This window comes from Kaistia dalseonensis (assembly GCF_030814715.1).
Lineage (GTDB): Bacteria > Pseudomonadota > Alphaproteobacteria > Rhizobiales > Kaistiaceae > Kaistia > Kaistia dalseonensis.
Window position 1 is genome coordinate 342,090 of record NZ_JAUSVO010000006.1, and the last position, 111,181, is coordinate 453,270.

Here is a 111,181-nt window from a genome sequence, read left to right on the forward strand (position 1 = left end):
GCCCGCGAAAAGGCAGCCATCGCGACGACCGCCGCCGGGCTGATCGGCAGCAGCGAGACGATCGGCCTCGATGTCGGCACGTCGACGCTGACGCTGGCCGAGGCGATCGTGGAGCGGCAGGACCTGCGCGTCTTCACCAACAGCCTGCGCGCCGCCATGGTGCTCTCGGCTTCGAAGAGCCCGGTCTATGTGCTGGGTGGCGAAGTGCGCAATCCCGAGCAATCCGTCGTCGGATCGCGCGCGGTGGGCGAGCTCGCCAATTATAATCTCGACCGCGTCTTCATCGGCGTATCGGGGCTGATCGAGGCCGGCTTCTTCGATTATTCGGTCGAGGACACCGAGGTGAAGCGCGCCTTCATCACGCGGGCCGACCAGGTCGTGATCCTCTGCGATTCATCGAAGTTCGACCATCGGTCGCTGGCGCGCGTCTGTGACATAGCCGGGGCCGACATCCTCGTCACCGATGCGCCGCCGCCGGCCCATCTCGCCCGCGCGCTGGAAGCGGCGGATGTCGAGGTGGTGGTCGCGAGCGTCGCGGCCGGCGAACAAGACAGCGACTAACTGAAATTGGCATGGCCGGGCGGCTTCGAGAGCCTCCCCGGCACATAGGAGAGTACGGGAATGGTGTTCGATTTCTTCGGCGCACGGCGCAAGGTTGTCGTCGGCATGGTCCATATCGGGGCGCTGCCGGGCACGCCGCTCTATGACGCCGATGGCGGTGTCGAGAAGCTGATCGCCGATGCGGCGAGCGATCTCGAGAAGCTGCAGGCCGGCGGCATCCACTCCGTCATGTTCGGCAATGAGAACGACCGCCCCTACGTCTTCAAGGGCAGCCCCGCGACGATCGCCGCCATGACGGCCGTGGTAACGGCGCTGAAGCCGATGCTGAAGGTTCCCTTCGGCGTCAACTATCTCTGGGACCCGTCGGCCTCCGTCGCGATTGCGGCCGCAACCGGCGCCTCCTTCGCCCGCGAGATCTTCACCGGCCTCTTCGCTTCCGACATGGGTCTCTGGCAACCCAATGCCGCGGAGGCGCTGCGCCTGCGCCGCGATCTCGGCCGGCCGGACCTCAAGCTGCTCTTCAACATCAACGCCGAATTCGCGCATACGCTGGACCAGCGCCCGATCGCGCTGCGCGCCAAGAGCGCCGTGTTCTCCTCGCTCGCCGACGCGATCCTGGTTTCGGGCCCGATCACCGGCCAGCCGGCCCAGACCTCGGACCTGCGCGCTGTTCGCGACGTCATCGACACAGTGCCGGTCTTCGCCAATACGGGCGTCAATATCGACAATGTCCGAGAAGTGTTCTCGATCGCCGATGGCATCATCATCGGCAGTCACTTCAAGGTCGATGGCAACACCTGGAACGCCGTCGATGGCGACCGCGTGAAGCGCTTCATGGATGTGGTCGAGACGATCTCTTAGGGCTTCGCCCTCGTCCCCTCCTCCTCGTGAGGAGGGGGAAGACCTCATACGACTGACCGGAAGCTCGTCATGCCTGTAGCGAATACCGTCATCGGCCTCGATATCGGCACGACGTCGACCATCGGCATTGCCGTCCGCCTGCCGGACGACATTCTTGCCGTCGCCTCGCGCCCCGTGGCGCTTTCCTCGCCCCGGCCGGGCTGGGCCGAGGAAGACCCGGCCGAGTGGTGGGCGAACAGCGTCGCGATCCTGCGCGAGATCGTCGCCGGCCTGCCGGATGGACCGGGCTCGCTCGCCGGCATCTGCGTCACGGGCATGCTGCCGGCCGTCGTGCTGCTGGACGCGGACGGCCATGTGCTGCGGCCGAGCATCCAGCAGAGCGACGGACGCGTGGGCGCAGAGGTCGACGCTCTGAAGGCCGAACTCGACGAAGCGGGCTTCCTGGCGCGCGCCGGCAATGGCGTGAACCAGCAACTCGTCGCGGCCAAGCTGCGCTGGATCGCGCGGCACGAGCCGGCGGTCTTCAGCCGGATCGCGACCGTGTTCGGCTCCTATGACTATGTGAACTGGCGGCTGACCGGCCGCCGCGCCGTCGAGCAGAACTGGGCGCTGGAAGCGGGCTTCACCGATCTCACCACCGACGCGATCGCCGACGATCTGGTGGCGCTCGCCGGCATTCCGCGCAGCGCCGTTCCCGACCGCACCGTGACGCATGAAATGATGGGCCGCGTCAGCGCGGAGGCCGCGGCCGAGACCGGGCTCCCCGAGGGGCTTCCCGTCTTTGGCGGCGCTGCCGACCATATCGCATCGGCGCTCGCCGCCGGCATTGCCGCGCCGGGCGATATCCTGCTCAAATTCGGCGGCGCGGGCGACATCGTCGTGGCGGCCGCCCATGCAACGCCCGATCCCCGCCTCTATCTCGATTATCACCTCGTGCCCGGCGTCTATGCACCGAACGGCTGCATGGCCGCGTCGGGCTCCGCGCTCAACTGGCTGGCGGGCATACTGGTCGAGGGTGAAGGTCCAGAGCGGCCACATGTTGCGCTCGACAAGCTCGCCGCCGCGGTGCCTGCCGGCAGCGACGGCGTGCTCTGCCTGCCTTATTTCCTCGGCGAGAAGACCCCGATCCACGATCCGCTGGCGCGTGGCACCTTCACGGGCCTCAGTCTCGGCCACGGCCGCGGCCATCTCTGGCGTTCGCTGCTCGAGGCCATCGCCTATGGCTTCCGCCACCATATCGACGTGCTGCGCGACATGGGCCATGAGCCGAAACGGATCTTCGCCTCCGATGGCGGCACGAAGAGCCGGATCTGGATGCAGATCGTGGCCGACATTGTCGGCATGCCGGTCCAGCTGCTTGAAAACCCCTATGGCTCCTCGGTGGGCGCCGCCTGGGTCGCGGCGATCGGCAGCGGACTTTCCGACGATTGGTCCGGCGTGAGCCACCTCGCCAGCCATGGCGCGCTGATCCAGCCGAACGCCGACAATCGCGCCGTCTATGATCACGGCTATCGACGCTACCGCGCGACCTATGAGGCGCTGAAACCCGTCTTCGCGATGGCATAGGCGAAGGGGCCTACAGTCCTTCCGATCGATCGCATGGAACCGCGACCGCCTGCAGGCGTTCCTTCCCTGATCAACCAGACGGAGGATGCGATGACAGCGACCGATCAGAAGCCGACGGATTCCTACGCCAATACAGACGAACAGCAGGGCGGCTTTTCCAATGCGGACGACAATATCCGCCGCCAGCAGAGCCAGGATCTCGCCGACGATCGCCAGAACGGCACCCTGCCGGACCCCGCCGGCGAACGGCATGCGCCGGACGTGATGGACGAACGTTTGACGGACGGCACCTGACAGGTCGCAGTGCGCGCTGTTTGCCCGGCTGATACCCCAGGCCGGAACGGCGCGGGAACGCCTCACTGAGGAACCCTGGGGTGCCGGCCATTGACCTCCAGAGTCGTCACGAACAGGGTTGGGAGGGCCGCGGCATCGCTGCGGCCCTTCTCCTTTTGGGGAACCAGCCGCGCTTCACATGGACCGCCAGACGCAGAAAGGCCCGGCGCGCTTGCACAGAGCCGGGCCTTCGTCTCAAGCGCTTCGGGCACGCCACCACCTTCGCGGTGGCCGCATCTCACCCCGGATCAGTTGGGCTTGATGCCCTTCTCGATCTGCGAGGGCGAGGGATGCAGCGCCTTCACGTCGGCACCCGTGATCCCCGAGCCCGGCTGCACTGCCGCCGGCGTATCACTGCCGGGAAAACTGTCCGTCAGCTCCTTGTCGAGCTTTCGTTCGGTTTCCTTCTTGGCCTCGCGCTTGGCGCGGCCCGGAACGATCGTGTTCAAAATGGATTCGATCGACATCTCGTCCTCCTGTTCAGCAATCTCGTCGTCGAGGATTCAAGCGTTCCATGGTGATTTCGTTCCATGCCGGCGCGGCCTCACGCCGAGGACGCCGCATCGTGATGCGCGCCGCGCCGCATTTGCTCTATGATCGATAACGCGAACATAGGCAGCCGGAGGCGTGAATGGACCGGGTACCGGTACTGGCAAAGTGGCAACCCGAAATCCTGAGCCTCGTCAGGATCGCGACCGCGCTGATCTATTTCGAATTCGCGACCGCGAAGCTGTTCGGCTTCCCCTATGTCGAGATGCTCGCTTCGGTAGAGCCATTCACACTGTTCTGGTACGCCGCCATCATCGAGCTCATCGGCAGCCCGCTATTGCTGGTCGGGCTCTTCACTGGCCCGGTCGCCCTCATCCTCTCGGGTGAGATGGCCTTCGCCTATTTTCTCATCCACGGCCCGCAGGACTTCTTCCCGATCCGCAATGGCGGCATCGAAGCCGCCCTCTTCTGCTTCATCTTCTTCTATATCGCCGCCGCTGGCCCCGGAGCATGGAGCCTCGACCGGCTGATCATGCGGCGGCGCAGCCACTGAGCCGCCGCCGATCCTGAGCGAAATGGCCTTCGTGCCATGCGCCTCAGACTCGAGCGTTCTCATAGCCCGCTTCGCGCACCGCCTCGGCAATCGCCGCCGCGTCCAGCGCGCTCTCGACGGTCACGAGCTTGGCCGCGAGATCGACCGCGACGGTCGCGGCCGGGTCGAGCCCCTGCACGGCCTTCCTGACCGTCGAGACGCAGTGGCCGCAGGACATATCGGGCACCTTCAACGTCACCATGAATCGCTTCCTCTTCATTACGATACCCGGAATGTGCGGCTTCCAACGATGGCAAGGTCAAGACCGAAAATGAGGCCTTGACCTTGCCATGATGGGAAGCTCTATCTCCCTGGTCATCATCCCCCAACGGGACCATTGCGATGACCAGCCTGCCCAACCCATCCACCCTCACGCCGGCGACGGAGATCGATCTTGCGATCGAGGGTATGACTTGCGCCTCCTGCGTTGCGCGGGTGGAAAAGGCGCTGAAGAAAGTGCCGGGCGTCGGCAGCGCCAATGTCAATCTCGCCACCGAGCGGGCGACAGTCCATGCGTCAGATGCCGGCCTCGCCGTCACGGCGCTCGAAGAAGCCGTGCGCAGCGCCGGCTATGAGGCCCATGTGATCAGCGCCGCGGCGCCGCAGGAGGATCTTGCCGAAAAGCGCGACAGCGAGGCGCGTGAACTGGGCCGCGCGCTGGCCCTGTCAGCCGCGCTGACCGCTCCCGTCTTCCTGGTCGAAATGGGCAGCCATCTTCTGCCGGCCTTCCATCATTGGCTCGGCATGACGCTCGGCCCCTGGAACGGATATGCCCAGTTCATCCTGACTTCGCTGGTGCTGATCGGTCCCGGCCGGCGCTTCTTCCTCAAAGGCGTCCCCGCCCTGCTGCGCCTTGCGCCCGACATGAACGCGCTCGTCGCGCTCGGCGCTGGCGCCGCCTATCTCTATTCGGCCGTCGCGACCTTCCTGCCTGCCTTGCTGCCGGCCGGCACGGGGGCGCTCTATTTCGAGGCGGCTGCCGTCATCGTCACGCTGATCCTGCTCGGCCGCATGCTGGAGGCCCGCGCCAAGGGCCGCACCGGCGCCGCGATCCAGCGACTGGTCAAGCTGCGGCCCAAGACAGCGCGTGTGGCACGAAATGGCGAGACGATGGATGTCGTGCTCGATGATGTCCGGATCGGCGATGTCGTCATCGTCCGGCCCGGCGAGCGGATCCCCGTCGACGGCCGTCTTGTCGAAGGCGCATCCTTCGTCGACGAGTCCATGATCACCGGCGAGCCGCTGCCGGTGGCCAAGGCGATTGGCGACACCGTCGTCGGCGGCACGATCAACACGTCCGGCAGCTTCTCGTTCAAGGCCGAGCGCGTCGGCGCCGCGACCGTGCTGGCGCAGATCATCCGCATGGTTGAAAGCGCGCAGGGCGCCAAGCTGCCGATCCAGGCGCTGGTCGACACGGTCACGGCCTGGTTCGTACCCGTCGTGATGGCCGCGGCGCTCGCAACCTTCATCGGATGGGCCGTCTTCGGACCCGAGCCGTCGCTGTCGCTCGCGCTCGTCAATGCCGTCGCCGTGCTGATCATCGCCTGCCCTTGTGCCATGGGCCTCGCCACCCCGACCTCGATCATGGTCGCGACCGGCCGCGCGGCCGAACTCGGCATCCTCTTCCGCAAGGGCGACGCCCTGCAGACACTGCGCGACGCCACCATCATCGCGATCGACAAGACCGGCACGCTGACCGAGGGGCGGCCGGCCGTGACCGATCTCGTGACTGCCCTGGGCTTCGACCGGGCGGACGTGCTGCGCCTTGCCGCCAGCCTCGAAGCCCGCTCGGAACACCCGATCGCGGCCGCCATTGTCGCGGCGGCGGAGGAGCAAGGCCTGACGCTTGCGCCTGCGATCAGCTTCGAGGCGATGGCCGGCTTCGGCGCCTCCGCGATCGTCGATGGTCGCGCGATCCTTGTCGGCGCCGACCGCCTGATGGCGCGATCCGGTCTCGACATCGCCTTGTTCCGTGACGAGGCCACCCGTCTCGGCCTGGAGGGCAAGTCGCCCCTCTATGTCGCGATCGATGGCCAGATCGCCGCGATCCTGGCCGTTGCCGATGCGATCAAGCCGTCGACGCCGGCCGCGATCGCCGCGCTCAAAGCGCACGGCCGCCGGATCGTCATGGTGACGGGCGACAACAAGGCGACCGCCGAGGCGATCGGCCGGCGGCTCGGCATTGACGAGGTCGTCGCCGAGGTGCTGCCGGATGGCAAGGTCGCCGCAATCGAGCGGCTGAAGGCGCGCGGCGCCAAAGTCGCCTTCGTGGGCGACGGCATCAACGACGCCCCGGCGCTCGCCACCGCCGATATCGGCATCGCGATCGGCACGGGCATGGATATCGCGATCGAGAGCGCCGATGTCGTGCTGATGTCAGGCGACCTCACGGGCGTCGTCCGCGCCATCGCGCTGTCCAGGGCGACGCTGCGCAATATCGGCGAGAACCTGTTCTGGGCCTTCGCCTATAATGCCGCGCTGATCCCCGTCGCCGCCGGCGCGCTCTATCCGTCGTTCGGCATCCTGCTGTCGCCGATGCTCGCGGCCGGCGCGATGGCGCTGTCGAGCGTCTTCGTGGTCGGCAATGCGCTGCGGCTGAAGCGCTTCAACCCCGCCTGAGGAGTGAGACGATGAACATTGGAGAGGCCTCGGCGGCATCGGGCGTCAGCGCCAAGATGATCCGCTATTACGAGCAGATCGAGCTGATCCCGAGCGCGACGCGGACGGAAGCCGGCTATCGCGTCTATGGCGACAGGGATGTCGAGACATTGCGCTTCATCCGCCGCGCCCGCGACCTCGGCTTTTCGGTCGAGGAAATGGGCACGCTGCTCGCGCTCTGGCGCGACAAGGAGCGGGAAAGCAGCGAGGTCAAGCAGATCGCACTCGGCCACATCGCCGAGATCGAGCGGCGGATCCGGGAGCTCGAGGGCATGGCGCGCACGCTGCGCCATCTCGCAAGCCACTGCCACGGCGACCACCGCCCCGACTGCCCCATCCTCGACGACCTCGCGGCCAACACCCCCGATCCGGCACAGGCCAGAACACACAAGATGCCGCAACGTCGCAAGTCAGGCGTCCAATAAGGGACAGGGCTCGATGCCCTGTCCCGTAATCAGGCGCTGCCGATGAAGATACCGGTGAGCAGGACGAGCACGCCGCCGAGGACGACCTGCGCCAGCGCGGAATGCAGCGGCGTATCCATGTAGTGCCAGCGGATCCAGGAGATCGCGATCAGTTCCGCCGCCACGACGACACCGGCCACCGCCGTCGCGGTCCAGAAATCGGGGATCAGGTAGGGCAGCGTGTGGCCGAGGCCGCCGATCGTCGTCATCAGCCCGCAGACGGCACCGCGAACCCAGGGCACCCCACGCCCGGTAATGACGCCGTCATCGGAAAGTGCCTCGGTCAGGCCCATGGAGATGCCGGCGCCGATCGAGGCCGCGAGGCCGACCTGAAAGGCCGCGAAAGAGTGCTGTGTGGCGAAGGCGGCCGCAAAGATCGGCGCGAGCGTCGAGATCGAACCGTCGATGAGCCCGGCAAGGCCCGGCTGCACGATCTGCATGACGAACATGCGCCGGCGCGTCGCGTCTTCCTCGGTGCGGACACTTTCGCCGAGATGTTCGGCCTCGAGCTCCTCGGCCTTGCGCTCGTGCTTCGCCTCCATCGCGGCGAGATCGCCGAGCAGGGCGCGCACATCGGGGTCGGTCGCGCGCTCGGCCGCGCTCAGGTAGAAGCGCTGTGCCTGGAGCTCCATCGTCGCCGCGTCATGGCGGAAGCCGTCGACCGAGATCGTCTTCAGCGACCAGACCGGCGGATGGCGGACGAAGCCGCTGACATCGTCACGTCGAACAAGCGGGATATGCTCACCGAACTTCTTCCTGAAGAGGTCGATCAGGAGATGCCTGTGCCCGTCCTCTTCATCGGCCATCTCGTCGAAGACCTTGGCGGAACCCGGGAAATTCGGAGCGAGCCGCTCCGCCATGTCGCGGTAGCGCCGCGCATCCTCCTCTTCCGCGCCGATCGCCAGAGCCAGAACTTCACGCGCCGTCAAATCACGGAAACGCCGCTTGCCAAACGGGAACAAGGAAAACCCCAATCGCTCGATTTAGAATAGTTCTAAACATAGAAGGCGACGTGCCGCCTGTCCACCACGCGGCCGTGCGTTACCGACAAATCCCGGTATTGGCGACAATCCAGTAGGCGATCGCGTCGATCCGCTCCTCGGCACCGAGGTCGGCATTGCGCAGCAAGAGCAGGAGGACGATCGGGCCGACGATGAGCCAGATCCAGCGCAGGCGCAGCGGCCTTTGCAGCAGATCCTTTCGCGACCAGAGCACGAGCGGCGCGCCAAGCCCGATCACGCAGCCGAAGAGCACTTCGGACGGCGTGTGCGCTCCGAGCGCGATGCGGGAAAAGGCGATCATGAGCGCCAGCACGAAGCCAGCGCCGAGGATGGCGATCTGCTGCATCCGGCCTGCGGCGAGCCGCGCAAAGATCACCGCGAGGCCACCGAAGACCGCCACCGCCGAGGCGGCGTGGCCGCTCGGGCTGCGCAGGCGCAGTTGCGGCCAATAGCGGCCGCAGGGAATGAAGCCGAGCTTGGCGATCAGCATCAACGCCAGCACGGTGACGATGGAGAGCGTCCACCAGAGCGCCGCGCGGCGCTGGCCGGCAAGCAGCAACGTGACCGCGACAAGCAGCACTACGGGCAGGATGACGCCCTGCCCGCCAAAGCCGGTTATGATGCCATAGAAGCCGATATTGAGATGAGGCAAGACCCGCCGAAACTCCGAAACGCCGGCGCTGCCCCTCCCCGACGCTCCTACGCCGCCGACCGCCCCGCCAATCCACGATCGGCGCGACAATGCTGGACGGCTTATGGATTGTCCATGGCGACGCGCGTCAGGCCCGGCCTTCCCAGGAGGTCGTCACATCCAATGCGAACGCGCCCCTTCACTCAGGCGCGCCCGCATGTGCGCTGGCCTTATATTTCGACGACGCGCTTTTCCTGGGCTGATTTCAGTGCGGCTTCCGCGAGCACCAGGGCCTTGAGGCCGTCCTCGCCGGTTGGCGTGATCGGCTTGCCATCCACGACCGAGCCAATGAACGAGGCGATCTCGTTGCGATAGGCTTCGGTGTAGCGCGTCATGAAGAAGTTCAGCAGCGGCTCGCGGCGATAGCCCTCCGCATTGGCGACCTCGACATTGGTGGCGCGCAGATTATCCGCCGAAACCAGGCCCTTCGAGCCATGGACCTCGATGCGCTGGTCATAGCCATAGGTGGCGCGGCGTGAGTTCGAGATCTGGGCGATCTTGCCCGAGGCCGTGGTGAGCACAATCGAGGCGCTGTCGAAATCGCCGAGCTTGCCGATTTCCGGATCGACCAGCACCGAGGCGCTGGCATAGACGGTCGCAATCTCCTCGCCGAGGAGGAAGCGCGCCATGTCGAAATCATGGATCGTCATGTCGCGGAACATGCCGCCCGAGCGCTTGATGTAATCGGCGGGCGGTGCGCCGGGATCGCGCGAGGTGATCGAGACCATCTCGACATCACCGATCGCGCCGATATCGATCTGGCGGCGTAACTCGATGAAGTTCGGATCGAAGCGACGGTTGAAGCCGACCATCAGCTTCGCCTTCTCGGCCGCCACAACGGCGAGGCAGTTGCGTACCCGAGCGACGTCGAGATCGATCGGCTTCTCGCAGAAAATGGCCTTTCCGGCCCGTGCCGCCTGCTCGATCATGGTGGCGTGGAGATCAGTCGGCGTCGTGATCAGCACGCCATCAATGTCGGAGGCGTTCATGATGTCGTCGGCGCTGCGCACTTCGGCACCGGACGAGGCGGCGAGCGCCTTGGCGGCATCGGCAAATGCGTCGGCGACCGCCACGAGCCTGGCGCCCGGGTTGGCGGCAATCGCGCCCGCATGCACCTTGCCGATGCGGCCCGCGCCCAGAAGTCCCAGTCTCAAAACCATGTCGATCCTCCCAAGAGTCAGTGGACTTCGATCCAGCCGCGCGCCTCATGCGAGCGCGCCATGGCGTGGACCGTGCGTTCTATCGTCAGGCCCGTCTCGAAATCGATGAGATGAGCCGGTTCGCCCGAAATCGCGCGCAGGATTTCCCGCGCCTCGATCACCTTCAGGTCGTTGAAGCCGAGGCTGTGGCCCGGCGCCGGGATGAACTTGCCATAGGGCGGATGCGCCGTGCCGGTCAGGATGGTGCGGAAGCCCTGCTCCGCCGCCAGACCTTCGGCGACATAGAGTTGCAGCTCGTTCATCCGCTCCTGGTCATAGGTGAGCGTGCCCTTCGAGCCGAAGATCTGCACCGCGATCCGGCCCTTGCGACCCCAGGCCGAGCGATTGACCAGAAGGCTGCCGGAGGCGCCATTCTCCAATCGAAACAACACGTTGCCGATGTCGTGTGTCTCGACATCGCGCGCGCCGCCGCCGGAAAGCGGCCGCGTCGGATAGGGCTTGGCCATGTCGGCGATGACGCTCCTGACCGGACCGACGAGGACGGCAAGCAGCGAGAGCGGGTGGACCGCGAAATCGTCGAGCGCGCCATAGCCCGAGCCCGCATCGCTCTTCCAGCCGAACGGCGCGGCCGGATCGGCCATGAAATCCTCGTCCATCTCGACGCGGACATGGGTCACCGTGCCGATCGTGCCGGCCTCGATGAGGGCCTTCATATGCCGCGTGGCGGGGTTCTGGATGTAATTATAGCCGAGCACCGCGACCTTGCCGGAGGCGCGGGCGGCATCGCGCATGCGCATGGCATCGGGCTCCGACGTTGCCATCGGCTTCTCGCACCAGACATGCTTGCCGGCTTCGAGCGCCGCGATCGCCATTTCGGCATGGAACTGGTTCGGCGTCGTCACGGAGACGATGTCCACCTCGGGATCGCTCACGACGGCACGCCAGTCGCCGGAGGATTTCGCGAAGCCGAGCTCGGCCGCCTTGCGCCTTGCGGTCTCGGCATCGACCTCGCCCAGATGGACCAGACGCGGACGCGGTACGTCGCCGAAGGTCGGCGCGACAGCGTTCCAGGCGAGCGCATGGCACTTGCCCATATAGCCGGTGCCGATCAGGCCGATGCCAACGGCGTTGCCCATTATTGCCCCCCGCTGCCTCACCTGTGGCCCGGTCTGTTGCCGGTTGTTGGCAGGCCTTGTCGGCCCGCTCGTTTGCGGTCGCCATCGCCTCGCCTGTTATCAGCGGCTGGATTGGCCACGCGATCCATGCGATTTTTTCAGCGCTTTTTGAGCCGATATGGAATATTTATTCTGTCTGATTGGGATACGTCAAGCGGCGGGATGGAGAAGGCTTGTCGATGAATATCGAGACGGACATGGCCGCGCCGCGCGACTTCGCCGGTTTTCGGCTGGCGCTGCTGGCCAAGCGGGAAAAACTGCCGAAGCGGCTCGGCCAGGTCGCGGATTTCGCGATCGCCAATCCCGACGAGATGGCCTTCGGCACGGCGGCGGGCATTGCCGACAAGGCCGATGTGCAGCCCTCGACGCTGGTCCGCTTCGCTCAGGCGCTGGGCTATCAGGGCTTCTCGGAGTTGCAGGCGATCTTCCAGGACCGGCTGCGCGAACGCCCCGCCTCCTATCAGGACCGCCTCGACGCGCTGCGCTCCCATGCCGAGGGCAGCGAGACGGCCGCGCTCTTCGCCGGTTTCTGCGACGCCGCCGAACGATCGATCGGCACGCTGCGGGACAGGATCGCCATCGAGCAGATCGACGAGGCGGCAAGGCTGCTGGCACGCGCCGAGACGATCTATCTCATCGGCCAACGGCGCTCCTTCCCGATCACCAGCTATATGAGCTACGCCTTCGGCAAGCTCGGCGTGAAGACGGTCCTGGTCGGCTCGTCGCAGGGAACAGAGGCGGAAACGCTGTCATTTGCGAGCGATCGCGATGCGGCGATCGCGATCTCGTTCACGCCCTATGCCTCGGCGACGCTCGACCATGCCCGCCTGGTCGCGGAGCGCGGCACGCCGCAAGTCGTCATCACCGACAGTCCGTTTAGCCCGCTCATTCCGAAGAACGGCGTCTGGTTCGAGGTGGTCGAGGCCGATTTCGAGGGCTTCCGCTCACTCTCCGCCTCCATGGCGCTCGCCATGACGCTGACGGTGGCCGTCGCCGAGGCGAGACGCGGATAACGTCTCGCGTCCTATCGCCTGGCCTTTTCCGCGGCCCACGAAGGAGAAGGAAGAGCGTCTATTCCATATTGACGACAATTCGGAATTTATGTTCCATTGCCGCCCGAAGAACGCAGGGCAACGACCCTGTTGATGCGTTTCGTAAACAGACGTTGCCGTTCGGCTTGCCTTTCGCGGTCCCTTGTTGCCATTCGCTGCGCAATGTCGGGGTCCCGGCCGGCACGCTGGACGCCGGGAGGACACCATGACCGAGGCCCATGCCAAACCGCTCGACGTGATCACGATTGGTCGTTCGTCGGTCGATCTCTATGGCCAGCAGATCGGCTCGCGGCTGGAGGACATCACCTCGTTTGCGAAATCCGTCGGCGGCTGCCCCTCCAACATCGCGATCGGCACGGCACGGCTCGGCCTCCGCTCCGGCGTGATCACCCGGGTGGGCGATGAGCAGATGGGCCGCTTCATCCGCGAGCAGATGGAGCGCGAGGGCGTGGCGACCACGGGCATCGCGACCGACCCCGAGCGGCTGACCGCGCTGGTGCTCCTCGCCGTCGAGGAGGAAGGCGTTTCGCCGATGATCTTCTATCGGACCGACTGCGCCGACATGGCGCTTTCGGAAGCCGATATCGACGAAGCCTATATCGCCTCCGCCCGGTCGATCGTGGTGACCGGCACGCATTTCTCGCGCCCAAACAGCGACGCGGCGCAAAGGAAGGCGATCCGCATCGCCAAAGCGAACGGCGCCAGGGTGATCTTCGACATCGACTATCGCCCGAACCTCTGGGGCCTCGCGGGTCACGCCAGCGGCTTCGAGCGCTATGTGAAATCCGACCGCGTCTCGGACCAGTTGAAGACCGTGCTCGCCGATTGCGACCTCATCGTCGGCACCGAAGAGGAAATCCGCATCGCCTCCGGCGCGGATGACGTGCTGGGCGCCCTCAAGACGATCCGCGCGCTCTCATCGGCGACGATCGTGCTGAAGCGCGGCGCCATGGGCTGCATCGTCTATGACGGGCCAATCAGCGACGATCTAGAGGCCGGTATTGTCGGCGAGGGCTTCCCGATCGAGGTCTATAATGTGCTCGGCGCCGGCGACGCCTTCATGTCGGGCTTCCTGCGCGGCTGGCTCAGCGGCGAGCCGCTCGCGACCTGCGCCACCTGGGCCAATGCCTGCGGCGCCTTCGCCGTTTCGCGGCTGCTCTGCTCGCCGGAATATCCGACATGGGCGGAGCTTTCCTTCTTCCTGGAGCATGGCTCGAGGGAGTTCGCGCTCCGCAAGGACGCGGCCATCAACCACATCCATTGGGCGACCACGCGCCGCGCCCAGCCCGAGGGCCTGATGGCGCTCGCGATCGACCATCGCTCGCAATTGGAGGCCGTCGCCGACGGACTCGGCGTGCCGCGCAAGAAGATCGACGGCCTGAAGGCGCTCGCCGTCACGGCCGCGGCCCGGGTCGCCAAGGGGCGTCCGGGATACGGCATGCTGCTCGATTCAACCTATGGCCAGAAGGCGATGGTCGAGGCGGCGAAACAGGGCTTCTGGATCGGCCGCCCGGTCGAGCAACCCGGCTCGCGGCCGCTCGATTTCGATCACCTGCCCGACCTCGGCAGTCATCTGGTCGAATGGCCGGTTGGCCATACGGTGAAATGCCTCTGCTTCTACCATCCCGACGATCCGGCCGAACTCAAGGCGCGCCAGGAGCGCGAACTGCTCCGCCTCAACGACGCGGTGCGCACGGTCGGGCGCGAATTGCTGGTCGAGATCATCGCCGGCAAGCACGGCCCGCTCGGCGACACCACCATCGCCACCGTCATGGAACGGCTCTATGATCTCGACATCAAGCCGGACTGGTGGAAGCTCGAGCCCCAGAAGAGCCCGACCGCCTGGACGAATATCGAGACGGTGATCACGACGCGCGATCCCTATTGCCGCGGCATCGTGATGCTCGGCCTCGAAGCGCCGGAGCACGAACTGGTCGCCGCCTTCCGCGCCGCCGCCGCGACGCCGCTGGTCAAGGGCTTCGCCGTCGGCCGCACGATCTTCGCGGAAGCGGCCGAGAAATGGCTGGGCGGAGCGATGAGCGACGAGGACGCCGTGGCCGACATGGCGACGAAGTTCGAGGCTCTGGTCGCCGCTTGGCAAGGCGCAATGAAGAGCGAGGCGGCGTAGGAGGATTGATCGCCCGGACGAGCGTCGCCAACGCTCTCTCTGAACCCTCCCCTTGAGGGAGGGTCAAAACCGCGCAGCGGTTTTGGGGAGCGGGTGCGGAGCCGGAGCCGCGTGACGGCCGGGAAGACGAAACATGCGGCGGCGAAAGCCGCGCAGAGAGACGAACGAGATCAAGCGCCCCTCCCCAAGACCGGCTTTGCCGGTTTTGACCCTCCCCCAAGGGGAGGGTTAAGGAAGAGGGGGAAGAACGACACCGAAGACGACCGAGGAACCGTCCGATGAACACCATCCGCCTGACCATGGCGCAAGCGCTGGCGCGCTTTCTCGTCAACCAGAAGACCGTGATCGACGGCAAGACCGTGCCGATCTTCGCCGGCATCTGGGCGATCTTCGGCCATGGCAATGTCGCCGGCTTCGGTGAGGCGCTCTATCAGGTCCGCGATCAGTTGCCGACCTATCGCGCCCATAATGAACAATCGATGGCCCACGCCGCGATCGCCTTCGGCAAGGCGAGCTTCCGCCGCCGCATGATGGCGGTGACGAGCTCGATCGGCCCCGGCGCGACCAATATGGTGACGGCCGCCGCCCTCGCCCATGTCAACCGCCTGCCCGTCCTGCTTCTACCCGGCGACGTCTTCGCCAATCGCCGCCCCGACCCAGTCTTGCAGCAGGTCGAGAGCTTCGAGGACGGCACCGTCTCGGCCAATGACTGCTTCCGTCCGGTCTCGCGCTATTTCGACCGCATCACCCGCCCCGAGCAGATCATTCCCGCGCTGCACCGCGCCATGGCCGTTCTGACCGACCCGGCCAATTGCGGCCCCGTCACGCTGTCGCTCTGCCAGGATGTGCAGGCCGAGGCCTATGACTATCCGGAGAGCTTCTTCGAGGAGCGGATCTGGACGCAGCGGCGCGCCCGCCCGGACGAGGACGAACTGGCGGCTGCGATCCACGCGCTGCGCGGCGCCAAGAAGCCACTGATCGTCGCCGGCGGCGGCGTGCTCTATTCCGGCGCCACCGACGCGCTGAAGGCCTTCGCCGAGACCCACCGCATTCCCGTCGCCGAGACGCAGGCGGGCAAATCCTCCCTGCCGGCGGCGCATCCGCTCAATATGGGCTCGATCGGCGTCACCGGCACGTCGGCCGCCAACCAGCTTGCGGTCGAAGCCGATGTGATCCTCGCGATCGGATCGCGCCTGCAGGATTTCACCACCGGCTCCTGGGCGCTGTTCCAGAACCAGCACCAGACCGTGATCGGCCTCAACACGCAGGTCTTCGACGCGACCAAGCACAAGGCGCTGCCGCTGGTTGCCGACGCGCTGGCGGGCCTCAAGGAAATCTCGGCCGATCTCGGCGTCTATCGCGCGCCCGAAAGCTGGGCCGAGCGCGCCGAAGCCGGGCGCACGGCCTGGTTCGTCGATGCCGACAAGGCGACCGCGGCGACCAATGCCGAGCTTCCCTCCGACGGGCAGGTGATCGGCGCCGTGCAGCGCGCGCTGACCGAGAAGGCGACGGTCGTCTGCGCCTCGGGCGGCCTGCCCGGCGAATTGCACAAGCTCTGGCAGGCGGGCGCGCCCGGCTCCTACCATCTCGACTATGGCTATTCGACCATGGGCTATGAGATCGCCGGCGGGCTCGGCGTCAAGATGGCGAAGCCCGACGAGGAGGTCGTCGTCATGCTCGGCGACGGCTCCTATCTGATGCTCAATTCCGAGATCGCCACCTCGGTCATGCTCGGCCTGCGGCTGACCATCGTCGTGCTCGACAATTCCGGCTTCGGCTGCATCAACCGGCTGCAGATGGCGACCGGCGGCGCCAACTTCAACAATCTGCTGAAGGACGCGAAGCACGAGGTTCTGCCCGCGATCGATTTCGCCGCCCATGCCGCGAGCCTCGGCGCGATCGCCAGGAAAGTCGCCTCGATCGCCGAGCTCGAGACAGCCCTCGCCGAGGCCAAGAGCAATGACCGCACCACGGTCGTCGTCATCGACACCGACCCGCTGATCACCACCGATGCCGGCGGCGCCTGGTGGGATGTCGCCGTGCCGGAGGTCAGCGTCCGCCCGCAGGTCAACGCCGCCCGCAAGGCCTATGAGGAAGCGATCAAGGCGCAGAGGTTTGTAAACTGAACTTGAGCGGCAATGCATCAAGATTTGCCGTCATCCCGGGCGAAGCGTAGCGAAGACCCGTGATCCATCCAGCCGCCATCCGGTATCGGCTGAATGGATCCCCGCTTTCGCGGGGATGACGGAACTCTACTTGAGAGAAACCCCTATTCGGCGAGGAAGCCACACATGATCCGCATCGGCGCCAACCCGATCTGCTGGTCCAATGACGACATGCAGGAGATCGGCGGCGACATTCCGCTCGAGCAATGCCTGGCCGAAGCCAAGGCGATCGGCATTGAGGGCATGGAGCTCGGCAACAAGTTTCCGCGCACGCCCGCCGCGCTGAAGCCGATCCTCGACGCCTTCAAGCTCGACCTCGTCTCGGGCTGGTATTCGACCTTTCTGATCGAGCGCAACCCGGAGACGGAGTTCGAGGCGGCGCGGCCGCATGTCGAACTCCTGAAGGCGCTCGGCGCCAAGGTGCTGATCGCGGCCGAATGCACGCGCACCATCCACGGCACGCAATCCGCCCCGCTCTCGACCCGGCCCGTGATGACCGACGCCGAATGGGACCGCTTCAATGCCGGGCTGACGCGCTTCGCCGAAATGCTGGCGGAAGAAGGGCTGACGCTGGTCTACCACCACCATATGGGCACCGTGGTGCAGACCGAGGCCGAGATCGACCGCATGATGGCAGGCACCGGCCCGGCCGTGCACCTGCTGCTCGATACCGGCCATATCACCTGGGCCGGCGGCGATCCCGTCGCGCTCGCGCGGCGCTATTCTGACCGCATCGCCCATGTCCACACCAAGGATGTCCGCCCGGCGATCGCCCGGCAGGCGATCGAGGAGGATTGGTCGTTCCTGAACAGCGTGCTCGCCGGCGTCTACACAGTGCCCGGCGATGGCGCGATCGACTATGTCGCCGTGTTCCGGGAAATCCCGGACTATTCCGGCTGGATCGTGATCGAGGCCGAGCAGGACCCGGTCAAGGCCCCGCCGCTCCAATATGTGCAGATGGGTTTCGACAATCTGAACCGGTTCATCGATGAGGCCGGGTTGAAGCGGTAGACGGATGGACGCGCATCCGTCCTCCGAGGTTCCGTCATCCCCGCGAAAGCGGGGACCCATTCAGCCGCCAGCGCCTCAGGCTGAATGGATCCCGGGTCTTTGCCCGGGATGACGGCAAAGGGCGCAAAGCACGAGCAGGAGCCCCCACTATGTCCCATCTCCTCGTCAAACCGTCCGGCGACCATGGCCGGGTCGTCCATGTGACGCCTGAGTCCGCCGGCTGGACCTATGTCGGCTTCGATCTGAACAAGCTCCATGCCGGCGAGACCGTCGAGGGCAATACGGGCGACCGCGAGGTCTGCCTCGTGCTCGTCTCGGGCAAGGCGCGCGTCATCGTCGACGATGTCGATTTCGGCACGATCGGCGAGCGCATGTCGCCCTTCGACGGCAAGCCGCATTCCGTCTATGTGCCGGCCGAAAGCGACTGGACCGTCACGGCCACGACCGAACTGACGCTCGCGGTCTGCTCGGCGCCGAGTCTTGGCGGCAACCTGCCGCCGCGCCTGATCAGCCCCGACCATGTCAGCCAGGAAGTGCGCGGCAAGGGCTCGAACACGCGCTATGTGACCAACATCCTGCCGGAGAACGAGCCGGCGGATTCGCTCCTCGTCGTCGAGGTGATCACGCCCGGCGGCAACACGTCGAGCTATCCCCCGCACAAGCACGACCAGGACGATCTCCCGCGCGAATCCCTGCTGGAAGAGACCTATTATCACCGCTTGAACCCGCCGCAGGGCTTCGCCTTCCAGCGCGTCTACACCGACGACCGCGCGCTCGACGAGGCGATGGCGGTGGAGGACGGCGACACGGTGCTGGTGCCGAAGGGCTACCACCCCTGCGCCACCATCCACGGCTACGACCTCTATTATTTGAACGTCATGGCCGGCCCGAAGCGGACCTGGAAATTCCACAACGCGAAGGAGCATGAGTGGTTGTTGAAGGGGTGAGCCATGGGGCGGATCAATCCGCCTTGCCGGGCTTGCCGTTGGCAGCCCCCGTGAGCAGGCCCAGTATCACCATGACGAACAGGCAGATCGCGACAGCGATGATGGCCACCAGAACATAGCCGAGCCCGCAAGCCACACCGACGGCGCCGGCGAGCCACATGGCGGCGCCGGTGGTGAGCCCTTTCACCTCGCCGCGGCTCTGGATGATGGCGCCGGCAGCCAGGAAGGCCACGCCGGCGGTCACCGCCTCGATGATACGCACCGGGTCCACCGTCACATGCTCCATGCCGAGCGCCGGTGAATTGAGAATCTCGAGCATGACGATCGTGAAGACCGCCGCCGCGAGCGCCGTCAGGCTGTGGGTGCGCAGCCCGGCGGGCCGGGATTTCCATTCCCGCTCGATCCCGATCACCGCGCCGAGCCCTGTGGCCATGAGCAGACGGAGCAGAAGGGCGGGAAGCGGCATATGCGTCGCCAGATACGACCCTTCGAGCCATTCACCCATCATGACACCCATTTCGAACGACGGAATTGTCGCGCGCTGACAGCCGCCTACCGACTGTCGCGCAACGACAACGCCGAAGCCCGAAACCGGTTTCCTCCGCCACGAGGGCCGATGGCGACGGCGCGGCGCTGATGCCGGGCCGCCTCGGGCAGGCCATGATAGGCGGATCAATCTCGACGGCGGTGATGGTGGGGCCGGAGGAATTCGAATGGTGGTGTCGCTATGGTTTCTCATAGCTCTCCGCTCGGATACCCCCGAGAAGTACCCCACAATGCTGCGAGCGTTTTCTGCTGTTTTCGTCAGGATTTTCGAAATTTCAGAGCATCGGCGGCGAAAGGCAAGCGAGCATTAGGCGGCTGCGGGACCTTGATGCGAACGACGGGTTAGGGTGGCAGGGGGGCTGGCAGCTTCGGGCTTGGGGACTCATGAGCGCCAACATATAAAGGGCGTGCTGCATGGGAGCCTTATGAGTAAAAGCTATGATCGATGCCAGGGCTGTATGTGACCAGTATATGCAATCCCGCTATCTGCGTGAAGCGTCTGATGAATCCCCTCAGCAGCGGCTAGCCGTCATTGCGAACAATCTCTGGTCAACTCGCCGCGACGGAGAGGTTACGCAGCCTCGCAGCCTCGACCGTCGGCGTGAAATGCTCGAGCTATACACTCATGTGCTTCGCGAACAGATGGAGCGGTCCAAGTCGGTCGAACTTGTCATTGATGAAGCCGCTATACGACATAGCGCTTCGAGCAGTTATGTCCAACGTCAAACGGTTCGCCCGATCACCTTTGCACCGGACTGCTACGCCAAGTTCGGGCAGAAGGAGCACATTTTGTCCGCTCTAGCCGGGAAGCTCTTCATCCAGCCTGCCGCCAATTATAACGACTCGTCCCTCAACGCCGCGCAGTTGGACAATGAACTTCTGCATCACGTTAGCACCCCCAACGAGCGGCTGATTGCACGTCTCTACGGTCTCGATGGGAATGGCAATGAAGTCGAGATTGAGCCGCATTGGAGCGAACTGTTCCGCTACATGAACGTCCCGAACTTCTATGTCTGGTGCTGTGGCCTCGGCTATGATGCGCGGCTGTTCAGCGATTTTAAGGCAGATGCGGCACTTGTGGTGAAAGACAAAACAGCATTTGAAGAGCGCTTAGTCCGAGCTATGGAAACAATTCTGCCGGACGCCGAGATCAGGCATGGTACAATCAGTTATTACGACCCCTACACGACTCGTCATGATCAGCTCATTCCCGCATTTAGTAAGAACATTATATACCTTTACCAGAACGAATACCGATTCATTTGGCAGCTCCACGAGGAACGAGAGCTAAAGCCTTTTTTAATTGATCTAGGGTCACTAGACGACATTGCTGAAGTGGTCGAACTAGCAAGCGAATCGCCCTTTATCGGCGAAGGTATGTCGCAACGCGTCTGCTTCTGGCATTAGCAGCGAATGTGGGTCCGTTTACAGGACCTGAACCGGCGACTGCAGTTACCCCCGATAGCGATCAGTTTCACAATCAGCAGTTCACGAACCATTCAATTTCAATGGCTTAAATTGATCTCGCTCCGAAGCGATCCGTTTTGCGGCGAGGGAACGGGTATCTTGGCACGACGGGGTTGGGGGAATTCGTCTCCACCCCTCCCACAATGCCTCAAAACATGGCCCCGCGCCATGTTAAGTCTTTGATTTCATTAAAAATGGTGGTGGACGCAGCCCGCCGGAAACCAGTCTCTGCCTGCATTCCCTGTTCTGCGCTGAAACCACTGAGAGCGCTTTCCTCCCGACCTCGGACCATTCATCCCTTGGAAAGCGACGTTATTTCCGTGGGTTATCCGAAACTCGCTGTTGAAACGAAGGGCCGATTTTCCGATTCTGGAGCCGTGTTTGCGGTGGCTATCAGGGAAAGTCGGCTGTCGTCTGGCGGGATTGCATTGTCGTCAGCCGGGATTGGACTGCACGTTTGCGGGATCCGCTTGCGGCAACGCGGGATCGCTTTGCCGAATGGCGGTTCGACACTGTCGCTATGCGGCACCACCCTGCCGCTAAGCGAGATGCGATTGCCGCTTTGCGGAATCCAATTGTCGAATTCGGAAGTGGCCTGGCAGCGGCGGATCCAATGCCACAAACAAGCGCCGCCCAAGACGGTGGGCAACTCTAACCACAAGGGCGCTCGACAACGTCGACATGAATTCCGGGAAATCTGGCAAGGCGTAGGGACTGAAGCCATCGCCGCAAACGAACAGCGAAACAGCAGCCTCGTTTGGGGCGAATGCCAAGGCTCAGGTGCCAACCCTATTGCGTCATGGTCGACGCGGACAATCAGGTGTGAACAAACGCCCAAGCAGGCCCCCACACCGGATGGCTTCAACAGATTGAGAATAGTCAGAAATTCTATTTCTACCGGGGGATCGATCGGCGCCGATCAAGACCCTGGTTCCCTTCACAATATATAATGACAATCAGAGAGTTAGGTCGATTTGAGTCGAGCCCCCGAATCCACGCCTATTCACAGTCATGTCCGGAGGAAATACGTGGCAGGCCGGCTTTGTGTCAGCACGAGATCGACATTGGGCATGTCGTTGCCGTCCATCTTCACGGCCATCTCCGCCTCGTTCAGCCGGTAATGCGTCCATCGCTCGAAAAGGCGCTGGCGCAGGACTTCGCGGTCCGCCGTGATCATGATTGTCGTGTCGAAGGCGAGGCTTCGCCACGGTTCGCGGTCGAGCAGCAGGTAGTTGCCCTCAACGATCAGCAACCGCACGGAGCGCGGGATGATCCGGGCGCCAGCGCGCGCAATCTCGATGTCGCGGTCGAAGACCGGCACCGCGATCTCATCCTCGTCATCGGCGCGCAAGCGCCGCAACATATGTTCGAAGCCCGCCACATCGAAGGTTTCGGGCGCGCCCTTGCGCGGGCGCAGGCCGCGCGGAACGAGGACAAGGTCGTCGAAATGATAGCCGTCCATCGACAGCACGGCGGCGGCGCCGGGATGGACAGCGTTGAGGCGATCCTCGAGCTGCGCGGAGAGCGTCGATTTGCCGGCACCGGGCGGACCGGCCAGGGCCACCATGTGCCGGGCGGCTCCGATCTTCGTCGTCAGAAGTGTCGTGAGTTCGTCGATCGAAAGGGGTTGCATGGCGTGACCGTCTATCGCTGAACTAGCACCTGTCTACTCTTCCCGAGCCAACCAGCGGATCATATTGGCCATCAGCCGGTCATAGCTTTCCCAATCGAGGAAGTCCTTCGAGAGCCAATGAGGTCCGATATCGGTCGCCCATGCGAGCGTACGGCCGGCACCATACAAGCGCACGGCAAGGAGGGGGAGGACGGCGCCGCGATACGGGACCTGAACGAGAATCGTGGCGTCGGACGGCGCGCGGGCCAAGGTTCGGTTGATTCCGAGAATATAGGGGATGGGCACGTTGATGCCGTCCAATATCGGATGGCCGGGCTGCACAACCGCGGGGTCGAGACCTTCCGGCGCCTCGACGCCATCGGGTCCTGGCAGGCACTCGACAGGCAGACAGTCCTCGACCGCCGTGCCATGGAACAGAGCCATGCCGTCCATGCCCTGGAAGCTCGTATAGCCGCCGGCCATCATCAGCGCGCCGCCGCTCTCGACCCATTGCCGCAGCAGTTCGAGCCGGTTGACGGACCGCCGGCCCGCGCGCGTCTGCTTCGTATAGAGAAGCGACAGCATGCCGACATCGGAAAGCACGACACAGGAAAAGGCAGAAAGAGCCTCGAGACTGGTCGGAAACTCACTTTCGCAGCGCTCGCCCCCGATCTGCGTCACCTCGATCCCGCAAGCTGCCATCGCGGCGAGATAGCGTTCCGCGCCGTTCGTATAGCGGGAGGAGGCTCCGACCTCATAACCCTTGGAGGCGAACGACGTGATATGGAAAGTTTCGCCGGCCAGCAGGACGGGTTTCATCGGTCAATCCTCGGTGAGGGCGAAGTGGGAGCCAAAAGCCGAAGGGCGCCGCCTCCCGAGAGCGGCGGCGCCATCTGTCTCTTGATCGTCAAAAGATCAGAACTTGAACTCTTCGACGTTCGCCGGCGTCACGATATCGGCCGGTCCGAGCAGCACTTCGCCGCCCTTGCCGACCGTGTAGTCGCCGAGACGCCCGGCCTTGAAGGTCTCGCCTTCCTTGCCGGTCAGCTTGCACTGGGCCACGGCCTGCGCTGCGAAATAAGTCAGGTAGCCGAGATCCTTGACGTTCCACCAGATGTCCTGGACCGAGCCATCCTGGATATACTTCTTGATCAGCGTGGCAGGGGCGAGGCCCGTCAGCTTGATCTTGCCGAGCAGGCCGGCCTGCTCCATGGCGCGCGCCGCGGCCGGAAGGCCGATGCCGGCGGGAATGATGATGCCCTTCAGATTGGGGAACGCCTGCGCGAGACCCAGCGCCTGCTGCTGGTTGACCTGCTCGCTCTCCTGGCCATAGGCGACCTGGACGAGCTTCATCTTGGCGTATTTCGGCTCGGCCGCCATCTTCGCCTTCATGAAGTCGATCCAGGCGTTCTGGTTCGTCGCGGTGGGCGTCGAGGAGAGGATGGCGAACTCGCCATCATAGTCGATGAGCTTGCCCATCGATTCCAGCATCATCTCGGCCAGGCTGTCGCCGGCCGCCTGATTGAGGAAGACCGTGCGGGCGGCAGGGGCGACGTCGGAATCGTAGGACACGATCTTGACGCCCTGCTGCATGGCGCGCTTCAGCGCCGGAGCGACGGCATTGGCATCATTGGCCGAGATGGCGATGACGCCGACCTTCTGCGAGACGAGATTGTTGATGAACTCGATCTGCGCCTCGGCCGTCGCCTGGGACGGAGCCTGCTTGATGGCCTTGCCGCCGATCTCGGCGGCCGCTTCCTCGGCGCCGGTCTGCGCCACCTGGAAATAGGGATCCGTGTCGAGCTTTGGCAGGAAGCCGACGGTGACCGGGCCGGTCGCGCATTCCTCGGCGCTGGCGACGGATGCGAGCGACGCGACGGCAACGAGGCTACTGGCAAGCAGCAGGGACTTAACGAGATGCGATTTCATGGTCTTCCTCCTCGGGACTTTCGATCCGGATTGGCTGCATGCAGGCGAGATTCCGGAATTACTCGCCTGTCTTTCGGGAGAGAAACTGGACGCGAAGGCTACCGAACAGGCGCTCGGCCGCGTTGCTCGCCAGCAGCGAGACGATGAGCAGCAGGCCGATGACGGTGCCCTGGGCATCGCCGCCGATCTGCAGCAAGCCGAGCACGTTGCGGATCGTGGCGACCAGAAGCAGAGCCCACAGCACGCCCGTGAGCCGCCCCTTGCCGCCGAAGACGCTGATGCCGCCCAAGAGCGCGATGGTGATGACATCGAGCTCGATGCCCAGCGCATTGTTGGCCCGCGCGTTGGAAAGGCGGGCGGCATAGACCATGCCCGCTGCCGCGCAGACGACGCCCGAGGTGACGAAGAGCCAGAACACGGTGCGCGCGAGACGGATGCCGGAATAGCGCGCCGTATCGGGATTGCCGCCGATCGCATAGATCCGCCGGCCGACCGGCATCTTCTGCTGCGCGATGGCGAAGATGGGCGCCAGCACGAGGAACGGCACGATCGTCCAGGGAAGCGGCGTCGGGCCGACCATGTCGATGCCGAAACTCAGGAAGCTGTCCGGGAAAATGTTGATCGAGCCCGAGCCGAGCAGGATGTAGCCGATGCCCCGGAACAGAGCCATGGTGCCAAGCGTCACCACCAGCGAAGGCAGGCCAAGTGCCGTCACGAGAACGCCGTTGAACGCGCCGCAGAGCCCGCCTGCCACGAGGGTCAGCGGTATGGCGACGAGGAGCGGCGCACCGGCCTGGACCATCAGCCCGAAGACGACGCTGGTCAGCGCCAATATGCTGGCGACGGAGAGGTCGATTTCTCGGGCGATGATCAGGAGCACCATCGGCAGGACGATCAGCGCCCGCTCGGAGACGCCCGCAATGGCCTGCGAGATGTTGAAGGCCGATGCGAAATTCGGCACGAACAGGACGGCATAGGCCAGGACGGCGATCGTCAGGACGGCCAGGAAATTGTCCCAGTTGGCGAAGCGCGCGACGAAGTCCGGAGCGGTGTCGGAACGGCGGGCCATCAATGCGCTCCCTTCCGACTCGCGGCGCCCCGACGGGCCACATAGGCATCGATCCCGATCGCGGCCAGGATCACCAGCCCGTAGACGCCCTGCAGCCAGAGCGGATCGACCCGCACCAGCGTCAGTCCATTATTGATGACAAGTAGCGTCAGCGTGCCGAGCGCGACGCCCAGCACCGTGCCGGAACCGCCACGCACCGCGATGCCGCCCACGACCACGGCGGCGATCACCGTCAGTTCGAAGCCATAGGCAACGCGTGCATCCACCGTGGCATAGCGCGACGCCCAGAGCGCGCCGTCGAAGCCGGCGAGCAAACCGCCGACGGCAAAGGCGAGCAGCACGCGAGCCCGGACGGGAATGCCGATGAGCTGCGCGCCGGCGGGGTTGGAGCCGATCGCATAGAGTTCCCGCCCGATCACCGTGGATCGGAGCGCCCAGGCGATGACCAGAAGCGTCGCGACCGCGATGATCAGCACGGCGGGGATGCCGAACAGGTTGGCGCTGGTCATGTCCAGCCAGGACTGCGGAACCTGATCGGCGCTGATCTGCTGCCCGCCCGCCCAGAGGCTGTTCAAGCCGCGGAAGATGGTCATGGTGCCAAGAGTCACCACGATGGCGGGTACCTTGCCGTAAGTGACGACGAAGCCGTTCACGAGGCCCGCCAGCAGTCCGATGCCGCAGGCGAGTAGCACGCCGCCGACGACGCCGAGTTCAGGGTGGAGATGCAATGTCGACGCCGCGCCATAGGCGGCAAGGCCGATCACGGCGGCGACCGAGAGATCGATATTGCGCGTGATGATCACCAGCATCTGGCCGACTGCGACGGTCATGAGCAAGCCGGCATCCATGGCGAGCGCGGAAAGATTGGCGCCGCTCAGCATGCGCGGATTGAGGATCGAAACGGGGATGACGACGGCGGCAATCGCCGCGACGAGGCCGAATTCGCGCCGGGCAAAGAGGCGCGGCAAGGCAAGGCCGGGATTTTCTGGCGTGAAGACCTGCGATTCCGCCCCCACAGCGGGACGCATCGCATCGCGCTCCGCCTCGCCGGCGTCCGTCGCAGCACTGATGACCTTTTCCTGCGTCGCCTCGTCCCGGTCGAACCGCGCGCTGATCCGGCCCTCGCGCAGCACGATCATCCGGTCGCACATGCCGAGCAGTTCCGGCAGTTCGGACGAGATCAGGATGATGGCGAGCCCCTGAGAGGCGAGATCGGCGATCATGGCATGGACGTCGGCCTTGGCCTGGACGTCGATGCCCTGCGTCGGCTCATCGAGGATCAGCACGCGCGGCTGCGTGGCGAGCCATTTGGAGAGGACGACCTTCTGCTGGTTGCCGCCCGACAGCGTACTGACCGGCTGGTCGTAGGAATGAAACCGCAACCGCAGCCGGTCGAGAAAGGGCTTGGCGAAGGCGAGTTCGTTGGAGCGGGAGACCAGTCCGCCGTGGGTCGCTTCATCGAGCACGGTCAGCGAATTATTGGCGAGGATCGAGAAATCCATGACCAGGCTCTGCCCGATCCGGTCCTCCGACACATAGGCAATGCCGCGATCCATCGCGTCGCGGGCGGAAGCGAAGCGGACATCCGCGCCATCCAGCGTCATCGTGCCGGCCGTGGGCTGGTCGATGCCGAACAGAACGCGCGCGATCTCCGTGCGTCCGCTGCCGACCAGGCCGCCAAAACCGAGGATTTCGCCGGCGCGAAGCTCGAAGGACACATCCTCGAAGGCCCCGTCGCGCGACAGGCCCTTCACGCTCATCAGGACCGCCGCTTCCGTCGGCTCATGATGCGGATAGAGGCCGTCGAGCGAGCGTCCGACCATCATCTGGACGGCTCTCTCGCGTGTCAGTTCCTGGGCGCGCTCGACGCCGACGAGATGCCCGTCGCGCAGGACCGCGATCCGGTCGGCGACGCGGTAGATCTCGTCCATGCGGTGTCCGACGAACATCATGGCGACGCCATGGCCGCGCAGATTATTGACCACCGCAAAGAGCCGCTCGACCTCGCGCTGCGAGAGCGCCGCCGTCGGCTCGTCCATGATCAGCACGCGGGCATCGAGCGACAAAGCGCGCGCAATTTCGACCAACTGCTGCTCGGAGGTCCTCAGCCGCGACAGCGGCGCGTCTATATCGGCATGCAGGCCGACGAGTTGCAGCAGCCGCTGCGCTTCACTGCGCATGCGAGCCCGATCGATCCGCCAGGAGGACCGCGGACCGGCCTGGCCGATGAAAAGGTTCTCGCCGACGCTCAGATCCGGAAAGAGGCCCGGATGCTGATGCATGACGGCAATGCCGGCGCGCTGCGCCTGGAGCGGGGAGGAAAACGCGACCGGCTCGCCGCCAACCACGACCTTGCCGATATCGGGACGATAGACGCCGGCGAGCAGCTTGACGCAAGTGCTCTTGCCCGCACCGTTCTCTCCCAAGAGCGCCAGGACCTCGCCCGCCCGCAATTCGATCGATACGTCGGAAATGGCGACCGTGCCGCCGAAGATCTTGGTGGCGCCGGAAAGGGAGGCAACGACCTCACCCTGCTTTTCGGAGCTTTCGGCAACGGCCATGTTGGAACGCTCAAGCATGACGAGCCCGTGGGCTCGCCCATGCAGGCGACGACGCCGTAGCCCTGCGGCTCCGAACCCGTGAATGAATCATTCCTCACCTCGTTCCGGAGCGTCCGACGAACGGATCCGCCACCGACGGCATGGCAGCCCTCGCCGCGACGCGGCGCCAGGCCCCAGCTTCATCGGCTGCATCGGATCGGTTCGCCGCCTCCTCCCATGGAGACGCTTGCCTCGACTACTTAAAGCAAATTACTATAATCATGAGATTGCATCGTCAAGGCCCCGATCGCCTGTCCGGAGTGAGGTGCTGTGCACGGTGGCACGCGAGGCTACATGGCGGCGTGAGCCGGGCTCAGCGATGAGGCTGGCAACGCGGAAAAACTAGGCTATTAAAGCAGACTGCTTGAACGATTGAATGTGCGGGGGAAATCCATGGCCGGCAAGGGTAGCAATTCGGTGCACCTGCGCCATTACAATGAGCGCGTCGTACTCGACGCGATCCGCCGCTTTGGTCAGGCCTCGAAGGCGGAGGTGGCGCGGTTCGCCCATCTGACGCCGCCGGCTGTCGCCGCGATCATCGACGCCCTGGTCGCCGGCGGCTATGTCGTCGAAAACGGCAAGCGTTTCGGCGGCAAGGGACAGCCTTCCGCCATGTATGGCCTGGCGCGCGACGGGGCCTATTCGATCGGCCTCCATATCGGCCGCCGCGCGATGGACGCGATCCTGATCGATTTTGCCGGCCACACCTGCGCCTTCGAAACCCATGACTACGACCATCCCGATCCCGAGACGATCCGGCGGATCGGTAGCGCCGCGATCACGCGATTTCGCGCCCAACTCGGGCCGGACATCGCCGCCCGCCTGGTCGGCATCGGCATCTCCGCCCCCTATTTCATCGGCGGCTGGGATGAGGAACTGGGCTTTCCGCGCGGCGTCCAGGAGGAGTGGCGCGCCGTGGATTTGCGGTCGCATTTCCTGGAGACCCAAGGACTGGCCGTCATGATCGAGAACGATGCTTCGGCGGCCGCCGTGGCGGAACTCGTCTTTGGCGTCGGCAAGCAATATTCCGACTTCCTGCATATCTCCCTCAGCACTTTCGTCGGCGGTGGCCTCGTCCTCAATGGAACGCTGCAGACCGGACCAAACGGCAACACGGCAGCATTCGGCCCCTTCCCCGTGACCTATTCCAATCTCGCCTCCGTTCCGAAGCCCGCGGGTAAGTTCGAGGTGCTGCTGCACCGGGCCTCGATCTACACGCTGGTCGCCCATCTGCGCTTCAACGGCTTCCAGATCACGCGCGTACGCGACCTCGAGCCCATGCCGGCACAGGCGCGGGCACTGGTCTCGGAATGGCAGGACGACTGCGCCGATGCACTCGCCCAGGCGATCATCGGCAGCATCGCCCTGGTCGATCTGGAAGCCATCGTCATCGACGGCCTCCTGCCCCCATCGGTCCTCATCGAGACCGTCACGAAGGTGCGGGCCGCCTTTGCCCAGATGCTGCCGCCCGGCCTGATCGCACCCACGATCCTCGCCGGATCGATCGGCGCCCGAGGCTCCGCGCTCGGAGCCAGCCTGCTGCCGATCTACTCGATGTTCGGACCTGACACCGGAGTGTTGATGAAGAAGGGCAGCGACAAGAAGCCACTCATGGTTGGGTCAGCGTGAGGCCGGCCCTCCCACCACAGGGGAATCAGCTCCGAACGAAAATAGGAATCCTCAACATGAGCCAGCCGCCGAGGCCGGCGGTATTACTTCAACGTTCATGAACACCAGCGACAAAATCAGCCGTTCGCTTCAGCGCCTCAGCATTGTGGAAAATGCCAAAATGCGTGGTCTGCGCAAGGACTTCTGCGCCACCCCGGTAGCCAGCGCCCTTCAACAGACCGAGCAGCGCGGCGCTGTCGACGGCTTCATCGCTGTCGCCGACGAGCACGAGCGAACTAGAGGGCATCGCCTTCACGTCTGACGCGTAGTCGTTACGAGGATGATAAGTGACATTGAGCCGCCACGAATAGGCAAGTGTCTCGGTCCCGTCCCATGCGCTGGCGGGCTTGTTGAAGGCGATGATCGGAAGTCCATCGAACCCGCGCACACCGATGAAATTCAGCGTCACGAGTCCCAAGATGCGGGGCAGATTGATGACGTTCCACCCGCCTGCATTCCCGCCACGCACGGCCGCTGTGCGCGGAATGATCGGAGCCAGGGCGATATAGCCCGCAATGGCCTCCAGCTTCGGACCATCCCCTCCTGCAAAACGCAGTACGAAGCCGCCGCCGCTCGAATACCCTCCCAAGATGATGGGCCCCTTGTGGCCCTGCTTACGAAGTTCCCTTATGAGGTCGACGATGTCGTCCTCGCACTGGCCGATGTATTCGATGTCGCCCCTGCGTCGCCCTGAGAAATAGTGCCCCCGCAGGTACGGTAGGACGACCTTGGCGGCTCCTGCCGCGCTGACATATGTCGCCAGTTCGTCATAGCCGCCGCCGTGGTAGGAGGAACCATGGATGAAGATCAGGATCCGTTCGCTTGCTGCATCATGAAACCTGTAAGCGAGCGCCTCGCCATCACGCGCGGTACTGCTGCAACGGTGGCAGCTCCACGGGGCTCTTCTCCCGCTCTCCAGAAAAGCCGAAGACATCAGTCTCGGGAGGCATTGGCGGAAAGGGCAGCGCAATCGACACGATTGCGGCGATCAGGCAGGCGATCCCGAGGGCGATCAGAATGACGAATCCACGAAACAGTTGGCGCAATGTGTCTGCTCCGCAAGTGAAGTCGGATTCGAATGAATCCGCAGCAAGTTCCTGGTCCTGGTCGCTATGCGGCGGAGCCTTGGCGGGCCAGCGTTCGATGGACGGCTGATCTTGAGACAGTGAAAACCTCGGCCACTATCTATGCAGGTATTGTAGTTCGAGCGACAGGCCAGGGACATGGGGCGATCCAGCCATGTTCCTCGAGATGATCGGCCGCGGCAACTGCGTCCAATGCCGATCCGCGTGAGGCTGCAGCCAAAAACGACGGGAGCCATGATGTCCGTGGATATTGTCCGGCGGTTCCGGCGAACGCCTCCTCGGTTGCCGCGTCAATTCGGCTTCGCCGCCGGCTCCATGCGCGTGTAATCCGGCGGCAACGAGAACTGGCATATATTCGCCACTGTCTCCCGGCTCAACCCGAAAGCCCGCGCCGCCGCTCGTTGGCTGCGACCCTCAACAAACACGAAGCGCCGAACGGCAGCATAGCTCTCGAGGCTGTGTGAAAACTCGGTCATCCTAAATATCGTTAGAACGCCATTCTACCGGCGTGTCACGAACGCCGAGATTTCGCGGGTTTGATGCGAAATCCTCAGCTCGGATGTCCTGCTGAGGCAAAACAGCGCTGAAGCTTTCACCTTGGAAGGAAAAGTTTTCTAATCGGCGTATTTATCGCGGAGTTCTCACACAGCCTCCTCTCCAAGGCAAACATCACCGGCCGCTCCCAAAAGGGAGCAGCCCAACCAATGGCCGGATTTTACTCCGCCACGCTCAGCAAAGCACCGGCGCTACCGTGGCCCGTTTTGTCACCGCCATGCACAAGTCATCTTCTGGATTTGAAAACAATGAGCCCTGAGCCTAGACTCGCCGCATGGGACTATTGACCTTCAGCATCAACGTCACCCTGGACGGCTGCGTCGACCACCAGGAGGGAATTGCCGACGACGAGACGCACGCCTTCTTCACCCACCTTATGGATGAGGTCGGAGCAATGCTGTGGGGTCGCGTCACCTACGAATTGATGGAGAGCTACTGGCCGGCGGTCGCCCGCGGCGACGAGGAGGCGCCGCCGGCGATACGCGAGTGGGCGGTCAAGCTGGAGGCCAAGCCGAAGTACGTAGTGTCATCGACGCGAGAGGCGTTCCTGTGGACCAACAGCCACCACATCGGCGGCGAATTGCGCGCGGGCGTGCAGAGGCTCAAGGACGCGACCCCAGCCGGCGTGCTCCTCGGTAGCGGCAAGCTCGCGACCGAGCTGGACCGGCTGGATCTAATCGACGAGTACAAGCTCCTCGTGCACCCCAGGATCGCGGGCCACGGCCCGACCCTCTACCAGAGCGGGCTACCCAGCACGCGACGGCTCGAGCTGATCTCGGCCAAGCCGCTCCGCAGCGGCGCGGTCGCCATGCATTATCGGCGCGCGCGCTGACCCAGCGCGCCTCTTCGCGCCCAACTTGTGAATAGGCGCGGAATTGAGGCCTCTGCCTAAATCGACCTAACTATCTTATTTTCATCATAGATCTTGAAGACAACTGGGATCTCCATCGGCGCCGATCAAGACCCCGATAGACAAATAATTTCTGAAGTATTTTCAATGCGTTGAAGTCATTTGGTGTGGGGGTGGTCCATTGGACTATTCACAATCTTGGTCGGGGCTGGGATGCCGAGATCCTGGCCGTCTAGCTGCAGGCGCTGATCGATATCGACTTCGACGTAACGCTGACCGGCCTCTCGTTGGCCGAGGTCTCTATATGCCCGCGGCGATGAGATGGTCGTCGACGAAGAGACAGAGCTTGTCTCGGCGCAAACGGATCCGCGCCTGGGCACTTGGCGGTGCGATGTCGCGACCGAGTTTGAGACGAGCTCTTGCCGTGCCGATCGCGACCTCGACAATGCGGACGCTGCCATGATCCTGCACGCCGACAACCGTCGCCGCCAGCGTATCGGAGTCCTCGGGCTGGGCGAGGCTCGCATATTCCGGCCGGATACCGACCCGAAGGCCGGATGTCGGCAGTCCCGACGGCAAAGCGCCACCCGGCGCAATCGGTGTTCCGCCGATCATCACCCCGCCTGCTCCGATCTCGGCGTCAAAGACGTTCATTGATGGCGACCCGATGAAATAGCCGACATAGGTGGTACGCGGGCGCTCGAACAATTCCTGCGGCGTGCCGCGCTGCACGACTTTTCCCGCACTCATCACCAGAATTTCGTCGGCAAAAGTCATCGCCTCGTTCTGATCATGGGTAACGTAGATCACCGTATGCCGCGCCTTTTGTGAAACGGCCTTGAGTTTGCGACGCAGTTGGAACTTCATCTGCGGGTCGATCACGGTTAGCGGTTCGTCCATCAAGAGGGCCGCCACATCGTCACGGACGAGCCCGCGGCCAAGCGAAATCAACTGCTTCTCATCGACGGTGAGTTGCCATGCCGGCTTGCCGAGCCGCCCGGAGAGATCAAGTAGATCGGCAATCTCGGCTACTCGTGCCTTGATTCGAGCGATCGGCCAACGCCGGCAGCGAAGCGGAAACGCAAGGTTCTCGTAAACGGATTTCGACTGATAAATGACCGGAAACTGAAACACCTGCGCGACATTGCGGCCGGAGATCGGAACGACGGTGACGTCCCGATCATCCAGCAGAATGCGTCCCTCGGACGGCCTTACGACGCCGGAGATGATGTTGAGCATGGTCGTCTTGCCGCAGCCCGACGGGCCAAGCAGGGCATAGCTGCGGCCATCCTCCAGAACCATGTCGAAGGGTTCCAGCGCATAGGGCGCGTGCCCGTAGCGGTGACCGACGCGCTCGAGCGTGATCCGTGCCATGGCGTTCTCCTCAAGGTGCAACGACGAGCGCACCATCCGCCGCGAAGGCGAACAGGCGTTCGGTCGAGAAGCCGATCGGCACCTGCGTGCCAAGGGCGATGTCGTGGATGCCCTCGATCTGCAGCGCGAGCGGGCCGAACGCTGTCTCGACATGGAGAAAGGTCTCGGAACCCGATATTTCTGCAAAGACCAGCGATCCGGCGATTTCGCTCGCCGGATCGACATGAAGATCGGTGGCGCGCAGGCCAAAGCGATAGTCCGCCGCGGCAAGACGGCTGAGATGCGCCGGCAAAGCAAGACGGTAGGACCCAAGCGCGATCCGCCCGTCGACGACGGCGCCGGGAAGGATGTTCATCGGCGGATCGTTGACGATCTCGGCGACGGCGGTCGAGGCCGGCCGCTCGAACACGTCGACCGGAGTCCCGACCTGCAGGATGCGCCCCTCATGCATGACGACGATCTCGTCGCCAAGCATCATCGCCTCGGCCGGCTCAGTGGTGGTGTAGACGACGATCGCCTTGGTTTCCTCCGCGAACAGCCCGCGGAACTCCTCCCGCAGCTGTTCGCGCAGTTTGTAGTCGAGATTGACCAGCGGTTCGTCGAGCAGGAGGATCGGCGCCTCGCGGGCCAGCGCCCTCGCGAGCGCTACGCGCTGCTGCTGACCGCCGGACAGCTGCGACGGCCGACGGGCGGCGAAACCCGAGAGTCCGACCTTGGCGAGCGTCGCTTCCGCCCGCAACTGTGCCTCCGGCGCCTTCAGTCCGCGTCGGAGCAGCGGAAAGGCGACGTTCTCCAGGACACTCAGATGCGGATAGTTGATGAATTGCTGGTAGACCATCGCGACATCGCGCTTCCAGACCGGGACTGACGCGATCGAGACGCCGTCGAGCTTCAGATCGCCACTATCCGGCGCCTGCAGGCCGGCGAGAGTGCGAAGCAGCGTCGTCTTGCCGGCAAGCGTGCGGCCGATGACGGTGGTCAGCCGGCCCCTGCGAAAGGTGGCGTCGACTCGATCGAGATAGCGGACGCCGTTGCGGGCAAGCGACAGGTTTTCAAGATGGAGCGGCATGGCACGCGCCCTTATCGGATCGCGCCGGCGAGATTGCCGCGCGAGAGGAAACGTTCGACCAGGAAGGCGATCAGCACGAGCGGTGCGACCGAGATCAGGGCCGAAGCCGAGAGGCTCCACCAGGGCGTCACGGATGAATTCAACGCCACCACCGCGACCGGCAGCAATTGCGCGTCGGTGAAGGTGAGCGTGAAGGCGAAGAAGAAGTCGTTCCAGCCAAAGATGATGCAGAACAGGCCGGCGACGATGATGCCGGGCAGACTGTTCGGCAGGATCACCCGGAAGAAGGCGCCAAACGGCGTGCAGCCGTCGAGCATCGCCATCTCGTCGATCTGCCGCGGGATGTTGTTGAAGAAATCGATCATCACCCAGACCGCGATCGGCAGCAGCAACGCGATATAGACGAGGATCAGGCCGAGCAGGCTGTCGAGCAGCCCGAGAAACTGTAGCATCAGGAAGAACGGGATCGCCAGCACGATCGGCGGCATGATCCGCTGCGAAATAAAGAAGAAGAGCACGTCGGCGTTCTTCGCCGGACCGACCCGGTAATCGAAGCGCGACAGGCCATAGGCGGCGAGCGTGCCGAGCACCAGGCTGATCGCGCTCGCCGAACCGGTCACCACGATGCTGTTGAGATAGGGCTTGACGATGTCGATGCCGCCGGCGCCGCCGAACAGGCTGCGCCAGCCGGTCAGCGACGGCTCGTACTGGAGCCATGGAATGTAGGTCGGACCGCCCGTGACGCCGTTCGCCGTCTTGAAGCTGGTCGTCAGCGCCCAGAGAAACGGCGCGACGACGAAAGCCGACCACAGAAGGATCACGGAATATTTGAGCAGGCCATAGAGCTTCGGCATCATGTGCGCTCCCCGATGAAGACCTTGACGAGAAGCTTGGCGATGATCGTCAACGCCACGATCATGATGACGAGATAGGTGATGGAAAGCGCCGAGGCGTAACCGATCTCGAAGTCGCGCAGGCCGCGTATGTAGATGTAGTAGCCGGTGGTCTCGGTGGCGGTTCCTGGCCCGCCCGAGGTCAGCACATAGACCGTCTCCATGATCTTCGATGCCTCGATCAATCGGATGATCAGCGCGCCGATCGAGACCGGCGCGAGCAACGGCAGCGTCACGTTGAAGAAGGTGCGGATCGGCCCGGCTCCGTCGATCGCCGCCGCCAGATAGGGTTCGCGCGGCAAGCTCAGAAGTCCGGCCAGCAACAGCAGGAACATGAACGGCGTCCACTGCCATACCTCGACGATCATCACGCTGACGATCGCAGTCGAGGCGGAAGTCAGCCACTGGAAGGGGCCGAGACCGACCATGCCGAGCAGATCATTCGCGGGACCGAGCGATTCGTGGAAGATCGTGCGCCAGACGACCGACATCACGACCGGCGTCGTCATCATCGGCACCAGGAACAGCACACGAAAGAAACGGCGCAGCTTGACCTCGCGCCAGACCAGCAGAGCGAGGCCGAGCCCGAGCAGATATTGCAGCAGAACCGTGCCGACCGCCATCAGGCTGAGACGGCCGAGCGACTGCCAGTAGCGGACGTCGCCGAACAGCTTCGCATAGTTGATGCCGCCGGCATTGTTGAGACCGGGTGTGATCGCATCCCAGCTCGAAAAACTGACGCGGATCGTAAAGATCAGCGGAAACAGAATGATGGCAAGCAGGATCAGCAAGCCTGGAAGGAGAAAGGCAAGCTTGTAGGCTCTGAAGCCCGAACCGTTCATGGCGAAGTCTCTCAACTGGCAGGGCGGACAAGTGGATCAGCCGGGTGACGCCGCCGCTGGAGCGGACGATGTTCGGGCGGGATGAACCCGTCCGGACATCGATCTGTGACGGTGGCGTCAGCGTCCCTGGTCCTCGAGCGCGACCACGTTCGCATAGGCGGCGCGGACCTTGTCCGGACCGATCTTGTTGACGATCTCCGTCCATTGCGCCGCGACGCCATCCAGCGCCTCCTGCGGCGTCTTCTGGCCGGCCATCGCCTCGGCGACGCCGTTGGCGAGCGTGGACATGAACTGATTGACGCCTGGCACGCGCAGATCGAAGACGCGATTATTGCTCTTGTCCATGCCGGACAGCGTGTCGACATAGCTTGTCGCGACGCTGGCATCCCATCCGAGCTTGTCCTGCCAGAATTTCGGATCGAAATGCTTCGTCCGGTATGGATTGATGCCGAAGCGACCGATCTGCAGGTCGAGTTCGGCATTGGCCTCGTTTGAGAAGAAGCAGAGGAAGTCGAAGGCGACATCCTGATTCTTCGACGTCTTGTTCACGGCCGACGTCCAGCCCCAGGTGATGTAGGGCGGTGCGTTGGGGGTCTCGAATTTGTCCCAGCTGTTGGTATTCCGGTTCCACACCTGCGTGGAGCCGGGCAGAGGTGCGGCAGTGACCTTGTTGCGGATCGGGCTACCCTTTTCCATCGCCTGGATGAAGGCGTCATCCCAGGAATAGCTCATCAACGCCTGGCCGCCGCCAAACGAGAAGATCTCGTCGCCAAGGCCGAAATTATTGCCGCCCGGCGGAAAGGCCTTCTGGGCAGCGATGAACATTTCGAGCCCCTTGACCCAGCCCGGGTTGTTGATCTCCGGCTTCATGGTCGCGAGATCGAAGAAGAAGCCACCCTTGACGTTCGGATTTTTCGCATAGGCTGCCACGCGACTGATGAAGGCCGAGAACATCAGATCGTCGCGCTTGGTTACCTCGGCGCTGCCGAAATGCGGCTTGCCGTCGCCGGCCCAATCCCAGCCGGAAAAGAACACCGCGATGTCGTTGTATTCTTCCCAGGTGGTCGGGATGCGCAGATCCTTGCCGGTCGCCTTCTTGTATCGCGCCTGCATATCCGGATTGTTGAAGATGTCGGCGCGGACCTTCAGGTAATGGCGGTCGCCATCGACGGGATACTGCACCATCTGGTCGCCCCAGGTGGCGACGTCGCGGTAGTTGACGGTGACATCCTTCATGCCGCTGACGTCGCGGTAGGAATCCGGAACCGGCGCGAGGAAATCGTGGATGTCGCCGATCCAGAGGGAGGGATAGAACATCACGTCATAGGCGGCCTGATGGGTCTGGAACGGGATCATGATCCGCTGATAGAGGTCGCCGAACGGAATGTGGACGACGTCCACTTCAGCCCCGGTCAGGTCATGGAACTGCTTCGCATGAAGGTCCGTCGGCTCGCCGATCACCGGCACCGCATGGGAGATCACCTTCAGCGTGCGGCCCTTGTAGTCCTTCTTGGCCATGGCCTCGTACGAACAGGCACCCGGCTCGTCGGGCGCAGAGCCGTAAACCGCATAGTCGCCATATTTCGAATAGTCGATCGCGCCGTCCTCCGCGCGAACCGGCGTTGCCAGGGCGAACGCCGCCAAGCAACATGTCGACGTCAACTGCAGTAAGACCTTCATTGCCTTCTCCTCCTCCTCCGATAGATCTTGGTGGTTCCCTGTCAGGGGATCAGAACCGCGCGACCGTGGATCTTGCCGTGGTGCAGATCCTTGAGCGCCTGATCGGCATCGGCGAGCGCGTATTCCACCGTCGCCAGTTCGACGAGGCCGCGATCGGCAAGCGCCATCAACTCGGTCAATTCAGCCCAGGTGCCGACCAGATTGCCGATGATGTTCTTTTCGCTGATGACCAGGTCGACCGTCGGAACCCGAATGTCCTCGCCATAGCCGACGACGTAGTAGCTCCCCATCGGCCGGGTCATGGCGAGCCCCTTGGCGGTGGTGCCCTTCTCGCCGACGAAGTCGATGACTGCCTCGGCGCCCTTGCCGTCGGTCAGCGCCAGGACCGCCTCGACCTCGTTGCCATCCGCCTTGACGAGGTGGTCGGCGCCGCTCCGCTTCGCCAGCTCCAGCGAGGCATTGGAGAGATCGACGACAATGATGTCGGCGGCGCACATCGCGCGCAGACACTGGATGCCGATATGGCCGAGACCGCCGGCGCCGATCACCACGCAGCGTTCGCCGGGCAGCAGATGGCGCGTTGCCTTCTTGACCGCGCGATAGGCTGTCAGGCCGGCATCGGCATAGGGCGCGACGTCCTTTGGCGCCAATGTGCGCGGCAGCGGCACGATGTTGCGCTGCGACGTTCCCAGATATTCGGCGTAGCCGCCATCGCAGTCGAGGCCGGGGAACGTGCCGTCGCCATGCATATCGTGACCGCGCCGGCAGGCGAGACAGGTGCCGCCGGTGATCTTCGGATGGACGATGACCGGGTCACCGACCTTGAGCCCTTCGACTTCCTTGCCGATTTCCTCGATCCAGCCAGCATTTTCATGACCCATGATCATCGGCAGCAGCCGACGCCCGGTCGGATCCATATGCGGCTTCCAGATGCCCTCGATGATATGCAGGTCGGTGCGGCAGACACCGGCGCCGCCAATCCGGACGATGACGTCGGTCGACTTGACGATCTTTGGATCGGGAACGTCCTCATAGCTGACCCAGCTGTCGCCGGTCAGCTTTTCGTCATAAGCACGCAAGACTTGGGCCTTCATCGGCTCCTCCGGTGTTTCGGCCTCCGATCGCGGGGCCTATGCCGAAAGAGTGACTGCACTTGCCGTGCCAGACACTTTTATTGTTCAACAACAACGTATTAGCGAAATTCTACCGCCGTGACATCGTCCAGACTATGGACAGGGCGTCCCATAGCTATGTTCAGTTTCTGAATATTGCCTTCCGCTCGTTTTCAGCCGACTTTGAAGAAAAAGAAGACTGGGTCGAGGGTGAGGAAAATCATGCAATACGTGTCTGGACTGGAGCGCGCTCGGGCCGCGCTTGAGCGGGGGAGCCGTTTCCCCGCGGGGGCGCTGGGTGAAATCGTCTCGAAGAGCTGGCAGCGTTGCGTCGAGCGCGGCCTCGACCCGCGCGGCAGCCCTCTCAGCTCGGTGATCGAGGTCGCCGAACTCAACCGGAAACGCGAACAGAACGCCCTGCTTCGCCGCTTTGCGATCGCCGAGATGCAGATGCTGCACCAGCAGATCGCCGGATCGAATTTCATGATCGCCTTCGGCGACCGCGACGGCGTCGTGCTCGATACGATAAGCGACCATCATTTCGCCGACAGTTCAGACGGCCGCACCATCATCCCCGGCAGTCTGTGGCAGGAGCAGGAGCGCGGCACCAACGCCCTCGGCCTCGCCGTTCTGGAGCGGGCGCCGGTCGCGATCTACGGCCGCGAACACTATTTCTCCTGCCATGGCCATCTGAGCTGCATGGCAGCACCGATCTTCAACGCTGGCGGCGAGATCATCGGACTGCTCGACGCGTCCTGCAGCAACGAGGCCCGCCAGCAGCACACCCACGCGCTGGTCAAGATGGCCGCGGCACAGATCGAGAACAGCCTGATCTTCCACGAGCGCGCCGAATTGCTCATCTTCGCGTTTCATCCGCGCGTCGAATATCTCGACACGCTCTCGGCCGGCCTGATGGCGATCTCGCGCGACGGCATCGTCCACTCGCTGAACCGGCCGAGCCGGGCGCTGCTTGCCGGACTGGAGCCGACCGTCGGCAGCCATTTCGAGGATCTGTTCGATGCCCGTCTCGGCACCGCCATGGACAGCGTCCTCGGCGGCGGCATTGTCCGCATCGACGACCGGGCGGGCAGCAGCGTGTTCATGGTGTGCCGCCAGTTCGGCCGCGGCGGCGCCGAACGGGCGCCTGCGAAGCCCGTCAGGTCCTCGCCCATCGTTCCCAGCCGCGCCGATCTCGGCTTTGTCTGCGAGGATCCCGCGCTGACGCGCCAGATGCGCGGCCTCGAACAGGCGACGCGGCTGCGCCTCGCCGTCCACATCCACGGCGAAACCGGCACTGGCAAGGAGATGATGGCGCGGCATGTTCATGCGGCGAGCGGCCGCGAAGGTGCCTTCGTCGCCGTCAATTGCGGCGCGATCGCCGAATCGCTGTTCATCGCCGAACTGTTCGGTCATGAACGCGGCGCCTTCACCAACGCCCGCAACGAGGGCTCGCCTGGCCTCGTTCGGACCGCAGACAAGGGCACCCTGTTCCTCGACGAGGTAGCCGACATTCCGGCACCAGCCCAGACAGCTCTGCTTCGATTTCTCGACTCGATGGAGGTGCGGCCGGTCGGCGGCCAGAAGGCGGCACATGTCGACGTCCAGATCGTTTCGGCCACCAATCGCGATCTCAAGCAGGCCGTAGCCGAGCGCCGGTTCCGGGCCGATCTCTATTACCGCTTGAGTGGCTATGACATCCAGTTGCCGGCGCTGCGCGACAGGACTGATTTCGCCGCGATCGTCCTTCACCTCCTGCATCAGGTGGCACCGGAATTTGCGATCACCGACGAGGCGATCGAACGGTTGCGGCTGAAGCCTTGGCCGGGCAATGCCCGCGAGCTGAAGGCCGCGTTACAGCGCGCTGTTATCGAATCCGACGTCGACTATATCGACGAAAACGCGGTTGCGATCGATCAACCCGATCTGCACGGGACCTGCTCCGAGTGCCGCAGCCATGTGCTCGCTCGGCGCAAATGCCAGCAAATCCGGGAAACCTACGTGTCCGTCGACCGCAATATCGCCGAGGTCGCGCGTCTGCTTGGCATATCCAGAACGACCGTCTATAAGCATTTGCGCGACTAAATGCGTAGGCTCAACACGTATTAATTCCGATTGAGATGTAATTCACGGTCTCCGATGAGGAGGTCGTAGTGGGTGATTTGTTTCTGCTGAGCGAGCGCCAAATGGCGCGGAGATCGCCCATCTCCCACTGCCGCATGGGGTGCCGCGTGTCGATGACCGGCGGGTGGTTCGCGGGACTATCTATGTCCTTGCGCCCGGCGGCCGCTGGATCGATGCGCCTGCCGACTACGGCCCGCGCAAGACGCTGTATAATGGCTATGTTCGCTGGTCGGCCAAAGGTTGTCAGGGTCGATCTGTTCCATGCCCTGGCCGGCGCAGGCTGCCCGCTGGCCCATGTCCTCATCAAAAGTTCCGCCGTGAAAGCCCACCGTTCGGCCTCGGGCGTAAAAGGGAGGAACGCAACCAGGCCATCGGCCGATTGCGCGGCCGCCGCACGACCAAGATCCACGCGTTGACCGATCGCCATTGCCGGCCGATCGCCTTCCTGTCAATAGGCGCGGAATTGAGGCCTCGGCCCAAATTGACCTAACTATCTAATTTTCTTCACAAATCTTGAAGACAACAGTGGCTCCATAGGCGCCGATCGAGACCCCGGTAGACATTGAATTTCTGAAGTGTTCTCAATGAGCTGAAGCCATCTGGTGCGGGGTCCTGCTTGGGCTCTTGTTCGCAGCCCGGCAGCTTAGGGGCCGAGGCTGTGTGAAAATCCCTGATTATGCTATGTTTAGGCACTGCTTCGGAGGTGCCAGATGGGGCGTTTTGTCGAGGCTGCCGACCGTCATCAGGCGAGCTTTCTGCCCGCTTGTTTGGAGGACTATGTCGATCCCGACAATCCGGTCCGCATCATCAATGCCTTTATCAATGAGCTCGATTTTGCCCGCGTGCAGCCAGCATCGACCGGCAGGCCCGGCTACGCGCCGGGCACGATGCTCAAGTTCTACGTCTATGGATACCTGCATCAGCTGACCCCGAACCGGGCAGCCACCGCGCGGCTCGTCTCGCCATAAAGAACCGCCGCAACCACCCGCTCGCGCAGATCATTCGAAAGAGCTCGGACCATCAATGCTGGCCTCCGCCCAGCCAGCATCTTGAATCACAAACTCATCGCCGCGGGAATCCCACCCGATTCAGTCAAAAACAGAAACGCTCTAGGGTCTGAACTCGATCATCACTTTGATTATGTTCTTGAATGTGATTTTCTGGTTGAAAATGGAGGGTCACGTAGTTGAACGGGTTCTGGCTGAGTGATGCGCAATGGGCGGCGATCGAGCCGCATCTGCCGAAGAACCAACCCGGCGCGCGGCGGGTCGATGACCGCCGCGTGATCAGCGGTATCGTCCACGTGCTGCAGTCGGGCTGCCGCTGGCGCGATTGCCCGGCGGAGTACGGCCCGGCTACGACCGTCTACAATCGCTGGAACCGATGGTCGCGCCGCCGCTTCTGGCAGCACCTGTTCGAGGCGCTGCGGACGATCTCGCCGGACGACGACTTCCAGGCGCTCGATTCGACCACGGCCAAGGCGCATCGCTCGGCCGCCGGCGGAAAAGGGGGGCTGAGGAACAGGGGATCGGCCGCTCGCGCGGCGGCAGAACGACCAAGATCCACGCCGTCTGCGACGCGCAAGGCCGGCCCATCGCCTTTGAGGTGACGCCAGGCCAACTCGGCGATATCCGTGCCGCGATCGTCCTCATCGCACAGGCGCCGGCCGCAAGGGTCCTCGCTGCCGACTGCGCCTATGATGCGCGTGGCCTCAGGCAATACCTCGCCGAGCGCGGCACAACGCCCGTCATTCCGAACAATCCGACCCGAAAGCACCCGAGCCCGTTCAACCCGCATCTCTACAAACGATGCAACATCATCGAACGTATGTTCTGCCGTCTCAAGGACTGGCGCCGCATCGCAACACGATACGACAAGCTCGCTATCAACTTCGCTTCCGCCGTCGCCCTCGCAGCAGCAATCATCTGGTGGTGTTGATTGAGTCTGGAGCCTAGATTGGCTTAACCTCGTGTCCACAGAATCGGCAGCAGGCCATACCATTTAGTTGCCATTCTGCACCCGATCCCAATTCGGACGTTGGACGCTCGTTTCCACTGCCCGTAAGCTGCCATTTCGCAGTTTGCAAACGACGTCGGCGAAGCGCCCCATTTGTGTCCCGCCAAGTGATTTGGCGCTTCCTGAAAGCTGCCATGTATTCGCTAGATGTCATGCCTTGGGATACGCTGCCATCGCCACGGCACGTCGACTTGAACTACAACCTTGACGCACTGGTTGTCAGCCTGTCGCCGGATCACCCCATCTGGACGGCGAACAACCGTTCTTTTAGGTAAAGTTTCCGCCCCATCAACGAGTGTCTCAGATGTCTCAAGACCACGATGAGCCGTCGCCGTTTCTCTATAAGTACACCAGTGCCGCCCGGGCATTGCAGATCATCCGGGACTCGACGCTGTTCCTGGCACCTGCTGCCGGTCAGAATGACTTGTATGAGTTCCGCGCAAGATCCCTCTTCAGGTTGGACGAGGATACCAGGCACGGAATCTATGCGAAGGGGTTGGTAGCGACGGGCGTGTTCTCAGACTTCCAAGAGGCGTTCGACGCCTCAAAGGACTTGGATCTCGAGGAGGCGCGGGAGACCGAGAAGAAGGCGATCGAGGTGCTCAACATTAACCTCGACCTCATTATGAAGCACTCGGGAGTGACTTGTTTCCCGTCTGAACGAAACAACCAGCGTATGTGGGGAACCTACGGCGATAACCATGCCGGCGTCGTTATCGAATTCTCTACGGATCCTGCGTTGTCCCGTCTCGGAGGGCATTTCGGGCAAGTGCGATATATCGACAGGAACCCGGGTTCTGTCCGTCCAGCTTCATGGGCGGCGATACGCGCTACGACTCCTACCTCCTTGCAAGACTGCTGTACTTCAAACATATCGACTGGGCGGGGGAAAAGGAGTGGCGGCTAATCATGATCGCCGACGAGGAACAGCCGCCGAAGGACCGTATCGTGCACTTCGAACGTAGCGCGATGACGCGAGTATTCCTGGGCCCCCGCATAGAGCCCGAGCTCGAGGCGCAGATCATTTCGGCTGCCGATGCAGCGCCTCGGATCCCGACCTACAAGCGTCGGATCGACCCGCTCGAAGCCGCAGAAGACCTCGTGGGCTTCGAGGCTCTTAAGGGTCCTGAAGACCTGAAATACTGGTTCCCCCAATTCGGTGGCGCAAGCGAACGAGACGGCAGCGGCTGAGCGCTAGTGTTCTGGTTAGGCCGCTGAAAACCTTCTAGACTTGCAAGCTCCTGAGCGTCCTTCAGCATTCTCAGCGAAGGATATGACTGACCTGGCGAGTTCTATGGCCCAGTGCCGAAGCCGCTGAGAGCTGTCGTGCAGATCCACAACCCCTGTGACGGTAAAGTCCGGCGGCATGCTAGCGCCTCCAGCTTTCTTGGCACGGAACCGTGCCGCTCGGCTGCCTGCAGGATAAGATGGGGAAGGGTGGCTTTATAGTGCTTGGGCCCACTGCCTGCCGTTCTGGTTACCACCCCAACATAGACAGACCGGCAACAACTCTGCGCGTCAAAGCGGCCATCCGCGCTACCTCGGATGGCCGCCCACCGTCAGATTTCCGTCCGCTCTGCCAGCAACAGTGCGTCCTCCACGTCGACGCCAAGATAGCGCACCGTGTTCTCGATCTTGGAGTGCCCGAGCAAGATCTGGATGGCGCGGATGTTGCCCGTCGCCTTGCAGATCATGGACGCCTTCGTACGACGGAACGAATGAGTGCCATACTCCTCTTCGCGCAGGCCGATCGCGGTCACCCACCCGTCGACCAAGCGCGCATACTGCCTCGTGCTCATGTGTTTCGTGTGATCAACCCTGCTCGGAAAGGCATAATCCTCAACGGTGCAGCCGCGCCGTCCCAGCCAGGCCAGCAGGCTCGCTCGTACGTCGCTGGTGATCTCGAACTGGACCGGCCGCCCCGTCTTCTGCTGCACGACGATCGCGCGAGCCCTGATCTCCGGACCGACGACCACATCACCGACCCTGATCTTGACCAGGTCGCAGCCGCGAAGTTTGCTGTCGATGGCCATATCGAACAGCGCGCGGTCACGAATGCGTCTTTCGCGATCGAGGAAGAAACGAATTGCCCAGACCTGTTTCCGGGTGAAAGGACGCTTCGTGCCGACCCTTTTTCCGGCGTTCCAAGCTGCACGCTCGCGACTGGCATCGTCAAATTGAGAATGGCCCATGTGCGTTCTCCTTGGCCTTGATTGACCGAGGGAGAAACGTCGAGGCACCCCACCGCACAGGGGCCGGTAGCGGACTGGCGGCTAGCGAGGAGGTGTAGCGAGAGGCGGACATATCAACGACGAAAGACCAGGACGGGAAGTGGCCCGAAGCGGACATTCTGCATGCTCACGGCCAAGGGTAGTCGGCGAGTTCGATCCCCTCTTCGGCCAGCTTGGCCGCGATCACCCGCCGATACTTTACCACGTTGCCAATTTCGGTTGCTCGAAGCGCCGCGACCTCGTCGGCGGTGAACGGTTCGTATGGGACGGGGAGCGACTCGCCGGCGTAGATGTCCATTACGTAATTGAGCAGGTCAGCTATCTCCCTGTCCGACAGGCTCGAGCCGATCACTCCGGGGACGTGGAGCAGGTAGGCACGCCCTTCGGGCAGGCGAGCAAAGACACCGACCTTGCCGACGAAGTCGGGTATGCCGGCGCTGGGCAGACCCGAGCCATCCTGAAGATGGCAGCCAATACATTTGAGGACGTAGTTTGTGGTGGCCGTTCGGTCGGCGCCCTGGCCAATCGCGGTGCCAGCCAGAAGCAGGGCTGTCGCCAGCAAGTACCTCATTGGGCGGCCTCATGTCGACGTGTCAGCAGGTCGACGTGGCTCGGCGCCTTGGCGCGCATCTTGGCCAGCGCAGACGCTGTCATTCGCACATCCATGCCGTTCAACTCGCCGAGCACATAGTTGGTCAGCTCTGCAAGTTCCTCGTCGGTCAGCCAGCTCTGCGACGGCATGGCCAGCCCTGTGTAGGTCTCGCCATTGGCCACGATCTGGCCGGAGAGACCTCCAAGAAGTACACCGGCGACATAGGCGGGAGCGTTCGCCCCAAACGCGGAAAAGAGGGCCGGGTCGACCAGCGGCGGCGCCAGCCCGGGCGAGCCGATTCCCCCTATTTGGTGGCAGCCGCTGCAATTGTCGTTGAACAGCGCGCGCCCGCCGTCGGCAAGGGCTGGCGCCGTCAACAGCGCCAGTCCGGCTGCGATAAGCAATCGCCTCATTGGGCGATACCGACTACGACGGCGAGAGTGCAGTGGATGCCCTTGTCGCCATTGGCGACGCACCAGCTGGATTCGCTGGCAAGTCCCATGCGGTAGCCCGGGCGATCACCCTCCTGGCGCGAGCAGGCCTCGCCGCAGTCCCCACCCTTGCCGCAGCAATCATTGTAGGAGACGAGGTAATCCTTGTCGTCATTGGGGTTGCGACAGGTCCCAACCCACGCGACTTTAGACGGCATGGAGCCGGGCGGGCACTGGGTAATGCTGCCGCCGCAGTGGGCACACAGGCCGCCATGTAGCGAGCAATAGCGCCAGTATTCGCAATCAGTCGGGATCTCACCCGGCTCGCCCAGGCCGCGGGCGAACGCAGCGCCGTTCGAGTTATCGTAGGGCAGCATGGGAAGAACGATGCCGCCGACCAGCGCCCCGCCTGCCTTCTGCAGGAAGCTCCGTCGTCCGGCAACGCTGGCGATCCGGCGCGTGCGCGCCTCCGCCATCGTGTCCATCCACTCCATCAGGTTGTCGATAAATTTGGCCATATAGGCTCTCCGTCGTGAAGAAAAACTGCGCCCGACCGGCTTGGGGCCCGGTCCGGGCAGGGTCAGTGCTGAACAACTGCCTGCTGGTCGAGATAGGACTGGATGGACCCGACCTTGAGGTCATAGGCGTTGAACAGGCTATCGAACTGCTCGCGACTATTGATGAGCCCCTTTGCCCGGATGGTGCCGTGCTGGTCGAGCAGCACCGCATAGGGAAGACGCGCCACCCGATAGGCGAGGCCAAGCTCGGTCGAGACGACGTAGGGGAACTTGGACAGCCCGGCGGTTTCGATGAAGCGCTGGTGCTGGGCTTTCGCGCCGTCGCTGGCGAGGACGACATCGAGCCACTTGCCCTCGGCCTTGCGGATCGAGTCCACGATCGGCAGCAGCTTCTTGCAGACCGGGCAGGTGGGCGACACGAAGAAGACCAGCGTAGAGCGTTCGGGCTTTGGGCCGATCGAGATCATGCCGCCGGTCAGACTACTGAGGCTGAACAGCGGTGACTGCTGGCCGACCTCGGGACCGGAATCGTTGACGAGGGCCCCCATTGGCGACACCCGCTCGAACAGGATGCCGATCTGGCGGCCGAGCGCCAGAAGGCCGACGGTCAGCGCAACTACCATCAGGAACAGCGCCGCCAATGCGAAGTAGATGAGGTTCATTCATGGCTCCTGAGCTTTGGTCAGCGCGTTAGCCGCGCCAGCGATGAGTTTGCGAGGATTTGCTCGGCGAGCAGGAAGGCCACCCAGGCGGCAAAGCCGCAGGCGATCGCCGTGGCCGTGCCGGCGACATCGAGGCTCAGGGGCCCGGTAGCTGCCGCTAGGCCGGCAAGTAACACGAGCGCGCCGTTCCGCATCACAAGCGCCCAGGCGAGCGGCTGCACCGCCCCGCCACAGCCGCACTCGATATGCGTGCGGCCGCGCCAGATGTTGACGGCCATCGCCGCGGCATAGAGGGCGAGCAGCCCGGCAGCGAGCATCAGCCCCGGCACTTGCCCGCCGGGGATCAGTTGCAGGGCGACCACGAGGATCTCGGCGCCGACGATACCCATCGAGACAGGTTGCACCAGGCGTTCGCCGACGATCTGGTAGTCGGCGACAAAGCCCGTGAATTCGGTAAATGCGCCGGCTTTGTGCAACGCCGATCGTACGAAGATCAGCGCGATGAACACGGTTATCGCTGCCGACACCAGGGACAGGAACGAGCTCTCCATCATGGCGAACTCGCAAGCGTCGTGGCGAAGCCGAAGTCGGCGTGTTCCGCGACCTTCTTGGCGGCGAACCGGGCACCCGGATCGACTTCGTACTTGTAGACCTTGTTCTGGTCGATACTCAGCCCATAGAGCACCGGCAACGCATCGTCGGTTACGTAGACGGCGTTGAGACCATCGACATTGGAGCGATACAGAAGCTCCTTCTTCTTGAGGTCGTAGGCCCAAACTTCCTTGGCAGCATGGTAGTGGCTGCCGTCATGATGATCCGGGGCCATAGGCACGAACAGGATGCCGTTCGCGTCGTTGTAGGTTACGACGCTGTAGCCCGAGGTGCCCCAGTTGCCGTCGACGCCTGCGGCGATGGGGGTCACGCTAACCGGCTTGACGACGCCCTCGCTGTCCGACAGCCGATAGACATTGGCGTGGTACGAGATGAACAGCAGGTCGCCTTCGGCCCGCTCGGAGGCGAGATAGATCGGGTCGGCGTCGGGATCGAATATCTTGTCGCTCTTCTTGCTCTCGAACGTTGTGCCGTCGGCGCCGAGCGCGAAAGTGGTGAAGGTCCCGTCGTTGCAGATCGCCGAATAGCTATAGCCCTTTGTAGCCGGATAGATTCCGTAGCAGCCGGGCGACGGCACCTCCTGCACGACCTTGCCCTTGCTGAGGTCGACCACCGTCACCGACGTCGCGGGGGTGGCGTTCTGCACGTAGAGGAAGCGTTCATCGGCGCTGAGCTGCAGCAGAGCCCGATCGTCCGTGTACTGCGTGACCTTGTAGGGAAGGACGATTTCCTTCTGGAGGCGGTTGGTGGCCACATCGAAAATCTGCAGCACGTGCTCGCCCGCGCCCGAGGAGATGCGCGGATAGAAACCGGAGACGAGATAGATCGTCTTGCCGTCCTTGGACGCGGTGAAGTGGCTCTGTGCACCACCGCTCACGCTGCCTTTGAGGGTGAGGTCGTTGGCCGAATACATGTAGACGGCGCTGGGTCCGCCGCGCCAATTCTGCATGTTGACGAAGACGTTCGGCCCCGGGTCCATCGTCTCCTTGGCTGTGGCGTGTTCGGGAACGAATTCGGCGTCCTGCGCCAGCGCAGAGGCCGGTCCGGCGACGGCGCCGACGAGGCAAGCCGCGCCGAGAAGGGCTGACAGTGTGTGGGCCATCGAGGTCTCCATGAACGATGAGACCGCAGTCGATCAGGCCCGAACCAATCCCGAAATCCAGTTTCCAAAAAATCGACGCTCAGATTCTAGGCAGATATCCTGGTTGCCCTCCTTATGGGCAGCTGCTAGCGATAGCGCGTTGGAGGGTTCAGCCTTGCGAAACATCGGAATCCTGACGAACGCCACCTATTCCGACGTCTCCGAACAGGAGGGCGCGCTGAAAGGTTGGGAGCAGCGATATCTTCAGATCGGCAATGGGCGCTTCGAAGGATCAGCGTCGTCGCTCGATTTCGGCAGGGTTTCGATCGGCGAGGAACGGCTGAACGTCGAAGTCGCGCAAACCTCGACACCACCACAGGGAACGTTGGTCCTGATCCTTCACCCGAGCGTGGTAGCGCCACGGATGAACGGGCAATCGCGATCCGCGCAGATCTTCTTTCATCGAGGCGGCAACGTGCTCGATATTGCGATGTCGCCGGCAAATTGCCGCGGCTACTATCTCATTGCCGAGGAGGCGTTGATGCCCGATCTCGATTTTCGACGTGTCGAACCCATCACTGCTGTAGCCGCATATCCCGGCACGAACGGGCTCGCTGACTGGGCATTGTCGGTGCTGTCGTCCGCTCCCACTACGATGCGGCAATCACCGGGGGCCATGGAGCAGGTCCTGCCTGGCATGATTAAGGACAGGGTATGGGAAGTCTGCAGTCGGATGGTCGCGACAGAACCCGACAAGCGGCCGCGCGAGACCTATTCCTACTCCCTGTTCAAGCGCGCCCAGAGCCGCGTTATGGACGATCCGGACCAGACGCTCGGCGTATCCGACATAGCGGCATACCTGAATGTGCCGGAACATGTCCTGAGGGGCGCGTTCCTCGACGCCACAGGAGTCACCCCCCGCGCCTGGCTTCGGCTATGTCGCCTCGACCGCGCTCGACGCGCCATTCTGCGGTCCGGCGAGACGCCAAGAACGGTGGCGCAGATCGCTATGGAGGCGGGTTTCTTCCACCTCGGACGCTTCTCGGCCTATTACTCGCAAGTTTTCGACGAGACCCCGTTCGACACCGTCAAGGGCCTATTGGGGTAGCATTGGAACAGCGAGTCCAACACCGCAGTTGCTGCGTGTGACTAGCTCTGTTGAGGTCACCTTCGGGGGCGCGTTGCAGACTGGCATCTATCGGGCCGCGAGCTGACTGGCGAGTTTCGGCCAGAAGTTGCGATAAGCTGCCGTTGTGCAGGCGAGCCCTCGGTCATTCGCAGCCAAGTCGCCAACTTCGATAGCGACCATTCACTAGCTTCAGGGCCTCTCACCATCCCGCCATTTGCGGACCACCTGATGACTGTCAGCTGGACCTAAGCGTCCGACCTCATTTTCAAGCTGTGTTAGCCGAGCGTCCAGGTCGCCGCTGCTGCAAAGCAAATAGTCTGCGTCCATCGTCTGCCAAAAGGCTGCCTCACATAATGATTTGAGAGAGATAGATCAAAGGCGGAGCTTCACACGCCATCCCTCTCCGTCTTATTTCTTCGGTTTCATCTGTGGGCGGGCTGCCTCGGCAGCGTCGCTGTCCGCCTTAAGGCCGGCGATCAGAAGCTCGAGCTCATCGATATCTTTCGCGAACTCGGCGGGAGTGGGCACCGAAACGGTATCCGCCGCCGGGTTGTCATGGCTGTGCGTATTCGCACGCGTCATACCCTCGTGGAAGCGGATGGCGAACGCGTCGGAGAGACAAACATAACGCAGCAACTGTGTCTGGATGACATCGGTGCCGCGCCGGACAATATCCCTGAAGATAATCTCCTCAACTACGCGCTCATAGGTATCGCGAAGTCGGCCGTACAGGTTCTTCACGGCAACTTCGTAATCGGCCGGGCTGCTCGCATGCACTTTCGACAGTTGCGCAGAATCGTTCTTGATGCGGCCTATGCGCTTGGCCACATTCAACCCTTTCCAAGGCATGCCAGCCGCATCGATCTTGCCGGCCGCGCTTTTGTCGCTGAACAGCGCGACCGTGACCGGCTCGATTCCCTGTGCGTCGGCTGTCCGGCAGAGCTCGTTGAAAAAGACGATGTCGTGGGTGAACACGATCACTTGCCGCTTCAAAGCCTCCTCGGCGAGGCGCTCCGCCACCTTGACGCTTCGATCGCGGTCCAGCGATGACACGGGATCGTCGATCACGATAGCACCCGATCCGTCGGTGAGAGCGACCTCGGTCAGGAAACCGGCCAAGGCCAAAGCGCGCTGCTCTCCTTCGCTGAGGATTTCCGACGTGACCTTGGTCAATTTTGTCTTCGGATTGACCTCGAATTCCGCCTTGGTCTGACCGCTCTTGCGCGCAAGCCCGACATTGAGATGCATGATGTCGAAACGCGTGCGCTCCGCATCGAATTGCGTGACCACGGCCGTCGTCAAATGTGTATCCAGGAGCTCGTTTGCACGCTGCGTAATGCCTCTCGTCTGGACGTCCGCGAGAGCTTTCCCATAAGCGTCGTCGATGGTCAGTAGGTCGCGGCGGGTAACGAGCTTCGATTTGTTGGCCGAGAGGGTCTTCCGATCTTCGAGTTCGGCCTTCTCCGCTGTGATCTTGGCCCGCTCCTCGGCGTTGCTTGCCTGCGCTAACCCGTCCTTCTCGGCCTTTAGTTTGAGCGCAAACGCCTTTACTTCCTCAGAGGGCACCAGGATGGCGGGAGCGGCCTCGTATGGTTCTCCGTTCAGGCGCGCGAGCGCCTGATCACGGCGCGCGACCGCGGTTGCCTGAAAGCTCGCGAGTAGATCAGCCAGCCCGGCATCGCGCTTTCGTACCTGTTCGAGTCGGTCGGCGAAGTCCGCGGCGCGGAGACAGGAGAGCTCGTTCACATTGGTGAGCGCGTCGGCGACCGCCTGCTCTGCCTTCGTCGCGGCGGTATCCAGAGTGTCGTCCATATACTTCTGAAAACGCTACATACGGCTCGCGCCGTCGGGCAGAAGGGGCTGTTGACACAGCACGCACGCTGAAGGTCCGGCATCCGCCGTCACCACAGGGAATGGCTTGCCTACATAGGCTTCCTTGAGGGAGTAGTCGCGGGCTGCCGCCCAGAGGGCCCGCCAGGTGTCGCTCCCGACTCCGGGCAGCGGGTCGTCGGTGAACAACGCGTCGGCGGCGACTGCGGCAGCTTCGCGCGCTGCCACGGCGGTGGCACGCAGACTCGCGAGTTGCTCCAGCGCCTCATCTCTAAACGCCGATCCGGCTGCAGCACATTCGGTCGCGAGGGTGTCGGCCCATCTGGCGAATGCGGTAACGTCAGCGGCTGCGGCTGCGCCGGCTGACAGTACGGCGGTGACTTCATCGAGACGCAGCTGATCCGTCTCGGCGAACGCCACCGCCGCGTCGATCTGAGCGTTGGTTGCGGACTTGCTCAGCGCCTTGTCGAACCGTTGGGCTCCCGTATCGCGTATGGGTACAAAGGCGATCGTCGTCAGGCTGACCTTGTCACCAACCTCGGTTGCGCGTTCCGTCTCCAACCTGTCCTTTAAGCCGAGACAGACGGTATTCAGCCGATGCGGCAGGGCGAGCCCGAAGGGAAGAAAGCGAATCTGATTTCCGCCATCGACATAGAGCTGCGCCGAGGCCGTGTCGAAGACCGCCACCTGCATGAGCTGCGGTGATGCGGCCTTCCCTGGAGACCAGGAAATTGGAGTGTCGCCGGCGCCTGCGTCGATGATGATCTCGGCGGTCTGTGGTCCGGAGGACGCCCCATACACGTCAGCCAGAACCTTAAGCTTGGCGGGGTTCTCGACGCGCGTGCGGCAAGCAGTTCGCAGGATCCGCACGAAACCGCTCTTGCCGCTGCCGTTGCGGCCATACACGATCGTCAAGGCCTTCGGGCAGAAGGTAAGAGATGCCTTCGGAACCAGACGGTTGATGTTCTCGACGTTGGCGATCCCTTTCACGACGATAGGCTGGTGCTTTCCGCCTCCGAAGTGGGCCTTGGCGAAGGGGATAGCGCTAGGAGGAGGGCTCGCAAGACTGAAGCCCGCAGCCAACTTGACCATGGCAAGCAGTTCACCCAGGTCCATATCCGTGAGATCGTTGCTGATTGCGAGTCGCCGCAATGCGTCCTGCTTCCAGGACGAGAGCTTCTTTGCCCAGTCCAAGACGTCGTCGATCGGCTCTGCTGTCATTACGGCCCCCCGGAGCGAATTTGATTTTGCCTGTGATTATTGCGGGTAGCCCGCTCCGCTCAGCTATTTCAATACCACGGCGATTGACCAACCTTGAGGCTCAGAACTCATAATCAGAAGGGAACGGAGGAACCGCAAGATCGGAGCAGCCAGCGCGCGTGCTGTATGTCGGCTTCCAGCAGGTGGCCGTGGCCAGATGAATGGCCGAGATGAAGGCGCATAGCGGACGTCGCTGAAGGAGCAGTCAACGGACAGGTTTTGGTTCATTTTGAGACGTTCGCGTCTGTGTGTCCTCTCTGTTAACGACTCCGCCACCCGCCTGCTGCCGGCTGGACATTTCCCAAAATGTTTGCGGCCACGGCGAGGGCTTGTCCGCCCGACTTCAGGTGACGTCAGAGCGGATGGTCGCTTTCCCAAACTATCGGCGCGTCGACGAGACCCGCGACGCCGATGCCTTCCGGCGCGCTTTCGTCAAGCAGGGCCTTGACCAGGGCCGGCGGCAGAAAGGCGAGATTGAGGTTCTAGCGGATCGAGCGTTCGGAGCAGCCTTCGCGCCGGGCGATTTCGAGGAGGCTGGTCACGCGGCCAGCCAGGAGGTCGCGGATGATGACGCGGTCGATATCCCCAAAGCCGATGGCAGGATCAGCGACAGCGGTAGTATTCGGATCCGATGACAGGGCGGCTTGGATCGCTTCCTCTATCGGCTGCGCCGGACACGGGTGATCGTGCCCGCTTCGGCCTTCCGGCCCTGGGCAAGGGCTGAAGAGACATAGTAGCGGTGGTGGGCACCGTTCTTGCGGGCGACGGTCGGCGTCAACCGGTTGCCGCGATCGTCGAAGAGCTTGCCGACCAGCGGGAACAGGTCCTGGGCTGCCAGGCGCCGTCTTGCCTTGATCTCGCCCTGACGGTTGAGAGCCGCCTGCACGGCATCGAATGTCTCCCGCTCGACGATCGGCGGATGCTCGGCGGGGTACCATTGGTCTTTGTGGGCGATCTCGCCAACATAGACCCGGTTCCGCAGGAGACAGGCGAGCGCGCCCTTGCCGAAGCGCACCCCGCCGCGTTTGGTGCCGTCCCTTCGAGCGGTCCTCTTGGTCACGATGCCATTCGCATCGAGATGCTTCATCAGCGCAGTCAGCGTGCCGTGCTCGAGATAGCCGCGGAAGATCACTCTCACCGTCTTGGCTTCCACCTCGTCCGGGACGAGTTTCTTGTCCTTCAGCGCATAGCCGAGCGGAACCGGCCCGCCCATGCGAATGCTCTTGCGTTTGGAGGCGGCGATCTTGTCGCGGATTCACTCGCCGCTGGCCTCGCGCTCGAACAGGGCGAAGGACAGCAGCGCGTTGAGCGTCAGCCGCCCCATGCTGCTGGTCGTGTTGAACGCCTGCGTCACGGAGACGAAAGAGACGCCATGGGCGTCGAAGAGCTCGACGAGCTTGGCAAAGTCGGCAGGCGAGCGCGTCAGCCGGTCGACCTTGTAGACCACGACGATGTCGAGCGCTCCCGCACGAATATCCGTCATCAGTCGCTGCATGTCCGGTCGATCAAGCGACCCGCCGGAGAAGCCGCCGTCATTATAGGCGGCGGGCAGACAGGACCAGCCCTCATGGCGCTGGCTCTTGATATAGGCTTCGCAAGCCTCGCGCTGGGCGTCGAGGGAGTTGAACTCCATGTCGAGCCCATGCTCGGTCGAGACGCGAGTGTAGACCGCGCAGCGCAGGACCTTCTGAGGCTGTTGGCCGAATTGGCCTGAAGTCAGGCCAGCACGTTGTGCAGACCCGCGCGACCTTGTTGCCGATGCAACGCTCATCACCGACCCCTCCCCTGTCGCTTCGGTTCGGTTTTGACATTGTCATCGCCCGACGTCGTCTCGGTGTTGTCCCGCAGGCCGAAGAACCGGGGGCCGCTCCAGCTCGTGCCAGTGATGCGCCGCGCGATCTCCGAGAGCGAACGGTAGACCGCTCCCTGCCATTCGAAGCCGTCGCCGTTGACGCACCACGTGCATCTCGCCGGCATATTCCCGGATGAACAATGTGCCGGGGCGATGGCCGCGATCCCGCGGCGCCGGGGCAACCAGAGGCACCGCCTTTGGCTTGACCGCCCCTGCCCGGCGCCGGCATTCATGGTCGCCCGCGATCTGTTCGAGTTGCCGGACGCTGTCGGCATCGAGATCACCATGGATCCGTGCCTGCATCCGATAGGCGATGATGCGTATCAGCAAGGCCCGACCGAGATGTTCGGGAGCCTCCTTACGCGTCAGTTTGCGCCAACGGACACGCAGTGCATGGAGGTCGAGTTTGGCGAGACCATCGATCTCGGCGGCGAGGGCAATCGGCTGAGGCGTTGTTCTCGCGGATTGGCGGGTCCGGGACATGGGGATCACGCTGCCTCAGCCCGTGCGGGTTCGAGCGTGTCGACTGGCGGGATCGTGATCGTCTCAGCGCCGTGCCCTTCCATCAGCCGGTAGCGTGTCGGCTCGCCGCTTTGCCGGATTGTCTCGACTGCCATGCCGGCCTTGCGCAGACCCGTTAGAAACGCCCGGATCGTGTGCGCCAGCCAGCCGGTCGCCACGGCAATATCTTCGATCGAAGCGCCTCCCCCTGACCGAGCAGGCCGATGACGAGGGCCTTCTTGCTGCCCGGGCGCCCCGATCGTTTTGGTGCATCAACGGACGTACCCAAGCTCTGGCCTACCTCTATGGGCGGCTCCGTAGACACCGGATCTCCGTCTTCGCGGCCAACCGCGGGCTCGTCGACGCCAATGGCAGCCAGCCCGCGCTATGTAATGACCAGCGTCCACCGCTCGCCATCGGCCGTCTGACGCCATGCCGGCTGGCCCGGCGCCGTCGGCTGCTCCATCGCCAGACCGAGGGCCAGCAGTCGTTCGCCGACGCTGGTTGCCACCGCTCCCTTCAGCCGCTCTTGCAGCGCAATGACACCATCATCGCGTTGGGACGCTGCGGAAAGCAGGATGAGCTGAGTGTCCGTGAGTTCGTTATGGGTCGTCTTCATCATGATCGAAATCCAGGCTGTGACAACGGCTCATGCCGTCACCGCCGCAATCCCGCGACGGCCTGTCTGCGGGGTGGGATCAGGCCGCTTCTGCGCCTCGACCGGACACAGCAACGCTCCGCCCTACAGTCCAGTCTAATATGTCGAACTCGCCGCCAAAACCGGGGCGATTGCGGCGGGTCGTGGCGGCGGCCAAAAAAGCGAGCCAGTCTCAGGTCGACGCGAACCCGGTCTCTACTTTGGCTGCATCCGTCGATGCGGAAACCACGGAATGCATGCCGCAGACGGGGCCCGAATCGTCGCCAAAATCGGGCTGGAGATCGCGTCGGAAACAGGCGACTCGGCGAGCCAGACTATGGCATGCCATTGAAATAGCGACGCGATCTACGCGGTCTCCGCAGAGACGGTGACGGCCGGAGAGATTGGTGGGCCCACCAGGACTCGAACCTGGAACCAGACCGTTATGAGCGGTCGGCTCTAACCATTGAGCTATAGGCCCTTGCGGCTTCCCTATCGTTTTTAGGCGCGCTTGTCGACGGGCTCCTGCGTCGAGGCTGGGGTTTCGCGCTGGGTTATCAGCCGCGCGCTGCGGCTGCCGCTCGAATGGATCCAGAGCCAGTTCAGCGCGACGGCCAAACGGTTCCTGACACCGATCAGGAAGAAGATGTGCGCGAGGCCCCAGGTCCACCAGGCGATGCCTCCGGTGAGGCGGATGCGGCCGAAATCGACCACTGCGGCGCGGCGGCCGATCGTGGCGAGGCTGCCCTGATGGCGATAATGGAACGGGCGCGGCGCGCGGTCGCCCTTGAGCCGCGCAAGAATGGTCTGCGCGACATGGCGGCCCTGCTGCTTGGCGGCCGGGGCGACGCCGGGAACCGGCGCGCCGTTCGACATCACCATGGCCGTATCGCCGATGACGAAAATATCCGGTGCGCCGGGCACGGTGAGATCGGGCTCGACCTTGACGCGCCCTGCCCTGTCGGCCGGCACGTCGAGCCAGAGCGCGGCGGGCGAAGCCTGCACGCCAGCGGCCCAGATGACGGTCGCGGCCGGAATATGCTCCTCGCCCAGCGTGACGCCCTCGGCATCGACGCGCGACACCGCCCGCCCCGTTACCACCTCGACGCCGAGCTTTTCGAGCGCCCGGCGCGAATATTCGGAAAGCTCGGGCCGGAAATTGGCGAGCACGCGCGGCCCCGCCTCGACGAGCAGGACGCGGGCGCGGCGCGAATCGAAATTGCGGAAATCGGAAGGCAGCGTGTTGTGGGCAAGCTCGGCGATCGTGCCGGCGAGCTCGACGCCGGTCGGCCCCGCGCCGACGATGACGAAGGTGAGCAGCGCCGCCTGCCGCGCCGGATCGCTCTCGCGCTCCGCCCGCTCGAAGGCGGTGAGCAGGCGGCGGCGGATCGTCGTCGCATCCTCCAGCGTCTTCAGGCCCGGCGCATGGGGCTCCCATTCGTCATGGCCGAAATAGGCATGGCGCGCGCCGGTCGCGACGATGAGCACGTCGAAGGGGAACGTCGCGCCATCGGCGAGCGTGACGGTCTTCGCCAGCTTGTCGATCGCCGTGACCGTGCCGAGCAGCGTGCGCGTATGGCGATCGCGGCGCAGCAGATGGCGGATCGGCCAGGCGATTTCCGATGTCGCCAGCGCCGCGGTCGCGACCTGGTAGAGCAGCGGCTGGAACAGATGATGGTTGCGCTGGTCGATGACCAGGATCTCGACATTCGCGCGCGCCAGCCGATGCGCGACTTCGAGACCGCCGAATCCGGCACCGATCACCACGACCTTGAGAGGCGAAGCATCCATCGAGCAACTCCGTTCCATGCGGGGAAGATCGTCGCGCCGGCCGGCATCATGGGGGCCGCGGCGCATCGCTTGCAAGACCGGCGGGCCGTTCCGGCCGCTTTCCCGTCGCAATGCAAACTTATGTAAGCGTCGCCCGCACTTACGCAATCTCGAGACGAAGGGGAGACGCTTCATGCGCAACAGCATGGCCCGCACCGCCGGCATCATCCGCACGACCATCCTGGCATCGACCATGATGGCGGCCCTCGCCGTTCCCGCCTTCGCGCAGACGGCGCCGGCGGTTCCCGTCCTGACGGCCTCGGGCGATGGCAGCGCCAGCGCCGCGCCGGACATCGCCATCGTCACGCTCGGCGTCGTCGCGGAGGCGGCGAATGCAAAGGACGCGCTCGCCTCCAACGCCACCGACATGACGGCCGTCATCAAGGCGATCACCGATGCCGGCATCGCCACGCGCGACATCGCCACCAGCGGCCTCTCGGTCGAGCCGGTCTATTCCGAGCCATCGAACGATGCCGGCGGCCGCTCGCAAATCACCGGCTACCGGGTCATCAACCAGGTGACGGTCAAGATCCGCAATCTCGCCAGCTCCGGCCCGCTGCTCGACAAGGTCGTCACCGCCGGCGCCAACCGCGTCACCGGCATTTCCTTCGAGATCGACAAGGCCGAGGCGCTGCGCGACGCGGCGATCAAGGCGGCGATCGGCGATGCGCGGCGCAAGGCGGAACTGATGGCGGAAGCGGCCGGCGTCAAGCTCGGCCCGATCCAGTCGGTCTCGGCCTTCGGCAACAATGCGCCGCCGCCGGTCTTCCGCGCGCAGATGGCGATGAAGGCCGCCGATTCGACGCCCGTCATGGGCGGTGAACAGGAAATCACCGCGAACGCGACGGTCGTCTACGCCATCGCGCCGCGATAGGCATCCCGCGCGCAATCGGGTGGCGGGCGATCCCGCCGCCCGTAACAGAGGCGAATTCAGCTCGGCTGCGCGGTCACACGGGCGAGCGCATTGACGAATCCGTCCAGGCCGAAGGCGAAGGTGAAGCTGGTGCCGCCCTTGAAGGTGATGGTCGCCGAGAGACGCGTCGCCGCCTTCAGGATGATGATGAAGTCCGGCGCGAGCTTGGCGCGGATCTCACAGGTGGCCGCATCGCAGGATTCATAAGGCACGATCTTCGGATTGCCGTCGCCTATGTCGAGCGTCATCCCGCGATTGACCATGATCCCGGTCGGCATCGTCCAGACCGCGAAGACACCGGCCGCCGTGCGTTCGATGACGAGGGTCGCGTCCTGTGGCGGCGTGCCGACCTGATGCAGGCTCTGCGACATGGCGCATGGGGCTGACGCGGCGCCTGCGCAATTCAGGCTCCACGCGCCGATCGTCTCGACGCCACCGGCCGCCGCAATGGCCGAGCCGGCACGGGCCGAGGGCGCGCCGGACAGCACCAGCGCGTTCTCGATACCGGTCATCGCCACGACCTGCCGCGCCCATGTCAGCAGCCGCCCGGACTGGAACGTCAGGAGCACGGCGACGACGACGGCGACCACAAGCACGCCGACAACCCGCCAGAAGGTGGCGCGGCGATTGTGTCCATCATCTTCGTCGTAATAATAGGACATTGGAGTTCCATGAATACTCCAACGCCCATATTTCCTGCAATGTCAGGAACAAGATCGGCAGAAATAAAGCCGTGGCGTTGGACTATTTGATCTTGGCGTAGGCGGCCGAAAACCCGGACAGCGAGAGCGGGATGGAGACCGGCGCCTTGCTGAGGTTCTGGAAGGTCAGGTTGACCACCTGCCCCTTGACCATCGCGTTGAGCAGGTCGCCACTGAGCGGCGCGCCGGCATAGCAGCCGGTATTGTCGCAGGTCTGTAGCGGCATCGTCACCGCGCTGGCGCCGTCGACATCGATCGTGGCGCCGGCCGCGAGCGTGACGCCCAGGGGCCCGCGGATCATCAGGGTCGGCTTGCGCCCATCCGCCGGCACGCGAATGGTGAGCGAGCCGACGAACTGGCCGGTATTCTGCAGCATCACGCGCTGCTCCATCTGGCAATCAAGCGCGGCGTCACGCGACTGTCCCTGGCAGACTGTGAGCCAGGGCGGCGGCGCCTTGGCGGCCGCCTGGCCGGCCGGGGCCTGGTCCTGCGCCACGGCAAGGGTCGGCGCCCCAGCCGCCATCACGGCGAGCATGGCGAGCGCACGCAGCCGGTCGATACGATACGTCATTCACTTTCCCCCGCTTCGGCCTGCCGCGATCGGCACCGGCCGAAATCCAGTTATGCCCTGAGCCACCCGGCGCGACACGAACCGATTCGCCGCGTCGCCGGCGACATCTTCTGAGCATAGCCGAGCCGAAAGGGAAATAACCCGAACAGGGGACGGGACTGCGAGATGGTGTCGCCGCCCCTACCAGGTCCAGCGCATGCCGAACTTGCCGGTGCCGCCGACATAATCCTCGCCGAAGCGCAGGTCGGCCTTGGCAAAGCCCGTCACGCCGTTCTTGAGCACGACGACATTGAAGCCGGCGCCGACTTCACCGAAGACATCGGGAGCGTTGTCCTCGACGACGAGGCCGGGGCCGCTATCGATGGTGACGCTGTTGTTGCCGAGCAGGTCGCCGGCGATGCCGAGCGAGACATAGGGATCGACCTTGGCGCCATATTGCAGGAACGAGCCCCCGAAGCGGGTCAGGACCTTGCCCTCCAGGCCATCGCCATCATCAAAGTTCACGGCCGCTCCACCGATCACGATGTTGTCGATCGACGTGTTGGTATAGGCGAGGCTGGCAACCGGTTCGATGAACATGCCGTTTGCGGTGAAGAAGCGATAGCCGGTCTCGACGCGACCACCGATCGTGGTCGAGTCCGTGCTCGCATTGCTGCCGCCGATATTATAGTCCGCGCTCAGGAAGTCGCCCTTGACCAGGGCGTCGATATAGAGCGGCCCCTTGATCCAGCTCGCATAGGCGCCGACCTGCGGGCCAGTGAAGTTGATCGTCTCGTTATTGCTGAGATCGACGGCACTCGCGACATAGCCACCGAGGACGCCGGCCATCAACACGCCATTGGCGACGGTGCCGTCGAATTCATGATCGACACCAGCCTGGAAGGCGAAGAGCGTCTGGTCGTATCCGGCATCGGCCTGGACCGTACGGCCGCCGACCGTGGTGACCGACTGATCGCGCGTGCTAGTCGCCGAGCCGCCGATGAAGCGGCCCCAGATGCCCGAACGCTTCGAAGGGTCCACCGCTTCTGTCGCAGCAAAGCTCTCGCGCAGGTCACCCGCCCTGTCGATCCAGCCATCCGACGTCGAATTCCAGATATCGCGACTGAGCGTGGTGAACTGCGGCAGCGCGAACGAGCTGCTGTCGGCATAGCTCGCCAGGACGAAATTGGAATCGCTGGCACCGCCCGCCACCGGCGCCTGATAGATATCATAGGAGAACAGGCCAGTATCGATCGGGCCGTTCAAGAGCCGGAAGCTGCCGGGCGCGGCATTGCCCGACTGGACGTCGACGACGAGCACCCCGTTGGGGTCATAGCCGCCGGGCTTGGTGGAGAGGTTGTTGATGTAAACATCGGTCGTGCCGGTGACCTTGCCGCCGATGACGACCACGTCGGACGAGGAATCGTTCGGACCGTGCAGCGTGGCGTCGACCGCGATCACGCTGCCGAGCGAACCGTTGAAATTGCCGGAAATATAGGTGACGTCGCCAACGCCGGAGCCGAAGCGGGTGGAAACACCGTTGACCGGCAGGTAGGAGACATTGTTGACCAGCGAAAGCACGCCGCCGGCATTGTTGAAATTGTCGAGCCCATTGAAGCTGGTCCGGCCGAAGGTCTCGATGATACCTCCGTTCTGAACCGTGCTGGTGCCGTTTGGATTGCTGAAATCGAACGTATTGTAGCCGGTCGCCGTGATCACGCCGCGGAGATCGTTCTGGATCAGGTTGTCGCCATTGGCCGAACTGAACGAGAACGCGTTGTTGCCGATCGCTTCGAACGCTGCTTCCGACTGATTATACAGCGTGTTGCTGCCATCCTGGGTCTGGAACTGGAACACATTGGCGCCGATCGCGCTGAAGCTGGCATTGACGCCGTTCGTGATCAGATTGTTGCCCGTCTCGGAGGTCAGCACGAATTGCGAGGTGCCGACCACGCTGAAGGTCGCACCGGCATTGTTCTCGATCGTGTTGTTGCCGGACTGCGAGGTGAGCGCAAAGCCGTTATTGTCGGTGGTGTCGGGATTGCCTTCCGAATAGCCGACCCCGAAGGTGCCGCTATTGCTGATGAGATTGCTGCCCGTGGAGCTCTGCAGGACAAAGGTGGACGTATTCGACACGTCGCCCGCCCTGTCGCCATTGACGAACAGCGATGAACTCACGGCATTGCTGATCGTGTTGTTGCCACCGACCGTGGTCAGCTCGGTCGTGGAATCGCCCGTAACGGAAACCGGATCAACGGCCGTATTGTCGATGATGTTGTTGTCGCCATCGGTGACGCAGGAAAGCGGCAGCGTGCTGCTGCAAGCCGCCTGAGCCTGTTCGGGTGTCAGCATCGCCATGCCGGCAAGAACGACGAAACCGGAAACCGAGCTCAGAAGACCGGTTCGACGAACTGAATGATTGGTGCGCAACCGCATGCAAGACTCCGCCCGACTCAATCATCCTCCGGGCAACGTGCCCCCGCGCCGGAGAATTTCTGGTGCCACCTCTTCGCAGCGCCTCAATTAAGAGCAGAATTCGCCCGACCGTGTCCATGCATTGCAACTTTAGGAATAGTGAAGATCGCAGCATGATGCGGGCGCGAAAGCCATATTGCGCCCATCCGACCGACCTTCCCCGCCGATAAATTGTCGTGAGATTACGGCGCCTTGCACGTTACGCGCGCAACGAGGAAGCAAGGGATGGCAAGCATTTCGGCGAGCCTTGATGTTGCGATGCGGTGTGGAAAAATCACCAATCCGTTGCTCAAGAGCCACAAATCCAGTGCGGCATAGAGCCGAAAACGGCGTCATTTCGTGGGTGATCGGGCGGTCCGGCGGCGTGCAGCACGTCGCGCGGGAATCGCTCAACTGATTCGCGCGCCGATGGGTTCGGCCCGCATCGGTCTTTCGGCGCCCGCCGGCCAGCATGCGGCTCGGCGCAACCTCCTGGTGTCGCCGCCGCGGAACGCAGTCAGGCCAGGACGGTCGGTCCAGGGCCGGTGGCCACCGCTGGTCGCAGCACCTTGAGCGCGGCAGGCATGATCTCGAAGCGGAGCGGCGTCGCGAGGCGGACCAGTTCGCCATCGACCGAAAGCCAGAGACGCGGGCGATGGCTGCCGACCGAAATCGTCGTCGTCACGATCGAGCGTATATCGGGATTGTCGCGCCAACTGCCGGCAAGCAGATCGAGCCCGGCCTGCATGCGCCGCGCGGTCTCGGCACCCTCCGCGACATGGACCTCGAGCACGCCCTCATCGAGGCGAAGGCGATCGAAGCGCGATGCCGCCAGCCTGTTGTTGCTGACCACGAGGGCATAGGCGGTCACGGTCTCGCGGCCGGCAGCGCTCTCCAGCGTCAGCTCGAGCTGTCCCGTGCGGCTGAAGGCGCGAAACGACGAGCGGGCGACCGCGATATAGCGGCCGAAGGGCAGGAACGAGGTCTCGCCGCGCATGCGGGCCCTTGCGCGCGCCATTTCGGCGAAGAAGCCGAGGCCGGCAAAGGTGTGGAAGATGCGGCCATTGACGGCCGCGAGATCGACCGGCGCGGCCACGGCATCGCCCAGCGCCGCCAGCGCCGGCGCGATATCGGCCGGCATGCCGAGACTGCGGGCAAAGAGGTTCAGCGTACCGAGCGGCAGCAGGCCGAGCACGCGGTCCGTTCCCGCCAGCCGGCGCACGGCATGTCCGGCCGAACCGTCGCCGCCGCCGACGATGAGCATGGGCGGGCCGGATCGCGCCGCCGCGTCGATCGCCTGCAGGAAGGCGGGCCCTTCCGCGAGCACGATCTCGACGGAACCGCCCCGCCCCGACAGCGCTTCGGCGATCATGGCGCGGATCGTGTCGGCGCCGCGGTCGAGGATCGTGCCGGCATGGGCATTCAGGATGACGATGGTATCCGGCACGTCCACCCTCCCCCGAGCCGGCCCGTCTCGCGCATCCCCGGCCGGCACCGCCCCGCCTTGAACGGCAGGGCCGGCGCGGCGCCGGGCGATCAGCCCTGCTCGGGCAGCGCGTCCTCGCCCTTGCGGGCGCGGATCATGTTCACGAAGCGCGTGAAGAGATAGTGGCTGTCGCGCGGACCGGGCGAGGCCTCGGGATGATACTGGACCGAGAAGATCGGCTTGTCCTTGACCTTGAGCCCGCAATTGGAGCCGTCGAACAGCGAGACGTGCGTCTCCTCGACCGTTCCCGGCAACGAGGCGGAATCGACCGCGAAGCCGTGGTTCATCGAGGTGATCTCGACCTTGCCCGTGGTCAGGTCCTTGACCGGATGATTGGCGCCATGGTGGCCCTGGTGCATCTTCCGCGTCTCGCCGCCGAGCGCGATGCCCAGCATCTGGTGGCCGAGGCAGATGCCGAAGAGCGGCACATCGGCCGCGATGACCTCCCTGATGGCCGGCACGGCATATTCTCCGGTCGCCGCCGGATCGCCCGGACCATTGGAGAGGAAGACGCCATCGGGCTTATGCGCCAGGATTTCCTCGCCCGTGGCCGTCGCCGGCAGCACGGTGACTTCGCAGCCCGCATCGGCGAGCAGGCGCAGGATGTTGCGCTTGATGCCGTAATCGATCGCCACGACCTTGTGGACGGGCGTCGTCTCGCGGCCATAGCCCTTGCCCCAGACCCACGGCGTCTCGTCCCAGCGGAAGGTCTGTCCGGTGGTGACGTCAGGCGCGAGATCCATGCCGACGAGGCCCGGCCAGGAAGCGGCCTCGGCCTTGAGCGCGGCGGTGTCGAAATCGCCGTCCGGCGCGTGCGCGATCACGGCGTTGGGCATGCCCCTGGCGCGGATGAGCGCGGTCAGCGCGCGCGTATCGACGCCCGAAATGCCGATGATGCCGCGTGCCTTGAGCCAGGCGTCGAAATTCCTCAGCGCCCGGTAGTTGGACGGATCGGTGATGTCGGTCTTGATCACGCAGCCCCGCACGCCGGAGGCGGAGGCCATGTTGACCGTCTCGATATCCTCGTCATTCGTGCCGACATTGCCGATATGCGGGAAGGTGAAGGTGATGATCTGCCCGGCATAGGACGGGTCCGTCAGGATCTCCTGATAGCCCGTCATCGCGGTGTTGAAGCAGACCTCGCCGACGGCCCGGCCGGTGGCCCCGATGCCTCGGCCTTCGATCACGGTCCCGTCGGCCAGCACCAGAAGCGCGGTCGGCTTCGGTTCTGCCCAGGCGTTGTCGTCCGTGATCGCATCGGTCAGCATTGTGTCGGCCATGATTGATCCGCAAATCTCAGGTGAACGGGTATAATCCGTACGGATATGGTGACGTACGCGCGCGAAAAAACGCGGCGGATCATCACAATCCACCGCCCGTCACCGTTCGGCGCGGAACCTAGGCCAAGCGAACCGCGCCGTCAACCCGGCAGCTGAAATTAAAGACGAGCATTTTCAATGCGTTAGATGATTGAGACTTGAACGTCACGGGCGCGCCACCTATGGTGCGCCGGCTTTTCGAGGAGAAGAACATGCGCGACCGGATCAATGCCGACCTCAAGACCGCGACGCTGGCGCGCGACAAGCAGCGCACGGGCGCCCTGCGCCTGATCTCCGCCGCGATCAAGGATCGCGACATCGTCGCCCGCGGCGCCGGCACCAATGCGGCGAGCGATACCGAGCTTCTCGACCTGCTCGCCAAGATGGTCAAGCAGCGTGCGGAATCGGCCAAGATCTATATCGACGCCGGCCGGCCCGAACTCGCGGAGCAGGAACAGGCGGAAATCGCCATCATCGAGGAATACCTGCCCAGGCAATTGAGCGAGGACGACGTGAAGGCGGCGATCGCCACGGTCATGGCCGAAGTCGGCGCCTCCGGCATCAAGGACATGGGCAAGGTCATGACCGAGATGAAGGCGCGCTATGCCGGCCAGATGGATTTCGGCAAGGCGAGCGCGGCGATCAAGGCGGCGCTGACGAGCTAGGAGCAGCACGATGGAACTGCCGCCGGCGCTCCGGCAAGCGGTCGACGCAGCGCTCGAGGGCAGCGCGACGGCCGCCCTCGCCGAGGCGGCGGACCGCCTGTCGCGGCGCTATCGCGCGGAAGTCCGCGACGGCCAGTTCCACGTCTCCGAGGACAATGCGGCGCGCGCCTATCTCGCGACGCGCATGCCCGCCACCTATGCCGCGATCCGCGCCGCGCTGGAGGCCGTCATCGTTGCCCTCCCCGATTTCGCGCCCGCGAGCCTGCTCGATCTCGGCGCCGGACCCGGCACGGCCTTCTGGGCGGCACGCAATGCCTGGCCTTCGATCGACGACGCCGAGATGATCGAGGGCAGCGCCACCATGCGGCGCTGGGGCGAACGGCTCGCGGAGGCCGCCGGCCCCGGGCGCTTCGCATGGCGATCGGCCGATTTCACCACGAGGGCGCCGACCTTCGCGCCGCATGACATCGTCACCATCGGCTATGTGCTGGACGAGCTCGCGCCCGACGCCCGCGCCGGCCTCGTCGAGGCCGCATGGCGGGCCACGACGGGCGTGCTGCTGATCGTCGAGCCCGGCACACCGGCCGGATGGCGCCGCATTCTCGACGCGCGGACATGGCTGATTTCGGCGGGCGCACAGCTTGTCGCCCCCTGCGCCCATGACGCGCCCTGCCCGATCGTCGAGCCCGACTGGTGCCATTTCTCGCGCCGCGTCGCCCGCAGCCGCACGCATCTGCGCGGCAAGAACGCCGTCGTGCCGTTCGAGGACGAGAAATTCATCTATGTCGCGGCAACCCGCCAACCGGTCGCGACACGCCCCGCCCGCATCCTCGCGCCGCCGCGCCAGGCGAGCGGCCGCGTCACGCTGAAGCTCTGCGAGCCGGCAGGGACAGCGGCGGAACGATTGATCTCGCGCCGCGATGGCGAACTCTACAAGACGGCCCGCCGCCTCGACTGGGGCGATGCGATCGAGGCATAGCGGGATGCATGCCGGATCGGGCGGGATGCTCAACCGGCCAAGGTCAATCGGCAGAGATCAACCGGCTTTGCGCTTCTGCTCCATGTAGCTGCGCAGCACGGCATTGATCCGCGTCTGGTAGCCGGGGCCGGCCTCCTTGAAGAAATCGAGCACGTCCTGATCGACCCGGATCGAGATCGCCGTCTTTTCGGCGGGAATGACTACCTCGAGTGTCGACCAGTCGATGTCGCCATCGCCATCCTCGATGGCCTGACGCTCGATCTCTTCCTCGGTTACGGCGTCGAGGCGAACGAGATCCGTCTGGCCAGGCCCCATCGCGTCCAGCTCATCCTCCGAATAGCGAACGATATGCTCTTTCTTCGCCGGGACGCGCGCGGCGCGCCGAGATGATCCGAATGACATTATCAACCTCCGTATAGACGACAGAGAAGAGTCGGCCTTCATATGGCCCGACACGCTGCCAGCGTCGTTCATCATTGCGATCGGAGCGCCATCGCACCACGCCCACGTGCCAGAGCTTTCTCATGTCACGAAAGTCGACGTTGCGGTCTGCCAGGGTCCTCAGACGTTTGGCTTCATCCCATTCGAATTCGAGCTTCCGGTCGGAAGCATGCAGGATTTCAGGGCCGTCTCCGGTCAAAATGACCTCCAAGATGGCCGCACGTCCTGCGCGGGCAGTTTCAGACTGAGAAACACCTAGCACGAAAGACGAAAGAAGCCAAGGCGCGTATATACAAATCGATATACGAATGACCTGTCATTCGCTCCACACCAGCCGTTGTGGGATAACTCGCCGCTTTCCTTTGCCCTCGCCCCCTCCGCGTCCTACATTGGAGGGTCATCACCCAGCCTGGATGCCATGCGCTTCTCACCGTCCTTCCTCGATGAAATCCGTGCGCGCCTGCCGCTCTCGTCGATCGTCGGGCGGCGGGTGACGTGGGACCGCAGGAAGACACAGGCGGTCAAGGGTGATTTCTGGGCCTGCTGCCCATTCCATGGCGAGAAATCGCCGTCCTTCCACGCCGATGATCGCAAGGGCCGCTATCACTGCTTCGGCTGCGGCGAATCAGGCGACCATTTCACCTTCCTGACCAAGATCGAGGGCCTCTCCTTCCCCGAGGCTGTCGAGCGGCTGGCCGGCGAGGCCGGATTGCCGATGCCGGCGCGCGACGCCCGCGCGGAGGAAGAGGACAAGAAGCGCGCTTCGCTGCACGAGGTGATGGAGCTCGCCTGCCGCTATTTCGAGGAGGGGCTGCAATCGCGCGACGGGGCGCAGGCGCGCGGCTATCTGAACGGACGCGCGCTCGGCCCGGATATCCAGCGCCGCTTCCGCCTCGGCTATGCCCGCTCGAGCCGTAATGCGCTCAAGGAATATCTGGCCGCCAAAGGCGTGCCGCATGAGGACATGGTCGCGACCGGCCTGCTGATTTCGGGCGAGGATATTCCCGTCTCCTATGACCGATTCCGCGACCGCGTGATGTTCCCGATCACCGATTTTCGCGGCCGGATCGTCGCCTTTGGCGGGCGGGCGCTGTCGCCCGACGTGCCGGCCAAATATCTGAATTCGCCCGAGACCGTGCTCTTCAAGAAGGGCGACCTGCTCTATAACGGCTTCGAAGCGCGCAAGGCCGTCCAGGCGGCCGGCACGCTCATCGTCGTCGAGGGCTATGTCGACGTCATCGCCATGGTGACCGGCGGCTTCCCGCACACGGTCGCGCCGCTCGGCACGGCGCTGACGGAACACCAGCTCGACCTGCTCTGGCGCCTTACGCCCGAACCGATCCTCTGCTTCGACGGCGACAAGGCCGGCCTTCGCGCCGCCTATCGCGCGGTCGATCTGGCGCTCCCCGCCTTGAAGCCCGGCAAGACCGTGCGCTTCGCCCTCCTGCCCGAAGGCCAGGATCCCGACGATCTCATTCGTCAGTCCGGGCGCGAAGCGATGGGCCAGATCATCGCCGCGTCGCGACCCATGGTCGAGATGATCTGGACGCGCGAGACGGAAGGCGGCGTGTTCGAGACGCCGGAGCGGCGTGCCGCGCTCGAAGCGCGGCTGCGCGATATCGCCCGCACCGTCGGCGAGGAAACGGTGCGCCGCTATTACGAACAGGCGCTTTCAGAGCGGGTCCGCGACTTCTTCGGCGGCGGTGCGCAGGGCCGCCAGGGTGGCCAGCGCCGCATGGAACGCCGATTCGGCGGACGCCAGCAGGCCGATCGCCCCGACGCGCCGCGCTATGTGCCGACCTATCGTACGCAGTCGACCCAGGTCTCGTCCAAGCTGCAACAGACCAAGATCCGACCGGCCGCGGGCCCCCGGGAAACCGTGCTGGTCATGACGATGGTGAACCATCCGGCACTCATCGCCGACCATTTCGACGCGCTCGCCGAAATCGAGCTAACGAATCACGAGCTTGACTCTCTTCGTGCGCAAATCCTAGAGATTGCCGCCGATGAGCCCCATATAGACGTGGACGCTTTGAGGTATCGACTCGTCGGCGCGAACTTTGGCGATTTGGTGGATCGTTTGAACCTGCAGATCAAGCTGGCCAGAAACTGGCAGGCGAGCGCGGACGCATCCGAACAGGACGCGCTCGATGGATGGTTGCAGGCACTGACCTTGCATAGGAAGGCGCGCACTTTACATAAGGAACTCAAGGATGCGGAGGCTGCACTTGCCTCGGACCCGAGCGACGCCAATCTGGCGCATCTGGTCGACATCCAGAACCAATTGGCAAATAGCGATGGTACCGAGGCTCTGATCGAGGGCTTCGGCGCCACTTCCGGCCGGCGATTGAGGACGATGTAGGGTCGTCGAACGCGGCGGCCAAAAGGCTTGGGCAACCCGGAAAGGTTAGTTGGGCCTTAAGGGACGAAGTCTATTTCTCGGGTGTGATTCGCGGCGGAGCAACGTTCCGGCCGCGCTGGGATTGATCGGTGGGGTTTGTGCGCGACGGGCGTGTCCGTCTGGCGCGACGCTCCCACCAAGGCGGAGAAGAGCATGGCGACGAAAGTTCAGGAAAACGACGAGGCTCAAGAAGCGCAGGCCGAACCGCAGGACGGCCCGCTTCTGGACCTCTCGGATGCCGCCGTCAAGCGGATGATCAAGAGCGCCAAGAAGCGCGGCTTTGTCACCTATGAAGAGCTGAATTCCGTCCTGCCGTCGGAAGAAGTCACGTCTGAGCAGATCGAGGATATCCTCGCCATGCTCTCCGAGATGGGCATCAACGTCATCGAGGCCGACGAGGCGGAAGAGGCGGAAGAGCCAGCCGCGGCCGATGACGAGGAAAGCGGCGAGCTGACCGAATCAACCGGTACGGCGGTTGCCCGTGCGACGACGGCGAAGGAGCCGACGGACCGCACGGACGACCCCGTGCGCATGTATCTGCGCGAAATGGGCTCGGTCGAGCTCTTGTCGCGCGAAGGCGAAATCGCGATCGCCAAGCGCATCGAGGCCGGCCGCGAGGCCATGATCGCAGGCCTCTGCGAAAGCCCCCTCACCTTCCAGGCCATCATCATCTGGAAGGACGAGCTCGCCGAAGGCAAGATCCTGCTGCGCGACATCATCGACCTCGAGGCGACCTATGCCGGCCCGGACGCGAAGAACGCGCCGATCGCCGGTCCGGGTGGCGTGCCGTTTGGCGAAGAGGACGAAGAGGCCGAGCCGCCGATCCCCGTCGAGGGTGAAGGCGAAGGCGACGACGAAGACGACATGGAAAACAACATGTCGCTCGCCGCGATGGAGGCCGAGCTGAAGCCGAAGGTCGTCGAAACCTTCGAGAACGTCGCCGAGAACTACAAGAAGCTGCGCCGCCTGCAGGACCAGCTCGTCGAGGGCCGCCTCAAGAACGAGACGCTGTCGCCCTCCCAGGAGCGCCGCTACAAGAAGCTCAAGGACGACCTGATCCTCGAGGTCAAGTCGCTCTCGCTGAACCAGCACCGCATCGATTCGCTGGTCGAGCAGCTCTACGACATCAACAAGAAGCTGATGAGCTCCGAGGGGCGCCTGCTGCGCCTCGCCGAGAGCTACCGTGTCTCGCGCGAGGAATTCCTGCGCGAATATCAGGGTTCGGAACTCGATCCGCACTGGTTGCGCCGTGTCGCCAATCTCGGCGGCCGCGGCTGGAAGGACTTCGTCACCAACGGCAAGGACAAGATCCGCGACCTGCGCGGCGAGATCCAGAACCTCGCCACCGAGACGGGCCTCGAGATCGTCGAATATCGCCGCATCGTGCACATGGTGCAGAAGGGCGAGAAGGAAGCACGCCAGGCCAAGAAGGAAATGGTCGAGGCGAACCTCCGCCTCGTGATTTCGATCGCCAAGAAGTATACGAACCGCGGCCTGCAGTTCCTCGACCTGATCCAGGAAGGCAATATCGGCCTGATGAAGGCCGTCGATAAGTTCGAGTATCGCCGCGGCTACAAGTTCTCGACCTATGCGACATGGTGGATCCGCCAGGCGATTACGCGCTCGATCGCCGACCAGGCCCGCACGATCCGCATTCCGGTGCACATGATCGAGACGATCAACAAGATCGTCCGCACCTCGCGGCAGATGCTGCACGAGATCGGCCGCGAGCCAACCCCGGAAGAGCTGGCCGAGAAGCTCGCCATGCCGCTCGAAAAGGTCCGCAAGGTCCTGAAGATCGCCAAGGAGCCGATCTCGCTCGAAACGCCGATCGGCGACGAGGAGGATTCGCATCTCGGTGATTTCATCGAGGACAAGATGGCGATCCTGCCGATCGACGCGGCGATCCAGTCGAACCTGCGCGAGACCACGACGCGCGTGCTCGCCTCGCTCACCCCGCGTGAAGAGCGCGTGCTGCGCATGCGCTTCGGCATCGGCATGAACACCGACCATACGCTGGAAGAAGTCGGCCAGCAGTTCAGCGTGACGCGCGAGCGTATTCGCCAGATCGAGGCCAAGGCGCTCCGGAAGCTGAAGCATCCGAGCCGCTCGCGGAAGCTCAGGAGCTTCCTCGACAACTAGGACGATCCCCACCCGAAAACGCCGGCCTCGAGCCGGCGTTTTCACGTCCGGACCCAGTTGTCGGACGATCGCGCGATCAGTGGCCATCAGGCGCCCCCGCGGCACATCCCCCGCGCTCGCCCATCATCGATCTTGTCGCTATATTGGCGCGATGAACATTCGCTCGCTCATCGGCACGGACGATCTGCCCCGCCGCACCTTCACGGTCGCCGAGGTTGAGCGCATGGGCGAGGTCGGGCTGATCCGCGACGATGAACGTGTCGAGCTGATCGGGGGAGAGCTCGTTCCGATGAACGCCAAGGGCAGCCGGCATGAAACGCTCAAGCTCGAAATCATGCTGCGCTGGGGCGATCAACGTCCGCCATCGCACGCCTTCATCCCCGAAACGACGCTGCGCCTCGCTCCGGACACCTTTCTCGAACCGGACTTCCTCGTCTTCGCACGCGAGACCGCTCTTCGTGATCTCGGCGCGGACACGGTCTTGCTCGCCGTCGAGATTTCGGACAGTTCGCTGGGCTTCGATCTGGGCGTCAAATCGCTGATCTATGCCCATTTCGGCATTCGGGAGCTGTGGGTGATCGATGTCATGGGCATGGTGATCCACGTCCATCGCGATCCGGCCGGCGATCGCTATCGCTCGATCACCCCCTGGCACATCGACGACCTCGTGGTTCCCGCCTTTGCGCCCAGCGCCTTTGCGCTCCGCCTCGCCGATCTCCATATCGGCGAATAGGGACGGCGGCGCCTCGATGGCGCTTCGGGCGGACAGCGGCTAGTTTCGCCCCGAATCATCTGTTCGATCGACGAAAGGCACGCACATGGTCTCATTCCTGAAGAAGCTCTTCGGTGGCGGCGGCGAAGCGGCGAGCGGCGAGGACAAGGGCTCGGCGGCCGAAGCGGTCGAATATAAGGGCCACACGATCCGCCCCGCGCCGATGAAGGCCGGCAGCCAGTTCCAGACCGCCGGCTTCATCGAGAAGACCATCGACGGCACGCTGAAATCCTATCGCTTCGTGCGGGTGGACAAGCATGCGAGCCGCGAGGACGCGGTCACGCTGATCATCATCAAGGGCCACCAGATCATCGACGAACAGGGCGACCGCATCTACGACGCCCAATAGGCAGGATGCCGGCCGTTCCGCCGGCAAGCCGACCGAGATCAAAAGACCGGCCACGCTCTTGTGCGGCCGGTCTTTTCTCGTCTGGGCCTATTGCGGCGCCGCGCAGCTGCCGTTGGCCTGCGGCTGGGTACCTTCCGGGCAACCCTGCGGCGCGGACGGCGGCGCCGGCTGAGGCTCGGCCTGCTGCGGCGGCGCCGCCTCGGGCTGAGGCTGTGGTGCCGGCGCTTCCTGCCGCGGGGGTGCAGGCTCCGGGGCCGGTGCAGGCGGTTCAGGCTGCGGCTGAGGCGCCTGCGGCTCCGGCTGCGGTGCAGGCTCCTTCGGCGCGGGCGCGGGCTCGGCCGGTGGCGCCTGCGGCGCGGGCTGCTGCTGTGGCGGCTGCTGCTCCTCAGGCTGCGGACGCTTCTTGCGCGGACGCTCCGGCTGTTCGGCCGGCGGCTGCTCGGCCTGCGGTGCCGGTGCGGCCTCGGGCGGTTGAGGCGCGACAGGCGCAGGCTGCTCGGGCTGCGGCGGCGGTGCCGGCTCCTCGGCTTGCGGGCGCTTCTTGCCGGGACGCTGTGGTGGCTCTGCCGGCGGCTGCTCGGCTTGGGGCGCAGGTGCGGCCTCGGCCGGCGGCGCCTGTGGCTCGGCTTGCGGCTGCGGCGCCGGCGCCTCGCGCTGCGGGCGTTTCTTGCCCGGACGCTGCGCCGGCTGTTCGGCCTGAGGCGGCGTTGCTTCAGCCGGTGCCGGCTCGGCGGGCGGCGGCACGGCTGCAGGCGGCGTCTCCTGAGCCGGGGGCTGAGCAGGCGGCGCCGGCTCGGCGGGCGCCTGCGGCTGATCAGGACGCGGCGCATCGGGCTTCGGCCGCCCCTTGCCCGGACGATCGCCTTCGGGCGCGGGATTGACCGCCGGCGGCGGGGCTGCCTGCTCGGGCTGCGGCGCAGGACGCGCCGGCTCGGGCTGGGGCTGCGGTGCCGGATTGGCAGGCTCAGGCGCCGGAGGGGCGGTCTGGGCTGGCGGTGGCGTCTGGGCCGGAGCGGGCGTCTGCGCTGGCGGCGGCGTCTGGGCCGGTGCCGGCGGCGTGGCGTCGATCTTCTTCAGTACTTCGTCGGCCTTGGCAGCGCGTTCCTGGCGGACACGCTCCTGCTCGGCCTGGCGCGCCGCAGCGGCCTTCTGGCTGGCGGCATCCAACTCGGCCCGACGGCTGTCGGCGGCGCGGCGCTGCTCATCGACCGTCGCGGCCTTCTCGGCATTCAGCCGCTGGATCTCCGCCTGCATGCGATCGGGCTGCGCCTGGTCGCGATCACGGCGGATATCGCGCCGCTCGCCCGAATCGAGCACGGACAGGAGCGCGGCCGAAAGCAGGCCGGCGGCGTCGGGCTGAGCCGGCACATATTGATGGATCAGCGTACGATCATCGCGCGGCACGTCACGCTCGAAGCGCTGCGGCCGCCCGTCGAACGGCTCGCCGTCGATGCGCGGGCGGAACACCCCGATGCGCCCGCCGCGATCGTCCTGGAAGATATCGTCCTGATTGTCGACATAGACGATCTGGCGCGAGGGGCGATCGGGACGGCCGACCGGATCGTTGAAATAGCGACCATCCTGGAGTTCGGGGCGCCGCACATCGCGGGCACGGCCGAAATAATCGCCGATCTCGTCGGCCGGCGCGGCGCGACGGCCGACATCGGGATCGCCGAAATAGCGGTCGTCGACGAAGACCCAGCTTTCGGCGACCGGCGCCTCGTAGCGGCGCGGCTTGCCATAGGCATAGCCCGGACGATCCGGCGCGATCGGCGCCCAGCCGACGGAGCCGCCGCCGACGCGGAACGTCACCCAGGCCGGCGACCATGTATCGCCGGGAATCCAGTACCAGCCGAAATCGGGATCATAATCCCAGCGGCCGTAATGATAGGTCGCCCAGCCGAACGGCTCGGCCGATTCCCAGTACCAGCCATAATCGTCGGTCCAGACCCACTGGCCCTCCTGATAGGGCCGCCATCCGGCGCCGCGCCGCTTGGGCACGAACACATAGCCATAGTCCTGGCTCGCCACCCAATTGCCGTAGGGCGCCAGTTCGTCGAAGAAATAGCCGACATCGCCGGTCGGGCCGCGGGCCGGCGGGCGGGTCGAAACCGGCTGCGGACGGGGCGCGGCGACGACGGGCCGCGGACGCGGCTTCGGCGGAGCCACCGCCGGGCGCGCATCGGCGACGACGGCCTGCGCGTTCGCGGTCGCGGCCGCCTGGTCGTAGCCATCGCCATCCGTGGTGTTGGCGGGATCGGTCGGGTCAGGCGTCACAGCCACGGCCGGTGCCGGTGCCGGCGCACCCTTCGGTTTCAGCTCGATCGAATAGGGCACCTCGACGACGCCCGTGACCACGGCGGCACTCGCCACGACCACGCCGCCGACGACGGCCGCTCCAACCAGACCCCAAACATTCATTCTCGACCGTCCTCATGTCCCAGGGCAGCTATCGGCGCGACAGGCGGCCGACCGATGTCCCGATGCCCGGCAAATCCGCGATTCGTCCTATCTCAACGCCAAAAAGCGGCGGCGCAGAGGCCCGACCAAGGCGGTTCCGGGTCGAACGCCGCCACGATCGTGCGTGGCTCATCGCCTTGCGCGCCTGAACGTTCCCTGAACGGCGCAGAAAAGCACGCGACGTTGGCGGGGTTGGCGGCCGTCGCCAAGGATGCCATCTTCGCGCCGACAAGACGATGAAGGCGAGGAAACAGGCCGATGAAGGCTTTGAAGACGGCATGGCGGGCAGCGCTGATCCTCTCGCGCGCGGCGCTGATTCTCGCGCTCGCCCCGCTGGTCCTGGCCGCGCCGGCCCTTCTGCGCGCGGCGCCCGCCCTCGCCCAGAGCCTGCAACTCGGACCCTACAAGGATAATCTCTTCAAATATCCCGGCATTCTGGAGACGCGCGACGATGGCGATTTCATCGTCGTCGACTATGACAAGATGCGCGACATCCACCAGCGCGACGAGGTGCCCGAGCGCAAGGTGAAGTGGAACTATGTCTCGACCGGCGTGAACTGGTCGCAGGGGCATTACGATTACACCGGCGGCAATGGGCGCAAGCTGCGCTATGTCGGCGTCGGCGCGGTCAACAAGCGCGCATCGATGATCGTCGTCTTCCTGCACGGGCAGAACGGCACCCGCTTCCTCGGCGCCGACGACTGGTCCTTCGGCGGTAATTTCAACCGCATCAAGAACCTGGTCGTGAATGCGGGCGGCGTCTATCTCTCGCCCGATTTCACCGATTTCGAGGATAAGGGCGCGGCCGACGTCAAGGCGCTGATGATGAGCTATGCGCAGAAATCGCCGGGTGCGCCGGTGTTCCTCGCCTGCGGCTCGTTCGGCGGCAATGTCTGCTGGAAGCTCATGGAAGATCCGCAGATCAACGCGATGCTGTCGGGCATGCTGCTGATGGGTTCGCTCGACGACCCCGCCTTTTTCGGCAATCCGGCGATGAAGCCCGGCGGACGCCGCATCCCGCTCTATTTTGGCCATGGCAGCGACGACAACGTCTTCGACTGGAAGGCGCAGGCTTCGTTCTACGACACGATCCGCAAGCAGGCGCCCGGCTATCCGACCAAGTTCGTGCTGTTCAACACCGGCTCGCACGGCACGCCGATCCGCATGACCGACTGGCGCGGCGTGATCAACTGGATGCTGCGCGTGGACGGCCGCTGAAGCATCGCACCGGCGCCGACCTGGCAGAATGGCCATACCCAACGACCGGAAGAGCCTCCTGGCGGCGATCGAGACCAGTTTCGCCAAGCTCATGGATGTGCTCGAAGCGATTCCGCCCGGCCGGATCGACGAGGCCACCATGGAGGGCCACAGCGTCGGCGCACGGATGAGCGTGCGCGATGCCGTGGCCTATCTGATCGGCTGGAATGAGCTGGTGCTCAAATGGCATGTCCGACAACAGGCAGGACAGGCGGTGGACTTCCCGGAAACGGGCTATGGCTGGAATGAACTCGGGCGCCTCGCCGAGAAGTTCTACCGCGACTATGAATCCCTGCCGTATCCCGAACTCATCGAACGGCTCCAGCGGGCGAAGGTCGGGGTCGTGGCCCTCGTCGCGGCGCAATCCGATGACGCGCTTTACGGCGAGCCCTGGTACGGCAAGTGGCCGCTCGGGCGGATGATCCAGTTCAACACGGCATCGCCCTATGCCAATACGCGGGCAAGGCTGCAGAAATGGCGGAAGGCAAACGGCCTCACCGGCCTTCGCCGCGATCCGCCCGCCCCGGGCGCGTGAGCGCCTCCCGCAGTTCGTCCTCCGCCATATGCTGCTGCAGCGATCCCTCGATCCGGTCGAGGATCGTCTTCAGTTCGCCGGTGCGCATCTGCTCGAGCTTCTCGTGCAGCGACATGATCTCCAGCTCGGCCTTCAGGTTGACCTCATAATCGTGCTGCGCCGCCAGCCGGTCCTTATCCGCCTGCCGGTTCTGCGACATCATGATGACCGGCGCCTGGATCGCCGCCACCATGGAGAGCACGAGGTTCAGGAAGATGAACGGATAGGCGTCGAAGGGCGAGCCCCAGCGCACGAGCACCACGGCGTTCAGCAGTACCCAGGCGACGATGACAACGCCGAAGCCGATGATGAAGGTCCAGGAGCCGCCGAACTCGGCGACACGGTCCGACAACCGCTCGCCGAAGGTCAGCTGCTGATCGAACTCGGTGTTGATGTCGCGCGCGACATGGCGCTGAGCCAACTTCTGCAGCAGCTTGCGGTCGCGCGTGGTCATGTCTTTCACGCCGTCGGCGAGCAGGCGCTCCGCGAGCCCCCGAATAGCATCATCCGAACCCATGGATCAGGCGCCGCCTGCGAAGGTGTTGCACTGGCGTATATCGCCGGTCTGGTAGCCGCGCTTGAACCAGCCGCTGCGCTGGGCCGAGGTCCCGTGCGTGAAGCTGTCGGGCACGACATAGCCCTGGCTGCGCTTCTGGATCGCATCGTCGCCGATCTGCGTCGCCGCATTCAGCGCCTCGTCGATATCGCCCTCCTCGAGCATGCCCTTCTGGTCGGTCTTGTTGGCCCAGACGCCGGCATAGCAATCCGCCTGCAGCTCGACCTTGACCGACATGGCGTTGGCGTCGGCCGGGCTCATCTGCTGGCGCATCTGGTTGAACTTGGGCAGCACGCCGGTCAGATCCTGTACGTGATGGCCGACCTCATGCGCGATCACATAGGCCTGCGCGAAATCGCCCGACGCGCCGAAGCGGTTCTTGAGCTCGTCATAGAAGGCCAAGTCGATATAGACCTTCTTGTCGACGGGGCAATAGAACGGGCCGGACGCCGCGCTCGCCGAGCCACAGGCCGAGCGGGTCGCGCCGGAGAAGAGCACCAGCGGCGTCGGCGTATAGGTCTCGCCCTCGGCCTTGAAGATATCGGTCCAGACATCCTCCGTGCTGCCAAGAACCTTGGCGACGAAGATGCGCCCGGGATCCTCGGCACCGGCATTGTTGGCCGAACTGCTCGTTCGTGGCGATGGCGTCGACTGGTCGTAGCCTGAATCGATCGAGCCGCCGCCGGTCATCATGGCGAGCATCTGGATCGGATTGATGCCGAAGACGAGCCAGCCTATGCCGACGATCGCGGCCAGCACCACGAGCGACTTGCCGCGCAGCGGAATGCCGCCGCCCCCAAGGCCGATCGGCCGTCCACCCATGCCGCCGAGACCGCCCGAACCTTCGCCGCGACGATCCTCGACGTTGTTGCTCTCCCGCTGTCCGCCGAGCCGCATGGTTCATTCTCCTCTTCGCCAGGCCCTGCACGGCCGAAACATTGACCCGATTTCCAGCCGCGCCTGCCCCGCCGGTTTGTACCACGGCGCTGATCGGCCCGCAGCACCGCCGCAAACGACGGCCGCGCCGATCCGTTCCGGCTATCCCGGATAGTCTGCCTCCGCCCTGCCCTGCCACCTCTGCCACAAGGGGTTCCCCCTCGGGGTCTTTTCCCCTATAAGGCCGCTCTAGCCTGAACGCCCCCTGCTTGACGCCCCGCACGGCCTGCCGCGACGGGGTTTTGCCACGCGCGAGACCAAATTGCCGAAACGTACAGATATCAAGTCGATCCTCATCATCGGAGCCGGCCCCATCATCATCGGGCAGGCCTGCGAGTTCGATTATTCCGGCACACAGGCCTGCAAGGCGCTCAAGGACGAGGGCTACCGAATCATCCTCGTGAACTCCAATCCGGCGACGATCATGACCGATCCGGATCTGGCGCACGCGACCTATATCGAGCCGATCACGCCGGAGATCGTCGCCAAGATCATCGAGAAGGAGCGCCCCGACGCGCTGCTGCCGACGATGGGTGGCCAGACGGCGCTCAACACCGCGCTGTCGCTCAAGAAGATGGGCGTGCTCGACAAGTACAATGTCGAGATGATCGGCGCGACCGCGCATGCGATCGACAAGGCCGAGGATCGCCAGCTCTTCCGCGATGCGATGACCAAGATCGGGCTGGAGACGCCGCGCTCGCGCCTCGCCCATTCGCTCGCCGAAGCGCTGCCGGCGCTCGATGCGATCGGCCTGCCCGCCATCATCCGCCCGTCCTTCACGCTCGGCGGCACCGGCGGCGGCATCGCCTATACGCGCGAGGAGTTCATCGAGATCGTCGAGCGCGGCGTCGACGCCTCGCCGACCAATGAGGTCCTGATCGAGGAGAGCGTCCTCGGCTGGAAGGAATATGAGATGGAGGTTGTCCGCGACAAGAAGGACAACTGCATCATCATCTGCTCGATCGAGAACATCGATCCGATGGGCGTCCATACCGGCGATTCGATCACCGTCGCGCCGGCGCTGACGCTCACCGACAAGGAATACCAGATCATGCGCGACGCATCGCTTGCGGTGCTGCGCGAGATCGGCGTCGAAACCGGCGGCTCGAACGTGCAGTTCGCGGTCAATCCGGAAGATGGCCGGCTGATCGTCATCGAGATGAACCCGCGCGTCTCGCGCTCCTCCGCGCTCGCCTCCAAGGCGACCGGCTTCCCGATCGCCAAGGTCGCGGCGAAGCTCGCTGTCGGCTACACGCTCGACGAGCTCGAGAACGACATCACGGGCGGCGCCACCCCGGCCTCGTTCGAGCCGACGATCGACTATGTCGTCACCAAGATCCCGCGCTTCGCCTTCGAGAAGTTCCCCGGCGCCTCCCCCATCCTGACCACCGCGATGAAGTCGGTCGGCGAGGTGATGGCGATCGGCCGCACCTTCCAGGAATCGCTGCAGAAGGCGCTGCGCGGCCTGGAGACGGGCCTTTCCGGTCTCGACGAGGTCGAGATCCCCGGCCTCGGCCAGGGCGATGATCGCAACGCCATCCGCGCCGCGCTCGGCACGCCGACGCCCGACCGGCTGCTCAAGGCCGCCCAGGCGCTCCGGCTCGGTATCTCCGTCGAGCAGGTGCATGAGAGCTGCAAGATCGACCCGTGGTTCCTGCGCGAGATCAAGGGCCTCATCGACACCGAGCTCAAGGTGCGCATGCACGGCCTCCCCAAGACGGCCGGCTCGTTCCGCCGCCTGAAGGCGATGGGCTTCTCCGACCAGCGGCTCGCGAGCCTCTCCGGCAAGACCGAGAGCGACGTCACCGCGATCCGCAGCAGCCTCGATGTTCATCCGGTCTACAAGCGGATCGATACCTGCGCGGCCGAATTCGCCTCGCCCACGCCCTATATGTACTCGACCTACGAGACGCCCTTCATCGGCGCGCCGGTGAGCGAGGCCGAGCCGTCGGACGCGAAGAAAGTCATCATCCTGGGTGGCGGTCCGAACCGGATCGGCCAGGGCATCGAGTTCGATTATTGCTGCTGCCATGCCGCCTTCGCGTTGCGCGATGCCGGCTATGAAGCGATCATGATCAACTGCAATCCCGAGACGGTCTCGACCGACTACGACACGTCGGACCGGCTCTATTTCGAGCCGCTGACGGCCGAGGACGTGCTGGAGATCATTCGCGTCGAGCAGTCGAAGGGCACGCTGCACGGCGTGATCGTGCAGTTCGGCGGCCAAACGCCGCTGAAGCTCGCCGGCGCGCTGGAAGCAGCCGGCGTGCCGATCCTCGGCACTTCGCCGGACGCGATCGACCTCGCCGAGGACCGCGACCGCTTCTCGAAGCTCCTGGTGAAGCTCGGCATCCGCCAGCCGAAGAACGGCATCGCCTATTCGGTGGAGCAGGCGCGCCTCGTGGTGGCCGATCTCGGCTATCCGCTCGTCGTGCGCCCGTCCTATGTGCTCGGCGGCCGCGCCATGCAGGTGATCCGCGAGGACGAGACGCTGTCGGACTACCTGCTCGGCACGCTGCCGGAGCTGGTGCCCTCGGACGTCAAGGCACGCTATCCGAACGACAAGACCGGCCAGATCAACACGCTGCTCGGCAAGAACCCGCTGCTGTTCGACCGCTACCTCTCCGACGCGATCGAGGTCGATGTCGACGCGCTCTGCGACGGCAAGACGGTGTTCGTCGCCGGCATCATGGAGCATATCGAGGAGGCCGGCATCCATTCGGGCGACTCGGCCTGCTCGCTGCCGCCGCACTCGCTCTCGGCCGGCCAGTTGGCCGAGCTCGAGGCGCAGACCGCCAAGCTCGCCCTGGCGCTCAAGGTCGGCGGCCTGATGAACGTGCAGTACGCGATCAAGGACGGCGAGATCTACGTGCTCGAAGTGAACCCGCGCGCCTCCCGCACGGTGCCCTTCGTCGCCAAGACGATCGGCACGCCGATCGCCAAGATCGCGGCGCGGGTCATGGCCGGCGAAAGCCTCGAGAGCTTCGGCCTGAAGGCGACCAAGCGCGACCATATCGCCGTCAAGGAAGCCGTGTTCCCGTTTGCCCGCTTCCCCGGCGTCGATACGCTGCTCGGGCCGGAGATGCGTTCGACCGGCGAGGTCATGGGCCTCGATCGCGACTATGCCATCGCCTTCGCCAAGAGCCAGCTCGGCGCCGGCAGCGCGCTGCCGGTCTCGGGAACGGTGTTCGTCTCGATGCGCGACGCCGACAAGGCCGGCATCGTCGAGCCGATGCGCCGCCTGCACGCGCTCGGCTTCAGGATCATCGGCACCAGCGGCACGCAGCGCTTCCTGACGGACGAGGGCATTCCCTGCGCCAAGATCAACAAGGTGCTGGAAGGTCGTCCGCACATCGTCGACGCGATCAAGAACGGCGAGGTGCAGCTGGTCTTCAACACCACCGAGGGCGCCCGCGCGCTCGGCGACAGCCGCGCCATGCGCCGCGCGGCCCTGCTGCACAAGGTGCCCTACTATACGACGCTCTCCGGAGCGATCGCGGCCTCGCTCGGCATCGAGGCCTATGCGACCGGCGTTCTTGAAGTGCGGCCGCTGCAGGCTTATTTCACCGCGGCCTGACGCCCGGCGACCGCCTCATCACGGGCCGGCAACCGGCCCGTGATCACCTCTTGCGCTTCCGGCGAGGGTAGACGACACTCTTTCGCTGCCTTTCTCTCCGGAGAGGCAGGAGACGCGGTCGCTCGAAGCGGCGCCGCGCTCACCACGTCGCAGTCGCGATTCATGTCAGGGGGCTGGCCCCAGCGGGACCGGCACCGTGAATTATTGTGTCCTCGCGGTCTCTGCGAGGACCAAGAAACGAAGAAAAGGTTTGGAAGACCATGGAAAAGGTTCCTATGACCACGCGTGGTCATGCGGCTCTCGAAGTGGAGCTGAAGCGTCTCACGTCCGAAGAGCGCCCGCGCATCATCGCAGCGATCTCGGAAGCGCGGGCCCATGGCGACCTCTCGGAAAACGCCGAATATCACTCCGCCAAGGAAGCGCAGAGCCACAATGAGGGCCGGATCGCCGAATTGGAGGACAAGCTCTCGCGTGCCGAGATCATCGATGTGTCCAAGCTCTCGGGCAAGACGGTCAAGTTCGGCGCCACGGTGAAGCTCATCGACGAGGACACCGAGGAAGAGAAGGTTTACCAGATCGTCGGTGACCTCGAAGCCGATGTCCGCTCGGGCCGCATCTCGATCTCCTCGCCGATCGCCCGTGCGCTGATTGGCAAGTCCGCCGGCGACACCGTCGCGGTGAGTGCGCCCGGCGGCGAGCGCTCCTATGAGATCCTGGAGGTCGGCTTCCGCTAGGAAGCCGCATCCGGCTTGACCAGGGCCGTCCCGCATATCGCCCTTCTGCGCGCGATCAATGTGGGCGGCTCCGGCAAGGTCGGCATGGCGGAGCTGCGCGCGCTCTTCGAGGCACAGGGCTTCCAGGACGTCGCCACGCTGCTGCAGACGGGCAATATCGTCTTCACCGGCCCGGACGCGCCTGACCAAGACCTTGAAAAGAAGCTCGAGGCCGCCGCGCGCGAGGCGCTCGGCCTCGACACGGATGTTCTGGTGCGCTCGGGCGGCGAATGGGCCGAACTGATCGCGGCCAATCCGTTTCCACAAGAGGCGAAGGACGACCCGTCTCATCTGATCGCCCTGCTGCTCAAGACGGCACCTGAACCCGACACCATCGAGGCGCTTCGCGCCGCCATCAAGGGCCGCGAGCCGGCCGAACTGGTCGGACGGACGCTCTACGCCGCCTATCCCGACGGCATCGGCCGATCAAAGCTCACCACTGCCGTGATCGAGCGAAAGCTCGGCACGCGGGCCACCGGCCGGAACTGGAATACGGTCTTGAAGATCGGCGCGATGGTAGGGGCTTAAGGGCCCGCGCTCGCTCGTGTTGCGCACAGCGCTATGCCACGCTCCGCTTAACCCGCCCCTTGCGGGCGGGTCAAAACCGCCCTTGCGGTTTTGGGGCGGGGTCGCTGTGCGCGGGGACGGACACAGATTTGTCAGGAAAGTAGCACTTGCCAGTCAGCACGCCTCGGCTTCGCCAAGGCTAACCCCGCCCCGAAAGTGCTCCGCACTTTCGACCCGCCCGCAAGGGGCGGGTTAAGGAAGAGGCACGCCTTCCCGACGCCGCGCGAGCCCCTACCCGATCGGAACCAGCGGCTCGTCCTTGACGCGGCGGATGGTCAGCGACGTGCGCACGCTCGCGACATTTGCCGCCCCGGTCAGTTCCTCGATGAAGGCCTGGAAGGCGCGCAGGCTCGGCGCCACGCATTTCATGATGAAATCAGCTTCGCCCGACAGCATGTAGCATTCGCGGACGATCGACCAACCCTTGACCCGCTCGACGAAGCCGTTGAGGTCGACCTCCGCCTGGCTGGAGAGCCCGACCATGGCGAAAACGGTGACGTCATAGCCGAGTGCCTTCTCGTCAACGAGGGCGCGATAGCCCTCGATGATGCCGGCCTCCTCGAGCGCCCGCATGCGCCTCAGGCAGGGTGGCGCCGAGATGCCGACGCGACGCGCCAGCTCCACATTGGTGATGCGTCCGTCGGCCTGCAATTCCTTGAGGATCTTCCAGTCGATGGCGTCGAGATGGGCTTTCACGCGTCTGGCCTCGAGCCTGTACCGGGAAGGGAAAGAAAGATCATCGACGGCTCATTTCGATTCTGTCCGAAGCGCCATGATTCGGAAACAATTGTTGGTGAGAACACACAAGATCGCATGGCTCGCAACCTTGCATGCATAATGCACAACCCTCTAAAGTCTCAGGTCTTCAAAAACCTGCGACTCGCACCCATCTCAGGCCCATCATGCAGCACGCAAAACTCATCATCGTCGGTTCTGGCCCTGCCGGATACACCGCCGCGATCTATGCGGCGCGCGCCATGCTGGAGCCGATGCTCATCGCCGGCGTCCAGCCGGGCGGTCAGCTCACCATTACCACCGATGTCGAGAATTATCCCGGCTTCGCCGATGTGATCCAGGGCCCCTGGCTCATGGAGCAGATGCGCGCGCAGGCCGAGCATGTCGGCACGAAGATGGTCAGCGACCACATCATCGAAGCGGACCTGTCGCAGCGCCCCTTCGTGCTGAAGGGCGATTCCGGCGAGACCTACACCGCCGATACGCTCATCATCGCGACAGGCGCCCAGGCGCGCTGGCTCGGCATCGAGAGCGAGGAGAAGTTCAAGGGCTTCGGTGTCTCTGCCTGCGCCACCTGTGATGGCTTCTTCTATCGCGGCAAGGAAGTCTATGTCGTCGGCGGCGGCAATACGGCCGTCGAAGAGGCCCTCTACCTCGCCCATATCGCCAAGAAGGTCACGATCGTCCATCGCCGCGACCATTTCCGCGCCGAGCGCATCCTGCAGAACCGCCTGCTCTCCCGCGACAATGTCGAGGTGATCTGGGACAGCGTGATCGAGGAAGTGACCGGCAAGGGCGGGTTCCCGCCGGCGGTCACCGGCCTCAAGATCCGCAATGTCGTGACCGGCACCGTGACGGAGAAGCCGACCGACGGCGTGTTCGTGGCGATCGGCCATGCGCCGGCGACCGAACTCGTCCGCGGCCAGCTGCAGCTGAAGCCATCCGGCTATATCTGGACGGCGCCCGATTCGACCGCGACCAACATTCCGGGCGTGTTCGCGGCTGGCGACGTCACCGACGAGATTTTCCGCCAGGCCGTCACGGCGGCGGGACAGGGCTGCATGGCGGCGCTTGAGGCCGAGCGCTGGCTTGCCGTGAATCCGGTTGCCGACATGTCGGCCGTCGAGGCCGTGGCGGCCGAGTAGACGTGAGAAGCGGCGAAGCCGAGGGGGAGCGGCCTCACCATGGATTGGGACAAGCTTAGGATATTCCACGCAGCAGCGCAGGCGGGATCGTTCACCCATGCCGGCGAGGCGCTCAACATGAGCCAGTCGGCGGTAAGCCGGCAGGTGAGCGCGCTCGAACAGGATCTGGGCGTTCCCCTCTTCCACCGCCACGCGCGCGGCCTGATCCTCTCCGAACAGGGCGAACTGCTCTATCGCACGTCGCAGGACGTGATGATGAAGCTCGAAGGCGTGCGCATCCGCCTGACCGACTCGCGCGAGAAGCCGACCGGCACGCTGCGCATCACCACCACCGTCGCCCTTGGCTCGACCTGGCTCACCGAGCGGCTGAACGAATTCGTCGACCTGCATCCCGAGGTCAATCTGCACCTGATCCTCGACGATCAGGAACTCGATTTGACCATGCGCCAGGCCGATGTGGCGATCCGCCTGCGCCAGCCCGTGCAGCCGGACCTGATCCAGCGCCGGCTGTTCACGACGCACTATCACGTCTATGCCGCGCCCGAATATGTCGCCCGCTTTGGCAAGCCCGAGACGCTGGACGACCTCGACAAGCACCGCATCGTCACCTTCGGCGTGCCCGTGCCGCCGAACATACGCGACGTGAACTGGCTAGAGATCGCCGGCCGCTCGACGGATAATCCGCGCGAGCCGATCGTGCGCATCAACAATATCTACGCCATCAAGGCGGCCGTCGAACGCGGCACCGGCATCGCGATCCTGCCCGATTACATGATCGGGGATGATTCCAAGCTGGTGAAGCTGATGCCCGACGCGCAGGTTCCGAGCTTCCCGACCTATTTCTGCTATCCGGCGGAACTGAAGAATTCGGCCCGCGTCACCGCCTTCCGCGACTTCATGCTCGCCAAGGCGCAGAACTGGCAATTCTGACGGCACGCGTCGTAACTGCCCAAAAAATCACCGCATGAACATGGTTCATGCTGCACCGCAAACAAGCGGTGATTTCGGTTATTTCAATTTTTTGCTATTTTCGGCCGATTATCGTGCGTTCGTTTTCTATCCGACGGCATATCAGGCACGGAATCAGAAAAAATTTCTCAAAATTAAGAATGCATTTCGACATGTCGAAAATGCATAGCTGCGATGCACTCATGCCGGTTGTTTAGGCAGGCTGATCATTCCATATACGGACCAGTTGATGCGTCGGGCCGGAAGCTTTCTCCTCCCTGCCTCTGGTTCGGCCTCAGCTGTTCCCCTCTGGAAGGTGTTTGCTGCGCATTTCCCTGCCGCAGCAACAAAGACTCGCCGGGCCTCGCAAGAGTGCCCGGCCTTTTCTTTTCTGGGGTGGCGGTTCCCGAATTCAGTGTGTGGCTAAGGCCCAACAAACTGGCTCCGTCCAAACCCTCCCCTTGAGGGAGGGTCAAAACCGCGAAGCGGTTTTGGGGAGGGGGCGCCATGCTGGCGCTCGATCGGATGCGTCGCCGAATAGGTAAACACGCTTTGGCTTCGCCAAAGCTACCCCCTCCCCGAAAACGCTTTGCGTTTTCGACCCTCCCTCAAGGGGAGGGTTTGGGCTCAGCCCTTCAAGCGAGTCTTCGAACCGGGCCAACCGCCACTCACATATAGAGCGGCTCCTTCTCCATGCCCTTGTAGATCCCCGCCACGAACTCGCCATAGCCGTTGAAGAGCTGTGTCGGGATGCGGTCATTGGTGCCGATGACCTGCTCGGTCGCCTGGCTCCAGCGCGGATGCGGTACTTCGGGGTTCACATTGGCCCAGAAGCCATATTCCGAGGATTGCAACTGCTGCCAGAAATTGAGCGGTTGCTCCTCGACGAAGGAAATCTTGACGATCGACTTGATGGATTTGAAGCCGTATTTCCACGGCGTATGCAGGCGGATCGGCGCGCCCATTTGTTTCAGAAGCGGCTTGCCGTAAACCCCCGTCACCATGAAGGCGAGTTCGTTCGTCGCCTCGGCCATGCTCAAGCCCTCGACATAGGGCCAGGGATAGAAGGGCTGGTTCTGGCCCGGCGCCATGTCCGGGTCCATGAAGGTCTCCATGCGGATATATTTCGCGCCCGAAAGCGGCTTCGCATAGGCGACGAGGTCGGCGAGCGGGAAGCCCGTCCACGGCACCGTCATCGACCAGGCCTCGACGCAGCGATGGCGATAGACGCGCTCCTCGAGCTTCATCACCTTCAGCAGATCGTCGATGCCGACCGTCTTCGGCTGTTCGACCATGCCCTCGAAGGCGATCGTCCAGGGCCGGATCTTCAGCGCCTGCGCGGCATCGGCCAAGTCCTTGTCGGTGCTGTATTCGTAGAAATTGTTGTAGTGTGCGTTGATGTCCTCCGGCGTGATCGGCCGGCCGGCGACGAAACGGTCATTGCGCTTGGCGGGATAGAGGCCGGCGCTCGGATCATCATCCGCGCGCGCCATTCCCGGGAGGCTGGCGGCGATGAGGCCGAGGCCGCTTGCGGCCAAGATCTCGCGGCGATTGAGGAACACCGCCTCCGGCGTGACGCGGCTCTCGGGTATCTCCCAGCCACGCGTTTTCTTGATCAGCATGCGTCTCTCCGCATTCGCTTTCGGTGAACCCTGTCGCAGCTAGAGCTAGGTGTCGATCGGCTCGCGTCAAATCAATTCGCCGTGGCGCCCGTGCAGGATCGTGCTTCCCCGAAACCGGGCACGGGGAGCCGGGTTTTCCTTGCCATCCCCCTTCGCGCGCACTAGGTTCCGCGCCGCACAAATCCTGTGCGAAACCTGCCCATCCGGAGCCCGAAAAATGGCCTTCCTTGCCGATAGCCTCGCCCGCATCAAGCCGTCCGCGACCATTGCCGTCACGAACAAGGCTCGCGAGCTGAAAGCGGCCGGCCGGGACGTCATCGGCCTCGGTGCCGGCGAGCCCGATTTCGACACGCCCGACAACATCAAGGAAGCGGCGATCGCCGCGATCCGCGAGGGCAAGACCAAGTATACCGCCGTCGACGGCATTCCCGAGCTGAAGGCCGCGATCATCGCGAAGTTCAAGCGCGAGAACAACCTGACTTACACGCCGAACCAGATCACGGTCGGAACCGGCGGCAAGCAGGTGCTCTACAACGCGCTGATGGCGACGCTGAACCCCGGCGACGAGGTCATCATCCCGGCGCCCTACTGGGTCTCCTATCCGGAGATCGTGGCGCTCGGCGGCGGCACGCCGGTCGAGATCGTCGGGCCGCAGGAGCAGGGCTTCAAGATCAACGCCGCCGCGCTCGAAGCCGCGATCACGCCGAAGACCAAGTGGCTGATCCTGAACTCGCCGTCGAACCCGACGGGCGCGGGCTATACGCGCACCGAATTGCGCGCGCTCGCCGACGTGCTGCTCAGGCATCCGCAGGTCTGGATCATGACCGACGACATGTACGAGCATCTCGTCTTCGACGGCTTCGAGTTCGCGACCATCGCCGAAGTCGAGCCGAAGCTGTTCGACCGCACGCTGACCGTGAACGGCGTCTCCAAGGCCTATGCCATGACCGGCTGGCGCATCGGCTATGCCGGCGGCCCAGCGGAACTGATCAAGGCGATCGGCACGATCCAGTCGCAGTCGACCTCGAACCCCTCCTCCATCTCGCAATGGGCGGCGGTCGAGGCGCTGAACGGTCCGCAGGACTACATCCCGAAGAATGCCGAGATCTTCAAGAAGCGTCGCGACCTCGTCGTCTCGATGCTGAATCAGGCGAAGGGCATCGTCTGCCCGAACCCGGAAGGCGCGTTCTACGTGTTCCCCTCCTGCGCCGGCACGCTCGGCAAGACCACGCCGGGCGGCAAGCTGCTGAAGACCGACGAGGATTTCGTCACCGCGCTCCTCGAAGAAGAAGGCGTGGCGGTCGTCCAGGGTTCGGCGTTCGGCCTCGCGCCCCATTTCCGCATTTCCTACGCGACCTCGACGGAAGCGCTGGAAGAAGCCTGCACCCGCATCCAGCGCTTCTGCGGCAATCTGCGGTAGCCTCCCCCGTCTGTCAGCGCCTCGGAGGCTCCCTCCTGACTTTCGCCGGGGACGCCCCCTCCCTAACCCTCCCCCGCAAGCGGGAGAGGGGATGGACCAGAGCAGCCCGATGGCCTGCCCCAATCCTGATGAAGTGCTCAGCCGGGCCCTCTCTCCCGCTTGCGGGGGAGAGTTGGAGAGGGGGCCCACCGCCCCAGCTCAGCGTTTCCGCGGCAATCTAAGGTAGTATCATCCGGCTCCGTCCGCGCCTGGCGGGCCCCCTCCCTAACCCTCCCCCGCAAGCGGGAGAGGGGATGGACCGGAGCCGCTCCACGGCCTGCCGCAATCCTGTTGAAGTGCTCAGCCGAGCCCTCTCTCCCGCTTGCGGGGGAGAGTTGGAGAGGGGGCCCACCGCCCCAGCTCAGCGCTTTCGCGGCAATCGACAGTCGTATCATCCGGCACTGTCCGCGCCTGGCGGGTGATGGCTGACACATGGTCTTGCAGAACCGGGATTAGGTGGGATTGAGCGGAACCGCGCGGGATTTCCCGCAGAAAGCTGGGAGTTTCGGGGCAGCGGCGGGACATAAGGGATCTGACCTAAGATTTTGCAGAACATGGAAGCGCGCGGCAGCATGACACTTGAGTTTGCAGAACACAGACCGTTCGGGCGCCGTTCCTTCGGCGATGGTAACGGCCTCTTATCGATGTCTTAGGGGCGAGGCTGACGGCACGCGTTCATCGGCTATTCTAGCGTAAGCGGATGAGCCGTCGCGTCGAGGCCGGTCGTATCGATAGTCTCGTCATCGATTGGATCGCCCATGGTCATTCGCGTCGTCAGCGTCACCGCTTGAGCCTTCGCTTGGGCGAGATCCTGTTCGGAAAGCCTGCCACATATCAGGTTCATATTGGACCAATCGCTTTGGTCAACCTGCTTTGCGCTGCTGGCCACGATAATCAGCCGCCATGTGCAGCTCTGCGTCGCATTTTTCACCATCGCGGCAGTGCCAACCTGCAGGAAATAAGCGAGGTTCCGTCGTGCCTGATAGTCGCCACCATAAGCCTCGTTGTAGAGCGCGCGGAGTTCTTCTTTGTTTCTTTCGCACTCAACGCGCTCATCTGGTTGCAGACAGAGCGTCATATAACGATCGGCCTCGTGAAAGCGCTGAGTTGTTGGCGGTGTGATCTCGGAAACCTGCTCAGCTTTTGTCGCGATCGTCTCCTCTACCTGGGCAGGAGCCTCTGCGACTGGCGCGGGCGAAGTCACTGCCGGCGCCTCTATCGCATCTGCTACAGCGGCGGGCGCAGGCGCAGGCGTTTCGGGCACTTCCAAGCTATCCGAGCCAGCATTCGCGGCAGTCTCGACATGCTCTTTCTTTTCGGCGAAAAGGCCTACGATCATAAAGAAGAGCAACAGGCCAAATGTTCCCAGCAAAATCTTGCGGAATATCGATCTCTTTTTCTTAGCCACCCTGCCACCACTATATCGTTCTGCCGATCCACACGACGCGGCCGGCTATGTGTAAGTCGTTCATGTCTTGGCGCGAGATCGTCTCGCGCTCATAAACTGGATTGTCGGAAATCAGCACCACGGAATCGTCGATGCGGAATTGGACCCGCTTCACGATGACAGTGCCGCTGCGGATAATGACGTAGATGGCGCCGTTTTTGATGTCGCGAGGCTCACGGATCGAGCCGTCGACGAGCATCAGTGCGCCATCTGGAATTGTCGGCTCCATGGAGTCGCCATCAGCCGCCAGCATGAAGGCGGTGGCCGGGTTGATGCCGATGCGGCGCAACCAATCGCGCCTGAACGCGAGCATGTCGGCAATATCTTCCGAGACAGCCAGCTTGCCGTTTCCTGCTGCCGCGCGAACCTCATAGCGCGGCAGAAACGCGAAATCCTCTCGCGTTGGCGATACCAAAGCGTCCGGCTCCTGACGTTCCAGCGCCTGCAACTGAACCTGCGCCTGCGTCGTCCGCTCGCCGTTGAATACCAGCCAGTCCAGCGAAACGCCGCATGCGCGCGCCAGCGCCCCAAGTGCCGCCGCCTTCGGCTCACTGACCGCTCGCACGTAATTATTCACGGTACCGATCGGCACGCCTGCCCTTTGCGCCACGGCCTGATTGCCGCCCGCCGCCCGAATCGCCTCCCTCAAACGGGCTGCTATTTCGGACTTAAGGCTTTCAACTCCGAAATTGTCATCGTGATCGAGTTCCACAATTCGGACTTTCAAATTCCATTGTTGCATCAAGGGTTTACGCAAACGCTACCCGATAGTTTTAATTCTGGAACATCGAAGCAGTTTTAGCGTGGACAGGAATTCCAATTCTGGTATCTTGATGTTGCGAACACAAATCTTGGCACTCGAAAAAACCCGGCGCTCCTGCCGGTTCCAGAACAGCAATGATAGCGGATAAGCACCCCGAAGACATCAAGGCGATGATCCGCAAGAAGGGCCTCTCGATGGAGGCTCTTTCGCAGCGTCTCGGCTATTGCCGCGTCGCAGTCGGCGTGACCTTGCGTCGGCCCTGGCCGGCCGTGCAGGCCGGCATCGCATCCTTTCTCGGCATTGATCCCTCCAGCCTCTGGCCCAGCCGCTACGAGGCCGACGGCACGCCGCGCCGCATCAGGGCGGCCTCAGGATCGAAATCTAGAGGCAGCGCCGAAGCCCGTCTCCGTCAAAAAGACAAGGCCGCTTAAACATGAGTGACGTTTCCAAAGCGCCGATCCGCATTCAGCTCGCCGATATCGACATCAGCCAAAGGCTGCGGCCGGTCGACGAGGCGAAGGCGCTGTTCATCGCGGCCGGCATGGCCAAGGGCGGGCTAGAGACGCCGATCGAGGTTCGGCCGGCGCCGAAGAAGGCCAAGAAGCCATATATCCTCATCGTCGGCGGCCATCGTTGTCGTGCCGCGTTCGAGCTCGGATGGACCGAGATCGACGCCTTTGTGCTCGACATCAGCGCCGACGAAGCGCGGATGCGCGAGATCGACGAAAACCTCTATCGCGCCGAGCTCACCGAGCTCGATCGGGCGGTGTTCCTCGCCGCGAAAAAGGAGCTTTACGAGAAGCTCAACCCCTCGACCAAGCACGGCGGCGACAGGGTCTCAGAGCAAGTCGCCATATTTGGCGACTTGGCGCCGCGCTTCACGGCCGAAGTCACCGAACGCCTCGGCTATAGCGAGCGCACGATCCAGCGTGTCGTGGCGCGCGCCGCCATCCCGGCCTCGATCCGCGCCCGTATCGCCGGTACCCGGCTCGCCAATACCGGCGCCGAGCTGGACGCGCTGTTGCGGCTCTCGCCCGACGAACAGGCGAAAGCGCTCGATCTCCTGCTTTCGGGCGAAGAGGGGGCGCCGCGCAGTGTCGCCGCAGCCCATGCCGCGCTGACCGGCGCCCGCGCCGCTCAAGTCGCTCCCAGCGACGCCGAGTTTGACGGCCTGCTCAAGGCATGGCGGCGCGCCGGCCAGAGCGCCCGCGCCCGCTTTATCGCCGATCTGCAGCGCCAAGGCGCGATCACAGCCGCTACCGAGGGGGACGACCAATGACCAGTATCCGCCCGCGCGGCTGGCGCGCCCGTTTCAGTCCCGAGCAGATTGCATGGCTTGCCGCCATCGGCATCTGCATCGGCACCTACGCTCTGATCTTCGCGATCGTCGCTTGGTTGGCAGGGTGGCTCTGATGGGTGTGTGGAACGCTTTTCGATCTGGCCGGGCTCGCGAGACGGCGCCGTTTCCGGGCGCGACTTCCCTGCTGCTGAGGGTGCCGCCTTCACTGCTGAAGAGCCCTGCCAGCGGGCAGGTTCTCATGAGGCGTCTCGCGGAGATCGCCATAAGCGAGAGCTGGTCCCCCGACACGTTCGGACGGGTCGCCGACATCCTCATGGAAGGACGGGAATAATGCGCGCGATCATCGCCCGCGAAAGCACCGTCTCGCCGACCGGCATGTCATATTTCACCGGCTCGTTCGAGGTGATGGCGAGCAGCGACGCCTTTTGCCTGCGGCCGGGTCTCGGCTGGTTCGTCGCCGATGCCTTCGTCTTTCCGGATGAGGCGCCCGCAATCGACGTCGCGGCGCTGCTATCGGCCTATGGCGTCGCCCCGGCCAGTTTTGTTGTGCTGCCCCATTTGGGAGGCGCCGCGTGACCAAGCGCCCGCGTCACCGCGACCAGATGGACCTGCTGGACTGGCGCCCCGCCAGCCCGGTTGCCGCCTATGTCCCCGAGCGCGTCAAGGCGTCGACCGTGGCGCGGATGCTCTCCAAAGCCGTGAGCGAGACCCTGAAGGCCTGCGGCCGCTCACGGGCCGACGTCGCCAAGGCGATGACCGACTATCTCGGCGAGGCCGTCACCGAAAACGTGCTCAACGCCTATGCCAGCGAGAGCCGGGACGACCTGATCATCAGCATTACGCGGCTCGATGCGCTGCTCGGCGTGACCAAGGATCGTCGCCTGCTGGAACTGCTCGCCGCGCGCCATGGCTGGGCCGTGATCGAGCGTCGCCACCTGCCCGCGATCGAAATGGCCGAGCTCTTGGAAACTCGGGCGGAGATGGATCGGGCGATTGAGTTTCAAAGGCGTCTGCTCAAGGCCGGGGGCAATCAGTGACCAACGACAACAGCCAGCGCGAATGGTGGACGGCTGCCGAGCTAGCGGCCATGAGGCTTTCGCCCGAGGTTCCGGCGACGGAACGTGGCCTGCAGCTCATGATCGAGCGCAATGGTCATCTCGCCCCCGACCTTGCGTGGCCGGCCAATCCGCTTGGCATCTGGCGCCGTCGCTCCGGCAAAGGGGGCGGTCGCGAATACCGCATGGACGTGCTGCCGGTCAGCGCCCGCACAGTGCTGGCGCGGCGGCTGCGCAAAGCCGAGAAGCCGGCCGAGCCGGAGCGCGTCGCGCTCAAGGCCGAGCGCTCGGCCTCCGAGCAGTGGACTTGGTTCGATGGCCTGCCGGAGAAGCGCAAGGCCGAGGCCAAGCGCCGAATGGACGCCTTGCTGGCGGTCGCCGATCTGCAGATGACCGGGCGCGCCCGCGATCTTGCCATGATGAGTGTGGCGAGCGCCGAGGATGTCTCGTTGCGCACCCTCTATGGCTGGGCCGGCCTCGTCGCCGGGCTCGACCGCAAGGATTGGCTCCCGGCTCTGGCGCCGCGATTTACCGGCCGGACGGCCGAGGTCGAGATCCCGGAGGCCGCATGGCAGGCCTTTCTTTCCGACTATTTGCGCGGCGAGGTGCCGACACTGACCTCTTGCCTGCGCCGCCTCGAAGCACTCGCAAAAGAGAGGGGTTGGACCTTGCCATCGGAAAAGACATTCGAGCGCCGCGTTGCCGCGCTGCCGCGCACCATGGTGGTGCTCGCCCGCGAAGGCGTCGAGGCGTTGCGGCGGCTCTATCCCGCCCAGGAGCGCGACCGCTCCGGATTTCACGCGCTCGAAGGCGTCAACGCCGACGGCCACAAGTTCGATGTGTTCGCGAAATGGCCGGACGGAACGGTTTCGCGGCCGATCCTGGTGGGGTTTCAGGACCTCTACTCCGGCATGATCCTGTCGTGGCGCATCGCCGCCAGCGAAAACGCCGCGACCGTACTGTTGGCCTTCGGTGATCTGGTCGAGAATTGGGGCATTCCGGAACATTGCTGGCTCGATAACGGCCGCAACTTCGCCAGCAAGTGGTTCACGGGCGGCACGCCGAACCGCTACCGCTTCAAGGTCCGCGAAGGCGACCCTAATGGCGTGCTGACGGCGCTTGGCGTCGAGGTGCATTGGACCACGCCTTACTCCGGCCAGTCCAAGCCGATCGAGCGCGCATGGCGTGATTTCGCGGACAGCATTTCCCGTCATCCGGCCTTTGCCGGGGCGTGGACGGGCAACACGATCGACGCGAAGCCGGAGAATTACGGATCGACCGCGGTGCCGATCGAGACCTTTGAAAAGATCGTTGCCGAGGGCGTCGCCGAGCACAATAGCCGGCTCGGCCGCAAGTCCAAGATCTGCGGCGGGCGGCACTCGTTCGCGCAGGTCTTCAACGCCTCCTATGGCGACGCGATGATCCGCAAGGCCTCGCCCGAGCAATGCCGGCTCTGGCTGCTCGCGGCCGAGGGCGTCACGGTGCGCAAGGATGGATCAGTCCATCTGGAGGGCAACCGGTATTGGCACGAGCGGCTGATCGACCATGTCGGCCACAAGGTGGTGCTGCGCTTCGATCCCGACGCGCTGCATGACGCCGTCCACGTCTATCGGCTCGATGGCGCCTATCTCGTCGCGGCGCCGGTGATCGAGGCAGTCGGCTTCGCCGATACCGGCGCGGCCCGCGACCATGCACGGGCTCGCAAGAGCTGGATCAAGGCTCAAAAAGAGCTGCTTAAGGCCGAGCGGCGACTGTCGATCGATGAACTGGCGGCCATGCTGCCGACCGTCGACGAGGTCGAGCGCGCGCCATCGCCGAAGGTCATCAAGCCGACATTCGGCAACCTCGCGGCGGCCGTGCGGCCGTCCGAGGAACGCGAGTTCGATCAGGACGAAAACCTTGAAAGCTTTGGCCGGGGGCTGCGGGCGCTGCGCCTCGTGCCCTCGCCGAATGAATACGGCGCGGACGAGTAGCAATCGTCCGCGCCGCGAGAAGTCAGTTACAACGAAAGGAAGCATACATGCTCGAAGCATCGCTGGAAAGCATCACTGATGACGTGCAGGAGGCCCTGCGCTCCGAGGTGCGGCAGATCATCGAGAGCGAAGGTCTGACGCAGGCCTTTATCGCCAGGGAAGCGGGGCTGGCGCCCGGCACATTCACCCCATGGCTCGGCGGCACCTACAAGGGCGATAACGTAGACAAGGCAAGGGCCGTGCAGCGCTGGCTGGAGACGCGTCAGGCGCGCGGACGGACGGCCGCGACACTGCCGGCCGCGCCGAAATTCGTCGCGACGCTGACCGCCACCAACATTCTCGACGTGCTGGCCTATGCCCAGACTGCGCCGGACTTTGGCGTCATCGTCGGCGGCGCGGGCATCGGCAAAACGACGGCGATCGAGGAGTATGCGCGCCGCGCCTCGAACGTCTTCGTCGTGACCGCCGAGCCCGTGCTGGCGTCGCCGAACAACATGCTCTCGGCGCTCGCAGATGTCGTCACCGTGGCCGAGCGGCGGTCGGTCTATCTGTCGCGCGCCATCTCCGCCAAGCTGCGCGGCACGGCCGGCCTGATCGTGATCGACGAGGGCCAGCACCTTTCCTCGGCCGCGCTCGACCAGCTACGCACGATCCACGACAAAGCGCAGATCGGCGTCGTCGTGGCCGGCAATGAGAGCGTGTTCAGTCGCCTGCAGGGTGGCGAGCGCAACTCGCAATTCGCCCAGCTCTACAGCCGCGTCGGCATGCGCATGAGCCAGCCCAAGGCGCGAGCGAAAGACATCTGCGCGCTGCTCGAAGCGTGGAAGATCACGGATGCGCGGGTCGTTTCGATGCTGAAGCTGGTCGCGGCCAAGCCCGGCGCGCTTCGTCAGATGACCAAGGTTATCCGCCTCGCGACCATGCTAGCGGCCGGCGACGGCGCGGACGCGCTCTCCGAGCAGCATGTTCGGCGGGCCTGGAACCAGCTCGCATCGACCCCGCTCGATGCTGTCGCGTGAGGTGCCGCCATGCTCTCCGATTGCATCCGCGAAATGCGCCGCACCTTCGACGAATATCGGGGCTCGGGCGTCGAGATGAGCCCCGAAGGCGTCGAGGGCCATCTGCTGAAGTTGCGCGCCCTCGAAATCGAGGCGCGCAACATGGAGGAGCGGCTCGCGCTGCTCGCTCCCCTTCGCCGGCACGAGCCGATCCTGCCCGAAAATGTCGTGCCGTTCCGGAGGTCGCCATGACCCCGGCCCATCAAGAGATGGTCCTGCGCATGTTCCGGCGCGGGCTGACGATCCCGGCGATCCATCATGCGATGGGGCGGGCCCTCTCGATCGACATGATCCGACTTCTGATTGCCGACACGTCGGAGGCCGAGCGGCGGGCGGCGGCGGTCATCCGCCGCCAGCGCCTGCGCTCGACCGCCAAACAGGAGCGGCGGGCGCGCGAGGCGGTCATCCGCCAGCGCCACCGGCTCATTCGGGACCTCGGCTATCGCGTCATCACGGTGCGCTGGCCGGCCATCAACAAGCGGAAGGAAATCAACCATGACATCTGAAATGACCGACCAGGAGATCGAGCGCGGCGCGAAGCTTCTGCTCGCCGATTTCGAGGCGAAGCAGGCGGGCGAAGCGAGCTTCGCCGATCCGGACGTCCCCGGCGTCGTCTTCATCGGCGGCAAGCCTATGATGGAGGACACAAAGGGCCGCCTCGTGCCCGTGGCCAACGTCAAGCCGGCCGATAAGCTCACCGACCAGACGGTGCGCAAGATGATCGATTTCGCGCGCGAGCTTTCGGCGCAGATCGGCCGTTTCAAGGGGCACTGCTTCGACGATGTCGGGAGCCTGCAGGCGCTGATCGCCGAGCAATATGGCGCCAGCATCGGCGGCGCCAAGGGCAATATCTCGCTCTCAACTTTCGACGGGCGGCAGAAAGTGACTGTTCAGGTCGCCGACCAGCTCACCTTCGGACCCGAGTTGCAGGCCGCCAAGAAGCTTGTCGATGCCTGCCTCGGTGATTGGTCGACCGGATCGCGCGACGAGTTGATCGCCGTCGTCAATCGCGCCTTTCAGGTCGACAAGGAAGGCCAGATCAACCGCGCAGAGCTGTTCATGCTGTTGCGCGTCGAGATCGATGACGAACGCTGGAAGAACGCGATGGCGGCCGTGCGTGACTCGATCCGCGTGATCGGGTCGAAGACGTATATCCGCTTTCACGAGCGCGACACGGCGAACGGGCCGTGGCGCTCGATCACCATCGATCTGGCAGCGGCGTGAGGTCGGATCATGCGTGCTGCGAACATTGAAAGAACGACTGAGCCATTGGCAAATGCCGGCCAACTGAAATGGGTGGTCACCGACCTGTATGAAGAGGCCGGCGAGATCGTCCTCACGCTGAAACTCTCCTCGACACTGCTGGCAGCTGAGGTTTTCGGCATCCTCGAAGAGGACTTGGTGCAAGACGATTTCCGGCTCGGCTCGCTCAACCTGCGGCAGGAGGGCTGAGCGATGAACGCCGCACTCGACCAATTCATCAGGCTGGTCGGCACCAAGTTGGCGATGCTGCCGAAGGTGTCCGCCGAGGACTATGAGGGCCTGCGGGCCTACTGGGGGGCCGCCGACGCGATCCTTGACCATCTCGAAGCCGAGCAATCGGCAAAAGTGAGCCGCCGTGGCGATAACTGGACGCTCAGTCTCGGTGGTGTCCGAGCATCCAGCACAGGCGGCGCGGTCAGCCTGCTGCGCAACTGGAAAGCTGGCGCCGAGCGCCGGCTCGCAGGAGGCGCGGAATGACCAGCTTCTATCTGGATCTCGCTCACGCCCGCGTGAAATCGTACTCGGCGGTATCGAACAAGGCCGGCGCGGTGCTGAAGATCGAGCTTTCGATCTGCGACCCGCTCCGGCTGGGCATGGTGCTGGAAGCGCTCGCTGAGGCGCAGCGCGACCAGAATAAGCCCGCTCCTGCGCCTCGAAACCGGACGGTCGCCGCGCCGCCGAAGCCGCTCCTGCTGACCGACGACAGGGCGCGGCGATGATGCAGCCCGCTCCCGCCGTTCCTCGCCACAGCGACCGCTCCTATTGCGACGCTCTGCGCGCGGAACGGCGGGAGCTCATCGAACAGCTCGCCCGCCACAAGCCTCGCTCACCGCGCCATGCGGTGCTGATCGTCCGCCTTCAGGACATCACGGCGAGGCTTCTTGAGGTCGAGAACCGCCTTTCGGCGACACCCGAATTTCAATGGAAGGATGATGATGACGAGCACTATCCCGACCAGAAATCCCGCGCCGCAGGCCGGTAGCGCCGGAGGCCAATCTTGAGCGATCTGGCAAAAATCCGCGCCAAGCTCGCCGCGCTGCGGGCCAAGACGACGGCCAATGGCTGCACCGAGGCCGAGGCTATCGCGGCCGCCGAGAAGGCGGCCGAGCTGATGGCGAGCCATGACCTGTCCGAGGCGGACCTTGAACGGCCGGTCTATGACGAGTTGATGGTAGAGCTGGGCGGGCGACGCACGCGGCTGGACAGCATTTGGCCGATGGTCGCGAAGTTCGCGAACTGCAAGGGCTGGCTGCGGCGCGATGGATCGCGGTGGCGCTACGTCTATTTCGGACGCGATGCCGACGTGCTTGTCGCCGAGTATGTGCACGAGGTCATCCGTCGCGCGGCCGACGGCGCCGTCGTCACGTTCAAGGCGTCGACTACCTATCAGAAGCGGCGGAAGCCAAAGACGCGTGCCCAGGCGCTGAAAGCCTTTCTGGAAGGCTTCGCGATGTCGATCAGGGCGAAGCTCTTCGCCGGGCTCTGGAAGCGGGCGGACCGGGAAACGCCCGGAAAGGCTCTCGCGGTCATAGAGAACATTGAAGCCCAGCTGGACAGCGAGCTGGACCGTCGAGGCAAGAACTTCGCCACCATGCGGTCGATCGCCACCGCCAAGGGCAAGTTCCGCAACGCCGCCCGCGCGCGCGGTTTCGGCGCGGGCCGATCGCTCGTGGTCGAGGCAGCGGTAAGCGGCTCGGCCGCGCCGGTCGCGGGGTTGCTGACATGAGCCAGAAAGTCAGCCTCAATCAGCAGGTCGAGGAAATCCTGCGCATCATCCACGAAAGCCACGGCACCTATCCGGGGCAGGTCGCGCGCGGGAAGCTGCGGCAGTCGATCGCCGATTATCAGTTGCAGCGGCAGGAGGCGATTTGCGTCACGCTGGAATGGCTGCGCGGTTCGGAGGCCGAGATCCGTGGCTTTCTCGCGATGCCGCCCGACGATCGCGCCAGCGTCATTTCGCACGGCGCCTTGGTCGCGCAGCTCGCGCAAGAACTGGCGGCGCGCGAGGCTGCAGCGAAGGCTGGAGGGCCGGCGCGATGAATTCGATCGCCATCATCCATGTCGCCAAAAAACAGCTGCAGCTTGAGGATGACGACTACCGTGCGCTGCTCATTCGCGTGACCGGCAAGGCGTCGTCACGCGATATGTCGGAGGCCGAGCGCGGCCTGGTCGTCGAGGAAATGAGGCGGCTCGGCTTTCATCTGACCCCGCCGAAATCGCGGGAGCCGAAGGTGCAGCCGGCCGCGAAGGGCGCGCTCGATCTCGGCGGGCCGAATGCCACCAAGCTCCGCGCGCTCTGGATTTCGGGGTGGAACCTCGGCGTCGTCAAGGATCGGGCGGATACCGCGCTCGTCGCCTTCGTGAAGAAGCAGACTGGCATTGATCACCTCGCATGGCTGCGCGACCCGCGCGACGCGGCGAAGGCGATCGAGGCGATCAAGGCATGGCTCGCCCGCGCGGCCGGCGTGAAATGGCCGGGCCGGGCGCCCTTGCCGAGCGAGACCAAGCGGGCGGTTGCCTCCGCGCAGCTCGCCATCCTCGGCTTGCCTGCTGACGCGCTCGACCGCGTTGCGGATCTCGACGCCTATATCGCCGATCTCGGCGCCCAGGTCAGGAAGGCCAAGAAACCATGAAATCAACATTCCATGCTCTCCTGGTCGCGGCGGCGCTCTGCCTCGGCTCGGGTGCGGCCCTTGCGCTCGATGGCCTCCGCGTCGTCGACGGCGACACGGTGCGTCTCGGCGCCGAGCGCATCCGCCTGATCGGGCTCGACGCGCCGGAACTGCACGGCAAATGCCGGGAGGAAAAGCGCCTCGCCGAACGCGCGCGCGACCGGCTGACCGCATTGCTCGCGACGGATGATGTCGAGATCATCCGATCGGCGCGGCTCGACAAATACCGCCGCACGCTCGCGATCGTCAGGGCCGACGGCGTCGACGTCGCCCGCGTGCTGATCGCCGAGGGTCTGGCGCGGCCGTATCATGGCGAACGGCGACAGAGCTGGTGCGCGCGGGTGGCGCCATGAGCCGGCTCATCGGCGTCACCGACCATGCCGTCGTGCGCTGGATCGAGCGCGCACACGGGGTCGATGTCCCGGCAATCAGACAGCAGATCATCGGCCATGTCGCGCGCGGCGTCGACATTACCGAGCGCATGGACCCGCGCGGCAATGTGACGGTCGTGCTCGATGGCGTTCGCTATGTCGTGCGCAACCACACGGTCGTCACCATCCTGCCGGCCCTCGGGAGGTGACATGACCGCGTTGCCGCCGCCTACACTCGAATGCCGGCGCCTCGTCCAGATCATGGGCGCCGAGGCTGCGCTTGCGCTGATCGAATGGCAGGGCGGCACGCGCTATTATGTCCCGAAGGTCATATCGGCGGATCACAAGCTCGCGCAGACGGTCGGCCTCGGCCCTGCGACTGCGCTTGTCGAAGCATATGGCAGCAGTGCATATAAGGTTCCGGTTGCGCGTGAATGGCGCATCCTCGTCTATCGCCAGCGCGGTCTGTCCTATTCGGAGATCGCCCGCCGTCTGGTCTGCTCTCAGTCGACGATTTGGCGTGTGTTGAACGCCAACGAAAAGACGGCGAAGCAGCTCGATCTGTTCGCGACACTCTAGACCGTTGATGCCGCTGCCTTGGGGCAGCGCTGTGTCCGCCGTCTAAGCGCATCGTCTCCCGGCCCATTTCGTGCCCGGAGCGGTCCCTTGTCAGCCTCGAATTTCCCTGCCTGCCTGAAGATCACCCTCGGCCAAGAGGGTGGTTATTCGATCAATCGCGCCGACCCCGGAAACTGGACCGGCGGCAAGGTCGGCAAGGGTCAGCTCAAGGGGACGTTGAACGGCATTGCCGCTTCATCGCATCCCGATCTCGACATCAAGAACCTGTCGGAAGCCCAGGTCGCCTCGATCTACGAGGTCGAATATTGGCGGCCGATCCGTGGCAATGATCTGCCGGCCGGTGTCGATCTCTCCACCTTTGATTTCGCCGTTAATTCGGGCATCTCACGCGGCGCCAAGGCGCTGCAGAAGGCGGCCGGCGTGACTGCCGATGGCCGGATCGGGCCGGCGACGATCGCTGCCGTCGTCGCCAAGAGCCCCGTCGCCATGGTCACAGCCATCAACGATACCCGCCTCGGCTTCCTGCAGGGGCTGACGAACTGGAAGACATTCGGCAAGGGCTGGGGAGCGCGCGTCGGCACCGTGCGCGCGAAGTCGCTGCTCATGGCGGGCGCCACCGCCGCCGTGCTGCACCAAGCCGCAGCGGCCGACGAGAAGAAGGCCGATAACGACGCGAAGTCGGCGGGCGCCAGCGTCACGGCCGGCGCGTCGACGGGCGGCGGCGCCGTGATCGCCAATCATGCGGGCGGCATCGACTGGATCGCCCTCGGCGCGCTCGGTATCGCCGCGATCATCATCATCGGCTGTGGCTTCATCCTGTATCGCCGCGCCGCCGCGCGCCGCGAAATGGCCGACGCAACCCGCCTGATCGCGGTGGCGTCATGAGCCTGCTCGCGCTCGTCGGCCTCGCCCTGCTCGTCGCCGGGCTGGTCATCTTTGTGGCGTCGAATGCGCTGATGCAGCGCGCCGGCACCAGCAACCTTCGCGAGCTGATCGCGTTCGTCGGCCTGCTCCTCGGCGCGGCGGGCGTGCTCTCTGGCGCCGCCCAGCTCATCCTTTCGTTCTTCCTCTGGTATTTCGGGGTCTAGCCCATGGACTGGAAACAGATCGCCGGCCCGCTCGCGCAGGTCGGCGCAACCACGCTCGGCAGTATCATTGGCGGACCGCTCGGCACCGCCGTGGGCGGCATGGTCGGCAAGGCCATCGCCGACGTGCTCGGCGTCGAACCGACGCCGGAGGCCGTCGCCAAGCAGATCGCCACGGATCCACAGGAGGCGTCGATCCGCCTGGACGATCTGCAGCGCGAGCGCGCGGACGAATGGGCCGCGCTCGAAACCGAGGGCCTGAAGCTGATGGGCCAGTTGGCGGCGAAAGAGACCTCGGAAGGCTGGATTTCGTGGGGCTGGCGGCCGGCTCTCTCATGGCTGATCGCCGCGATCATCCTGCAGTCGTTCATCGTCGGGCCGTGGGTGCTGGCGCTGTTCGGCCTGTCGGTCGCCGTGCCTTACGACAACGTGGTCGGCATCTCGGCGATCTGGCTGACCATCTATGGCGGCGGCCACACGGCCAAGGCCATCTTCGGCAAGAAGCTCGAAGCATGAAGATCTCGCTCGAAGCCCTGCTGTCGCAGGCCGCCGCCGACGAGATCGGCGGCGAGGCCAAATTTGAGCTCGTTGCCAGTCGGCATCCCCGCACCCGCAATCTGGAATTTCAGGTGCGTCAGGACGGCCGCGACGGCCCTGTCGGCAACTACCTGCTGACCGGCTCCATCGTCACGCCGCTCGATCGCGAGGCCGGCACCGATGGATGACGCCGATCGCGCCGGACCGCTCGTCGAGGCCTATCGCGCCGATGGGCTGAAGAAGCTCGCCCGGTCCACTCTACCCGGCACCGCGGAATGCGTGAGCTGCGGCGAGATGATCGACATCGCCCGACGCGCGGCGCATCCCGGCGCCCGCCGCTGCCTGTCGTGCCAGATGCGCCATGAAAAGAGCGGCACATGACGCCCGGCGATTTTCAGCTCTGGATCTCGATCGGCACCGGCCTGATGTCGCTCGGCACGGCCGTCTATGTCGTGCTCACGGCCACGTCGCGCGACAACAGCAACGCCATCAAGAAAATCGACGAGCGCCTGCTGGCTGTCGAGGCGCGTGCCGCCCGTGTCGAGGCCGAGATGCGCCATCTGCCCGATCGCGACATCACGCACCTGCTCGAAAAGGCCATCGTCGAGCTCAAAGGCCAGATTTCCGTCATGGACGAACGCCTGAAGCCCGTCGCCGAGATGGCGCACAGGGTCCATGAGCGCATGTTTGAGGAGCAGCGAAAGTGAGTAGTGCGCGCGAGGCCTGGCTGCGCGAAGAGGCGCGGCTGATCATCCTGAAGGCCCTGGCCGGCGAAACCGACGAAACGCTCTCGTCCAGCATGCTGGAACGCGAACTGCGCGAGCGGTTCGGCATCAAGCGCGAGCGGTCGTGGGTGCATGGCGAACTTGATTGGCTTGCCGAGCATGGCGCCGTTGCGCTGACGGAGGCCGGCACCGTCAAGATCGCCGTGCTGACGGCCAAGGGGCAGCGCCATCTCGACCGTGAGATCGCCATTGAGGGCGTGCGCCGTCCGTCCCGGCCGGAGGCCTGATCGTGGCCAAGGGGCGCGGACGACTGTCCTGGTGGGACGCGCTGCCGGATTGGGCCGAGCCCGTCCGCGTCTGGGCTTATGCCGAGCTTCAGGACATCAAACTGACGCAACTCGAGATCCTCGACGAGGTCAACAATCGGCTGCGCGCCGCCGCCTGGGCGGAGGGCATCACCACGGGCATTCCGGTCGCCACGCGGTCGAGCCTCAATCGGCAGTCGATGCGCCTCGCGGTCGTCGGCCGCCAGATGCGCGAGGCTGGTGCCATGTTCGCCGGGCTCGCCACGCAATTCGATGGCAAGGAGGTCGACGAGTCGACACGTGTCCTCGGCCAATACCTGAAGACGCTCGTTCTCGAAATCTCGGTCAATGGCGGCGTGCAGACCCCGAAAGACGCACAGCAGCTCGCCGCTGCCTATCACCGCATCGTCTCGGCCATGAAGATCTCGACGGATCATCGCCTCAAGCTGGAGCGCGAGTTCGAAGAGAAGACAGACGAGGCGATCGACCGCGTCGCGACCGAGGCCGGCCTCACGGCCGATCGCGCCGCGCAGATCCGCCGCGAGGTACTGGGCGTTCGCCAGCCTGCCGACAAGGCCGCCTGACCATGGCCGCGCTCGTCGCAAGCACTCTGGGCCTGCCGGGGCTCGACGTCGATGCTCTGTTCGCACCGCGCGAATTGCCCGCCGATCACGATCCGCTCGGCGACGGTATCCTCATGGACCATCAGGTGTCGTGGATCGCGGATACTTCGCCGCTCAAACTAGCCGCCAAGGGCCGGCGAACCGGCATCACCTATGCAGAGGCGCTCGACGACACCATTACCGCCGCCATGTCGCGATCGGCAGGCGGCGACAACGTCTATTACATCGGCGACACGAAGGAAAAAGGCCTCGAATTCATCCGCTATGTCGCGCATTTCGCCCGTGTCGTCCAAAAGGAGCTGTCGGCCACAGTCGAGGAGTTCCTGTTCGAGGATCGCCGCGAAGACGGGACGAGCAAGCATATCGCGGCCTATCGCGTGCGCTTTGCCTCGGGTTACCAGATCGTCGCGCTGTCCTCGCGCCCGGCCAATATTCGCGGCCTGCAGGGCATCGTCGTCATAGACGAGGCGGCGTTCCACCAGGACGTCGCCGCCGTGCTCGACGCCGTCAACGCCCTGCTGATCTGGGGTGGCAAGATCCGGATCATCTCGTCGCACAATGGCGAGGACAATCCGTTCAACCAGCTCATCAAGGATACGCGGGCCGGGCTCTACGACTATTCGATCCACGAAATTCCCTTCAGCCTCGCGGTCAAGAACGGCCTCTATCAGCGCGTCTGCCTCATGCGTGGCTGGACGCCCTCGAAAGAGGACTTCGAGAAGTGGCTCAACAAGATCCTGCGGTCCTACGGCCCGCGCCACGAGGCCCGCGATGAAGAGCTTGAGGCGATCCCGCGCAAGTCGTCGGGCCTCTATCTGCCGCGCGCCCTGGTGCAGCGGGCGCAGTCGGCCGGCATCCCGATCATTCGTTGGTCGGTCTCCGAAACGTTCTATCTCGATGACGAGCGCCTTGCGGTTGCCGAGCGATGGCTTGAGGAGAACCTCGCGCCGGTGCTCGCCGGCTTGTCTCGCGACAAGCGGTCTGTGCTCGGGCAGGATTTCGGCCGCACGGGCGATCTGTCGGTCATCACCGTCGCCCAAGAGGAGAGCCGCGCCGAATGGCGGACGGCCTTCATGGTCGAGCTGCGCCGCGTGCCGTTCGACGTGCAGCAGCTCATCCTCTTCCACATCATCGAGCGCCTACCGCTGTTTCAGGCTGGCGCGCTCGATGCGCGCGGCAACGGCCAAAGTCATGCCGAGGCGGCACAGCAGAAATTCGGCCCGCAGCGCATCACATGCGTGATGGCAACGGCCGGCTGGTATGCGCAGCATTTCCCGGTCTACCGGGCCGCGCTGGAGGACCGCACGTTCGTTCTGCCCGATGGCGAGGACGTCATCGCCGATCACCGCCTCGTCATCCTGCGCGCCGGCTTCCCCACCATGTCGGACCAGCACGTGAAGGGTCAGGACGGCGAGCTGCGCCACGGTGACAGCGTGATTTCGCTGCTGCTCGCCCATGTCTGCACCGAGGCGGAGCCCGGCGAGTACGGCTATCGGGCGGCCGGGCGGCCCGATGCCGGCGCGGGCCGAGAAACGCGGGATTTCATGCGGCCGTCCGTCGATGACGACAGCCGCAACCTGATGTTGCCACGCATGCGCGGAGGGCTTTGATGGCTCGATATTCGACGATCCTCGGCCCTGACGGCAAGCCGATCGACAAAAGCGAGTTCTATGGCGAGCAGCGCGCGACGCCGACGCTGACCGGCGTGCGCTCGCCGATCTCGGGTCATCCGGCCGATGGCCTGACGCCCGCGCGGCTCGCCGCTATCCACCGTGCCGCAGCAAGCGGCGATGCGCTCGCCTATCTGGAGTTGGCCGAGGATATCGAGGAACGCGACCTGCACTATGCGGCCGTGCTCGGCACGCGCAAGCGTCAGGTATCGCAGTTGCCGGTGACGGTCGAAGCGGCCAGCGACGCGCCCGAGCATATCGCCCACGCCGATCTTGTCCGCGACTGGCTGAAGGAGGGCGTGCTCGACGCCGCGTTGTTCGATCTCTTCGACGCGATCGGCAAGGGCTTTTCTGTCCTCGAAATCGAATGGTCGAGCGACCCGAAGAAGATCGTGCCGGCCGCGCTCCAGTGGCGAGACCCACGTTGGTTCGAATTCGATGACCTGACGCTCGATCAGCCGATGTTGCGGGAGGCGTCGACAAAGACCGAGCTTGGCAGTCACCGCTTCATCCTCCATCGCCACAAGAGCAAGTCGGGTCTGACCATCCGCTCAGGTCTCGCGCGGGTCGCGTCCTGGGCGTGGATGTACAAGGCGTTCACGCTGCGGGACTGGGCGATCTTCGTTCAGAACTACGGCACGCCCGTGCGGATCGGCCGCTATGACGGCGGTGCCACAGAAGCCGAGAAGGACATCCTCTGGCAGGCGGTCGCAAACATAGCGGGCGACTGCGCGGCGATCATCCCAAAGTCGATGGACCTTCAGTTTATAGAGCTGAAGAACGCGGCGACGTCCGCCGAGGTCTATGAAAAGCGCGCCGATTGGATGGATCGGCAGATTTCCAAGCTGGTGCTCGGCCAGACCGCGACGACGGATGCGATCGCCGGCGGGCATGCGGTCGGCAAAGAACATCGCCTTGTGCAAGAAGACCTTGAGCGGGCCGATGCGAAAGCCGCCTCCGCGACGTTGGCTCCCCAGCTCGTGCACCGCATCGTCGCGTTCAATTTCGGACCGCAGGATGTCTATCCCAAGCTGCTGATCGGGCGCCCCGACGAGTTGCCGATCGGCGACATCGTCAATGCCCTCGACAAGCTCGGGCCGCAGGGACTGACGATCGAGGCCAGCCAGATCCGCGATCGGCTCGGCTTTACCGAGGCCGCCGAGGGCGCCGAACTGATCGGCGGCCGGCCCGCCGCCGTCACGCCGCCGCAGCCCGCGCCGCAGCTGCAGAGCCTGCAGCGCCGTCTCTCGCTGCATGGCGCACGCCCGCCGACCGACCTTGTCGAGCGGCTTTCGGAGCGCCTGGCGCTCGACGCCCACGGCGCGCTTGCCGGGCTCGTCGACGAGGTGCGGCAGGTGTTCGAGACCGCGCCCGACCTCCACGCGGCCGCCGAGGCGCTCGCCAAGCTCGACCTGTCGCCGGATCAGTTCGCGCTCGCCATGCAGCGCGGCATGGCGCTCGCCCATCTCGTCGGGCAGTCGGCCGTACTGGACGAGATCGAGGGCCGCTGATTGGCCACCACCGCCAGCGCGATCGACCTGCCGCCCGAGGAGGCGATTGCCTTCCTGCGCGAGAAGGTCAACGCGACGAGCGAGGACTTCACGACGGTCTGGCAGAAGGCGAACGTGAAGGCCTTCACCGTCGCGGGCGCCGCGACTGACGCCCTGGTCGACGACTTCCGGCAGTCGGTCGCCAAGGCGCTCGAAACCGGCTCGTCGCTCTCGACCTTCATGGACGAATTTGATGGGATCGTCGCTCGGCATGGCTGGGTGCACAACGGCAATCCGGCATGGCGCGCGCGGACGATCTACGAGACCAATCTTTCCGTCGCCTATTCGGCCGGCCGCTATGCCCAGCAGATCGAGCCGGAGACGCTGGCGGCCTTTCCGTACTGGCAATATGTCCATTCTGGTTCGGCCCATCCTCGTCATGACCATCTGAGCTGGGACGGCCTGGTGCTGCGCGCCGACGACGCATGGTGGTCGACGCATTATCCGCCGAATGGCTGGGGTTGTGGCTGCTGGGTGCGGCCGGTCTCGGCGCGCGATCTCGCACGACAAGGCAAGAGCGGGCCGGATACCGCGCCGAAGCGCGAATATCGGACTTGGATAAACCGCAAGACCGGCAAAGAGCATCAGGTGCCGAAGGGCATCGATCCCGGCTGGGACTATAATCCGGGCGCGGAATGGGTGGGCGCTGCCACGGTGCCCGATTATGCGACGACGCAACCGCGCACGCCGATCGCCATGCCTCAGCCAGTACGAAAGGCGCCTCAATCTCGACCAGAGGCGGCGCCGGAAGCCGATCGTGGGCCGGTACAGATCGAGCCGGCCGGCATGCCGTCCGGCACTCCAATCCCGCCACAGCCGGCGACGCCCGAGGCCGTCCAGCGCCTGGCCGAGGATGCTTTAGGCGGACGGCTGCAGGATCTCTATGCGGAAACAGTAATCGCGCGGCTCGATGCCAAGCTCGCTCGTCTGATCGAAACGGATGCGCGCGAGGTCAGACTGACACCGTGGCGCATTCGCAAGGTGGCGGGGCTGGCAGAGGAACATGGCGGATTGCCGAGCAACGCACATCCAGAGGTAACGCCCGAACTCTGGTCTCGTTTGGGAGATTTGATAGGGCGCGGCCGTGTTTGGCATGCCCCGGTCGACGAGGGGCGCCATCGCTTTCGCCAAGTACTCATCCAAGGTGATGTGGACGGCCGGCCAATGATGGCCGTGGTGCGCGTGGCCACGGGCGCGGATGGTCAGCAGAAGCTGATCGTCCCGACGTATCACGAAGCCGGCACGCGTCATCTCGCGCGGGCGACGCGTGGCATGACGATGGTTCGCGATGGCAGATAGGAAAATCGGCGCCTGGAGGGTCGCCACCCCCTCGCGGAGTTTGCCCGGTAGTGCGTATGGCTCAGGCGCCAAACCGAAATATAGACCGACTTCGACGAGGCTTCAATGACCGGCGTCTCACTCTCGACCACGATCGACGACAGGGAAGCCCGCCGCGCTTTCGGCGCGCTGCAGCGCCTCATGGCCGACACGACGCCGATCATGGCGGCGATCGGCACGGGGCTCGTGCGCAACGTCCATGATCGTTTCATGGACGCGGACGATCCGGACGGCAACGCCTGGGCGCCGCTCAATCCGGGCTATGCCGCGATCAAACGCGGCCCCGGCATCCTGCGCGCGAGCGGCATGCGTGGCGGCCTCATGGGCTCGATCACGCAGAAGGCGAACCGCGATAGCGTCGAGGTCGGCTCCAACAAGATCTACGCGGCCGTGCACCAGCTCGGCGCCACGATCGAGGCAAAAAACGCCACGCATCTCCGTTTTGAAATGGCCGGTGGATTGGTTGCCGTGAAGTCGGTTACGATCCCGGCGCGGCCCTATCTCGGCATCGGGCCGGCCGACGAGCGCACGATCAACGAGACGCTCGTTGACGCGCTCGATCGGGCGGTTCAGAAGGG

General features: G+C 64.3%; 115 protein-coding genes, 1 tRNA gene and 5 pseudogenes (2 of these 121 only partly in view). 70 read left to right on the plus strand and 51 right to left on the minus strand.

The genetic code is table 11. The annotated features are described in order from the left end of the window. The 4 genes from QO014_RS21050 to QO014_RS21065 all read left to right on the plus strand — a co-directional run. Positions 1-561, plus strand: the 3' portion of a protein-coding gene (locus tag QO014_RS21050) for a DeoR/GlpR family DNA-binding transcription regulator (RefSeq protein ID WP_266350721.1). 294 nt of this gene lie to the left of the window's left edge; the window shows 561 of its 855 coding nt (coding positions 295-855); its start codon lies beyond the left edge, outside the window; its stop codon occupies positions 559-561. Between the two features lie 60 nt (positions 562-621). Further along, entirely contained in the window at positions 622-1,422 is an 801-nt protein-coding gene (locus QO014_RS21055) for a BtpA/SgcQ family protein (RefSeq protein WP_266350722.1), read from the plus strand. 69 nt (positions 1,423-1,491) lie between these two features. After that, complete coding sequence (locus tag QO014_RS21060) at positions 1,492-2,988, plus strand: FGGY-family carbohydrate kinase (RefSeq protein WP_266350723.1); 1,497 nt, start codon at positions 1,492-1,494, stop codon at positions 2,986-2,988. Positions 2,989-3,078: 90 nt separating this feature from the next. Next, positions 3,079-3,282 (plus strand): hypothetical protein, encoded by a 204-nt coding sequence (locus QO014_RS21065; protein ID WP_266350724.1) that lies wholly within the window; start codon positions 3,079-3,081, stop codon positions 3,280-3,282. 287 nt (positions 3,283-3,569) lie between these two features. Here the strand turns inward: QO014_RS21065 and QO014_RS21070 are convergent, their stop codons facing one another. Continuing rightward, the gene (locus tag QO014_RS21070) at positions 3,570-3,788 is read right to left on the minus strand and encodes a hypothetical protein (protein ID WP_266350725.1); all 219 of its coding nucleotides are present in this window, start codon (positions 3,786-3,788) and stop codon (positions 3,570-3,572) included. A gap of 164 nt (positions 3,789-3,952) precedes the next feature. Here QO014_RS21070 and QO014_RS21075 point away from each other — a divergent pair, with 164 nt between their 5' ends. Continuing rightward, positions 3,953-4,363, plus strand: a complete 411-nt coding sequence (locus tag QO014_RS21075; RefSeq protein ID WP_266350726.1) for a DoxX family protein — start codon at positions 3,953-3,955, stop codon at positions 4,361-4,363. A 43-nt stretch (positions 4,364-4,406) separates the two neighbouring features. Here QO014_RS21075 and QO014_RS21080 read toward each other — a convergent pair whose 3' ends face one another. After that, a complete protein-coding gene (locus QO014_RS21080; protein ID WP_266350727.1) occupies positions 4,407-4,604 on the minus strand; it encodes a heavy-metal-associated domain-containing protein in 198 nt (65 codons plus the stop codon). Positions 4,605-4,744: 140 nt separating this feature from the next. On the opposite strand from QO014_RS21080, the gene QO014_RS21085 reads away from it, so the two are divergent. Beyond that, positions 4,745-7,021 (plus strand): heavy metal translocating P-type ATPase, encoded by a 2,277-nt coding sequence (locus QO014_RS21085; RefSeq protein WP_266350728.1) that lies wholly within the window; start codon positions 4,745-4,747, stop codon positions 7,019-7,021. Positions 7,022-7,032: 11 nt separating this feature from the next. Then, positions 7,033-7,485: a Cu(I)-responsive transcriptional regulator gene (cueR, locus tag QO014_RS21090; RefSeq protein WP_266350729.1), complete on the plus strand. Its 453-nt coding sequence runs from the start codon at positions 7,033-7,035 to the stop codon at positions 7,483-7,485. A 29-nt stretch (positions 7,486-7,514) separates the two neighbouring features. Here cueR and mbfA read toward each other — a convergent pair whose 3' ends face one another. The 4 genes from mbfA to QO014_RS21110 form a co-directional block, all read right to left on the minus strand. Next, complete coding sequence (mbfA, locus tag QO014_RS21095) at positions 7,515-8,486, minus strand: iron exporter MbfA (protein ID WP_266350730.1); 972 nt, start codon at positions 8,484-8,486, stop codon at positions 7,515-7,517. Between the two features lie 79 nt (positions 8,487-8,565). Continuing rightward, a complete protein-coding gene (locus QO014_RS21100) occupies positions 8,566-9,177 on the minus strand; it encodes a phosphatase PAP2 family protein (protein ID WP_266350731.1) in 612 nt (203 codons plus the stop codon). A 209-nt stretch (positions 9,178-9,386) separates the two neighbouring features. Continuing rightward, positions 9,387-10,376 carry an inositol 2-dehydrogenase gene (gene iolG, locus QO014_RS21105; RefSeq protein WP_266350732.1) on the minus strand — a complete coding sequence of 330 codons (990 nt, stop codon included), beginning with the start codon at positions 10,374-10,376 and terminating at the stop codon, positions 9,387-9,389. Between the two features lie 17 nt (positions 10,377-10,393). Next, positions 10,394-11,512 carry a Gfo/Idh/MocA family protein gene (locus QO014_RS21110; protein ID WP_266350733.1) on the minus strand — a complete coding sequence of 373 codons (1,119 nt, stop codon included), beginning with the start codon at positions 11,510-11,512 and terminating at the stop codon, positions 10,394-10,396. A gap of 218 nt (positions 11,513-11,730) precedes the next feature. Here QO014_RS21110 and QO014_RS21115 point away from each other — a divergent pair, with 218 nt between their 5' ends. The 5 genes from QO014_RS21115 (at position 11,731) to iolB (ending at position 18,854) form a co-directional block, all read left to right on the plus strand. Then, complete coding sequence (locus QO014_RS21115) at positions 11,731-12,564, plus strand: MurR/RpiR family transcriptional regulator (protein ID WP_266350734.1); 834 nt, start codon at positions 11,731-11,733, stop codon at positions 12,562-12,564. Positions 12,565-12,808: 244 nt separating this feature from the next. Continuing rightward, a complete protein-coding gene (locus QO014_RS21120; RefSeq protein ID WP_266350735.1) occupies positions 12,809-14,731 on the plus strand; it encodes a bifunctional 5-dehydro-2-deoxygluconokinase/5-dehydro-2-deoxyphosphogluconate aldolase in 1,923 nt (640 codons plus the stop codon). Between the two features lie 278 nt (positions 14,732-15,009). Beyond that, a complete protein-coding gene (gene iolD / locus QO014_RS21125; RefSeq protein ID WP_266350736.1) occupies positions 15,010-16,857 on the plus strand; it encodes a 3D-(3,5/4)-trihydroxycyclohexane-1,2-dione acylhydrolase (decyclizing) in 1,848 nt (615 codons plus the stop codon). Between the two features lie 165 nt (positions 16,858-17,022). Further along, positions 17,023-17,907, plus strand: coding sequence for a myo-inosose-2 dehydratase (gene iolE, locus QO014_RS21130; RefSeq protein WP_266350737.1), 885 nt, complete (start codon positions 17,023-17,025; stop codon positions 17,905-17,907). A gap of 149 nt (positions 17,908-18,056) precedes the next feature. Then, a complete protein-coding gene (iolB, locus tag QO014_RS21135; RefSeq protein ID WP_266350738.1) occupies positions 18,057-18,854 on the plus strand; it encodes a 5-deoxy-glucuronate isomerase in 798 nt (265 codons plus the stop codon). Between the two features lie 13 nt (positions 18,855-18,867). On the opposite strand, the gene QO014_RS21140 is transcribed toward iolB, so the two are convergent. Further along, positions 18,868-19,362 carry an MgtC/SapB family protein gene (locus QO014_RS21140; protein WP_266350739.1) on the minus strand — a complete coding sequence of 165 codons (495 nt, stop codon included), beginning with the start codon at positions 19,360-19,362 and terminating at the stop codon, positions 18,868-18,870. Between the two features lie 476 nt (positions 19,363-19,838). Here QO014_RS21140 and QO014_RS21145 point away from each other — a divergent pair, with 476 nt between their 5' ends. Then, a complete protein-coding gene (locus QO014_RS21145) occupies positions 19,839-20,807 on the plus strand; it encodes a hypothetical protein (protein ID WP_266350740.1) in 969 nt (322 codons plus the stop codon). Between the two features lie 1,069 nt (positions 20,808-21,876). Here the strand turns inward: QO014_RS21145 and QO014_RS21150 are convergent. The 5 genes from QO014_RS21150 to QO014_RS21170 all read right to left on the minus strand — a co-directional run bounded on the left by QO014_RS21150 (position 21,877) and on the right by QO014_RS21170 (position 28,056). After that, a complete protein-coding gene (locus tag QO014_RS21150; protein ID WP_266350741.1) occupies positions 21,877-22,500 on the minus strand; it encodes a nucleoside/nucleotide kinase family protein in 624 nt (207 codons plus the stop codon). Positions 22,501-22,533: 33 nt separating this feature from the next. Then, positions 22,534-23,298 carry a glutamine amidotransferase gene (locus tag QO014_RS21155; RefSeq protein WP_266350742.1) on the minus strand — a complete coding sequence of 255 codons (765 nt, stop codon included), beginning with the start codon at positions 23,296-23,298 and terminating at the stop codon, positions 22,534-22,536. Positions 23,299-23,394: 96 nt separating this feature from the next. Further along, positions 23,395-24,408 carry a rhamnose ABC transporter substrate-binding protein gene (locus QO014_RS21160; RefSeq protein ID WP_266350743.1) on the minus strand — a complete coding sequence of 338 codons (1,014 nt, stop codon included), beginning with the start codon at positions 24,406-24,408 and terminating at the stop codon, positions 23,395-23,397. A gap of 58 nt (positions 24,409-24,466) precedes the next feature. Further along, on the minus strand, positions 24,467-25,477 hold the full coding sequence (locus QO014_RS21165) for an ABC transporter permease (protein ID WP_266350744.1): 1,011 nt from the start codon (positions 25,475-25,477) through the stop codon (positions 24,467-24,469). Next, on the minus strand, positions 25,477-28,056 hold the full coding sequence (locus tag QO014_RS21170; RefSeq protein WP_266350745.1) for an ATP-binding cassette domain-containing protein: 2,580 nt from the start codon (positions 28,054-28,056) through the stop codon (positions 25,477-25,479). The genes QO014_RS21165 and QO014_RS21170 overlap by 1 nt, the downstream gene beginning before the upstream one ends. Positions 28,057-28,470: 414 nt before the next feature. Between QO014_RS21170 and QO014_RS21175 the strand changes: the two genes are divergently transcribed. Then, positions 28,471-29,706, plus strand: coding sequence for an ROK family transcriptional regulator (locus QO014_RS21175; protein ID WP_266350746.1), 1,236 nt, complete (start codon positions 28,471-28,473; stop codon positions 29,704-29,706). Positions 29,707-29,794: 88 nt separating this feature from the next. On the opposite strand, the gene QO014_RS21180 is transcribed toward QO014_RS21175, so the two are convergent. Further along, on the minus strand, positions 29,795-30,679 hold the full coding sequence (locus tag QO014_RS21180; protein ID WP_266350747.1) for an alpha/beta hydrolase: 885 nt from the start codon (positions 30,677-30,679) through the stop codon (positions 29,795-29,797). A 447-nt stretch (positions 30,680-31,126) separates the two neighbouring features. Further along, positions 31,127-31,306: pseudogene (locus tag QO014_RS21185) on the minus strand (IS21 family transposase); the annotation flags it as partial. A 353-nt stretch (positions 31,307-31,659) separates the two neighbouring features. Here QO014_RS21185 and QO014_RS21190 point away from each other — a divergent pair. Beyond that, a complete protein-coding gene (locus tag QO014_RS21190) occupies positions 31,660-32,217 on the plus strand; it encodes a dihydrofolate reductase family protein (protein WP_266350748.1) in 558 nt (185 codons plus the stop codon). A gap of 318 nt (positions 32,218-32,535) precedes the next feature. On the opposite strand, the gene QO014_RS21195 is transcribed toward QO014_RS21190, so the two are convergent. The 6 genes from QO014_RS21195 to QO014_RS21220 form a co-directional block, all read right to left on the minus strand. Then, entirely contained in the window at positions 32,536-33,609 is a 1,074-nt protein-coding gene (locus QO014_RS21195; RefSeq protein ID WP_266350749.1) for an ABC transporter ATP-binding protein, read from the minus strand. A gap of 10 nt (positions 33,610-33,619) precedes the next feature. Further along, complete coding sequence (locus QO014_RS21200; protein WP_266350750.1) at positions 33,620-34,678, minus strand: ABC transporter ATP-binding protein; 1,059 nt, start codon at positions 34,676-34,678, stop codon at positions 33,620-33,622. A gap of 11 nt (positions 34,679-34,689) precedes the next feature. Beyond that, positions 34,690-35,535, minus strand: coding sequence for a carbohydrate ABC transporter permease (locus QO014_RS21205; RefSeq protein ID WP_266350751.1), 846 nt, complete (start codon positions 35,533-35,535; stop codon positions 34,690-34,692). Continuing rightward, on the minus strand, positions 35,532-36,413 hold the full coding sequence (locus tag QO014_RS21210) for a carbohydrate ABC transporter permease (protein ID WP_266350752.1): 882 nt from the start codon (positions 36,411-36,413) through the stop codon (positions 35,532-35,534). Before QO014_RS21210 ends, QO014_RS21205 begins: the two co-directional genes overlap by 4 nt. Before the next feature lie 117 nt (positions 36,414-36,530). After that, positions 36,531-38,057: an ABC transporter substrate-binding protein gene (locus tag QO014_RS21215; RefSeq protein ID WP_266350753.1), complete on the minus strand. Its 1,527-nt coding sequence runs from the start codon at positions 38,055-38,057 to the stop codon at positions 36,531-36,533. Positions 38,058-38,134: 77 nt separating this feature from the next. After that, positions 38,135-39,187, minus strand: coding sequence for an NAD(P)-dependent alcohol dehydrogenase (locus QO014_RS21220; protein ID WP_266350754.1), 1,053 nt, complete (start codon positions 39,185-39,187; stop codon positions 38,135-38,137). Positions 39,188-39,427: 240 nt separating this feature from the next. On the opposite strand from QO014_RS21220, the gene QO014_RS21225 reads away from it, so the two are divergent. The 3 genes and pseudogenes from QO014_RS21225 to QO014_RS21235 all read left to right on the plus strand — a co-directional run bounded on the left by QO014_RS21225 (position 39,428) and on the right by QO014_RS21235 (position 42,294). Then, positions 39,428-41,287 (plus strand): sigma-54-dependent Fis family transcriptional regulator, encoded by a 1,860-nt coding sequence (locus tag QO014_RS21225; RefSeq protein ID WP_266350755.1) that lies wholly within the window; start codon positions 39,428-39,430, stop codon positions 41,285-41,287. A gap of 112 nt (positions 41,288-41,399) precedes the next feature. Further along, positions 41,400-41,792: pseudogene (locus QO014_RS21230) on the plus strand (transposase); the annotation flags it as partial. Between the two features lie 244 nt (positions 41,793-42,036). Continuing rightward, positions 42,037-42,294, plus strand: coding sequence for a transposase (locus tag QO014_RS21235; protein WP_266350756.1), 258 nt, complete (start codon positions 42,037-42,039; stop codon positions 42,292-42,294). Here QO014_RS21235 and QO014_RS21240 read toward each other — a convergent pair. Next, a pseudogene (locus QO014_RS21240) lies at positions 42,249-42,347 on the minus strand (IS630 family transposase); the annotation flags it as partial. The gene QO014_RS21235 and the pseudogene QO014_RS21240 overlap by 46 nt on opposite strands. 165 nt (positions 42,348-42,512) lie before the next feature. Here QO014_RS21240 and QO014_RS21245 point away from each other — a divergent pair. The 3 genes and pseudogenes from QO014_RS21245 to QO014_RS21255 form a co-directional block, all read left to right on the plus strand. Continuing rightward, a pseudogene (locus QO014_RS21245) lies at positions 42,513-43,198 on the plus strand (IS5 family transposase); the annotation flags it as partial. Positions 43,199-43,646: 448 nt separating this feature from the next. After that, entirely contained in the window at positions 43,647-44,249 is a 603-nt protein-coding gene (locus tag QO014_RS21250) for a DUF2971 domain-containing protein (RefSeq protein WP_266350758.1), read from the plus strand. Positions 44,250-44,251: 2 nt separating this feature from the next. Next, entirely contained in the window at positions 44,252-44,533 is a 282-nt protein-coding gene (locus QO014_RS21255; RefSeq protein WP_266350759.1) for a hypothetical protein, read from the plus strand. Between the two features lie 368 nt (positions 44,534-44,901). Here QO014_RS21255 and QO014_RS21260 read toward each other — a convergent pair whose 3' ends face one another. The 7 genes from QO014_RS21260 to QO014_RS21290 all read right to left on the minus strand — a co-directional run bounded on the left by QO014_RS21260 (position 44,902) and on the right by QO014_RS21290 (position 49,502). Next, on the minus strand, positions 44,902-45,534 hold the full coding sequence (locus QO014_RS21260; protein ID WP_266350760.1) for a tyrosine-type recombinase/integrase: 633 nt from the start codon (positions 45,532-45,534) through the stop codon (positions 44,902-44,904). A 166-nt stretch (positions 45,535-45,700) separates the two neighbouring features. Next, positions 45,701-46,135 (minus strand): c-type cytochrome, encoded by a 435-nt coding sequence (locus tag QO014_RS21265; protein WP_266350761.1) that lies wholly within the window; start codon positions 46,133-46,135, stop codon positions 45,701-45,703. A gap of 5 nt (positions 46,136-46,140) precedes the next feature. Next, positions 46,141-46,542, minus strand: coding sequence for a c-type cytochrome (locus tag QO014_RS21270; RefSeq protein WP_266350762.1), 402 nt, complete (start codon positions 46,540-46,542; stop codon positions 46,141-46,143). A 32-nt stretch (positions 46,543-46,574) separates the two neighbouring features. Further along, the gene (locus QO014_RS21275; protein WP_266350763.1) at positions 46,575-47,114 is read right to left on the minus strand and encodes a methylamine dehydrogenase light chain; all 540 of its coding nucleotides are present in this window, start codon (positions 47,112-47,114) and stop codon (positions 46,575-46,577) included. A 62-nt stretch (positions 47,115-47,176) separates the two neighbouring features. After that, entirely contained in the window at positions 47,177-47,776 is a 600-nt protein-coding gene (gene mauD, locus QO014_RS21280; RefSeq protein WP_266350764.1) for a methylamine dehydrogenase accessory protein MauD, read from the minus strand. 20 nt (positions 47,777-47,796) lie between these two features. Beyond that, a complete protein-coding gene (locus tag QO014_RS21285; protein ID WP_266350765.1) occupies positions 47,797-48,327 on the minus strand; it encodes a MauE/DoxX family redox-associated membrane protein in 531 nt (176 codons plus the stop codon). Then, complete coding sequence (locus tag QO014_RS21290) at positions 48,327-49,502, minus strand: amine dehydrogenase large subunit (RefSeq protein ID WP_266350766.1); 1,176 nt, start codon at positions 49,500-49,502, stop codon at positions 48,327-48,329. The genes QO014_RS21285 and QO014_RS21290 overlap by 1 nt, the downstream gene beginning before the upstream one ends. Here QO014_RS21290 and QO014_RS21295 point away from each other — a divergent pair. After that, positions 49,501-50,577: a helix-turn-helix domain-containing protein gene (locus tag QO014_RS21295; protein WP_266350767.1), complete on the plus strand. Its 1,077-nt coding sequence runs from the start codon at positions 49,501-49,503 to the stop codon at positions 50,575-50,577. The two genes, QO014_RS21290 and QO014_RS21295, sit on opposite strands and share 2 nt — an antisense overlap. A 429-nt stretch (positions 50,578-51,006) precedes the next feature. Here QO014_RS21295 and QO014_RS21300 read toward each other — a convergent pair whose 3' ends face one another. Together QO014_RS21300 and QO014_RS21305 are read right to left on the minus strand one after the other, a co-directional pair. Next, on the minus strand, positions 51,007-52,410 hold the full coding sequence (locus QO014_RS21300) for an AAA family ATPase (RefSeq protein WP_266350768.1): 1,404 nt from the start codon (positions 52,408-52,410) through the stop codon (positions 51,007-51,009). A gap of 15 nt (positions 52,411-52,425) precedes the next feature. Beyond that, positions 52,426-53,649: an AAA family ATPase gene (locus tag QO014_RS21305; RefSeq protein WP_266350769.1), complete on the minus strand. Its 1,224-nt coding sequence runs from the start codon at positions 53,647-53,649 to the stop codon at positions 52,426-52,428. Positions 53,650-54,017: 368 nt separating this feature from the next. On the opposite strand from QO014_RS21305, the gene QO014_RS21310 reads away from it, so the two are divergent. Then, positions 54,018-54,323 carry a hypothetical protein gene (locus QO014_RS21310; RefSeq protein ID WP_307258984.1) on the plus strand — a complete coding sequence of 102 codons (306 nt, stop codon included), beginning with the start codon at positions 54,018-54,020 and terminating at the stop codon, positions 54,321-54,323. 23 nt (positions 54,324-54,346) lie between these two features. Here QO014_RS21310 and QO014_RS21315 read toward each other — a convergent pair whose 3' ends face one another. The 7 genes and pseudogenes from QO014_RS21315 to QO014_RS21345 all read right to left on the minus strand — a co-directional run bounded on the left by QO014_RS21315 (position 54,347) and on the right by QO014_RS21345 (position 58,469). Next, positions 54,347-54,901: a recombinase family protein gene (locus QO014_RS21315; RefSeq protein WP_307258985.1), complete on the minus strand. Its 555-nt coding sequence runs from the start codon at positions 54,899-54,901 to the stop codon at positions 54,347-54,349. 42 nt (positions 54,902-54,943) lie between these two features. Continuing rightward, positions 54,944-55,321: a recombinase family protein gene (locus tag QO014_RS21320; protein ID WP_307258986.1), complete on the minus strand. Its 378-nt coding sequence runs from the start codon at positions 55,319-55,321 to the stop codon at positions 54,944-54,946. Between the two features lie 137 nt (positions 55,322-55,458). Continuing rightward, positions 55,459-56,023 (minus strand): annotated as a pseudogene (locus tag QO014_RS21325) (DUF2924 domain-containing protein). Positions 56,024-56,028: 5 nt separating this feature from the next. Next, on the minus strand, positions 56,029-56,301 hold the full coding sequence (locus tag QO014_RS21330; RefSeq protein ID WP_266350860.1) for a DUF3489 domain-containing protein: 273 nt from the start codon (positions 56,299-56,301) through the stop codon (positions 56,029-56,031). 125 nt (positions 56,302-56,426) lie between these two features. Beyond that, on the minus strand, positions 56,427-56,663 hold the full coding sequence (locus QO014_RS21335; protein ID WP_266350770.1) for a hypothetical protein: 237 nt from the start codon (positions 56,661-56,663) through the stop codon (positions 56,427-56,429). A gap of 420 nt (positions 56,664-57,083) precedes the next feature. Next, positions 57,084-57,159 (minus strand) — tRNA-Ile (locus QO014_RS21340). 20 nt (positions 57,160-57,179) lie between these two features. Next, positions 57,180-58,469 (minus strand): NAD(P)/FAD-dependent oxidoreductase, encoded by a 1,290-nt coding sequence (locus QO014_RS21345; protein WP_266350771.1) that lies wholly within the window; start codon positions 58,467-58,469, stop codon positions 57,180-57,182. Between the two features lie 172 nt (positions 58,470-58,641). Here QO014_RS21345 and QO014_RS21350 point away from each other — a divergent pair, with 172 nt between their 5' ends. After that, positions 58,642-59,382 (plus strand): SIMPL domain-containing protein, encoded by a 741-nt coding sequence (locus QO014_RS21350; RefSeq protein WP_266350772.1) that lies wholly within the window; start codon positions 58,642-58,644, stop codon positions 59,380-59,382. Between the two features lie 56 nt (positions 59,383-59,438). Here the strand turns inward: QO014_RS21350 and QO014_RS21355 are convergent, their stop codons facing one another. The 5 genes from QO014_RS21355 to carA form a co-directional block, all read right to left on the minus strand. Continuing rightward, positions 59,439-60,083, minus strand: coding sequence for an invasion associated locus B family protein (locus QO014_RS21355; RefSeq protein ID WP_266350773.1), 645 nt, complete (start codon positions 60,081-60,083; stop codon positions 59,439-59,441). Positions 60,084-60,165: 82 nt separating this feature from the next. After that, complete coding sequence (locus tag QO014_RS21360) at positions 60,166-60,693, minus strand: invasion associated locus B family protein (protein WP_266350774.1); 528 nt, start codon at positions 60,691-60,693, stop codon at positions 60,166-60,168. Positions 60,694-60,873: 180 nt separating this feature from the next. After that, entirely contained in the window at positions 60,874-63,108 is a 2,235-nt protein-coding gene (locus tag QO014_RS21365) for an autotransporter domain-containing protein (RefSeq protein ID WP_266350775.1), read from the minus strand. Positions 63,109-63,643: 535 nt separating this feature from the next. Further along, positions 63,644-64,573 (minus strand): diacylglycerol/lipid kinase family protein, encoded by a 930-nt coding sequence (locus tag QO014_RS21370; protein ID WP_266350776.1) that lies wholly within the window; start codon positions 64,571-64,573, stop codon positions 63,644-63,646. A gap of 89 nt (positions 64,574-64,662) precedes the next feature. Next, complete coding sequence (carA, locus tag QO014_RS21375; protein ID WP_266350777.1) at positions 64,663-65,892, minus strand: glutamine-hydrolyzing carbamoyl-phosphate synthase small subunit; 1,230 nt, start codon at positions 65,890-65,892, stop codon at positions 64,663-64,665. Between the two features lie 251 nt (positions 65,893-66,143). Here carA and QO014_RS21380 point away from each other — a divergent pair, with 251 nt between their 5' ends. Continuing rightward, positions 66,144-66,596 (plus strand): GatB/YqeY domain-containing protein, encoded by a 453-nt coding sequence (locus QO014_RS21380; protein WP_266350861.1) that lies wholly within the window; start codon positions 66,144-66,146, stop codon positions 66,594-66,596. Positions 66,597-66,606: 10 nt separating this feature from the next. Further along, a complete protein-coding gene (locus QO014_RS21385; protein WP_266350778.1) occupies positions 66,607-67,575 on the plus strand; it encodes a small ribosomal subunit Rsm22 family protein in 969 nt (322 codons plus the stop codon). A 57-nt stretch (positions 67,576-67,632) separates the two neighbouring features. On the opposite strand, the gene QO014_RS21390 is transcribed toward QO014_RS21385, so the two are convergent. Together QO014_RS21390 and QO014_RS24610 are read right to left on the minus strand one after the other, a co-directional pair. After that, a complete protein-coding gene (locus tag QO014_RS21390; protein ID WP_307258987.1) occupies positions 67,633-67,977 on the minus strand; it encodes a BrnA antitoxin family protein in 345 nt (114 codons plus the stop codon). Continuing rightward, positions 67,901-68,101 carry a BrnT family toxin gene (locus tag QO014_RS24610; protein WP_370877194.1) on the minus strand — a complete coding sequence of 67 codons (201 nt, stop codon included), beginning with the start codon at positions 68,099-68,101 and terminating at the stop codon, positions 67,901-67,903. The genes QO014_RS21390 and QO014_RS24610 overlap by 77 nt, the downstream gene beginning before the upstream one ends. A 333-nt stretch (positions 68,102-68,434) precedes the next feature. Here QO014_RS24610 and dnaG point away from each other — a divergent pair, with 333 nt between their 5' ends. The 4 genes from dnaG to QO014_RS21410 all read left to right on the plus strand — a co-directional run bounded on the left by dnaG (position 68,435) and on the right by QO014_RS21410 (position 73,680). Continuing rightward, positions 68,435-70,378, plus strand: coding sequence for a DNA primase (gene dnaG / locus QO014_RS21395; RefSeq protein ID WP_266350779.1), 1,944 nt, complete (start codon positions 68,435-68,437; stop codon positions 70,376-70,378). Between the two features lie 192 nt (positions 70,379-70,570). Beyond that, the gene (gene rpoD / locus QO014_RS21400; RefSeq protein ID WP_266350780.1) at positions 70,571-72,559 is read left to right on the plus strand and encodes an RNA polymerase sigma factor RpoD; all 1,989 of its coding nucleotides are present in this window, start codon (positions 70,571-70,573) and stop codon (positions 72,557-72,559) included. A 151-nt stretch (positions 72,560-72,710) separates the two neighbouring features. After that, a complete protein-coding gene (locus QO014_RS21405) occupies positions 72,711-73,292 on the plus strand; it encodes a Uma2 family endonuclease (RefSeq protein WP_266350781.1) in 582 nt (193 codons plus the stop codon). A gap of 85 nt (positions 73,293-73,377) precedes the next feature. Further along, positions 73,378-73,680 carry an HlyU family transcriptional regulator gene (locus tag QO014_RS21410; protein WP_266350782.1) on the plus strand — a complete coding sequence of 101 codons (303 nt, stop codon included), beginning with the start codon at positions 73,378-73,380 and terminating at the stop codon, positions 73,678-73,680. 87 nt (positions 73,681-73,767) lie between these two features. Here QO014_RS21410 and QO014_RS21415 read toward each other — a convergent pair whose 3' ends face one another. Beyond that, complete coding sequence (locus QO014_RS21415) at positions 73,768-76,101, minus strand: DUF6600 domain-containing protein (protein WP_266350783.1); 2,334 nt, start codon at positions 76,099-76,101, stop codon at positions 73,768-73,770. Between the two features lie 297 nt (positions 76,102-76,398). On the opposite strand from QO014_RS21415, the gene QO014_RS21420 reads away from it, so the two are divergent. Both QO014_RS21420 and QO014_RS21425 read left to right on the plus strand, forming a co-directional pair. Continuing rightward, positions 76,399-77,358: an alpha/beta fold hydrolase gene (locus QO014_RS21420; RefSeq protein WP_266350784.1), complete on the plus strand. Its 960-nt coding sequence runs from the start codon at positions 76,399-76,401 to the stop codon at positions 77,356-77,358. Positions 77,359-77,386: 28 nt separating this feature from the next. Beyond that, positions 77,387-77,932 carry a ClbS/DfsB family four-helix bundle protein gene (locus QO014_RS21425; RefSeq protein WP_266350785.1) on the plus strand — a complete coding sequence of 182 codons (546 nt, stop codon included), beginning with the start codon at positions 77,387-77,389 and terminating at the stop codon, positions 77,930-77,932. Here QO014_RS21425 and QO014_RS21430 read toward each other — a convergent pair. After that, positions 77,892-78,488: a DUF1003 domain-containing protein gene (locus tag QO014_RS21430; protein WP_266350786.1), complete on the minus strand. Its 597-nt coding sequence runs from the start codon at positions 78,486-78,488 to the stop codon at positions 77,892-77,894. The genes QO014_RS21425 and QO014_RS21430 overlap by 41 nt on opposite strands. Before the next feature lie 3 nt (positions 78,489-78,491). Then, entirely contained in the window at positions 78,492-79,424 is a 933-nt protein-coding gene (gene ypfJ, locus QO014_RS21435; RefSeq protein WP_266350787.1) for a KPN_02809 family neutral zinc metallopeptidase, read from the minus strand. A gap of 301 nt (positions 79,425-79,725) precedes the next feature. Here ypfJ and carB point away from each other — a divergent pair, with 301 nt between their 5' ends. From carB to QO014_RS21450, 3 genes are all read left to right on the plus strand, one after another. Further along, positions 79,726-83,040: a carbamoyl-phosphate synthase large subunit gene (gene carB, locus QO014_RS21440; protein ID WP_266350788.1), complete on the plus strand. Its 3,315-nt coding sequence runs from the start codon at positions 79,726-79,728 to the stop codon at positions 83,038-83,040. A 260-nt stretch (positions 83,041-83,300) separates the two neighbouring features. After that, entirely contained in the window at positions 83,301-83,774 is a 474-nt protein-coding gene (gene greA / locus QO014_RS21445; protein ID WP_266350789.1) for a transcription elongation factor GreA, read from the plus strand. Between the two features lie 15 nt (positions 83,775-83,789). Beyond that, positions 83,790-84,341 carry a DUF1697 domain-containing protein gene (locus QO014_RS21450; protein ID WP_266350790.1) on the plus strand — a complete coding sequence of 184 codons (552 nt, stop codon included), beginning with the start codon at positions 83,790-83,792 and terminating at the stop codon, positions 84,339-84,341. 270 nt (positions 84,342-84,611) lie between these two features. Here QO014_RS21450 and QO014_RS21455 read toward each other — a convergent pair whose 3' ends face one another. Next, positions 84,612-85,076, minus strand: coding sequence for an Lrp/AsnC family transcriptional regulator (locus QO014_RS21455; RefSeq protein WP_266350791.1), 465 nt, complete (start codon positions 85,074-85,076; stop codon positions 84,612-84,614). Between the two features lie 206 nt (positions 85,077-85,282). On the opposite strand from QO014_RS21455, the gene trxB reads away from it, so the two are divergent. Both trxB and QO014_RS21465 read left to right on the plus strand, forming a co-directional pair. Further along, entirely contained in the window at positions 85,283-86,260 is a 978-nt protein-coding gene (gene trxB, locus QO014_RS21460) for a thioredoxin-disulfide reductase (RefSeq protein ID WP_266350792.1), read from the plus strand. A gap of 39 nt (positions 86,261-86,299) precedes the next feature. After that, positions 86,300-87,190, plus strand: a complete 891-nt coding sequence (locus QO014_RS21465) for a LysR family transcriptional regulator (RefSeq protein ID WP_266350793.1) — start codon at positions 86,300-86,302, stop codon at positions 87,188-87,190. 686 nt (positions 87,191-87,876) lie between these two features. Here QO014_RS21465 and msrP read toward each other — a convergent pair. Beyond that, positions 87,877-88,830, minus strand: coding sequence for a protein-methionine-sulfoxide reductase catalytic subunit MsrP (gene msrP / locus QO014_RS21470; RefSeq protein ID WP_266350794.1), 954 nt, complete (start codon positions 88,828-88,830; stop codon positions 87,877-87,879). A 217-nt stretch (positions 88,831-89,047) separates the two neighbouring features. Between msrP and QO014_RS21475 the strand changes: the two genes are divergently transcribed. Continuing rightward, entirely contained in the window at positions 89,048-90,250 is a 1,203-nt protein-coding gene (locus QO014_RS21475) for a pyridoxal phosphate-dependent aminotransferase (RefSeq protein WP_266350795.1), read from the plus strand. 721 nt (positions 90,251-90,971) lie between these two features. Here the strand turns inward: QO014_RS21475 and QO014_RS21480 are convergent. Next, positions 90,972-91,697, minus strand: a complete 726-nt coding sequence (locus QO014_RS21480) for a hypothetical protein (RefSeq protein ID WP_266350796.1) — start codon at positions 91,695-91,697, stop codon at positions 90,972-90,974. 10 nt (positions 91,698-91,707) lie between these two features. After that, positions 91,708-92,493 carry an XRE family transcriptional regulator gene (locus QO014_RS21485; RefSeq protein WP_266350797.1) on the minus strand — a complete coding sequence of 262 codons (786 nt, stop codon included), beginning with the start codon at positions 92,491-92,493 and terminating at the stop codon, positions 91,708-91,710. Between the two features lie 140 nt (positions 92,494-92,633). On the opposite strand from QO014_RS21485, the gene QO014_RS21490 reads away from it, so the two are divergent. From QO014_RS21490 to QO014_RS21645, 32 genes are all read left to right on the plus strand, one after another. After that, positions 92,634-92,930: a helix-turn-helix domain-containing protein gene (locus tag QO014_RS21490; RefSeq protein ID WP_266350798.1), complete on the plus strand. Its 297-nt coding sequence runs from the start codon at positions 92,634-92,636 to the stop codon at positions 92,928-92,930. Positions 92,931-92,932: 2 nt separating this feature from the next. Beyond that, positions 92,933-93,778, plus strand: a complete 846-nt coding sequence (locus QO014_RS21495) for a ParB/RepB/Spo0J family partition protein (RefSeq protein WP_266350799.1) — start codon at positions 92,933-92,935, stop codon at positions 93,776-93,778. Further along, positions 93,775-93,912, plus strand: coding sequence for a hypothetical protein (locus tag QO014_RS21500; protein WP_266350800.1), 138 nt, complete (start codon positions 93,775-93,777; stop codon positions 93,910-93,912). Before QO014_RS21495 ends, QO014_RS21500 begins: the two co-directional genes overlap by 4 nt. Before the next feature lie 217 nt (positions 93,913-94,129). Next, positions 94,130-94,375, plus strand: coding sequence for a hypothetical protein (locus QO014_RS21505; protein ID WP_266350801.1), 246 nt, complete (start codon positions 94,130-94,132; stop codon positions 94,373-94,375). After that, on the plus strand, positions 94,372-94,836 hold the full coding sequence (locus QO014_RS21510; RefSeq protein WP_266350802.1) for a DNA transposition protein: 465 nt from the start codon (positions 94,372-94,374) through the stop codon (positions 94,834-94,836). The genes QO014_RS21505 and QO014_RS21510 overlap by 4 nt, the downstream gene beginning before the upstream one ends. Next, the gene (locus QO014_RS21515) at positions 94,833-96,827 is read left to right on the plus strand and encodes a transposase domain-containing protein (protein WP_266350803.1); all 1,995 of its coding nucleotides are present in this window, start codon (positions 94,833-94,835) and stop codon (positions 96,825-96,827) included. The genes QO014_RS21510 and QO014_RS21515 overlap by 4 nt, the downstream gene beginning before the upstream one ends. Before the next feature lie 47 nt (positions 96,828-96,874). Then, positions 96,875-97,846 carry an AAA family ATPase gene (locus QO014_RS21520; RefSeq protein ID WP_266350804.1) on the plus strand — a complete coding sequence of 324 codons (972 nt, stop codon included), beginning with the start codon at positions 96,875-96,877 and terminating at the stop codon, positions 97,844-97,846. Positions 97,847-97,855: 9 nt separating this feature from the next. Beyond that, positions 97,856-98,077: a hypothetical protein gene (locus tag QO014_RS21525; RefSeq protein WP_266350805.1), complete on the plus strand. Its 222-nt coding sequence runs from the start codon at positions 97,856-97,858 to the stop codon at positions 98,075-98,077. Further along, positions 98,074-98,391, plus strand: a complete 318-nt coding sequence (locus QO014_RS21530; protein ID WP_266350806.1) for a hypothetical protein — start codon at positions 98,074-98,076, stop codon at positions 98,389-98,391. Before QO014_RS21525 ends, QO014_RS21530 begins: the two co-directional genes overlap by 4 nt. Beyond that, positions 98,381-99,109: a DUF3164 family protein gene (locus QO014_RS21535; protein WP_307258991.1), complete on the plus strand. Its 729-nt coding sequence runs from the start codon at positions 98,381-98,383 to the stop codon at positions 99,107-99,109. The genes QO014_RS21530 and QO014_RS21535 overlap by 11 nt, the downstream gene beginning before the upstream one ends. Before the next feature lie 9 nt (positions 99,110-99,118). Further along, positions 99,119-99,337 carry a hypothetical protein gene (locus QO014_RS21540; RefSeq protein ID WP_266350807.1) on the plus strand — a complete coding sequence of 73 codons (219 nt, stop codon included), beginning with the start codon at positions 99,119-99,121 and terminating at the stop codon, positions 99,335-99,337. Between the two features lie 3 nt (positions 99,338-99,340). Further along, positions 99,341-99,625, plus strand: a complete 285-nt coding sequence (locus QO014_RS21545) for a hypothetical protein (protein WP_266350808.1) — start codon at positions 99,341-99,343, stop codon at positions 99,623-99,625. Continuing rightward, positions 99,622-99,867: a hypothetical protein gene (locus tag QO014_RS21550; protein WP_266350809.1), complete on the plus strand. Its 246-nt coding sequence runs from the start codon at positions 99,622-99,624 to the stop codon at positions 99,865-99,867. The genes QO014_RS21545 and QO014_RS21550 overlap by 4 nt, the downstream gene beginning before the upstream one ends. Next, entirely contained in the window at positions 99,864-100,130 is a 267-nt protein-coding gene (locus QO014_RS21555) for a hypothetical protein (RefSeq protein ID WP_266350810.1), read from the plus strand. The genes QO014_RS21550 and QO014_RS21555 overlap by 4 nt, the downstream gene beginning before the upstream one ends. Before the next feature lie 15 nt (positions 100,131-100,145). Next, positions 100,146-100,874: a DUF7168 domain-containing protein gene (locus QO014_RS21560; RefSeq protein ID WP_266350811.1), complete on the plus strand. Its 729-nt coding sequence runs from the start codon at positions 100,146-100,148 to the stop codon at positions 100,872-100,874. Further along, positions 100,871-101,188: a hypothetical protein gene (locus tag QO014_RS21565; RefSeq protein WP_266350812.1), complete on the plus strand. Its 318-nt coding sequence runs from the start codon at positions 100,871-100,873 to the stop codon at positions 101,186-101,188. Before QO014_RS21560 ends, QO014_RS21565 begins: the two co-directional genes overlap by 4 nt. Beyond that, entirely contained in the window at positions 101,185-101,781 is a 597-nt protein-coding gene (locus QO014_RS21570; protein ID WP_266350813.1) for a regulatory protein GemA, read from the plus strand. The genes QO014_RS21565 and QO014_RS21570 overlap by 4 nt, the downstream gene beginning before the upstream one ends. Continuing rightward, positions 101,778-102,173: a thermonuclease family protein gene (locus tag QO014_RS21575; protein ID WP_266350814.1), complete on the plus strand. Its 396-nt coding sequence runs from the start codon at positions 101,778-101,780 to the stop codon at positions 102,171-102,173. Before QO014_RS21570 ends, QO014_RS21575 begins: the two co-directional genes overlap by 4 nt. Next, entirely contained in the window at positions 102,170-102,400 is a 231-nt protein-coding gene (locus QO014_RS21580) for a hypothetical protein (protein ID WP_266350815.1), read from the plus strand. The genes QO014_RS21575 and QO014_RS21580 overlap by 4 nt, the downstream gene beginning before the upstream one ends. A gap of 1 nt (position 102,401) precedes the next feature. Then, positions 102,402-102,770 (plus strand): helix-turn-helix domain-containing protein, encoded by a 369-nt coding sequence (locus QO014_RS21585; RefSeq protein ID WP_266350816.1) that lies wholly within the window; start codon positions 102,402-102,404, stop codon positions 102,768-102,770. Positions 102,771-102,857: 87 nt separating this feature from the next. Continuing rightward, a complete protein-coding gene (locus QO014_RS21590; RefSeq protein WP_266350817.1) occupies positions 102,858-103,655 on the plus strand; it encodes a glycoside hydrolase family 108 protein in 798 nt (265 codons plus the stop codon). After that, the gene (locus QO014_RS21595) at positions 103,652-103,858 is read left to right on the plus strand and encodes a hypothetical protein (RefSeq protein WP_266350818.1); all 207 of its coding nucleotides are present in this window, start codon (positions 103,652-103,654) and stop codon (positions 103,856-103,858) included. Before QO014_RS21590 ends, QO014_RS21595 begins: the two co-directional genes overlap by 4 nt. A 3-nt stretch (positions 103,859-103,861) precedes the next feature. Continuing rightward, the gene (locus tag QO014_RS21600) at positions 103,862-104,371 is read left to right on the plus strand and encodes a hypothetical protein (protein ID WP_266350819.1); all 510 of its coding nucleotides are present in this window, start codon (positions 103,862-103,864) and stop codon (positions 104,369-104,371) included. After that, positions 104,368-104,580 (plus strand): hypothetical protein, encoded by a 213-nt coding sequence (locus tag QO014_RS21605; RefSeq protein WP_266350820.1) that lies wholly within the window; start codon positions 104,368-104,370, stop codon positions 104,578-104,580. Before QO014_RS21600 ends, QO014_RS21605 begins: the two co-directional genes overlap by 4 nt. Further along, positions 104,573-104,773, plus strand: coding sequence for a TraR/DksA C4-type zinc finger protein (locus QO014_RS21610; protein WP_266350821.1), 201 nt, complete (start codon positions 104,573-104,575; stop codon positions 104,771-104,773). The genes QO014_RS21605 and QO014_RS21610 overlap by 8 nt, the downstream gene beginning before the upstream one ends. Beyond that, positions 104,770-105,099: a DUF2730 family protein gene (locus QO014_RS21615; protein WP_266350822.1), complete on the plus strand. Its 330-nt coding sequence runs from the start codon at positions 104,770-104,772 to the stop codon at positions 105,097-105,099. Before QO014_RS21610 ends, QO014_RS21615 begins: the two co-directional genes overlap by 4 nt. After that, positions 105,096-105,404 (plus strand): VpaChn25_0724 family phage protein, encoded by a 309-nt coding sequence (locus tag QO014_RS21620; RefSeq protein ID WP_266350823.1) that lies wholly within the window; start codon positions 105,096-105,098, stop codon positions 105,402-105,404. The genes QO014_RS21615 and QO014_RS21620 overlap by 4 nt, the downstream gene beginning before the upstream one ends. Before the next feature lie 2 nt (positions 105,405-105,406). Next, positions 105,407-106,006: a phage protein Gp27 family protein gene (locus QO014_RS21625; protein WP_266350824.1), complete on the plus strand. Its 600-nt coding sequence runs from the start codon at positions 105,407-105,409 to the stop codon at positions 106,004-106,006. Between the two features lie 2 nt (positions 106,007-106,008). After that, the gene (locus tag QO014_RS21630) at positions 106,009-107,655 is read left to right on the plus strand and encodes a hypothetical protein (protein WP_266350825.1); all 1,647 of its coding nucleotides are present in this window, start codon (positions 106,009-106,011) and stop codon (positions 107,653-107,655) included. Then, positions 107,655-109,226, plus strand: coding sequence for a DUF935 domain-containing protein (locus QO014_RS21635; RefSeq protein ID WP_266350826.1), 1,572 nt, complete (start codon positions 107,655-107,657; stop codon positions 109,224-109,226). The genes QO014_RS21630 and QO014_RS21635 overlap by 1 nt, the downstream gene beginning before the upstream one ends. Continuing rightward, complete coding sequence (locus QO014_RS21640; RefSeq protein WP_266350827.1) at positions 109,227-110,564, plus strand: phage head morphogenesis protein; 1,338 nt, start codon at positions 109,227-109,229, stop codon at positions 110,562-110,564. A 105-nt stretch (positions 110,565-110,669) separates the two neighbouring features. Continuing rightward, a protein-coding gene (locus QO014_RS21645; protein ID WP_266350828.1) for a phage virion morphogenesis protein crosses the window boundary here: on the plus strand, positions 110,670-111,181 show its 5' portion. The gene runs 34 nt beyond the window's last position; 512 of the gene's 546 nt are visible here — the first part of the coding sequence; the start codon lies at positions 110,670-110,672; its stop codon lies off the right edge, out of view.

Coding starts and splice junctions, on each gene's coding strand:
- QO014_RS21055 (WP_266350722.1), top strand. CDS start 622: ATGGTGTTCGATTTCTTCGGCGCACGGCGCAAGGTTGTCGTCGGCATG.
- QO014_RS21060 (WP_266350723.1), top strand. CDS start 1,492: ATGCCTGTAGCGAATACCGTCATCGGCCTCGATATCGGCACGACGTCG.
- QO014_RS21065 (WP_266350724.1), top strand. CDS start 3,079: ATGACAGCGACCGATCAGAAGCCGACGGATTCCTACGCCAATACAGAC.
- QO014_RS21070 (WP_266350725.1), bottom strand. CDS start 3,788: ATGTCGATCGAATCCATTTTGAACACGATCGTTCCGGGCCGCGCCAAG.
- QO014_RS21075 (WP_266350726.1), top strand. CDS start 3,953: ATGGACCGGGTACCGGTACTGGCAAAGTGGCAACCCGAAATCCTGAGC.
- QO014_RS21080 (WP_266350727.1), bottom strand. CDS start 4,604: ATGGTGACGTTGAAGGTGCCCGATATGTCCTGCGGCCACTGCGTCTCG.
- QO014_RS21085 (WP_266350728.1), top strand. CDS start 4,745: ATGACCAGCCTGCCCAACCCATCCACCCTCACGCCGGCGACGGAGATC.
- cueR (WP_266350729.1), top strand. CDS start 7,033: ATGAACATTGGAGAGGCCTCGGCGGCATCGGGCGTCAGCGCCAAGATG.
- iolG (WP_266350732.1), bottom strand. CDS start 10,376: ATGGTTTTGAGACTGGGACTTCTGGGCGCGGGCCGCATCGGCAAGGTG.
- QO014_RS21110 (WP_266350733.1), bottom strand. CDS start 11,512: ATGGGCAACGCCGTTGGCATCGGCCTGATCGGCACCGGCTATATGGGC.
- QO014_RS21115 (WP_266350734.1), top strand. CDS start 11,731: ATGAATATCGAGACGGACATGGCCGCGCCGCGCGACTTCGCCGGTTTT.
- QO014_RS21120 (WP_266350735.1), top strand. CDS start 12,809: ATGACCGAGGCCCATGCCAAACCGCTCGACGTGATCACGATTGGTCGT.
- iolD (WP_266350736.1), top strand. CDS start 15,010: ATGAACACCATCCGCCTGACCATGGCGCAAGCGCTGGCGCGCTTTCTC.
- iolE (WP_266350737.1), top strand. CDS start 17,023: ATGATCCGCATCGGCGCCAACCCGATCTGCTGGTCCAATGACGACATG.
- iolB (WP_266350738.1), top strand. CDS start 18,057: ATGTCCCATCTCCTCGTCAAACCGTCCGGCGACCATGGCCGGGTCGTC.
- QO014_RS21140 (WP_266350739.1), bottom strand. CDS start 19,362: ATGATGGGTGAATGGCTCGAAGGGTCGTATCTGGCGACGCATATGCCG.
- QO014_RS21145 (WP_266350740.1), top strand. CDS start 19,839: ATGATCGATGCCAGGGCTGTATGTGACCAGTATATGCAATCCCGCTAT.
- QO014_RS21150 (WP_266350741.1), bottom strand. CDS start 22,500: ATGCAACCCCTTTCGATCGACGAACTCACGACACTTCTGACGACGAAG.
- QO014_RS21155 (WP_266350742.1), bottom strand. CDS start 23,298: ATGAAACCCGTCCTGCTGGCCGGCGAAACTTTCCATATCACGTCGTTC.
- QO014_RS21160 (WP_266350743.1), bottom strand. CDS start 24,408: ATGAAATCGCATCTCGTTAAGTCCCTGCTGCTTGCCAGTAGCCTCGTT.
- QO014_RS21165 (WP_266350744.1), bottom strand. CDS start 25,477: ATGGCCCGCCGTTCCGACACCGCTCCGGACTTCGTCGCGCGCTTCGCC.
- QO014_RS21170 (WP_266350745.1), bottom strand. CDS start 28,056: ATGCTTGAGCGTTCCAACATGGCCGTTGCCGAAAGCTCCGAAAAGCAG.
- QO014_RS21175 (WP_266350746.1), top strand. CDS start 28,471: ATGGCCGGCAAGGGTAGCAATTCGGTGCACCTGCGCCATTACAATGAG.
- QO014_RS21180 (WP_266350747.1), bottom strand. CDS start 30,679: ATGTCTTCGGCTTTTCTGGAGAGCGGGAGAAGAGCCCCGTGGAGCTGC.
- QO014_RS21190 (WP_266350748.1), top strand. CDS start 31,660: ATGGGACTATTGACCTTCAGCATCAACGTCACCCTGGACGGCTGCGTC.
- QO014_RS21195 (WP_266350749.1), bottom strand. CDS start 33,609: ATGGCACGGATCACGCTCGAGCGCGTCGGTCACCGCTACGGGCACGCG.
- QO014_RS21200 (WP_266350750.1), bottom strand. CDS start 34,678: ATGCCGCTCCATCTTGAAAACCTGTCGCTTGCCCGCAACGGCGTCCGC.
- QO014_RS21205 (WP_266350751.1), bottom strand. CDS start 35,535: ATGATGCCGAAGCTCTATGGCCTGCTCAAATATTCCGTGATCCTTCTG.
- QO014_RS21210 (WP_266350752.1), bottom strand. CDS start 36,413: ATGAACGGTTCGGGCTTCAGAGCCTACAAGCTTGCCTTTCTCCTTCCA.
- QO014_RS21220 (WP_266350754.1), bottom strand. CDS start 39,187: ATGAAGGCCCAAGTCTTGCGTGCTTATGACGAAAAGCTGACCGGCGAC.
- QO014_RS21225 (WP_266350755.1), top strand. CDS start 39,428: ATGCAATACGTGTCTGGACTGGAGCGCGCTCGGGCCGCGCTTGAGCGG.
- QO014_RS21235 (WP_266350756.1), top strand. CDS start 42,037: ATGGGGCGTTTTGTCGAGGCTGCCGACCGTCATCAGGCGAGCTTTCTG.
- QO014_RS21250 (WP_266350758.1), top strand. CDS start 43,647: ATGTCTCAAGACCACGATGAGCCGTCGCCGTTTCTCTATAAGTACACC.
- QO014_RS21255 (WP_266350759.1), top strand. CDS start 44,252: ATGATCGCCGACGAGGAACAGCCGCCGAAGGACCGTATCGTGCACTTC.
- QO014_RS21260 (WP_266350760.1), bottom strand. CDS start 45,534: ATGGGCCATTCTCAATTTGACGATGCCAGTCGCGAGCGTGCAGCTTGG.
- QO014_RS21275 (WP_266350763.1), bottom strand. CDS start 47,114: ATGGCCAAATTTATCGACAACCTGATGGAGTGGATGGACACGATGGCG.
- mauD (WP_266350764.1), bottom strand. CDS start 47,776: ATGAACCTCATCTACTTCGCATTGGCGGCGCTGTTCCTGATGGTAGTT.
- QO014_RS21285 (WP_266350765.1), bottom strand. CDS start 48,327: ATGGAGAGCTCGTTCCTGTCCCTGGTGTCGGCAGCGATAACCGTGTTC.
- QO014_RS21295 (WP_266350767.1), top strand. CDS start 49,501: ATGAACGATGAGACCGCAGTCGATCAGGCCCGAACCAATCCCGAAATC.
- QO014_RS21290 (WP_266350766.1), bottom strand. CDS start 49,502: ATGGAGACCTCGATGGCCCACACACTGTCAGCCCTTCTCGGCGCGGCT.
- QO014_RS21300 (WP_266350768.1), bottom strand. CDS start 52,410: ATGGACGACACTCTGGATACCGCCGCGACGAAGGCAGAGCAGGCGGTC.
- QO014_RS21305 (WP_266350769.1), bottom strand. CDS start 53,649: ATGACAGCAGAGCCGATCGACGACGTCTTGGACTGGGCAAAGAAGCTC.
- QO014_RS21315 (WP_307258985.1), bottom strand. CDS start 54,901: ATGGGCGGGCCGGTTCCGCTCGGCTATGCGCTGAAGGACAAGAAACTC.
- QO014_RS21320 (WP_307258986.1), bottom strand. CDS start 55,321: ATGGAGTTCAACTCCCTCGACGCCCAGCGCGAGGCTTGCGAAGCCTAT.
- QO014_RS21335 (WP_266350770.1), bottom strand. CDS start 56,663: ATGATGAAGACGACCCATAACGAACTCACGGACACTCAGCTCATCCTG.
- QO014_RS21345 (WP_266350771.1), bottom strand. CDS start 58,469: ATGGATGCTTCGCCTCTCAAGGTCGTGGTGATCGGTGCCGGATTCGGC.
- QO014_RS21350 (WP_266350772.1), top strand. CDS start 58,642: ATGCGCAACAGCATGGCCCGCACCGCCGGCATCATCCGCACGACCATC.
- QO014_RS21355 (WP_266350773.1), bottom strand. CDS start 60,083: ATGTCCTATTATTACGACGAAGATGATGGACACAATCGCCGCGCCACC.
- QO014_RS21360 (WP_266350774.1), bottom strand. CDS start 60,693: ATGACGTATCGTATCGACCGGCTGCGTGCGCTCGCCATGCTCGCCGTG.
- QO014_RS21365 (WP_266350775.1), bottom strand. CDS start 63,108: ATGCGGTTGCGCACCAATCATTCAGTTCGTCGAACCGGTCTTCTGAGC.
- carA (WP_266350777.1), bottom strand. CDS start 65,892: ATGGCCGACACAATGCTGACCGATGCGATCACGGACGACAACGCCTGG.
- QO014_RS21380 (WP_266350861.1), top strand. CDS start 66,144: ATGCGCGACCGGATCAATGCCGACCTCAAGACCGCGACGCTGGCGCGC.
- QO014_RS21385 (WP_266350778.1), top strand. CDS start 66,607: ATGGAACTGCCGCCGGCGCTCCGGCAAGCGGTCGACGCAGCGCTCGAG.
- QO014_RS21390 (WP_307258987.1), bottom strand. CDS start 67,977: ATGTCATTCGGATCATCTCGGCGCGCCGCGCGCGTCCCGGCGAAGAAA.
- QO014_RS24610 (WP_370877194.1), bottom strand. CDS start 68,101: ATGAGAAAGCTCTGGCACGTGGGCGTGGTGCGATGGCGCTCCGATCGC.
- dnaG (WP_266350779.1), top strand. CDS start 68,435: ATGCGCTTCTCACCGTCCTTCCTCGATGAAATCCGTGCGCGCCTGCCG.
- rpoD (WP_266350780.1), top strand. CDS start 70,571: ATGGCGACGAAAGTTCAGGAAAACGACGAGGCTCAAGAAGCGCAGGCC.
- QO014_RS21405 (WP_266350781.1), top strand. CDS start 72,711: ATGAACATTCGCTCGCTCATCGGCACGGACGATCTGCCCCGCCGCACC.
- QO014_RS21410 (WP_266350782.1), top strand. CDS start 73,378: ATGGTCTCATTCCTGAAGAAGCTCTTCGGTGGCGGCGGCGAAGCGGCG.
- QO014_RS21415 (WP_266350783.1), bottom strand. CDS start 76,101: ATGAATGTTTGGGGTCTGGTTGGAGCGGCCGTCGTCGGCGGCGTGGTC.
- QO014_RS21420 (WP_266350784.1), top strand. CDS start 76,399: ATGAAGGCTTTGAAGACGGCATGGCGGGCAGCGCTGATCCTCTCGCGC.
- QO014_RS21425 (WP_266350785.1), top strand. CDS start 77,387: ATGGCCATACCCAACGACCGGAAGAGCCTCCTGGCGGCGATCGAGACC.
- QO014_RS21430 (WP_266350786.1), bottom strand. CDS start 78,488: ATGGGTTCGGATGATGCTATTCGGGGGCTCGCGGAGCGCCTGCTCGCC.
- ypfJ (WP_266350787.1), bottom strand. CDS start 79,424: ATGCGGCTCGGCGGACAGCGGGAGAGCAACAACGTCGAGGATCGTCGC.
- greA (WP_266350789.1), top strand. CDS start 83,301: ATGGAAAAGGTTCCTATGACCACGCGTGGTCATGCGGCTCTCGAAGTG.
- trxB (WP_266350792.1), top strand. CDS start 85,283: ATGCAGCACGCAAAACTCATCATCGTCGGTTCTGGCCCTGCCGGATAC.
- QO014_RS21465 (WP_266350793.1), top strand. CDS start 86,300: ATGGATTGGGACAAGCTTAGGATATTCCACGCAGCAGCGCAGGCGGGA.
- msrP (WP_266350794.1), bottom strand. CDS start 88,830: ATGCTGATCAAGAAAACGCGTGGCTGGGAGATACCCGAGAGCCGCGTC.
- QO014_RS21475 (WP_266350795.1), top strand. CDS start 89,048: ATGGCCTTCCTTGCCGATAGCCTCGCCCGCATCAAGCCGTCCGCGACC.
- QO014_RS21490 (WP_266350798.1), top strand. CDS start 92,634: ATGATAGCGGATAAGCACCCCGAAGACATCAAGGCGATGATCCGCAAG.
- QO014_RS21495 (WP_266350799.1), top strand. CDS start 92,933: ATGAGTGACGTTTCCAAAGCGCCGATCCGCATTCAGCTCGCCGATATC.
- QO014_RS21500 (WP_266350800.1), top strand. CDS start 93,775: ATGACCAGTATCCGCCCGCGCGGCTGGCGCGCCCGTTTCAGTCCCGAG.
- QO014_RS21505 (WP_266350801.1), top strand. CDS start 94,130: ATGCGCGCGATCATCGCCCGCGAAAGCACCGTCTCGCCGACCGGCATG.
- QO014_RS21520 (WP_266350804.1), top strand. CDS start 96,875: ATGCTCGAAGCATCGCTGGAAAGCATCACTGATGACGTGCAGGAGGCC.
- QO014_RS21525 (WP_266350805.1), top strand. CDS start 97,856: ATGCTCTCCGATTGCATCCGCGAAATGCGCCGCACCTTCGACGAATAT.
- QO014_RS21530 (WP_266350806.1), top strand. CDS start 98,074: ATGACCCCGGCCCATCAAGAGATGGTCCTGCGCATGTTCCGGCGCGGG.
- QO014_RS21535 (WP_307258991.1), top strand. CDS start 98,381: ATGACATCTGAAATGACCGACCAGGAGATCGAGCGCGGCGCGAAGCTT.
- QO014_RS21540 (WP_266350807.1), top strand. CDS start 99,119: ATGCGTGCTGCGAACATTGAAAGAACGACTGAGCCATTGGCAAATGCC.
- QO014_RS21545 (WP_266350808.1), top strand. CDS start 99,341: ATGAACGCCGCACTCGACCAATTCATCAGGCTGGTCGGCACCAAGTTG.
- QO014_RS21550 (WP_266350809.1), top strand. CDS start 99,622: ATGACCAGCTTCTATCTGGATCTCGCTCACGCCCGCGTGAAATCGTAC.
- QO014_RS21555 (WP_266350810.1), top strand. CDS start 99,864: ATGATGCAGCCCGCTCCCGCCGTTCCTCGCCACAGCGACCGCTCCTAT.
- QO014_RS21565 (WP_266350812.1), top strand. CDS start 100,871: ATGAGCCAGAAAGTCAGCCTCAATCAGCAGGTCGAGGAAATCCTGCGC.
- QO014_RS21570 (WP_266350813.1), top strand. CDS start 101,185: ATGAATTCGATCGCCATCATCCATGTCGCCAAAAAACAGCTGCAGCTT.
- QO014_RS21575 (WP_266350814.1), top strand. CDS start 101,778: ATGAAATCAACATTCCATGCTCTCCTGGTCGCGGCGGCGCTCTGCCTC.
- QO014_RS21580 (WP_266350815.1), top strand. CDS start 102,170: ATGAGCCGGCTCATCGGCGTCACCGACCATGCCGTCGTGCGCTGGATC.
- QO014_RS21585 (WP_266350816.1), top strand. CDS start 102,402: ATGACCGCGTTGCCGCCGCCTACACTCGAATGCCGGCGCCTCGTCCAG.
- QO014_RS21595 (WP_266350818.1), top strand. CDS start 103,652: ATGAGCCTGCTCGCGCTCGTCGGCCTCGCCCTGCTCGTCGCCGGGCTG.
- QO014_RS21600 (WP_266350819.1), top strand. CDS start 103,862: ATGGACTGGAAACAGATCGCCGGCCCGCTCGCGCAGGTCGGCGCAACC.
- QO014_RS21605 (WP_266350820.1), top strand. CDS start 104,368: ATGAAGATCTCGCTCGAAGCCCTGCTGTCGCAGGCCGCCGCCGACGAG.
- QO014_RS21610 (WP_266350821.1), top strand. CDS start 104,573: ATGGATGACGCCGATCGCGCCGGACCGCTCGTCGAGGCCTATCGCGCC.
- QO014_RS21615 (WP_266350822.1), top strand. CDS start 104,770: ATGACGCCCGGCGATTTTCAGCTCTGGATCTCGATCGGCACCGGCCTG.
- QO014_RS21630 (WP_266350825.1), top strand. CDS start 106,009: ATGGCCGCGCTCGTCGCAAGCACTCTGGGCCTGCCGGGGCTCGACGTC.
- QO014_RS21635 (WP_266350826.1), top strand. CDS start 107,655: ATGGCTCGATATTCGACGATCCTCGGCCCTGACGGCAAGCCGATCGAC.